Source organism: Flavobacterium sp. CF136 (assembly GCF_000282055.1).
GTDB lineage: Bacteria > Bacteroidota > Bacteroidia > Flavobacteriales > Flavobacteriaceae > Flavobacterium.
Window position 1 is genome coordinate 1 of sequence record NZ_AKJZ01000007.1, and the last position, 115,343, is coordinate 115,343.

At 32.3% G+C, this 115,343-nt stretch carries 122 protein-coding genes (1 of these 122 running past the window's edge); 91 read left to right on the forward strand and 31 right to left on the reverse strand.

The annotated features are described in order from the left end of the window. Positions 1-170: 170 nt before the first annotated feature. The 3 genes from PMI10_RS00990 to PMI10_RS01000 form a co-directional block, all read right to left on the reverse strand. The gene (locus PMI10_RS00990) at positions 171-1,073 is read right to left on the reverse strand and encodes an energy transducer TonB family protein (protein ID WP_007803485.1); all 903 of its coding nucleotides are present in this window, start codon (positions 1,071-1,073) and stop codon (positions 171-173) included. A gap of 268 nt (positions 1,074-1,341) precedes the next feature. Continuing rightward, entirely contained in the window at positions 1,342-2,568 is a 1,227-nt protein-coding gene (locus tag PMI10_RS00995) for a Glu/Leu/Phe/Val dehydrogenase dimerization domain-containing protein (protein WP_007803488.1), read from the reverse strand. Positions 2,569-2,656: 88 nt separating this feature from the next. Then, complete coding sequence (locus PMI10_RS01000; protein WP_007803490.1) at positions 2,657-3,238, reverse strand: chalcone isomerase family protein; 582 nt, start codon at positions 3,236-3,238, stop codon at positions 2,657-2,659. Positions 3,239-3,663: 425 nt separating this feature from the next. On the opposite strand from PMI10_RS01000, the gene PMI10_RS01005 reads away from it, so the two are divergent. From PMI10_RS01005 to PMI10_RS01020, 4 genes are all read left to right on the forward strand, one after another. Further along, on the forward strand, positions 3,664-4,806 hold the full coding sequence (locus PMI10_RS01005; protein WP_007803492.1) for an acyl-CoA dehydrogenase: 1,143 nt from the start codon (positions 3,664-3,666) through the stop codon (positions 4,804-4,806). A gap of 121 nt (positions 4,807-4,927) precedes the next feature. After that, the gene (locus PMI10_RS01010; protein ID WP_007803494.1) at positions 4,928-5,905 is read left to right on the forward strand and encodes a M20/M25/M40 family metallo-hydrolase; all 978 of its coding nucleotides are present in this window, start codon (positions 4,928-4,930) and stop codon (positions 5,903-5,905) included. Positions 5,906-6,025: 120 nt separating this feature from the next. Further along, on the forward strand, positions 6,026-6,703 hold the full coding sequence (locus PMI10_RS01015) for an SDR family NAD(P)-dependent oxidoreductase (RefSeq protein WP_035631208.1): 678 nt from the start codon (positions 6,026-6,028) through the stop codon (positions 6,701-6,703). A gap of 142 nt (positions 6,704-6,845) precedes the next feature. Then, positions 6,846-7,451: a SprT-like domain-containing protein gene (locus tag PMI10_RS01020; RefSeq protein WP_007803497.1), complete on the forward strand. Its 606-nt coding sequence runs from the start codon at positions 6,846-6,848 to the stop codon at positions 7,449-7,451. 81 nt (positions 7,452-7,532) lie between these two features. Here PMI10_RS01020 and PMI10_RS01025 read toward each other — a convergent pair whose 3' ends face one another. The 6 genes from PMI10_RS01025 to gcvP all read right to left on the reverse strand — a co-directional run bounded on the left by PMI10_RS01025 (position 7,533) and on the right by gcvP (position 14,914). Further along, positions 7,533-8,294 (reverse strand): ABC transporter ATP-binding protein, encoded by a 762-nt coding sequence (locus PMI10_RS01025; RefSeq protein WP_007803499.1) that lies wholly within the window; start codon positions 8,292-8,294, stop codon positions 7,533-7,535. Further along, positions 8,291-9,040, reverse strand: coding sequence for an MlaE family ABC transporter permease (locus PMI10_RS01030; RefSeq protein ID WP_035631191.1), 750 nt, complete (start codon positions 9,038-9,040; stop codon positions 8,291-8,293). Before PMI10_RS01030 ends, PMI10_RS01025 begins: the two co-directional genes overlap by 4 nt. A 78-nt stretch (positions 9,041-9,118) precedes the next feature. Beyond that, positions 9,119-9,967 (reverse strand): glycosyltransferase family 2 protein, encoded by an 849-nt coding sequence (locus PMI10_RS01035; RefSeq protein ID WP_007803503.1) that lies wholly within the window; start codon positions 9,965-9,967, stop codon positions 9,119-9,121. Between the two features lie 23 nt (positions 9,968-9,990). Continuing rightward, on the reverse strand, positions 9,991-10,515 hold the full coding sequence (locus PMI10_RS01040; protein WP_007803505.1) for a hypothetical protein: 525 nt from the start codon (positions 10,513-10,515) through the stop codon (positions 9,991-9,993). 166 nt (positions 10,516-10,681) lie between these two features. Further along, a complete protein-coding gene (locus PMI10_RS01045; RefSeq protein WP_035631211.1) occupies positions 10,682-11,740 on the reverse strand; it encodes a 3-oxoacyl-ACP synthase III family protein in 1,059 nt (352 codons plus the stop codon). Between the two features lie 324 nt (positions 11,741-12,064). Then, a complete protein-coding gene (gene gcvP / locus PMI10_RS01050; protein WP_007803509.1) occupies positions 12,065-14,914 on the reverse strand; it encodes an aminomethyl-transferring glycine dehydrogenase in 2,850 nt (949 codons plus the stop codon). Between the two features lie 219 nt (positions 14,915-15,133). On the opposite strand from gcvP, the gene PMI10_RS01055 reads away from it, so the two are divergent. The 4 genes from PMI10_RS01055 to PMI10_RS01070 all read left to right on the forward strand — a co-directional run bounded on the left by PMI10_RS01055 (position 15,134) and on the right by PMI10_RS01070 (position 19,338). After that, positions 15,134-15,946: a hypothetical protein gene (locus PMI10_RS01055; protein ID WP_007803510.1), complete on the forward strand. Its 813-nt coding sequence runs from the start codon at positions 15,134-15,136 to the stop codon at positions 15,944-15,946. A 444-nt stretch (positions 15,947-16,390) separates the two neighbouring features. Further along, on the forward strand, positions 16,391-17,410 hold the full coding sequence (locus PMI10_RS01060) for a hypothetical protein (RefSeq protein WP_007803512.1): 1,020 nt from the start codon (positions 16,391-16,393) through the stop codon (positions 17,408-17,410). 160 nt (positions 17,411-17,570) lie between these two features. Beyond that, positions 17,571-18,488 (forward strand): hypothetical protein, encoded by a 918-nt coding sequence (locus PMI10_RS01065; protein WP_007803514.1) that lies wholly within the window; start codon positions 17,571-17,573, stop codon positions 18,486-18,488. Between the two features lie 658 nt (positions 18,489-19,146). After that, positions 19,147-19,338 (forward strand): hypothetical protein, encoded by a 192-nt coding sequence (locus PMI10_RS01070; protein WP_007803516.1) that lies wholly within the window; start codon positions 19,147-19,149, stop codon positions 19,336-19,338. A 28-nt stretch (positions 19,339-19,366) separates the two neighbouring features. Here PMI10_RS01070 and PMI10_RS01075 read toward each other — a convergent pair whose 3' ends face one another. From PMI10_RS01075 to PMI10_RS01140, 14 genes are all read right to left on the reverse strand, one after another. Continuing rightward, positions 19,367-19,819 (reverse strand): SRPBCC family protein, encoded by a 453-nt coding sequence (locus PMI10_RS01075; RefSeq protein ID WP_007803518.1) that lies wholly within the window; start codon positions 19,817-19,819, stop codon positions 19,367-19,369. Then, entirely contained in the window at positions 19,816-20,727 is a 912-nt protein-coding gene (locus PMI10_RS01080; protein WP_007803520.1) for a TIGR01777 family oxidoreductase, read from the reverse strand. Before PMI10_RS01080 ends, PMI10_RS01075 begins: the two co-directional genes overlap by 4 nt. A gap of 7 nt (positions 20,728-20,734) precedes the next feature. After that, on the reverse strand, positions 20,735-21,217 hold the full coding sequence (locus PMI10_RS22280; protein ID WP_007803522.1) for a fatty acid desaturase: 483 nt from the start codon (positions 21,215-21,217) through the stop codon (positions 20,735-20,737). Beyond that, the gene (locus PMI10_RS22285; protein ID WP_007803527.1) at positions 21,168-21,500 is read right to left on the reverse strand and encodes a hypothetical protein; all 333 of its coding nucleotides are present in this window, start codon (positions 21,498-21,500) and stop codon (positions 21,168-21,170) included. Before PMI10_RS22285 ends, PMI10_RS22280 begins: the two co-directional genes overlap by 50 nt. Before the next feature lie 68 nt (positions 21,501-21,568). After that, positions 21,569-21,952 (reverse strand): hypothetical protein, encoded by a 384-nt coding sequence (locus PMI10_RS01090; protein WP_007803528.1) that lies wholly within the window; start codon positions 21,950-21,952, stop codon positions 21,569-21,571. 17 nt (positions 21,953-21,969) lie between these two features. Next, a complete protein-coding gene (locus PMI10_RS01095; protein ID WP_007803530.1) occupies positions 21,970-22,317 on the reverse strand; it encodes a hypothetical protein in 348 nt (115 codons plus the stop codon). A gap of 393 nt (positions 22,318-22,710) precedes the next feature. Then, on the reverse strand, positions 22,711-23,214 hold the full coding sequence (locus tag PMI10_RS01105) for a GbsR/MarR family transcriptional regulator (RefSeq protein WP_035631212.1): 504 nt from the start codon (positions 23,212-23,214) through the stop codon (positions 22,711-22,713). Positions 23,215-23,308: 94 nt separating this feature from the next. Then, entirely contained in the window at positions 23,309-23,968 is a 660-nt protein-coding gene (locus PMI10_RS01110) for a SanA/YdcF family protein (RefSeq protein WP_007803537.1), read from the reverse strand. A 148-nt stretch (positions 23,969-24,116) separates the two neighbouring features. Further along, positions 24,117-26,144 carry a M3 family metallopeptidase gene (locus tag PMI10_RS01115; protein ID WP_007803539.1) on the reverse strand — a complete coding sequence of 676 codons (2,028 nt, stop codon included), beginning with the start codon at positions 26,142-26,144 and terminating at the stop codon, positions 24,117-24,119. A gap of 91 nt (positions 26,145-26,235) precedes the next feature. Further along, the gene (gene purE, locus PMI10_RS01120; protein ID WP_007803541.1) at positions 26,236-26,721 is read right to left on the reverse strand and encodes a 5-(carboxyamino)imidazole ribonucleotide mutase; all 486 of its coding nucleotides are present in this window, start codon (positions 26,719-26,721) and stop codon (positions 26,236-26,238) included. A gap of 95 nt (positions 26,722-26,816) precedes the next feature. Continuing rightward, a complete protein-coding gene (locus tag PMI10_RS01125) occupies positions 26,817-27,965 on the reverse strand; it encodes a 5-(carboxyamino)imidazole ribonucleotide synthase (protein ID WP_007803543.1) in 1,149 nt (382 codons plus the stop codon). 211 nt (positions 27,966-28,176) lie between these two features. Next, complete coding sequence (locus tag PMI10_RS01130; protein WP_007803545.1) at positions 28,177-28,755, reverse strand: hypothetical protein; 579 nt, start codon at positions 28,753-28,755, stop codon at positions 28,177-28,179. Further along, a complete protein-coding gene (locus tag PMI10_RS01135) occupies positions 28,756-30,840 on the reverse strand; it encodes a TonB-dependent receptor (protein ID WP_007803548.1) in 2,085 nt (694 codons plus the stop codon). 192 nt (positions 30,841-31,032) lie between these two features. Continuing rightward, entirely contained in the window at positions 31,033-32,307 is a 1,275-nt protein-coding gene (locus PMI10_RS01140; RefSeq protein ID WP_007803550.1) for a PQQ-dependent sugar dehydrogenase, read from the reverse strand. Positions 32,308-32,491: 184 nt separating this feature from the next. Between PMI10_RS01140 and hpt the strand changes: the two genes are divergently transcribed. From hpt to PMI10_RS01165, 5 genes are all read left to right on the forward strand, one after another. Beyond that, positions 32,492-33,022, forward strand: coding sequence for a hypoxanthine phosphoribosyltransferase (gene hpt, locus PMI10_RS01145; RefSeq protein ID WP_007803553.1), 531 nt, complete (start codon positions 32,492-32,494; stop codon positions 33,020-33,022). An 80-nt stretch (positions 33,023-33,102) separates the two neighbouring features. Continuing rightward, entirely contained in the window at positions 33,103-33,675 is a 573-nt protein-coding gene (locus tag PMI10_RS01150) for an adenylate kinase (RefSeq protein ID WP_007803555.1), read from the forward strand. Positions 33,676-33,876: 201 nt separating this feature from the next. Next, the gene (locus tag PMI10_RS01155; protein WP_081491439.1) at positions 33,877-35,151 is read left to right on the forward strand and encodes a hemolysin family protein; all 1,275 of its coding nucleotides are present in this window, start codon (positions 33,877-33,879) and stop codon (positions 35,149-35,151) included. A 78-nt stretch (positions 35,152-35,229) separates the two neighbouring features. Continuing rightward, positions 35,230-36,231, forward strand: a complete 1,002-nt coding sequence (obgE, locus tag PMI10_RS01160) for a GTPase ObgE (RefSeq protein ID WP_007803566.1) — start codon at positions 35,230-35,232, stop codon at positions 36,229-36,231. Positions 36,232-36,405: 174 nt separating this feature from the next. Next, entirely contained in the window at positions 36,406-38,550 is a 2,145-nt protein-coding gene (locus PMI10_RS01165; RefSeq protein ID WP_007803567.1) for a S46 family peptidase, read from the forward strand. 174 nt (positions 38,551-38,724) lie between these two features. Here PMI10_RS01165 and PMI10_RS22410 read toward each other — a convergent pair whose 3' ends face one another. Continuing rightward, positions 38,725-38,868, reverse strand: a complete 144-nt coding sequence (locus tag PMI10_RS22410) for an alpha-2-macroglobulin family protein (RefSeq protein WP_162129555.1) — start codon at positions 38,866-38,868, stop codon at positions 38,725-38,727. A gap of 182 nt (positions 38,869-39,050) precedes the next feature. Between PMI10_RS22410 and PMI10_RS01170 the strand changes: the two genes are divergently transcribed. Continuing rightward, positions 39,051-39,737 carry a tetratricopeptide repeat protein gene (locus PMI10_RS01170; RefSeq protein WP_007803568.1) on the forward strand — a complete coding sequence of 229 codons (687 nt, stop codon included), beginning with the start codon at positions 39,051-39,053 and terminating at the stop codon, positions 39,735-39,737. 70 nt (positions 39,738-39,807) lie between these two features. After that, complete coding sequence (gene murC / locus PMI10_RS01175; RefSeq protein ID WP_007803571.1) at positions 39,808-41,163, forward strand: UDP-N-acetylmuramate--L-alanine ligase; 1,356 nt, start codon at positions 39,808-39,810, stop codon at positions 41,161-41,163. 80 nt (positions 41,164-41,243) lie between these two features. Here murC and PMI10_RS01180 read toward each other — a convergent pair whose 3' ends face one another. Continuing rightward, positions 41,244-41,876: a DUF1287 domain-containing protein gene (locus PMI10_RS01180; protein WP_157489676.1), complete on the reverse strand. Its 633-nt coding sequence runs from the start codon at positions 41,874-41,876 to the stop codon at positions 41,244-41,246. Positions 41,877-41,978: 102 nt separating this feature from the next. On the opposite strand from PMI10_RS01180, the gene PMI10_RS01185 reads away from it, so the two are divergent. The 4 genes from PMI10_RS01185 to PMI10_RS01200 are packed head-to-tail and all read left to right on the forward strand — an operon-like array spanning position 41,979 to position 44,575. Then, complete coding sequence (locus tag PMI10_RS01185; protein ID WP_007803578.1) at positions 41,979-42,440, forward strand: GNAT family N-acetyltransferase; 462 nt, start codon at positions 41,979-41,981, stop codon at positions 42,438-42,440. 12 nt (positions 42,441-42,452) lie between these two features. Then, on the forward strand, positions 42,453-43,142 hold the full coding sequence (gene radC, locus PMI10_RS01190) for a RadC family protein (RefSeq protein WP_007803584.1): 690 nt from the start codon (positions 42,453-42,455) through the stop codon (positions 43,140-43,142). Positions 43,143-43,145: 3 nt separating this feature from the next. Continuing rightward, positions 43,146-43,832 carry a YjjG family noncanonical pyrimidine nucleotidase gene (locus PMI10_RS01195; RefSeq protein ID WP_007803585.1) on the forward strand — a complete coding sequence of 229 codons (687 nt, stop codon included), beginning with the start codon at positions 43,146-43,148 and terminating at the stop codon, positions 43,830-43,832. 2 nt (positions 43,833-43,834) lie between these two features. After that, complete coding sequence (locus tag PMI10_RS01200; protein ID WP_007803586.1) at positions 43,835-44,575, forward strand: hypothetical protein; 741 nt, start codon at positions 43,835-43,837, stop codon at positions 44,573-44,575. A gap of 15 nt (positions 44,576-44,590) precedes the next feature. Here the strand turns inward: PMI10_RS01200 and PMI10_RS01205 are convergent, their stop codons facing one another. Then, positions 44,591-45,868 carry a replication-associated recombination protein A gene (locus PMI10_RS01205; RefSeq protein ID WP_007803590.1) on the reverse strand — a complete coding sequence of 426 codons (1,278 nt, stop codon included), beginning with the start codon at positions 45,866-45,868 and terminating at the stop codon, positions 44,591-44,593. A gap of 221 nt (positions 45,869-46,089) precedes the next feature. Here PMI10_RS01205 and PMI10_RS01210 point away from each other — a divergent pair, with 221 nt between their 5' ends. Beyond that, entirely contained in the window at positions 46,090-46,854 is a 765-nt protein-coding gene (locus PMI10_RS01210) for a rhomboid family intramembrane serine protease (protein WP_007803592.1), read from the forward strand. A gap of 180 nt (positions 46,855-47,034) precedes the next feature. On the opposite strand, the gene rlmB is transcribed toward PMI10_RS01210, so the two are convergent. From rlmB to PMI10_RS01230, 4 genes are all read right to left on the reverse strand, one after another. Then, entirely contained in the window at positions 47,035-47,769 is a 735-nt protein-coding gene (gene rlmB, locus PMI10_RS01215) for a 23S rRNA (guanosine(2251)-2'-O)-methyltransferase RlmB (RefSeq protein ID WP_007803593.1), read from the reverse strand. 84 nt (positions 47,770-47,853) lie between these two features. Next, entirely contained in the window at positions 47,854-49,326 is a 1,473-nt protein-coding gene (locus PMI10_RS01220) for a SusD/RagB family nutrient-binding outer membrane lipoprotein (protein ID WP_007803597.1), read from the reverse strand. A gap of 3 nt (positions 49,327-49,329) precedes the next feature. Continuing rightward, entirely contained in the window at positions 49,330-52,575 is a 3,246-nt protein-coding gene (locus PMI10_RS01225) for a SusC/RagA family TonB-linked outer membrane protein (RefSeq protein ID WP_007803598.1), read from the reverse strand. Between the two features lie 84 nt (positions 52,576-52,659). Then, positions 52,660-54,360 carry a hypothetical protein gene (locus PMI10_RS01230; protein WP_238539437.1) on the reverse strand — a complete coding sequence of 567 codons (1,701 nt, stop codon included), beginning with the start codon at positions 54,358-54,360 and terminating at the stop codon, positions 52,660-52,662. Positions 54,361-54,542: 182 nt separating this feature from the next. Here PMI10_RS01230 and rpsL point away from each other — a divergent pair, with 182 nt between their 5' ends. The 37 genes from rpsL (at position 54,543) to ctlX (ending at position 78,066) form a co-directional block, all read left to right on the forward strand. Further along, positions 54,543-54,926 carry a 30S ribosomal protein S12 gene (rpsL, locus tag PMI10_RS01235; RefSeq protein ID WP_007136570.1) on the forward strand — a complete coding sequence of 128 codons (384 nt, stop codon included), beginning with the start codon at positions 54,543-54,545 and terminating at the stop codon, positions 54,924-54,926. Between the two features lie 24 nt (positions 54,927-54,950). Then, complete coding sequence (rpsG, locus tag PMI10_RS01240; RefSeq protein ID WP_007803600.1) at positions 54,951-55,427, forward strand: 30S ribosomal protein S7; 477 nt, start codon at positions 54,951-54,953, stop codon at positions 55,425-55,427. A 10-nt stretch (positions 55,428-55,437) separates the two neighbouring features. Then, complete coding sequence (gene fusA, locus PMI10_RS01245) at positions 55,438-57,594, forward strand: elongation factor G (RefSeq protein ID WP_007803601.1); 2,157 nt, start codon at positions 55,438-55,440, stop codon at positions 57,592-57,594. 11 nt (positions 57,595-57,605) lie between these two features. Beyond that, positions 57,606-57,911: a 30S ribosomal protein S10 gene (rpsJ, locus tag PMI10_RS01250; protein ID WP_007803605.1), complete on the forward strand. Its 306-nt coding sequence runs from the start codon at positions 57,606-57,608 to the stop codon at positions 57,909-57,911. 403 nt (positions 57,912-58,314) lie between these two features. Next, positions 58,315-58,932, forward strand: coding sequence for a 50S ribosomal protein L3 (gene rplC / locus PMI10_RS01255; protein WP_007803612.1), 618 nt, complete (start codon positions 58,315-58,317; stop codon positions 58,930-58,932). Continuing rightward, complete coding sequence (rplD, locus tag PMI10_RS01260; protein WP_007803620.1) at positions 58,932-59,561, forward strand: 50S ribosomal protein L4; 630 nt, start codon at positions 58,932-58,934, stop codon at positions 59,559-59,561. Before rplC ends, rplD begins: the two co-directional genes overlap by 1 nt. A 7-nt stretch (positions 59,562-59,568) precedes the next feature. Then, positions 59,569-59,859 (forward strand): 50S ribosomal protein L23, encoded by a 291-nt coding sequence (gene rplW, locus PMI10_RS01265; protein ID WP_007803621.1) that lies wholly within the window; start codon positions 59,569-59,571, stop codon positions 59,857-59,859. A gap of 9 nt (positions 59,860-59,868) precedes the next feature. Then, positions 59,869-60,693 carry a 50S ribosomal protein L2 gene (rplB, locus tag PMI10_RS01270; protein ID WP_007803623.1) on the forward strand — a complete coding sequence of 275 codons (825 nt, stop codon included), beginning with the start codon at positions 59,869-59,871 and terminating at the stop codon, positions 60,691-60,693. A 6-nt stretch (positions 60,694-60,699) separates the two neighbouring features. Next, positions 60,700-60,978, forward strand: coding sequence for a 30S ribosomal protein S19 (gene rpsS, locus PMI10_RS01275; RefSeq protein ID WP_007803626.1), 279 nt, complete (start codon positions 60,700-60,702; stop codon positions 60,976-60,978). Between the two features lie 6 nt (positions 60,979-60,984). Continuing rightward, a complete protein-coding gene (gene rplV, locus PMI10_RS01280) occupies positions 60,985-61,398 on the forward strand; it encodes a 50S ribosomal protein L22 (RefSeq protein ID WP_007803631.1) in 414 nt (137 codons plus the stop codon). A gap of 5 nt (positions 61,399-61,403) precedes the next feature. Next, complete coding sequence (gene rpsC / locus PMI10_RS01285; RefSeq protein ID WP_007803635.1) at positions 61,404-62,165, forward strand: 30S ribosomal protein S3; 762 nt, start codon at positions 61,404-61,406, stop codon at positions 62,163-62,165. 19 nt (positions 62,166-62,184) lie between these two features. Beyond that, positions 62,185-62,610 (forward strand): 50S ribosomal protein L16, encoded by a 426-nt coding sequence (gene rplP / locus PMI10_RS01290; protein ID WP_007803637.1) that lies wholly within the window; start codon positions 62,185-62,187, stop codon positions 62,608-62,610. Positions 62,611-62,623: 13 nt separating this feature from the next. After that, positions 62,624-62,815: a 50S ribosomal protein L29 gene (gene rpmC / locus PMI10_RS01295; protein ID WP_007803639.1), complete on the forward strand. Its 192-nt coding sequence runs from the start codon at positions 62,624-62,626 to the stop codon at positions 62,813-62,815. Between the two features lie 17 nt (positions 62,816-62,832). Further along, positions 62,833-63,093 (forward strand): 30S ribosomal protein S17, encoded by a 261-nt coding sequence (rpsQ, locus tag PMI10_RS01300; RefSeq protein ID WP_007803646.1) that lies wholly within the window; start codon positions 62,833-62,835, stop codon positions 63,091-63,093. Between the two features lie 2 nt (positions 63,094-63,095). Next, positions 63,096-63,464, forward strand: coding sequence for a 50S ribosomal protein L14 (rplN, locus tag PMI10_RS01305; protein ID WP_007803649.1), 369 nt, complete (start codon positions 63,096-63,098; stop codon positions 63,462-63,464). 11 nt (positions 63,465-63,475) lie between these two features. After that, positions 63,476-63,790, forward strand: a complete 315-nt coding sequence (rplX, locus tag PMI10_RS01310; protein WP_007803650.1) for a 50S ribosomal protein L24 — start codon at positions 63,476-63,478, stop codon at positions 63,788-63,790. A gap of 2 nt (positions 63,791-63,792) precedes the next feature. Continuing rightward, entirely contained in the window at positions 63,793-64,344 is a 552-nt protein-coding gene (gene rplE / locus PMI10_RS01315) for a 50S ribosomal protein L5 (protein WP_007803652.1), read from the forward strand. Positions 64,345-64,347: 3 nt separating this feature from the next. Beyond that, a complete protein-coding gene (gene rpsN, locus PMI10_RS01320) occupies positions 64,348-64,617 on the forward strand; it encodes a 30S ribosomal protein S14 (RefSeq protein ID WP_007803655.1) in 270 nt (89 codons plus the stop codon). Between the two features lie 104 nt (positions 64,618-64,721). Beyond that, the gene (gene rpsH, locus PMI10_RS01325; protein ID WP_007803657.1) at positions 64,722-65,120 is read left to right on the forward strand and encodes a 30S ribosomal protein S8; all 399 of its coding nucleotides are present in this window, start codon (positions 64,722-64,724) and stop codon (positions 65,118-65,120) included. Positions 65,121-65,138: 18 nt separating this feature from the next. Continuing rightward, positions 65,139-65,681 (forward strand): 50S ribosomal protein L6, encoded by a 543-nt coding sequence (rplF, locus tag PMI10_RS01330; protein ID WP_007803659.1) that lies wholly within the window; start codon positions 65,139-65,141, stop codon positions 65,679-65,681. 11 nt (positions 65,682-65,692) lie between these two features. Continuing rightward, entirely contained in the window at positions 65,693-66,043 is a 351-nt protein-coding gene (gene rplR, locus PMI10_RS01335; RefSeq protein WP_007803661.1) for a 50S ribosomal protein L18, read from the forward strand. A gap of 3 nt (positions 66,044-66,046) precedes the next feature. Beyond that, a complete protein-coding gene (gene rpsE, locus PMI10_RS01340) occupies positions 66,047-66,571 on the forward strand; it encodes a 30S ribosomal protein S5 (RefSeq protein ID WP_085950271.1) in 525 nt (174 codons plus the stop codon). A 12-nt stretch (positions 66,572-66,583) separates the two neighbouring features. Next, positions 66,584-66,766 (forward strand): 50S ribosomal protein L30, encoded by a 183-nt coding sequence (gene rpmD, locus PMI10_RS01345; RefSeq protein ID WP_007803665.1) that lies wholly within the window; start codon positions 66,584-66,586, stop codon positions 66,764-66,766. A gap of 11 nt (positions 66,767-66,777) precedes the next feature. Further along, a complete protein-coding gene (gene rplO / locus PMI10_RS01350) occupies positions 66,778-67,230 on the forward strand; it encodes a 50S ribosomal protein L15 (protein ID WP_007803667.1) in 453 nt (150 codons plus the stop codon). Positions 67,231-67,242: 12 nt separating this feature from the next. After that, positions 67,243-68,589 (forward strand): preprotein translocase subunit SecY, encoded by a 1,347-nt coding sequence (secY, locus tag PMI10_RS01355; protein WP_007803669.1) that lies wholly within the window; start codon positions 67,243-67,245, stop codon positions 68,587-68,589. Between the two features lie 7 nt (positions 68,590-68,596). Next, positions 68,597-68,812: a translation initiation factor IF-1 gene (gene infA, locus PMI10_RS01360; protein WP_007136545.1), complete on the forward strand. Its 216-nt coding sequence runs from the start codon at positions 68,597-68,599 to the stop codon at positions 68,810-68,812. Between the two features lie 12 nt (positions 68,813-68,824). Further along, complete coding sequence (gene ykgO, locus PMI10_RS21810; protein ID WP_072945378.1) at positions 68,825-68,941, forward strand: type B 50S ribosomal protein L36; 117 nt, start codon at positions 68,825-68,827, stop codon at positions 68,939-68,941. Between the two features lie 2 nt (positions 68,942-68,943). Continuing rightward, positions 68,944-69,318 carry a 30S ribosomal protein S13 gene (gene rpsM, locus PMI10_RS01365; RefSeq protein WP_007803675.1) on the forward strand — a complete coding sequence of 125 codons (375 nt, stop codon included), beginning with the start codon at positions 68,944-68,946 and terminating at the stop codon, positions 69,316-69,318. 8 nt (positions 69,319-69,326) lie between these two features. Further along, complete coding sequence (gene rpsK, locus PMI10_RS01370; protein ID WP_007803677.1) at positions 69,327-69,710, forward strand: 30S ribosomal protein S11; 384 nt, start codon at positions 69,327-69,329, stop codon at positions 69,708-69,710. A gap of 91 nt (positions 69,711-69,801) precedes the next feature. Next, positions 69,802-70,407 carry a 30S ribosomal protein S4 gene (gene rpsD, locus PMI10_RS01375; protein ID WP_007803679.1) on the forward strand — a complete coding sequence of 202 codons (606 nt, stop codon included), beginning with the start codon at positions 69,802-69,804 and terminating at the stop codon, positions 70,405-70,407. Positions 70,408-70,428: 21 nt separating this feature from the next. Next, positions 70,429-71,421 (forward strand): DNA-directed RNA polymerase subunit alpha, encoded by a 993-nt coding sequence (locus tag PMI10_RS01380; protein WP_026109818.1) that lies wholly within the window; start codon positions 70,429-70,431, stop codon positions 71,419-71,421. 36 nt (positions 71,422-71,457) lie between these two features. Further along, entirely contained in the window at positions 71,458-71,946 is a 489-nt protein-coding gene (gene rplQ, locus PMI10_RS01385) for a 50S ribosomal protein L17 (protein WP_007803683.1), read from the forward strand. Between the two features lie 238 nt (positions 71,947-72,184). Then, complete coding sequence (gene carA / locus PMI10_RS01390; RefSeq protein ID WP_007803685.1) at positions 72,185-73,303, forward strand: glutamine-hydrolyzing carbamoyl-phosphate synthase small subunit; 1,119 nt, start codon at positions 72,185-72,187, stop codon at positions 73,301-73,303. Between the two features lie 101 nt (positions 73,304-73,404). Next, complete coding sequence (gene eno / locus PMI10_RS01395) at positions 73,405-74,697, forward strand: phosphopyruvate hydratase (RefSeq protein WP_007803687.1); 1,293 nt, start codon at positions 73,405-73,407, stop codon at positions 74,695-74,697. 157 nt (positions 74,698-74,854) lie between these two features. After that, complete coding sequence (locus PMI10_RS01400) at positions 74,855-76,132, forward strand: citrate synthase (protein ID WP_007803689.1); 1,278 nt, start codon at positions 74,855-74,857, stop codon at positions 76,130-76,132. A gap of 68 nt (positions 76,133-76,200) precedes the next feature. Then, on the forward strand, positions 76,201-77,115 hold the full coding sequence (locus tag PMI10_RS01405) for a dimethylarginine dimethylaminohydrolase family protein (protein ID WP_007803692.1): 915 nt from the start codon (positions 76,201-76,203) through the stop codon (positions 77,113-77,115). Between the two features lie 15 nt (positions 77,116-77,130). Further along, positions 77,131-78,066: a citrulline utilization hydrolase CtlX gene (gene ctlX, locus PMI10_RS01410; RefSeq protein ID WP_007803694.1), complete on the forward strand. Its 936-nt coding sequence runs from the start codon at positions 77,131-77,133 to the stop codon at positions 78,064-78,066. A gap of 66 nt (positions 78,067-78,132) precedes the next feature. Here ctlX and PMI10_RS01415 read toward each other — a convergent pair whose 3' ends face one another. Next, positions 78,133-78,762, reverse strand: a complete 630-nt coding sequence (locus PMI10_RS01415) for a MarC family NAAT transporter (protein WP_007803696.1) — start codon at positions 78,760-78,762, stop codon at positions 78,133-78,135. 153 nt (positions 78,763-78,915) lie between these two features. Between PMI10_RS01415 and PMI10_RS01420 the strand changes: the two genes are divergently transcribed. The 34 genes from PMI10_RS01420 to PMI10_RS01590 form a co-directional block, all read left to right on the forward strand. Next, on the forward strand, positions 78,916-79,281 hold the full coding sequence (locus tag PMI10_RS01420) for a CoA-binding protein (RefSeq protein ID WP_007803698.1): 366 nt from the start codon (positions 78,916-78,918) through the stop codon (positions 79,279-79,281). A gap of 177 nt (positions 79,282-79,458) precedes the next feature. Next, complete coding sequence (gene recR, locus PMI10_RS01425) at positions 79,459-80,079, forward strand: recombination mediator RecR (protein ID WP_007803700.1); 621 nt, start codon at positions 79,459-79,461, stop codon at positions 80,077-80,079. A 69-nt stretch (positions 80,080-80,148) separates the two neighbouring features. Beyond that, positions 80,149-80,946 carry a polysaccharide biosynthesis/export family protein gene (locus PMI10_RS01430; RefSeq protein WP_007803703.1) on the forward strand — a complete coding sequence of 266 codons (798 nt, stop codon included), beginning with the start codon at positions 80,149-80,151 and terminating at the stop codon, positions 80,944-80,946. Between the two features lie 14 nt (positions 80,947-80,960). After that, positions 80,961-83,408: a polysaccharide biosynthesis tyrosine autokinase gene (locus PMI10_RS01435; RefSeq protein ID WP_007803705.1), complete on the forward strand. Its 2,448-nt coding sequence runs from the start codon at positions 80,961-80,963 to the stop codon at positions 83,406-83,408. Between the two features lie 11 nt (positions 83,409-83,419). Next, positions 83,420-84,403, forward strand: a complete 984-nt coding sequence (locus tag PMI10_RS01440) for an SDR family oxidoreductase (protein ID WP_007803707.1) — start codon at positions 83,420-83,422, stop codon at positions 84,401-84,403. 23 nt (positions 84,404-84,426) lie between these two features. Then, on the forward strand, positions 84,427-85,818 hold the full coding sequence (locus PMI10_RS01445) for a UDP-glucose 6-dehydrogenase (protein ID WP_007803709.1): 1,392 nt from the start codon (positions 84,427-84,429) through the stop codon (positions 85,816-85,818). Positions 85,819-85,834: 16 nt separating this feature from the next. Continuing rightward, on the forward strand, positions 85,835-86,311 hold the full coding sequence (locus tag PMI10_RS01450) for a UpxY family transcription antiterminator (RefSeq protein ID WP_007803711.1): 477 nt from the start codon (positions 85,835-85,837) through the stop codon (positions 86,309-86,311). Between the two features lie 295 nt (positions 86,312-86,606). Continuing rightward, positions 86,607-87,890, forward strand: coding sequence for a nucleotide sugar dehydrogenase (locus tag PMI10_RS01455; protein WP_007803713.1), 1,284 nt, complete (start codon positions 86,607-86,609; stop codon positions 87,888-87,890). 32 nt (positions 87,891-87,922) lie between these two features. After that, positions 87,923-88,930 carry a mannose-1-phosphate guanylyltransferase gene (locus PMI10_RS01460; protein ID WP_007803715.1) on the forward strand — a complete coding sequence of 336 codons (1,008 nt, stop codon included), beginning with the start codon at positions 87,923-87,925 and terminating at the stop codon, positions 88,928-88,930. A gap of 13 nt (positions 88,931-88,943) precedes the next feature. Next, the gene (rfbB, locus tag PMI10_RS01465; RefSeq protein ID WP_007803717.1) at positions 88,944-89,990 is read left to right on the forward strand and encodes a dTDP-glucose 4,6-dehydratase; all 1,047 of its coding nucleotides are present in this window, start codon (positions 88,944-88,946) and stop codon (positions 89,988-89,990) included. Positions 89,991-90,044: 54 nt separating this feature from the next. Then, complete coding sequence (locus tag PMI10_RS01470; RefSeq protein ID WP_007803719.1) at positions 90,045-92,468, forward strand: SLBB domain-containing protein; 2,424 nt, start codon at positions 90,045-90,047, stop codon at positions 92,466-92,468. A gap of 14 nt (positions 92,469-92,482) precedes the next feature. Further along, positions 92,483-93,550, forward strand: a complete 1,068-nt coding sequence (locus PMI10_RS01475) for a Wzz/FepE/Etk N-terminal domain-containing protein (RefSeq protein WP_007803721.1) — start codon at positions 92,483-92,485, stop codon at positions 93,548-93,550. Between the two features lie 37 nt (positions 93,551-93,587). After that, positions 93,588-95,048 (forward strand): flippase, encoded by a 1,461-nt coding sequence (locus tag PMI10_RS01480; RefSeq protein WP_157489678.1) that lies wholly within the window; start codon positions 93,588-93,590, stop codon positions 95,046-95,048. Between the two features lie 87 nt (positions 95,049-95,135). Further along, positions 95,136-96,014: a glycosyltransferase family 2 protein gene (locus tag PMI10_RS01485; RefSeq protein WP_007803726.1), complete on the forward strand. Its 879-nt coding sequence runs from the start codon at positions 95,136-95,138 to the stop codon at positions 96,012-96,014. A gap of 43 nt (positions 96,015-96,057) precedes the next feature. Then, a complete protein-coding gene (locus PMI10_RS01490) occupies positions 96,058-96,903 on the forward strand; it encodes a glycosyltransferase (protein WP_007803728.1) in 846 nt (281 codons plus the stop codon). 25 nt (positions 96,904-96,928) lie between these two features. Then, entirely contained in the window at positions 96,929-98,095 is a 1,167-nt protein-coding gene (locus tag PMI10_RS01495; RefSeq protein WP_007803730.1) for an O-antigen ligase family protein, read from the forward strand. Positions 98,096-98,102: 7 nt separating this feature from the next. Continuing rightward, entirely contained in the window at positions 98,103-98,816 is a 714-nt protein-coding gene (locus tag PMI10_RS01500; protein ID WP_007803732.1) for a glycosyltransferase family 2 protein, read from the forward strand. Then, complete coding sequence (locus PMI10_RS01505) at positions 98,816-99,739, forward strand: glycosyltransferase (protein WP_007803734.1); 924 nt, start codon at positions 98,816-98,818, stop codon at positions 99,737-99,739. Before PMI10_RS01500 ends, PMI10_RS01505 begins: the two co-directional genes overlap by 1 nt. Before the next feature lie 3 nt (positions 99,740-99,742). Further along, positions 99,743-100,345: a sugar transferase gene (locus PMI10_RS01510; RefSeq protein WP_007803736.1), complete on the forward strand. Its 603-nt coding sequence runs from the start codon at positions 99,743-99,745 to the stop codon at positions 100,343-100,345. A gap of 1 nt (position 100,346) precedes the next feature. Continuing rightward, positions 100,347-101,351, forward strand: coding sequence for a ketoacyl-ACP synthase III (locus PMI10_RS01515; protein ID WP_007803738.1), 1,005 nt, complete (start codon positions 100,347-100,349; stop codon positions 101,349-101,351). A gap of 4 nt (positions 101,352-101,355) precedes the next feature. Further along, entirely contained in the window at positions 101,356-101,586 is a 231-nt protein-coding gene (locus tag PMI10_RS01520) for an acyl carrier protein (RefSeq protein ID WP_007803740.1), read from the forward strand. 1 nt (position 101,587) lies between these two features. Further along, the gene (locus PMI10_RS01525; protein ID WP_007803741.1) at positions 101,588-102,640 is read left to right on the forward strand and encodes a 3-oxoacyl-ACP synthase III family protein; all 1,053 of its coding nucleotides are present in this window, start codon (positions 101,588-101,590) and stop codon (positions 102,638-102,640) included. A 6-nt stretch (positions 102,641-102,646) separates the two neighbouring features. Beyond that, a complete protein-coding gene (locus PMI10_RS01530) occupies positions 102,647-103,720 on the forward strand; it encodes an aromatic ring-hydroxylating oxygenase subunit alpha (protein WP_007803743.1) in 1,074 nt (357 codons plus the stop codon). Next, entirely contained in the window at positions 103,717-104,454 is a 738-nt protein-coding gene (locus PMI10_RS01535; RefSeq protein ID WP_007803746.1) for an SDR family NAD(P)-dependent oxidoreductase, read from the forward strand. The genes PMI10_RS01530 and PMI10_RS01535 overlap by 4 nt, the downstream gene beginning before the upstream one ends. Beyond that, positions 104,432-105,082: an acetyltransferase gene (locus tag PMI10_RS01540; protein ID WP_007803748.1), complete on the forward strand. Its 651-nt coding sequence runs from the start codon at positions 104,432-104,434 to the stop codon at positions 105,080-105,082. The genes PMI10_RS01535 and PMI10_RS01540 overlap by 23 nt, the downstream gene beginning before the upstream one ends. A 4-nt stretch (positions 105,083-105,086) precedes the next feature. Continuing rightward, entirely contained in the window at positions 105,087-106,229 is a 1,143-nt protein-coding gene (locus PMI10_RS01545; RefSeq protein WP_007803750.1) for a DegT/DnrJ/EryC1/StrS family aminotransferase, read from the forward strand. A 161-nt stretch (positions 106,230-106,390) separates the two neighbouring features. After that, entirely contained in the window at positions 106,391-107,074 is a 684-nt protein-coding gene (locus PMI10_RS01550) for a DUF2837 family protein (protein WP_007803753.1), read from the forward strand. 1,089 nt (positions 107,075-108,163) lie between these two features. Continuing rightward, positions 108,164-108,712, forward strand: coding sequence for a dTDP-4-dehydrorhamnose 3,5-epimerase (gene rfbC, locus PMI10_RS01560; RefSeq protein ID WP_007803757.1), 549 nt, complete (start codon positions 108,164-108,166; stop codon positions 108,710-108,712). After that, complete coding sequence (gene rfbD, locus PMI10_RS01565) at positions 108,712-109,557, forward strand: dTDP-4-dehydrorhamnose reductase (RefSeq protein ID WP_007803759.1); 846 nt, start codon at positions 108,712-108,714, stop codon at positions 109,555-109,557. Before rfbC ends, rfbD begins: the two co-directional genes overlap by 1 nt. A 69-nt stretch (positions 109,558-109,626) precedes the next feature. Continuing rightward, positions 109,627-110,511, forward strand: coding sequence for a glucose-1-phosphate thymidylyltransferase RfbA (rfbA, locus tag PMI10_RS01570; RefSeq protein ID WP_007803761.1), 885 nt, complete (start codon positions 109,627-109,629; stop codon positions 110,509-110,511). An 82-nt stretch (positions 110,512-110,593) separates the two neighbouring features. After that, positions 110,594-112,561: a polysaccharide biosynthesis protein gene (locus PMI10_RS01575; protein ID WP_007803763.1), complete on the forward strand. Its 1,968-nt coding sequence runs from the start codon at positions 110,594-110,596 to the stop codon at positions 112,559-112,561. Between the two features lie 109 nt (positions 112,562-112,670). Next, the gene (locus tag PMI10_RS01580; protein ID WP_007803765.1) at positions 112,671-113,534 is read left to right on the forward strand and encodes an ABC transporter permease; all 864 of its coding nucleotides are present in this window, start codon (positions 112,671-112,673) and stop codon (positions 113,532-113,534) included. Positions 113,535-113,603: 69 nt separating this feature from the next. Beyond that, entirely contained in the window at positions 113,604-114,863 is a 1,260-nt protein-coding gene (locus PMI10_RS01585; RefSeq protein ID WP_007803768.1) for an ABC transporter ATP-binding protein, read from the forward strand. Positions 114,864-114,877: 14 nt separating this feature from the next. Further along, positions 114,878-115,343 carry the 5' portion of a glycosyltransferase family 4 protein gene (locus PMI10_RS01590; protein ID WP_007803771.1) on the forward strand. The gene runs 752 nt beyond the window's last position, so the window shows 466 of its 1,218 coding nt (coding positions 1-466); it begins with the start codon at positions 114,878-114,880; the stop codon falls past the right edge of the window.

The window sequence follows — 115,343 nt, forward strand, 5'->3', positions numbered from 1 at the left end:
AAATCACACAAGAAACTCCGCAAAGAAATGTCGATAATCTTTGGCGACAGCTAGTGTGATTTCTCCTTGCGTCGAAATGACAAAAAAGCGTAATAAAAAAGGCTTTCTGATATTTCAGAAAGCCTTTTTTATGTAATCATTAATCCGTGTTAATTAGTGAAATTCGTGTTTTAATTCAAACTAAAATTATAAACAATTTTCCCAACTTGTTTTGCCGCAGCATTGCTGTCCGGGGACCATTTAGTATTCATTGCAGCAATTTTAGCCTGATCCAATAAACAGCTTGCCGTATTGGTTGTTCCTTTTATTCCCGGAGTAGCACTAATAGTTCTTCCGTTTTGATCAACTGTAACTTCAACAACCACTTTTCCTTCTTCGTTGCAAGTGTATTTTGGTGCCGGTTTAGATAATGCTTTTCGGTTTCCCAACGAATACCCTGATCCACCACCAGTTCCTCCGCCGCTTCCGGCTCCGTAACCGCTTCCGGTGCCAATACCGCTTCCTGTTCCGTTACCTCCGCCAGTTCCGCCACCTGAGCCTCCGGTACCATAATAGCCATTAGAACTTAAACTTCCACCTGCTTTACCTTTATTTCCAGCAACTTTATCATCACCGTCGCCACCTTTGTTAGAACCTTTTAAAATACTGGATAAGGCATCGTTTGTAGAATTAGAAACTTTTGGCTTTTGAGGAACAGGTTTCTCTTCCGGTTTTACAACAGGAGTATTTTTTTTTGGTTTTTCTTTTGTTGGGATCACTACATCTGTTGCATCAGTTGCTGTATTTTCCTGTGTAATGATTGATTCGTCCGGAGTCGCTTTTGCAGGAGCCTGTTTGGCTTGGTTTTTAACTTCTAAGACTTCACTTTTATAATTGGCTCCTGAACCTAAATCGCTGTCTCCAAAATTTACGGTTACACCTCCACCTCCGCCACCAGAAGCAAGAGCTACATTGTTTTCCGGATTATATGGAGGCCAAAAACGTATAAAAAACAGCAGCAATAATAAGACACCATAAATTGCTGTAGAGATTAATAGTGATTTCTTTTTATCTGAAGAATCGGTTGAAGTCATTTTGATTCTGAATTTTGTAATTGTATTTAATAAAAACGTTTAAAAGTACTAAAAATTGTTTAGAATCTATTTTGTGGTGAGTTGCTTTTTTTTACGCAGATTTGGCAGATTTTTTCTTTTATATTTTAAAACACATCCGCAGAATCTACTTAAATCTTTTAAATCTGCATGAAATTTTATACGTAAAGTTTTAAAATCATTAAAATCTGTGGTAAAAAAAACGAGTCAAATGATTGTTTGACTCGTTTAGAATTGAAGTATAAAAAAATTATACTAATTGTTTCAGTGCAATCTCAAAAGCGGTTGCACTGATGTTTGTTTTTGAGGGATTTAAAGCATGTGCTTTTACAATCGCATTTTTTATAATTTCTGAAGTATCATTAAAAATAGCCTCATCTGTCATTTGAACTTTTTTCTCCATGAAATAGGCAAAAACCCTTGCCATTCCACAGTTCGATATAAAATCTGGAATCAAACTAACTTTACGGTCTACTTCTTCCATGATTGAACCGAAGAAAATTTCCTTATCTGCAAAAGGAACATTCGCTCCGCATGAAATTACTTCCAGTCCGTTTGCGATTAAGCTCTCTATTTGGTTTTGAGTAACCAATCTTGAAGCGGCACAAGGAGTAAAAATCTCAGCACCAATTGTCCATATTTTAGAATTGATTTCTTCAAACGGAATCATATTTTCGGTAACTAATTTATTCCCGTCTTTGTTTAAAAATAAAGTCCTGATTTCTTCAAAAGAAAAACCTTCTTCTTTAATTAGTCCTCCATCACGGTCAATAATTCCAATTACTTTAGCTCCCATTTCAGCCAAATAAAAAGCAGCTGCAGAACCAACATTGCCAAATCCTTGAATAATTGCTTTTTTGCCTTTTATATTGCCACCGTAAGTTGCATAAAAATGACGAACAGCTTCAGCAACACCAAAACCGGTAATCATATCGGCAACAGTATATTTTCGGGTTACATCCGGTGAGAATTTAGGGTTTTCGATTACTTTAATAACTCCTTGACGTAATTGCCCAATTCTATTAATTTTATCAGCTTCTGTTGGTTTAAAATGTCCGTTAAAAACACCTTCCTGCGGATGCCACACTCCACATTCTTCTGTCATCGGAATTACTTCATGAATTTCATCAACATTCAAATCACCACCGGTACCATAATAACTTTTTAACAAAGGGGAAACTGCTTTGTACCAGCGTTGCAAAACACCTTTTTTACGAGGATCGTTAGGATCAAAGTTTATCCCGGATTTCGCTCCTCCAATTGCAGGACCGGAAACAGAGAATTTGACTTCCATGGTTTTGGCCAATGATAAAACCTCGTTCATGTCAAGACCTTTTCTCATTCTGGTACCTCCGCCAGCCGCTCCTCCACGAAGAGAATTAATTACGGTCCAACCTTCGGCTTCTGTTTCAGAATCTTTCCAGTTAAAAACAATTTCAGGTTCCTTATTTTCAAATTGCTGCAATAAATCTTTCATTTTAATGAGATATGTTTATTTTTAGCAAATATATAGAATAGATTAATGCGGATACTTTATTATTGAAGAAATAAATAAGGGATATTATTTAGTTGTTTTTACCTAATAACTCTTCCTTTAAATCTTTATCAACCGGATTCTCTGAAAGCCAGATACCAAAAAATGCTTTTTTAAATTCAAAACTTTCAATTTTTCCTTCGTATCTATCGTTTTTATAAATCCATAGTGATTTGTCAAAAGGATTATATACTAAGTTAAAAAAATCACCGGCTTTTGTAATTTCTTTACCAATTAGAGCCTCAAGTTCCTGTACTTCTTTGGTTAATTTTAGTATTCCGGCTTCACCAACAGATTTTTCCATTCCTTTCGCCAATGCTTTTGATAGCTTTTTTGAGGTAACTAATGATGAGGTTATATGTATTCTGATAGCCATTTCGGTATCGCTGTCTAAAATAAGTTTAGGATCCTGCGTTAATACTGACAGATACAATGCTTGTACATATAAATCGGTAAACATTTTTGAACGTTGCCCAACACCGTTTAAAGTTAGTGTTTCTCCTTTAAAATCAAGTGTTCTTGGAACATTTACGCCATTTACTTCTAAACTTTTCTGAGCATTTGAAAATTGTAAACTTAAAAGAAATGTGAGCAATAGTAAAATCTTTTTCATGGTATCTATATTTTTTGTTTTTTGCAAAAATACTGTTAATTTGTAAAATTCAAGCTGTAAATCATGATGTTTTTTATGATATTTTTAATCTATCACTTTAATAATCAAAATAGTAGGAGATGATTTACGTATATATACGTACGTTTGTGCCTTTTGGTTTCTTCTGAAATATAAATTACTTGAAGCTTTTTGTCTAATTTTTTTACATCAATAATTTTACTCTTAATTTTAAGGGAAATGTATTAAAATTAGTCTTTATTCTTTTAAAATTCAAAAATATCACGAAAACGTTATAGTATTTTTGGATTAAAACTTAAAATACTATGCATGCATTGTTAATTCATATTTAAAATTTATCTTTGAAAAGCTTTTTTTACGCAAAACAGAAAGAAAAAGAGCGCATTAATAAATTAAAGAACACTATTATGGATTTTAATCTTACCGAAGAACATTTAATGATTCAACAAGCTGCGAGAGATTTTGCTCAAAATGAATTGTTGCCCGGTGTAATAGAAAGAGACGAAAAACAAATTTTTCCGACTGAACAGGTAAAAAAAATGGGGCAATTAGGATTCATGGGAATGATGGTTGATCCTAAATATGGAGGAAGTGGTTTAGATACAATTTCATATATAATTGCTATGGAAGAAATTTCGAAAGTAGATGCCTCAGCTTCTGTAGTAATGTCTGTAAATAATTCATTAGTTTGCTGGGGATTACAGGAATTTGGAAATGAAGAACAAAAACAAAAATATTTACCGGGTCTGGCTTCGGGAGAAATCCATGGTGCTTTTTGTTTAAGTGAGCCGGAAGCAGGCAGTGACGCAACTTCACAAAAAACTACAGCGGTAGATATGGGAGACCATTATTTGGTGAACGGAACGAAAAACTGGATTACTAATGGAAACACAGCCTCAGTATATTTGGTAATTGCACAAACACATCCGGAATTGAAACATAAAGGGATAAATGTTTTGATTATGACTAAAGATATGCCGGGATTTTCTATCGGTCCGAAAGAACAAAAGATGGGAATCCGCGGTTCAGATACACATTCATTAATGTTTAACGATGTAAAAGTTCCTAAAGAAAACAGAATTGGAGAAGATGGTTTCGGATTTAAATTTGCGATGAAAACACTTGCCGGTGGTCGTATCGGAATTGCTTCTCAGGCTTTAGGAATTGCTTCAGGAGCTTATGAACTGGCTTTGAAATATTCAAAAGAACGTAAAGCTTTCGGAACAGAAATCTGCAATCATCAGGCAATTGCTTTTAAATTGGCAGATATGGCTGTTAATATCGAAGCGGCCCGTCATTTATGTATGAAAGCGGCATGGGATAAAGACCAGCATAAAAATTATGATGTCAGTGGGGCGATGGCTAAATTATTTGCTTCGCAAGTGGCAATGGATACAGCTGTTGAAGCAGTTCAGATTCATGGCGGAAACGGTTACGTAAAAGAATATCACGTAGAACGTTTTATGCGTGACGCAAAAATTACCCAGATTTATGAAGGAACTTCAGAGATTCAGAAAATTGTAATTTCGAGATCTGTTATCGCAGGATAAATAATTTTATTTTTTATACCATAAACCCTTTCTGCTTTTTTAGCTTTGAAAGGGTTTTTTTACGATTATTTTTTTTACTTTTCAGAAGTTTTGCTTTTTAACTAATCAAAATATTCTTTTTATGAAAAAAATATACTTTCTTCTGCCATTTGTTTTATTGGGCTGTAAATCCAATATTTCAACAGTCAGTGAAAAAACTCCAAAACCAACATCAGAATCTGTTGAAATTACTTATAGGGTGAAACAAAATGATGTTTCAGATTTTTTAAAGTATCTTTCTTCCGATGAATTAGAAGGCCGTGAAACCGGAACCAAAGGAATTGAAAAGGCGGCTGTTTTTCTGGAAGATTTTCTTAAGAAAAACAATGTCAAACCTTATTTTTCTTCTTATCGTGATACCCTTACGAATTTTAAAACACCTGCTTTTAATATTGTTGGCGTTCTGGAAGGGACAGATCCCGTTCTTAAAAAAGAATTTGTAGTTTTAAGTGCACACTATGATCATATTGGTTTGGATAAAACCAAAGGACAAAAAGATATCATTAATAACGGAGCTAATGATGACGCTTCAGGTGTTACAGCAGTTGCAGAAATGGCTAAATATTTTAGCGAAACAAAATCGAATAAACGAAGTATTCTTGTTGTATTTTTTGCAGGGGAAGAAAAAGGATTGTTAGGATCTAAAAGTTTGGTTCAAAAACTTAAAAAACAAGACTTTAATTTATATGCCCAACTGAATATAGAGATGATCGGTGTGCCAATGAAACGAGATTATTTAGCCTATATTACAGGTTTTGATAAATCGAACATGGCTCAGAAAATAAATGAATATACCGGAAAAAACACAATCGGGTTTTTACCTAAAGAAGCTGAATATGAACTTTTTTATCGTTCAGATAATTATTCTTTTTATGATGTTTTCAAAAAGCCCTGCCAATCGATAAGCACTTTTGATTTTGAAAATTTCGAATTTTATCATCATCCGTCAGATGAGTTTAAAGTGATGGATATTCAACATATGACATCTTTTATACAGGAATTTTTACCTGCAGTAACGCAAATCGTAACTTCGCCAACAGAAGAGATTAGAATGAATTAATAACTGCCTTTTTATTGTATTTGCTTATTTTTGCATCATGAAATCGCCATGATTCCAAATCATAAACAGGACTGAAGAATGGCGATTCCATATTCCATAAAAGAAAAATGTTATCCCAATATGAAAAATATTATAGTTACCGGAACGAGCAGAGGAATTGGTTATGAATTAGCTTTGCAGTTTGCAGATGCCGGAAATAAAGTGTTGGCTATTTCAAGAAAAATCCCTCAGGCACTTTTAGAACATCAAAATGTTACTTGTCTTTCAGTTGATTTAGCAGATGAATCTGCATTAGATGCTGTAGAAGATTTTCTTTCATCAGTCTGGAAAAAAGTAGATGCTGTTGTACATAATGCAGGTGCTTTGTTATTTAAACCATTTGCCGAAACAACGCAGGCAGATTTTGAAAGTATTTACAAAGTGAATGTTTTTGCTGTTGCGAATCTTACCAGAATTTGTTTGCCGTATCTTCAAAAAGGAAGTCATGTAGTAACAATCAGCTCGATTGGAGGGGTGAGAGGAAGCCTGAAATTTGCAGGTTTAGCAGCTTACAGTTCAAGTAAAGGAGCGGTAATCACCTTAACGGAATTATTGGCAGAAGAATATAAAGAAAAAGGAATCTCATTTAATGTTTTAGCGTTAGGTTCTGTTCAGACAGAAATGCTGCAGGAAGCTTTCCCAGGATATCAGGCACCAATTTCAGCTGAAGGAATGGCAACTTATATTTATGATTTTACGCTTAACGGAAATAAATATTTTAATGGGAAAGTATTGGAAGTTTCATCTACGAATCCTTAGTTTATTTAAAATATTATTTTATTTAAAATATTATTTGTTAAAATATTATTTGTCAGAAAATATTATTTGTCAGGCTGAGCGGAGTCGAAGCCCTTTGATATTTCATTTGATTCAAAAATATATTTTATAATTCATAATTACATTGAGCGAAACTCTAGCCAGATATATACCGGAACATGCTGTAAAGCCCGTTTTTGAATTGATTGTTGCCAATCAGGTTCATCTGAAAATCGTCAATGAACGTCAGACACGTCATGGAGATTACAGAAAAGGATTGAGTGGAAAACATGAAATTACTGTAAATGCTAGTCTGAATAAATACAAGTTTCTGATTACTTTGATTCATGAAATTTCTCATTTGGTTGCTTTCGAAAAATTCGGGCGACATATAAAACCTCATGGGAATGAATGGAAATATTCTTTTCAAAGATTGATGGTCCCTTTTATTCGACCGGAGATTTTTCCAGCCCATTTGTTACCATTGTTAGCGAGGCATTTTAAGAACCCTACTGCAAGCAGCGATACTGACACAACTTTATCTTTGGCTTTAAAACAATATGATAAAGAAAACGATAAAAACTACATTTTTGAAATTCCCTACGGCAGTGTTTTCAGAATTCAGAATGGTAAGATATTTAAGAAAATTGCGGTTAGGACCAAACGTTTCGAATGTATTGAAATTAGTTCTGGTCGAACCTATCTTTTCAATCCAAATGCTGAGGTAGAATTGTTACCGGGAAACAATTAATAAATCTCAATAATAAAAAATCCCAAATTCCAATTGTCAAAACTGGAATTTGGGATTTTTTATATTGAAATTGAAAGAAAGTTAACCTTTCAAATAAGCTTCTCTTACTTTTTTAAATAGATTTGAAGAATACACAAACTTCACAATCGCTTCGTTATCAGTTCTGAAGATTTCCTCCTTAGTTCCCTGCCACGCTTTAAGTCCTTTCTTTAAGAAAACGATATTTTCTCCAATTTCCATCACCGAGTTCATATCGTGCGTATTAATTACCGTTGTGATATTATATTCTTCGGTAATTTCTTTAATAAGGTTATCAATCAAAGTTGAAGTATTCGGATCCAGACCTGAGTTAGGTTCATCACAAAATAAGTATTTCGGGTTGTTTACAATAGCGCGGGCAATCGCTACACGTTTCTGCATACCGCCTGAAATTTCAGAAGGCAGTTTTCTGTGGGCATCAACTAAGTTTACTCTTTCTAAAACAAAATCAACACGCTCTTTAATTTTGGCTCCATTGTCATTGGTGAACATTTTTAAAGGGAAAGCCACATTTTCTGCAACAGTCATCGAATCGAATAGTGCGCTTCCTTGAAAAACCATTCCAATTTCAGTTCTTAATTCTCTTTTTTCATCCGGATTTAATTCAGAATAAACTCTTCCGTCAAACTCAATTGTTCCTGAATCAGGTGTATGGATTCCTAATAACGTTTTTAATAAAACTGTTTTTCCGGATCCACTTTGCCCAATAATCAGATTGGTTTTTCCAGTTTCAAAAACTGTCGAAACCCCTTTTAAGACTTTACTGTCCCCAAATGATTTTACTACGTTTTTTACTTCTATCATGATCCTAATAATAATTGTGTTAATATGTAATTAAAAAGAATGATGGAAACAGATGTCCAGACAAAAGCTACAGTACTGGCTTTACCAACTTCTAATGCACCACCTTTCATAAAATAACCATGAAAAGAAGGAATTGTTGCCAAAAGCATTGCAAAAATTAAGGTTTTAATGAAAGCATACACAATATGAAACGGTATAAACTCTAACTGGGCACCATCAATAAAAGCAGCGCTGGTTGTAAAACCTCCATAAACTCCTGCAAGCCATCCTCCAAATATTCCTAAAAACATACTGATTCCAATAACGAAAGGATACAATAGTAAAGCGATTATTTTTGGGAAAACTAAATAGTTTAATGAATTGACACCCATAACTTCCAAGGCATCAATTTGTTCGGTAACACGCATAGTACCAATACTCGACGTGATAAAAGATCCCATTTTTCCAGCCATAATTACCGAAATAAAAGTAGGGGCAAACTCCAGAATTACCGATTGACGTGTGGCAAAACCAATTAAATATTTTGGAATTAATGGGTTTGTTAAGTTTAAGGCCGTTTGTATAGCTACAACTCCTCCAACGAAGAAAGATATGAAACAAACAATTCCGAGAGAGTCAATTATTAAATCGTCGATTTCTTTGAAAATTAATTTTTTCATTACAGACCATTTAGTCTGTTTATTGAAAATTTCTTTCAGCATTAAAAAATATCTTCCTATTTGGGATAAATAACGAATGAGCATCATAGTTTTTACAAATATTGGCTAAATTAAGGATTAGTTTACAGTTAATAGTTTCAGTTTGCAGTTTTTTAAGTTTTGTAACTAAAAAAGCTTCTGTTTCATTTTCTGAAAACGATAATTTCTAATAAATTTAGCCTGTTCGGGAGTAACTAACAAAGGAGTTTTAGCATTTTTTGCTTTCCAAAATCCTTTGATGTAATCTAAAAAGAGAAGTGGCTTTTTTTTCATCATGGCCAATTTAGCCGATGCGATTGCTGTAATCCAGAAACCGTATCCTAATGTAAAAAAGGCTTCTCCTTGTTTGTAACGTGCTGTTTTGTTGTAGTTTGCGCCTGTTGGTTTAAGGTGTTTTACATGTAAAGTCGAGTCTGTAACTACTTTCCAATTATAGTATTTACAAAGTAATTCGTCTACAGTATCCCAGCCCATAGCTGGTTTTAAACCTCCAATTTGCCGAAAAGTTTCTTTTCTGTAGGCTTTCAGTGCACCACGAATATGATCTTTATCGGTTAGGTTTTCTAAAACCCAATCACCATCTTTTTCTATGTAACAAAATCCTCCTGCCATTCCAATTGTTGAATCGGATTGAAAGTGGGTAATTATAGTTTCGAAATAATTAGATGGAAATATTAAATCGCCGTCTATTTTTACAATAATATCGTATTCCGAATCCAAAGTCTCAAAACCTTTTTGAAAAGCCTGAATTACTTTGCTTCCTGGCATATGAATCGCATCCGAAGTTTTGTTTACAATAGAAATATACGGATTGTCTTTAGCAAAACCCAAAACAACTTCTTCTGTCTTATCTGTAGAATTGTCATTTACAACAACAACTTTTGAAGGTAAAACTGTTTGTGAAATTAAAGATTGTAAGGTCAGGCCAATTAAATCCTGTTCGTTATGGGCGGGAATGACGATGTAATATTTCATATTTTATAAAATGAAAACTGAGACTATTTTACTTTTTCCGCGTAAACAATATAATATCTATTGGTGAAACTTCTTAAAAGCGGACGAATACCAAATTTTTTTACCGGGTTTGTCCATTTTTGTCTGTCGATTATTTTCCAGCCGGTTTTCTCTAAAAGCCAGTCTAATTGCCAATCTTCAAATTCGTGATAATGTCTGTCCCACATATCTGTTTTGCTGCGATATGCAGGTGAAAACCATAAACGCATCGGAATTGAAATAAGAAGTTTGTCTGATTGGATTTCGTTTAAAATCGTAAACGGATTTAATAAGTGCTCGAAGATTTCGAAAGCAGTTACAACATCTTGTTTGTCGGTTTTTAATACATTCTGGTCTAAATCCAAGTCTTCACCAGTAGTATTTTTTACTGAATATCCGGCTTCTTTCATGATTTTCGAAAACGGATTTTCGACTCCTAAATCCAGGATTGTTTCAGAGGTTTTGATATGTTTTTGTAAAAATTCTAAAGTAAGTTTGAATCTTTTATTGGGAAACGTTTTTTCGTACATTTTATAGTTTTTAACAGCAAAGGCGCAAAGATACAAAGTTATCTTCTTTTTTATGTTTTTTAATTGGATGGAAAATAAAAAGTCCGCATTTAAAATGCAGACTTTTTAGTAATCATTATTCAGTCTCGGTTTTTAGATCAGCTAAACTGAATACTGAGACTGAAAACTAATATCGATAAACAAATGCGTTAACATTCATTCCTGCTCCAACCGAAGCAAAAATTACAACATCGCCTTTATTGATTTCGTGATTTTCTAATTTCCCCTGAATCAAAAGATCATATAGAGTAGGAACTGTAGCAACACTGCTGTTCCCTAAATCATGAATGCTCATTGGCATTATATTTTCAGGCGGGGTTTTTTCATATAATTTATAAAAACGGGTAATAATGGCTTCATCCATTTTTTCATTAGCCTGGTGAATCAGTATTTTTTTGACTTCGTCAATGGCAATTCCGCTTTTGTCCAGGCATTCTTTCATGGCACATGGAACCTGGCTCAATGCAAATTCGTAAATCTTGCGTCCGTACATTTTAATGTATTTGATATCCGGATCTAAATCTGGATTGTAAGATTTTCCAAAATATAAAAAACCAGCCTCTTCATTTGCAAAAGTAGCACTTTCGTAAGACAGCAAACCGGCTTCGTCATCTGAAGCTTCTAAAACTGAAGCACCCGCACCATCAGAATAAATCATCGAATCACGATCATGATCGTCAACAACTCTTGATAAGGTTTCAGCACCAATTACCAATACTCTTTTAGCCATTCCGGATTTGATGAAAGCGTTGGCTTGTAAAACACCTTCGATCCAGCCAGGGCACCCAAAAAGAATGTCATAAGCGACACATTTTGGATTTTTGATGTCCAGTTTATTTTTGACACGGGTAGCTAAACTCGGAATCATATCTGATTGATTTGTTCCCGATTTTACATCACCAAAATTATGGGCAAAAATGATATAATCTAATGACTCTTTGTCAATATTTGCATTAGCAATTGCTTTTTCAGCAGCAAAAAAGGCTAAATCTGAAGAGGTATGATGGTCTTCTGCATAACGGCGGTTTTCTATACCGGTTATTCCCTTAAACTTTTTAATTACAACTTCGTTCGGGTAGCCAAAAGGAGTTCCGTCTTCATTCAAAAAAACATGTTTGTCAAAATCAGTATTCTTAACTTCTTTCTGTGGAATGTAACTTCCGATGCCTATAATTTTTATTTTCATTAGTCCTTTTTCCAAAAATTTTACGGCTAATTTATAAATAAATAAATAATTACAACTATAAAAATTACTATGCATGCATATAATTATGAAATAATAATTTTTAACTGTAAATATTGTTTATTTTTTAATGAAATTTATATTTTGCCGAGATTTCAAACGATTGAAATAACAGAATGAGTTAATTTTTTTTGTTTCAGGTTTCAGGTTTCAAGTTTTTGTGTAACCGTATAATTAACGATGTAGTCATTTCTTTCGTGAAAAAGAAAACCCGACAGGTTTTTAAAACCTGTCGGGTTGAATATGTATTTAAAGAAAATCTAATTCTTAATTTTCCATGTAAGCCTCAATAGGAGCACAGCTGCATATTAAATTTCTGTCTCCAAAAGCATCATCTGCTCTGCGAACTGAAGGCCAGAATTTGTTTTCGGCAATATATTCTAATGGGAAAGCGGCTTGTTCTCTTGTATATGGGAAATTCCAAGTCTCAGATGTCAGCATTGCTAAAGTATGAGGAGAATTTTTTAATACATTATTGCTGTCTTCGATTACAGCTGCTTCAATTTCTTTTCTGATAGAAATCATGGCGTCACAAAAACGATCTAATTCTTCTAAGTTTTCACTTTCAGTTGGTTCGATCATTAAAGTTCCGGCAACCGGGAAAGATACTGTTGGTGCGTGGAAACCGTAATCCATTAAACGTTTTGCAATATCGGTAACTTCGATTCCTTTTTGTTTGAAAGGACGACACTCTAAAATCATTTCGTGAGCTGCACGGCCCATTTCTCCTGAATATAAAGTATCGTAGTGACCGTTTAATTTTTCTTTGATGTAGTTAGCATTTAAAATTGCATGTTCAGTAGCACTTTTTAATCCTTCGGCACCTAACATCGAAATGTATCCGTAAGAAATCAAACAAACTAAAGCTGAACCCCAAGGAGCAGCAGAAATAGCTGTAATGGCAGTTTCTCCTCCTGTTGGAATTACCGGATTTCCTGGTAAGAAAGGAACCAACTGAGGCGCTACGCAAATAGGACCAACTCCGGGACCTCCACCACCGTGAGGAATTGCGAATGTTTTGTGTAAGTTTAGGTGACAAACGTCAGCTCCAATTGTAGCCGGATTTGTTAATCCAACCTGAGCGTTCATGTTGGCACCATCCATATAAACTTGTCCACCGTTATCGTGGATTATTTTTGTAATTTCCTGAATAGCACTTTCAAAAACTCCGTGAGTTGATGGATAAGTTACCATTAAACAAGATAAATTGTCTTTATGAAGAATTGCTTTTTCGCGTAAATCTTCAACGTCAATATTTCCGTTTTCCAACGTTTTTGTAACTACAACTTTCATTCCGGCCATAGCAGCAGAAGCTGGATTTGTACCGTGAGCAGATGAAGGAATCAAAGCTATGTTTCTGTGATCGTCTCCACGAGATTGGTGGTACGCACGTATAACCATAAGTCCTGCGTATTCTCCTTGTGCACCAGAATTTGGCTGTAAAGTTGTTCCGGCAAAACCTGTAATTACATTTAATTGCTGTTCTAATTTTTTTAACATTTCCTGATATCCCTGTGCCTGGTCAAGTGGAGCAAAAGGGTGAATGTTGTTCCAGTTTGGGTTACTTAACGGAAGCATTTCTGCAGCAGCGTTCAATTTCATGGTGCAAGAACCTAACGAAATCATCGAGTGATTCAATGCTAAATCTTTACGCTCCAACATTTTGATGTAACGCATTAAAGCAGTTTCCGAATGATATTTGTTGAAAACGTCATGCTCTAAGAAAGCTGAAGTTCTTTTTACTGAATCAGGGAAATGGTTTGTTTCTGTAAATGTAGAAACTGTAGTTGGTTGTAGCGAAAGTGCTTTTGCAAAAATAGTGATGATATCATTTACATCAGAAACACTTGTCGTTTCGTTTAATGAAATCGAGATTGTGTTTTCATCAACATAATAAAAGTTTACTTCGTTTGCTTCTGCAACTGCTTTTACTTTTTTAGCATCAGCTTTCACCAAAATAGTATCAAAGAAAGCAGAGTTGATTTGCTCTACACCTAGTTTTTTCAATTCATTTGCCAAAGTTGCGGCAGCTGCATGTACTTTGTCAGCAATGTATTGCAAACCTTTTGGTCCGTGGTAAACAGCATACATTCCGGCCATTACAGATAATAGAACCTGTGCAGTACAAATGTTTGAAGTCGCTTTATCACGTTTGATATGTTGCTCACGAGTTTGCAAAGCCATACGTAAAGCGCGGTTTCCGTTAGTGTCGATTGTAACCCCAATAATACGTCCCGGCATGCTTCGTTTGTATTCGTCTTTTGTCGCAAAATAAGCTGCGTGTGGTCCACCGTAACCTAACGGAATTCCGAAGCGTTGTGTAGTTCCAACAACTACAGCAGCGCCCATTTCTCCCGGAGGAGTTAATTTTGCCAAACTTAAAATATCAGCAGCAACAGCCACTTTAATTTCGCTTGTAGCTGCTTTTTCGATAAAAGCAGTATAATCGTAAACTTGTCCGTATTTTCCAGGATATTGTAAAATAGCTCCGAAGAATTCTGTTGAGAAATCAAAAGTTTCGTGGTTTCCAATTACTAATTCAACTCCAATTGGTGTTGCGCGAGTTTGCAAAACAGAAAGTGTTTGAGGAAGAATTTCTTCTGAAACGAAAAATTTATTTACGTTATTTTTCTTTTGATCGCGAGAACGAACGTCTAGCAACAAAGCCATAGCTTCTGCAGCAGCAGTTCCTTCATCTAATAAGGAAGCATTGGCAATCTCCATTCCGGTTAATTCAATAACTGTAGTCTGGAAATTCAAAATTGCTTCAAGACGACCTTGTGCAATTTCAGCCTGATACGGAGTATAAGCAGTATACCATCCCGGGTTTTCAAAAACATTACGCTGAATTACAGCAGGAACAATTGCCGCGTTGTAACCTAAACCAATGTATGTTTTAAAGATTTTATTTTTGTTCCCTAATTGCTGAATGTGGTTTGAAAATTCATATTCTGTCATTTCAGGATCTAAGTTCAAAGGTGCTTTTAAACGAATGTCATCCGGAAGTGTTTCGTAAACAAGTTGTTCAATCGATTCCACTCCAATAGTCTTTAACATGTGTTGAAGATCTGTTTCTCTTGGGCCAATGTGTCTTAAAGCAAAAGCATCTGTTCTCATTTGTAGCTATCTATTTTTTAAAAAGAAATGTAATTTGCAATGTATATCCTTCGATTTTATGAAGTTTACATAGGTTTATTACATTTTACAGTAAATGTGTTGTTTTTTTGTGGCGCAAAATTAAGTATTATTAATAATTTAATGGGTATTTTTAACTTCAATTTTTATGAATTTTTCAACTAACGAGTTGATTTGTTAACAATTGATTAGATTTAAGAAATGAAACTATTGAAACAAATATTCGATTTTTACCTGATTAGTAGTATTCACGTGGCTTTATCGTGTTATGCTTTGGTGCGGATTACGTTTCATATATTTCATATTCAGTACGATGAATCAATGGCCTTGTTTGTTTTTTTTGGAACAATTGTGGGGTATAATTTTGTTAAATATGATGCCTTGGTTCGGGTAAAAAAAAATCCGGTAGGAAATCAGTTGAAAATTATTGCTGTTTTGAGTTTTATTTCGGCGATTTTAGCTGGGTATTATTTTTTTCATCTAAAGCGGATCACACAAATTGTCTCTTTTGGTATATTTGCGATAACGGCATTGTATACACTTCCGTTTTTTCCAAACAGAAGAAATGCCCGAAACTGGGCAGGTGTAAAAATTTATATTGTAGCACTTTGCTGGGTCGGAGCTACTTTGGTTTTGCCTTTAATCAATGCTGAAATTCCTGCTACTGCAGATTTTTTTATAAAATGTGTTCAACGTTTTGTTTTGGTCTTTGTACTGATTCTCGTTTTCGAAATCATCGACTTGACCAATGATGACCCACATTTAAAAACTGTACCGCAAATAATAGGAGTGAAGAAAACTAAAATTTTAGGACTTTTATTATTGATTCCGTTTTGGTTTTTAGAGGTTTTTATATCCACATTTAATTATCGTGATCTTTTTATAAATCTTGTTATGGTCGCCATGTTGATGTTGTTTATATTGTTTGCCAATCCAAATCGCCCAAAATATTATACTTCTTTTTGGGTTGAAAGTGTGCCTATTTTCTGGTGGCTGATGATTGTTTTTTTGTGATTTTCTTTGAACTCTATAAGAAGTTTTCGGATTCAATTTGATTTCCTTGAAACATATGTGTTTTTATAAGGTGTTCATTTTGAATTAATTGTATGTTTTTTGTGGCTTTTTTCTTCAAATTATGTTTTATAAGAATAGTCTCATGACTTATTTTGTTTGTCTCATGACAAAGAATCTTTTTTCTATAGCATTTTTTCAGCTAAATCCAGATGTCTAATATAGCTTTGTTATAGAAAAAAGTAGAAGCTAGCTAAAATTGTTTTTCAACATTTGTTTCAGGATGTTTTTTAAAAGTTTGATTTCAAGTTATTTACGGGACTTGAAAATACTGTTTATTCAAATGTTCTAAATAAATAGTAAATCAAAAAAGTGGAGCAGAACCCACTTAAAAAAACGAGGCGGATCTGAAAAGCCCTATGAGTAAGAAAATTAAAAAATAATATCATGGACAATAATCATACACAAGTATTACCTTCTGTTAAAAAAGAAACTGGAGATGAATCACTACCAAGTTCTACTGCAGGATTGTACAACACCCTTTGTGAAGGTTTACATTTGAGTAACAAACAATTTCAAATGATTCAAGGAGTTTTACCTGTTCAAACAGATGCATCCGGAGTTTATAATTTTGTAGATGGAATTCCGCCAGTGTCAGTTTCTACATTATACACGAGTAACCCAATCAATGGTCTAAATGGTAATATGCAGATCGTTATTAGTGATGCAAAACCAAGTTTTTTGAGTAAACTGGCACAGGATAATTATGTTAATCCAAAATATTGGGTTGATGGAAATGTTGCGGTAGATCCTATTTATTCTCCAAATTTTGCTGATTTGTATAATCAGGTAAATAATGGTTCATCAGCTTATATAGCATTTGATTCTGCAACAGCCGATAGTAACATTGATTCTTCCTGGGCAAAAAGCACAGGGTCTGCAGGAGTAGGTTTTTGGGGAACTTCTTCGAGTTCAGTTTCAACAGAATTAAATAAAAAGGCATCTTCTTCCCGAATTACTGTAAGCATTTCGATCGATAAATATGCGTATTTACAAGTTCGTGCAGGGGGATGGTTTACACAAGGCTTTTTTACAAATCAATATAAAGATCCTGCTAAGTGGAATCAAGGCCAAGCTGATTGGGATAGAGTTTTTGGTCCTCAAGGTTCATGTCAGAATATTGCTAATCAAGTATTGTTGGTAAATGGATATACTATTACTACAACTTCTTATGCTGTTTATTCTGAATCTGAATATAACCAAATTGTAACAAGTAAAGACACTAATGTGTGGCCATTTTATACTTCTCATTCCAGTTCTACGGTTACACAAACTCATACACATGATTCAGAGGGTTATATTACTACAGTAATTACATGTAAACCAGGAAGTTTACAAATATTAGGTATGGGAGTTATACCTACTAAACTTGCTATTGAAGGACCTTCAGTTTCCAGATTAATTTAATTTCATTTAAAAGTAAAATAGGGAGAGCACAGTTTATTCTGTGTTCTCTTTTTTTAATTGGACATCAATTCTCAATTGCTTGGCATTTTATATAGAATTTGTCATTTTATAACTGAAATCGGTATCCAAACAGTTTTACATCAACTTAATAAAAATAGTTATGATAAATATTTATGAAGAATTAATTGTTAAAAGAATTGCATCAAGTCTTTCTTTAGATTTGGCAAGTCTGAGATGGTTTCCTGTAGTTCCGTTGGTTCCTGCAAATGATTGTGATTTGTTTAGTTTATTTGATATTGTTCCTAACGAAGGATTTATTGCTAATGTAGATGATCAAAGTCCACTGTTTAGTACGACTTATGGAAAATTGCTTGAGGCTCAAAAGCAATCTTTTATAAATGATCTGGCGAAAAAAAATTATGCGAACGAAAGTTATTGGTCAGAATGCAATAAAACTAAAACGCCGATATTTAAACCTAATTCTGCTGAAATCCTTAGTGCATTATCGAGTGGAGCTTCATTTGATTTTACTTTTGACTCCTCTGATTATTCAGGTCCGGGAAAAGAATTATTTCCATCCTATCCTAATTTTGTAATCTTTCAGCCTTTTTTAAATTTCAATGAAACGGCACAGAATGCACGATTTGTTTTTAAATTACACTTTGATAAAATAGTTCATATCCCTGTGCAACTGGGTGGCTGGTTTAGTCAGGCAGCTTTTGTTAAAGCTTATAAAGATAAAACCGCCTGGAATACAGGTCCGAATCTGGTAACTTGGGATGAGTTATTTGGTACAAACGGAATTTTGAATTTTGTTACTAATGGTTTATTAGTCGCTTCAGGTATGACTTTGGAAATTCAAAGTTTTGGAATATATGATTTAAAAACATTATTGTTTTTAAAAACTAATTTATTGACATCTGTTTGGCCATTTTATTTGTCTCCGGAAAATTCCAGAAATGAGTTTGATATTTCTGAAGAAGGTAATATTACGATTAAAGTAACTACTTCAAAATCAAAAAATCTATTATTAGCAATGCAGGCAGCAGCGGTTAATGTTTTAGTTTCTCCAGGGTAGTAGATTTATATAATTTATCTGGCGGTATTTATTCTATTAAAGTAACTAATAGAGATAAAATTCTGTAACAAAAAAAGATAATTAACTAAGTTTAATAATCTTTTTTAATAAAGAAACTGTTCGAATGTATTTTCGGAAAGTTTCTTTTTGATATAGTTATTTTCAGGTAAAAACTCTCAAAACCTGATTTCTATTCAAAATAAAACAGGTTAAATGTTTTTTCAAAAAGAAAGCATTGCGTAATTTCCTTATAATATCAAATTGAATTTTATATTCTGTTGATAATCTGATTTTTATGAATAAGCGTGTCGAAAATATTCATGCTTTATGAAATTGTGGATTTTTCTAAAACGTAATAATAATCCTATATCATTTTTTACTTCTCTCATAACTAAAAATGGTCACCTTATAACATTTTTTTACTTAAATCTAAATATCTGATATAGTTTTGATATAGAAAATAAAACCATTTCTTGAAATATTTAGAATATAGAAATAATAAGTCAAATAAGTGGAGCAGATCCCACTAAAAAAAACGAGGCGGATCTGAAAAGGGATATACACAAAATCAATAATAGCAATTTAGCAAACTGTTTTAGCTGTCATCAATCTAAAAACTATGCTCCTAAAAGTGGAAAATCTCTTTTGTATTTAAGTCATGTACTTGAATCTTATTTTATTTACTACTGAAGCAATGCTAACTGCTAAAAATGCAAATAATTCAAAAGTAAAACGTATTAAAGAATCAGAAGCATTAAAGGTTAAACAATTCGAAGAGTTTGTTGGGCTGCACAATAATAAATCATTTATGGATTATACTTTTTTGGGGGAAAGTTTGCCAATTTTGTAATGGTTAAGATTGTGATTTAAAAATATATTTATTTATTTTCAGCGGTTTTTTTGAGAATTTTATTTCTTTCCAAAAGAAAATTGATTAGATGGTTTTTTAAAAACAGAGTATCGAATAATTTTCCAATAATGCTAAACGGAGTTTCATATTGCAGTTTATCTGTCATTATGGTAACTCCGTTTTTTTCTTCAAAAAAATGCTCGTGTTTGAATGTTTTGAATTTTCCTTCTTCCATTTCGTCCACAAAATAATCATACAAATCCATTGCTGTGATTCTGCTTTTATGAGTTAGATAAAAACCGAAATGTTTGCCACGCCAGGTTACAGTTTCGTTTAAGTTTATTAAACCTGATGTTACACCTGCAATTGCGACTTCGTTTGATTTACTTGCAGATTTTTGATGAATGTCGATATCTCTTGAGACATCAAAAACAGTTTTTTGTGATGCGTTTATTTTTGTTGTGAGGTTTATAGTTGTCATTTGCTTAATAAATTTTGAAATACATCATCTACATTTTGAAATCTGAATTTAAAACTGTTTTCTAAAAGCTTTTTCGGAATTACATTTCTACTTTTCAAAACTAATTCGGTTTCTGTTCGAATAAAGAAAGATCCAATTTCAAGAAGGAAAACACTCATCGGAATTCCAAATGGAAAACCAACTGCTTTTCGGAGTTTCTTCATAAAATCATAATTACGGATCGGCTTTGGAGAAACAATATTAATAACTCCAATAATTTCTTTTTGGATAATAAAATCAATTGCATTCACAAAATCTTCTTCGTGAATCCAGCTGATAAACTGATTCCCTTTTCCTTGCTGTCCGCCAAAACCTATTTTTGCTAAAGTTTTTAACGGAATAAAAGCACCGCCATTTTTTCCTAAAACAATTGAAGTTCGTAAAGCTGTTTTTAAAGTATTTGGAGTTTCAGTTTTAAAGAATGCTTTTTCCCAGGAAAGCGCGACATTTATAGAAAAATCATTTCCAATTTCTCCATCGGTTTCATCCATTTGTTTGTCCAAGGAAAAACGATAAATAGTCGCCGTTGATGAATTTAGCCAGTGTTTCGGAGGATTTTTACAATTCAAAACCGCTTTGTTTAAGATCTTGGTACTTTCAATTCTGGATAATAAAATTTCTTTTTTATTCTTTTTGGTATAACGACAATCTACAGATTTTCCTGCAAGATTAATTAAAACTGTTGCGTTTTCCAATTCATTTTCCCAGCCGGAAAAGGTTTTGGCATTCCAATTTACGTATTTAATTTTGTCAATTGTTTGAGATTTTCCTCGGGTCAGAATTACAATTTCTTCAAATTTATCTTTGAAATGATTTATTAAAACCTGTCCTAAAAAACCGGTTCCGGCGGCTATTATGAGTTTTTTCATTGTGTTATTAAAAAGTTTGCTTTTTTTCAATATTAGGAAATATATTGTCAATTCTTCTTGCCAGTTCTGGCAGTTTAATAGTGGGAACTGCAGGGAATAAATGATGCTCTAAATGATAAAACATGCTAAATGTAATTCTGTTTTTCCATTCTTTTCGTTGTGTCCTGGCATATTCCGGAGATTCTTCAGTGTCATGATGTACGGTCCAAACAGCAAAAAAGGCCATTAAAAATTCGGCTAATACCATAACTATGATGTGATAAATTAAGAAATGAATATTAAAATAAAAAATAATGAATGTTACTATTGTAATTGAGATTAGTTCTAAAATTACATTTTTAATATAATTTCTATTCCCTAACTGTAAGGTGATTTTGTGAATTAAAAACATATGAACAGGGCCATATAAAATTGCTCCGTACCAAGTCATTCGTGCTGATTTACCTTCGTAAATATTTATGATGTCTGATGTGGTTAAATTTAACGGCATGAATTGAAACCATTAATAAAATACTATTCGTATATAGTGTAAACCACGTTAAGAATTTATTTGTTCCCAACGAATTATGAAATCCGTTATGAACTTGTCTCAATCCAGTTAAAAAGAAAAAAGCTGAAAATGGTAAGGCTAATAAATAATATCCAAAATAAGAAAGCACGATAGAAATTAAAAACCATGGAATAGTTAAATTGTTTTCGATTAGCATTTCTTTAAAGCTTAGACTTTTTAAATCTTTCCATTCTACTTTTTTGAGTATTTCCTGATGTGTCATTTTATTTAAATTTTGGATTTATTAAACCTAACAGGTTTTTAAAACCTGTTAGGTTTTGGTATGAAGTATTAAGCTTTAAAAACTAATCTTTCTTCCTGAGCTTCTTTAGCTTTTCTTTTTCCTCTAAAGAAGAAGTATAAATTGAAGAACAGCATGAAACCAAGATAGATAGAAAACCCCCCAATTTTATAACTTAATCTTTCAATTAATTTCTGATAGCTGTTTTCGCTAATATTCATTTGAAGTATCATCAGCGCAAATCCAATATTTAAAAGATAAAATCCGGTTTCAAAAAGTTTATTGGTGGCCTGGGCAATATCTTCACGACCTTTGAAAATGTCTAACATAAATATTTTTCCGTTTTTGAAAAGGGTTTTAGAAACGTAGTAAGTCAGGAATAAAGCTATTGGTAAATAGATGCTGTAACCGATTAAGATTTTTGTAGTTTCCATGATATTTGATTTTAATGTTATTTAATTAATTTATGAATGCACTTTGTTATAACTATAATGTTGAGATAATGCAATACTGATATAATAAAAATAATAACAGCCGTTTTTGCGCAGATGATTTCAGTTAATTGTGTGAACGATATTATTTTCTGCCAGGAAATCAAAGTCATGGCACAATAGCCAATATTTAAAAGATAATATCCCAGAAGCAAAACCTGATTTATTTTTTGACAGATATCAGCATGATTGGGGATTAATTCTGCAACATAAATATTTCCGTTTTTGTAGCATATTTTTCCAACTTTCAAGATTATGAAAATCGTAATGCTGAGGTAGATAAAATACCCAATGATGTTGAGGTTCATGATAAATGTGTTTTATGAATTATGTTGGTTAGATATATAGCAAGTATTGGTGGTAGTGAAAATGATACAACAGATAATATGTCATTATAATTAATTTCGGCATTGATGTACCATAGAATAAAAAGAGAACAACTCCAGCTATGTAGATTTGAAGTTTTTTGTCATTCGGATTATCAACTAGCATTTTTACTCCTATACAAAATTGTAGAAAACCTGTAATCATAGTTGATAACAAACTAAAGATAAATGCCCCTTCCTGAATGAACGGATAGGCGAATAAAATTGCAAAAGGAAGTATAAGGGCAAATATGTTGATGTTTTTTATGGTTTTCATAATTACTGTTTGTTTTAAACTTTCAGAAAAAAATGAAAGTTTTTATTAAAATTTTTTTTTTACTTCATAATTTTTAGAACCAAACGCCCCAACCAGTTTTCATTGAATTCGGTCATTTTATCTAACATATTATCTGCTTTTAAAACAAAATCATACAATTTAGAAGTCTGATCAACAAAATGTTTTTCCTCAGCAGAATTTCCTGATTCAATTGTCGAAACTTCTTTTAGGATTTTAAGGGCTGGCTTGATTTCTCTTTTGCTTCTTTCTCTTGAAATCTTAACTGCTAACTCGTCTAAATCTTTTTCGGCTGTAAAAAATTCTCTTCTTTCTCCGGCTTTGTATTCTTTATAAACAATTCCCCAATCCATTAAAGCCCTAAGGTTCATACTTGCATTTCCACGCGAAATCTGTAATTCATCCATAATGTCTTCCATCGAAACAACTTCGTTCGAGACCATCAATAAAGCATGGATTTGTGCCATAGTTTTATTAATTCCCCATTGAGAACCTAATGCTCCCCAGGTTTGTACGAATTTATTTTTTGCTTCTTTGAATTCCATGAAACAAATGTAAGTAAAAGTTTTTAAACTTTCAAAAATAAATGAAAGTTTGTTTTCTAAAAAAGCCAAAAGATTAAATTTTGGCCCTTTGTTATTATCGTTTGTCCTCTTTAGAATAGTTAGAAACTCCATTTGTATCTATTGGATCTCCTAAAAAATGTGGCTTCCGATTTCTCAAAACATCAAAAAAGGATTTGAAAATCGAAAAATATTCTCTAAAACAAACATATTTATATCCCGGATATTCTCCTTTATTTGCAGAATAGCCAACCGATTTAATTCCAAGTTTCTGTCCAATATAAATAGCCCGGTTTAAATGATACTCCTGAGATATTAAAGTTGCTTTCCTGATTTTAAAAATATGTTTGGCACGATACATTGTTGAATACGTATCAAAGCCGGCATAATCAATGAATATTTTAGTGGTGTCAACTCCATGTCTAAAACAGTACTTTTTCATTACGGTTAATTCATCATACTCTTCACGACCATTATCTCCCGAAAGCAAAATTTTATTGATTCGTTTTGATTTGTATAATAAGATGCCTGCATCAAGTCGGTCTTTTAAATATTTACCAGGCTGATTTCCTTTGATTCCGGCGCCAAAAATAATTCCGAAATCATTTTTCGGGAATCTATTTAGTGAATGATGAATGTCTTTTTTGGTAGTAGACTTTACATATGAATTCACAGAAATGATAGAAACTAATCCGATAAGACAAAGATAAACGAGTATTTTTAAATATTTTTTCAAGTTATATTCTGTAAGATTAGAGTTAAGAAAGTTGTGAAGATAGTTAAATTTATTTGTAGTGATTTAATCAAAATCGAATAAAAAAACCGAAGTATTTCTACCTCGGTTTCAAATATCTAATAATCTAAGACGTCTAACAATTTAATATCTATAAGAGTCCCGCTCTCTTCAACAAAGCTTCCGGTTTTGGTTCCTGACCTCTAAAACGTTTGTACAAAATCATCGGATGTTCTGTTCCTCCTTTTGAAAGTACATTGTCTTTGAATTTTGTTGCTACTTCCGTATTGAAAATTCCTTTTTCCTGAAAATATTCAAAAGCATCAGCATCCAGAACTTCAGCCCATTTGTAACTGTAATATCCGGAAGAATATCCTCCTTGAAAAATATGCGAAAAAGCTGTACTCATCGCATTTTCTTTTACATCAGGATACAATTGTGTGTTGGCAAATTGTTCGGTTTCGAAAGTTTTTAAATCGGTAATGTTTGTCGGATCTTGTCCGTGCCAGGCCATATCTAAAAGTCCGAAACTTAACTGACGCAAAGTTGCCAAACCTTCCTGGAAACTGGCACTTTCTTTAATTTTATGAACGTACTCAATCGGAATAATTTCTCCCGTTTCATAATGATTTGCAAACAAAGCCAAAGCTTCCGGTTCGTAACACCAGTTTTCCATAATCTGGCTTGGTAATTCTACAAAATCCCAAAAAACAGAAGTTCCCGATAAACTCGGATAGGTTGTGTTCGCCAACATTCCGTGCAAACCATGACCAAATTCGTGGAATAAAGTCGTAACTTCATTAAAAGTCAATAACGAAGGTTTGGTTTCTGTTGGTTTTGTAAAATTGCAAACGTTCGAAATATGCGGTCTTTCGTTTACGCCATCTTTTATATATTGTGATTTGAATGAAGTCATCCAGGCACCGTTTCGTTTTCCTTTTCTTGGAAAAAAGTCCGCGTAGAAAATCGATACTAAATTGTTTTCAGCATCTTTCACTTCATACGTAGTAACTTCTTCGTGGTATTTATCGATGTCAAAAACTTCAGTAAATGTTAATCCGTATAATTTTTGGGCAACAGTAAATGCTCCGTCTAAAACTTTTTCTAACTGAAAATAAGGTTTCAGTTTTTCATCATCTAAATTAAAAAGCTGTTGTTTTAATTTTTCAGAGTAATAAGCACCATCCCATTTTTCTAATTGTTCGATTCCGTCCAGTTTTTTCGCGAAAGCAGTCAATTCAGCAAATTCTTTTTGAGCTGCAGGTTTTGCTTTTGCCAGTAAATCATTTAGGAAAGAGAAAACTTTTTCCGGGCTTTGCGCCATTCTTTCTTCCAAAACAAAATGGGCGTGTGTTTTATAACCTAATAAATTAGCTCTTTCAAAACGCAATTTGGCAATTTTCAACACATTTTCCTGATTGTCGAATTCGTTATTTTGAAAACTTCGTGCTCCAAAAGCAATGGCCATTTTTTTACGCAATTCACGATTATCAGCATAAGTCAAAAACGGAATATAGCTTGGATGGTCTAAAGTGAAAATCCAGCCTTCTTTTTCCTGGCTTTTTGCCAATAATCTTGCGGCTTCAATAGTTCCTTCCGGTAATCCTGCTAAATCACTTTTGTCTGTCAGATACAATTCAAAAGAATTGGTCTCAGCCAAAACATTTTCGCCAAACTGTAAACTTAATTTTGATAATTCTTTATCGATTTTGCGTAATTTATCTTTTTTGTCTTCTGGTAAATTAGCTCCGTTTCTGGAAAAACTTTTATATTTTTTATCTAAAAGAGTCGTTTGCTCCGGATTCAGATTTAAAGTTTCTTTTTGCTCGTAAACCGATTTTATCTTGGCAAACAAAGCTGCGTTTAATGTGATATCATTTCCAAATTCTGATAATAAAGGCGAAACTTCCTGTGCAATTTTCTGCATTTCGTCATTAGTTTCTGCCGAATTCAAATTGAAGAAAACACTTGAAAGACGGTCTAAAATATCACCTGAAAAATCCATTGCAACAACTGTATTTTCAAAAGTTGGCGCATCGGGATTATTTACAATTGCATCGATTTCGGCTTTAGCCAAAGTAATTCCTTCCTGAAAAGCAGAAATATAATCTTCGATTTTAATTTGAGAAAAAGGTGCGGTATTATGTTTCGTGTTGAAATATTGTGTTAAGATGCTCATATAGAGTTTGTTTTTTTAAAGTATTCAGTCTCAGTCTCAGTTTTCAGTACAAACTATGACTGAATACTGAGACTGAGACTGTAAACTGTTTTTACTTTTTCAAGCCTTCCGCAGCTTTATTAACCGCAGCTTTCAATTCTTCTTTGTATGAAATTATAGTATCAAGAACTTTTTTATCGTGACTTCCGATGATTTGAGCTGCGAGAATCCCTGCATTTTTTGCTCCATTTAAAGCAACAGTTGCAACCGGAACTCCACCAGGCATTTGCAGAATCGATAAAACCGAATCCCAGCCATCAATAGAATTACTTGATTTTACAGGAACGCCAATTACCGGAAGCGGTGACATCGAAGCAACCATTCCAGGTAAATGTGCAGCACCTCCGGCTCCGGCGATAATTACGGAAATACCTCGAGTGTGTGCATTTTTACTGAAATCGAATAATTTTTCCGGCGTTCTGTGTGCCGAAACGATATCTACTTCAACTTCAATATTAAATTGTTTTAATATATCGATAGCATCCTGCATGACTGGCATGTCTGAGATACTTCCCATTATGATGGCTACTTTGCTCATTTGTTTTTTTGTTTTTTTTGTTTGCTTTGCCAATTCGGCTAAAGCCTCGTGTCAGGTTTCAAGTTTCAGGTTTTCACTGTGACTAAAAACTGCGACTATATACTAATTACCTTAATCGTATTCTTAACTTCCTCTGCAATTCGTCTCGCCTCAACCATATCTTCATTTACAATCGTAACATGACCCATTTTTCTAAATGGTCTTGTTTGTTTTTTACCGTAAATATGGGGTGTAACACCATTCCAACCTAAAATGGTTTCGATATTCTGATACACTACATCTCCGGAGAAACCTTCGGCACCTACTAAATTTACCATAACTCCGGCAACTTTACTGTCCGTATTCCCTAACGGAAGATCCAGAATGGCGCGTAAATGATTTTCGAATTGTGAAGTATAACTGGCTTCAATTGAATAATGACCTGAATTGTGCGGGCGGGGAGCGACTTCGTTTACTAAAATTTCATCGTTATTGGTTTGGAACATTTCAACAGCCAAAAGTCCAACATGATTAAATTTCTCCGAAACATTCAAAGCAATTGCTCTGGCTTTTTCGGCTACTTTTTCGTCAATTCTTGCCGGGCAGATTACATATTCAACTTGGTTGGCTTCCGGATGGAATTCCATTTCGACTACCGGATATGTTTTTATTTCTCCTGATGGATTTCTGCAAACAATAACTGCTAATTCATTTTTGAAAGGAATCATTGTTTCTGCAATGCATTCTACATTTGGCAAAGTATCCAAATCAGAAGTTTGACGAATTACTTTTACACCATTTCCGTCATATCCAAACTCCGTACATTTCCATACGAAAGGTAATTTTAAATCGTTGATTTTAGATCTTAGATTTTCTAAATTTTCAAATCTTTCAAAAGGTGCAGTCGGAATATTGCTTTCTGCGTAAAATTGTTTTTGGATTCCTTTATTCTGAATTCCTTTTAAGGTTTTTGGAGATGGATAAACTTTTACGCCTTCATTTTCTAATTGCGTTAAAGCTTCAAGATTAACCAATTCGATTTCGAAAGTTAAAACATCAACTTGTTTTCCAAAATTATAAACCGTTTCATAATCCATCAAATCACCTTTGAAGAATTTATTGCAGGCAATTTTACTCGGAGCTTCGTCACTCGGATCTAAAACATAAGTTTGAATGTCAAATTTTCGGGTGTCGAACAATAGCATTTTACCTAATTGTCCGCCGCCTAATATTCCTAATTTAAAATCAGAAGAAAAATAATTCATTGTTGTGTGTTTGTGATGCGCAAAGATACTTTATAACTTTTTTTTTTTGCCACGAATTGCACAAATTTTCACTAAATACTTTGTGTTTTAGACTTAATAAGTTCTTCAAAGAAAATAAAAATTGGTAAAATTCAATACTAAAGGGAAATGTGATTTGTGATAATTAGTGAAATTCGTGGCCAGTTTTTTTACAAATATTTGTAGCAAAAAGCTATTTTATTTTCTTCAAAACTTCCTTTGCAACCGCTTTATATGCTGCCGAATGATTCGCATAATCTTTATTCAGAATGATTTGCAATTCAGGATGAATCCAGTTATAATAATTTCCCAGAACATATAAAGTTCTTATAGAATAAGCCTTTGTTGCTACTTTTACATCATTTATAAGCCAGTCAAAAGAAGCTTCGATACAATCCTGAAGATTTTCCCGGGAAAGCGAAATACAGTTTTCGTCTTTTTTATAATGTGATTTTACTAAAAGCTGTAATACTTTAGCAATGGGACGAATGGCACTTTCATCTTTTAAAAATTTCAGATTGGAACAGAAAAAAGCAAGATGTGGCTGTAACCAAGTCAATTCTTCATAAGATACAAATTCTAAAATCCAGCAGGCTTTATGATTGTTTTTGTCTGATGGCGAAAAACAAATCGAGACTAATTCTTCAAATAAATCTTTATTTTCTAAAACTTCCTGAGCAATTTTTAATCGGTTTTCTCTGTAAGCATTTACATAATCGAGTTTTGATTGGAGTTCAGAAGATTCCTTTGGATTTGATTTAATGTGTAACATTTAAAATAAGTAATTTAATGAAATTGTTCCATAATAATTTACAGGAAGTCCCGGATAATAATATCTTGGAGTTGTATTTCCGATAGCAACGGCATTTGGTAAAATTAAAGAAGCGTATTTTTCATTGGCTAAATTGTTGATGCCAAAAGCTAAATTGGAACTTAGATTGTGCAGAATTTCAAAACGATAACCTGTTTTCAAATTGACAACGGAATACGAATCAGAGTAAACCGAATTGGCATCATTCATCGGAATTTTATCCACAAATTGATAATCTGCATTCAAATAAATTCCTAAGCGAGTATTTAAAAACAAACCTGCATTCACCTTATTTGATGGAACTCCGGTTAATTTATTTCCGGAATAATTATTCTCGTGATCAATAAATTCTTTAAACTCATATTTTCCAACAGAAGCTCCAATGTAAGAGTTGAGAGTGAAAAATCTATTGATTTGCCAATTGTGTTTTAAAGTGATTTCAATTCCTTCGTGAAATGTTTTTCCGGCATTTACCCCAACATATTGATCATCGCCAACTCGTTTTGCAACTAACAAATCTTTTATTTCCATTCTGTAAACGGCAAATTCCGTATAAAGTTTTTTATTGAAAAAGTAGAGTTTTCCGCCTGCTTCAAAGTTATAACCATTTTCCGGTTTTATGTCAGGATTAATTGTGCCGTTGCTCGTAAGTGTTTCTTCTGTAGCCGGTAAAGAAAATCCGCGGCTGGCTGAAAAATAGAAGGTACGTTGTTCACTCGTTTTAAATAACAAAGATAGTTGTGGTGAAAAAATACCATCATAACTGTATTTTTGAGTTGAATTAAGATTATAGTTTTCTAATTCAAATTGCGTTTTGTTGTAATTTAATCCGGCCTGAACTTCAAAATGCTTAGAAAGTAAAGTTCTTATTTGGGAGAATATATTGTAAAAACGCCTTTTCTGGCCATTTTCAGTAAGCTGATTTCCCTGCAAACTTCCCTGGCCGTTATTCTGCTGATATAGATTTTCGAAAGTATTGCCAGTGTAATTATCTGCAAAATATTCGATTCCCGCAATAAACTGGTTTTCTATTTCTTTAATTTTAAAATTTCCCAAAAACTGAGTTCTTGCACCACTTGCAAAAGTATATTGACGCAAAATGTCAAAAGGTCTCGGTTCATTACTGTCTTTATAATTGATGAAAATCGATGTCGAGTTACTCAGGTTTTCATTAATTTTAAAATCATAAGCCAGTCCGGCCAAAGTCGATTTGTATTCTTTATAACCTTTTGAAGCTACCCATGTCGGTGCTCCGGATTGCGGACTATTTTCGAACATTGTTTTATTAATTGAACTCGGAATAAAAGCTTTGAGATATGTGTAATTTGAAAAATAAGAAAGCTTGCTGTTTTGCTTCTTAAACAATTCACCAGCCAAAGTAACGCCTTCACGATTATATGCGCTGTTTTTTCGCCACCCTTCTGTTTCAAGTTTGTGATAACTTAAATTCAAACTTGAGTGTTTTTCGTTCAAACTAAAATTCAAGCTATTTTTTAGCAAACCAAAAGAACCAAAAACAGAACTAATTCCTGCGCTTGATCCTTCTTTTTTTGAAAGCTGTGGAGAAATTAAAATAGCGCCTCCCAATCCTGCACCATAAACGCTTGATAGTGGCCCTTTGATAATTTCGATCTGGCCGATATTTTCCAGGTCAATATCATCAATAACTGTTTCGCTATTTCCTGAAGTTAACGGAATACTGCCATAAAAAGCCCTGATTTTATTCGTGCCATAAGGAGTTCTTGCACCAATACCACGAATCGAAATTCGGGTAGTCGTAAAATTTGCTGACTGCATAAAAACTCCGGGAATTGTATTAATTACGGTGCTAATATCGGTAGTGTTATTTTGTAACAGGTCTTTTTTGGAGAGAATGCCAATAGAAGCCGGGGCATTTTGTAAATCTTTATTAATATGAAAGGAACTGATAATAACTTCTTCCAGCTTTTCTGTTTTTACAGTATCAATAGATTTACTTTTTTCTTGCGCAAAAGTGTTTTGGAAAATAATTAAAAGAAGAAAAAAGCAATATTTTTTTAAAAGCATAAAAGAATTTGGTTTAGCTGTTGGCTTAAATTTTAACACATAGTGACATAGTTTTGGTTTACGCATAAAGGCGTTTCACTTGCTACAATACAATAGCTATGTGTGAAAACATGTTTTTTTAAATTATCTTTATTAATACAAAAATCTATGTTTCTATGTGTTTGAATAATTGCAAAGTTAGGAATTTAGAATTTACTTGTTTGCTGTTACCTTCCAGATTGTATTTCCGCTGTCGTCATTTACAAGAAGTGATCCGTTATTCATAACTGTAATGGCGACCGGACGGCCGTAAACTTCGGCTTTTGCTTCATCAGCGATAAATCCGGTTAAAAAATCCTCAGGTTTTCCGGAAGGTTTTCCATTGGCAAACGGAACAAAAATAACTTTATAACCTGATATTTTTGCTCGGTTCCAGGAACCATGCTGACCTACAAAAATTCCGTTTTTGTATTTTCCAGGAAATGCATTTTTATCATAAAAAGCCAAACCTAAAGAAGCAGTGTGAGGGCCAACCGGAACATCCGGAACAATTGCTTTTGCAACCAAATCTTTGCGTTCGCCTTTCATTCTCGGGTCCGGAATATTTCCAAAATACGAATAAGGCCAACCATAAAAACCATCTCTTTTAACACTCGTAACATAATCGGGAACCAGGTCATCGCCCAATTCATCACGCTCATTAACCGCAGTCCAAAGTTCATCGTTAACAGGATTCCAATCCATTCCAACAGGATTTCTAAGACCGGATGCGTAAATTTTTTCACCTGTCCCATCCGGGTTAATTTCAAGAATAGCGGCGCGTCGTATTTCTTTGTCTATTCCATTTTCTGCAACATTACTTCCCGAACCTACAGAAACATAGATTTTTGATCCATCCTGATTTGAAATTATATTTCTCGTCCAGTGATTGTTGTAGCCGCCGGCAGGAAGTTCAAGGATTTTTGTGCCTTGTGTTTCCAGTTTCAAAGGATTGTTTTTATAAGGATAACGGTAAAGTCCGTCAGTATTTGCGATGTAGAAAAAGTCTTTCAGTACCAGCATTCCAAAAGGACGGTTGAGGTTTGAAATAAAAACATTACGGGTCTCAAATTTTCCGTCTTTATTGGCATCACGAAAAACGGTAATTTGGTTTTTACTGGTTCTGGTACCGCTTTCAACAACAAAAATATCATTATTTGGAGCAATATAAGTCCAACGCGGATTTTCTAAACCATCTGCAAATTTTATTACCGTAAAACCTTCAGGAGCTTTTGGAGTCTTTCCGTCAGGCCATTTTAGTACACGGCTGTTGTTTGTTTTAGATTCGGTCGCATAAGGCGGAGGTAAGGTAATTTCTCCAATAGCAGTTTTTACGATGTTTCCGGGCTGTTTTGCCAGCGCTTCTTTTTCTTCTTTTCTGACCTGTCCGTTGCAGGCAGTCATTAAAGTTAATAACGATATTGAAAATATTTGAGTCATTGTTTTCATTGCGGTTTTGGGGTTAAGGGTTTAATTAACAACAATTTAATAAAATAAAAAATATTTCAAAGTGAAATTTTGTAAATATTAAGTGATATTTAACATTCTGAAAAAAATCAACTCACGATATATTTTGATGCCTGCATTTGGTTGTAATTCTGTATCTTTGCGCATTATTTTAAACATAAAAATAATGATACAACTTCACGATAAACAATTTGTTCCGTTTATTTCAGCAAAAGAAATCGATTTTGCTTTAACGAAAATAGTTGCACAAGTAGAAGATGATTTTGGAGATGATACTCCAATTTTTATTGGTGTTTTGAATGGTGCTTTTATGGTTGTTGCCGATTTTTTGAAAAAATATAAAAGCCCATGCGAGGTTTCATTTATCAAAATGGCTTCTTATGAAGGAACAGAATCTACCAATACCGTTAAAGAATTAATTGGAATCAATCAGGATTTGTCAGGCAGAAGCGTGATTATTATTGAAGATATTATCGATACCGGAAATACTATCGAAGAATTAAAAGCAATGTTTAAGGCACAAAACGTAAAGCATTTCAAAATTGCAACTTTGTTCTTTAAACCTGAAGCTTATAAAAAAGATATTAAAATCGATTATGTCGGAATCAGAATCCCAAACAAATTCATCGTTGGTTATGGTTTGGACTATGATGGTTTAGGCAGAAATTTATCCGAAGTATATAAACTGGCAGAATAATTTAAAAAATACATACATAACTATATATTCACTTTAAACTTCTTTAAAATCAAGAAGTAACAACACAACACACTCGCATTATGATTAACATTGTTTTATTTGGAAAACCAGGGGCAGGAAAAGGAACCCAGGCAGAATTTTTAAAAGAAAAGTACAAATTAACACATCTTTCAACTGGAGATATATTTCGTTTTAATTTAAAAAATGATACAGATTTAGGTAAAAAAGCAAGGGTTTTTATGGATAATGGAGAGTTGGTACCTTGCGAAGTAACAACTGCAATGTTGATTGACGAAGTAAAAAAACATCCGGATACAGCAGGATTCTTATTCGACGGTTATCCAAGAACTTTAGATCAGGCAGAAGCTTTAGATAAATTTTTACCAACGATTGGTTCAAGCGTTACAGCAACAATTGCTTTAGAAGCTGACGACGAAATCCTGGTAAAACGTTTGTTGGAAAGAGGAAAAACAAGCGGAAGGGTTGATGATCAGGACGAAGAAAAAATTCGTGTAAGATATCAGGAATATAATGAAAAAACAGCGCCGCTAATTGGATATTATAAAAATCAAAATAAGTTTTATGCTGTAGATGGTATAGGTACCGTCGAACAAATTACAGAGCGATTAACGTCAGTTATAGATAATTTGTAGAAGCTTTTTCCAGCTGTACGTTTCAAGTCCTCACTAAAAAAACTATTTTTCCACACCATAAAACGAGCTTCCGCCGGTCGCTGTTTTCTGGCAGGAAAAATTAGTTTTTTTAGCTCCGGGCTTTTCTCTTCCATCCGGGCTATGAACATTCAGGTTACAAATTACATATTAACGACTATTCAATAACGAATTAACTACAAATTGGAAATACTAATAATATTTTTTCTAATACTATTAAACGGAGTTTTCTCTATGTCTGAAATCGCACTGATTTCGGCCAGAAAAACCAGATTGGAAACGGCTGCAAAAAAAGGGAATAAAAGTGCCAGGATTGCGCTCGATTTAGCCAATTCCCCTAATAAGTTTTTATCAACAGTACAAATCGGAATTACCTTAATCGGAATTTTAACGGGTATTTACAGTGGTGATAAAATCACGATGGATGTTGAAGCTTTTGTTAGTGGGTTTGCCATTTTAAAACCTTATGCACATTCGGTTGCAGTTGGGATTGTGGTTGTCGTTTTAACATTTTTCTCTTTGGTTTTAGGAGAATTATTGCCAAAACGTATCGGATTAAATTATCCTGAAGCGATCGCAAAAGCAGTTGCACTGCCAATGAAAATTGTTTCAATAGTTACGGCACCGTTTATTTGGTTACTGACAACTTCAACAGATTTTTTATTGAATGTTTTGCAAATAAAACCCTCGGCAGATGGTAAAGTTACTGAAGAAGAGATTAAGGCAATCATAAAAGAAGGAACCGAAGGCGGAGAAGTTCAGGAAATTGAACAGGATATCGTAGAACGCGTTTTCCATATTGGTGATCGAAAAGTAAATTCATTAATGACACACCGAAAATCGGTAGACATGTTGCCTTTAGATGCAGATAAATCAAAAATTAAAGAATTGGTTTTGATGGATTTGCATACTGTTTATCCGGTTTATAGCGACAACTATGATGATATTGTCGGAATCGTAACACTCAAAAATATATTCGCCAATATCGAAAGTGACCATTTCGATTTGTCGGCAATAATGACAGATCCTCCTTATTTAATGGAGCAGACAACGGCTTACAAAGCATTGGAAAATTTCAAAAGAACAGGCGTTCATTATGCTTTAGTTTCGGATGAATATGGTGTTTTTCAGGGAATTATTACCTTAAACGATATTCTGGAAGCATTGGTTGGAGATGCTTCTGATTTTTATAAAGATGAATTCCAACTTATCGAAAGAGAAGATGGTTCGTGGCTGGTTGACGGACATTATTCATTGCACGATTTCCTAACCTATTTTGAGTTAGACGAATTGACAAATGATTATGAAGTAAATACCGTAAGCGGAATGATTATGACTGAGCTTTCCCATATTCCAAAAGAAGGCGAGAAGTTAATCTGGCAAAAATTTGTGCTTGAAGTACTTGATATGGATGGCGTAAAGATTGATAAGGTGTTGGTAAAAACACTAAAAGAGTAAAAATAAAATAGTTTTCAGTCTCAGTTTTCAGTCGCAGTTTGCACTGAAAACTGAGACTGCGACTGAATACTAAAAACAATGACAGAAGGAAATTTTGTAGATTATGTTAAGATATATGTTTCTTCCGGAAAGGGAGGAAAAGGATCTACACATTTGCACAGAGAGAAATTTATTGAAAAAGGAGGCCCGGACGGAGGTGATGGTGGTCGCGGAGGACACGTATATTTAGTTGGTAACAAAGGACTTTGGACATTGTTCCACTTAAAGTTTGCGCGTCATATTAAAGCGGGTCACGGTGGAGACGGAGGAGGAGATCGTAGTACAGGTGCTGATGGAGATGATAAATTTATCGAAGTACCTTTAGGAACTGTTGTAAAAGATAAAGAAACGGGAGAAACCCTGTTCGAAATTACAGAAGACGGAGAAAAAAGAATCCTTTCAAAAGGAGGAAAAGGAGGTTTAGGAAACTGGCACTTTAGAAGTTCTACGAACCAAACACCAAGATACGCACAACCAGGTTTGCCGGGAGTAGAAATGGATGTAATTCTGGAACTTAAAGTTTTGGCAGATGTTGGTTTAGTAGGTTTTCCGAATGCAGGAAAATCAACTTTATTATCAGTTTTGACTTCGGCAAAACCAAAAATTGCAGATTATCCGTTTACGACATTAAAGCCAAACTTAGGAATTGTTGCTTACAGAGATTTTCAGTCATTTGTAATTGCAGATATTCCCGGAATTATTGAAGGAGCTGCTGAAGGAAAAGGACTTGGACATTATTTTCTGCGTCATATTGAACGTAATTCAACTTTACTGTTTTTAGTTCCTGTTGATACACCGGATATTAAGGGGGAATATGATATTTTGGTAAACGAATTGACAAAATACAATCCTGAAATGCTGGATAAAGAACGTTTGTTGGTAATCTCAAAATGTGATATGCTTGACGACGAACTTAAAGCCGAATTAAAACTAGAATTAGATGTCGCTTTTAAGGATATTCCGTATATGTTTATTTCATCAGTTGCCCAACAAGGTCTGACAGATTTAAAAGATAAACTTTGGAAAATGCTAAACGATTAAAAAATAATAAGTTTCTTTAAAAGGTGTTCTGTTTTCAGAACACCTTTTTTGTTTTATAAATATTGAATTCGTAAAAAATAGCTAAAAAATCAGCTGTATATTTCGTTTTTAAGAGTCAGGTGGTGACATAATTATGAAAATGAATTATCTTCGCAAGACTAATTCAATTATTATATGAAAAAAATAATCTTATTTTTTACGATGTGCCTTATGGCATTTCCCGTAAGAGCCGACGAAGGAATGTGGTTCCTGATGTTTATCGAAAGACTGAACCATAGAGATATGGAAAAAATGGGCTTGCAATTAACCACCGAAGAAATTTACAGCATTAATCATCATAGCTTAAAAGATGCTGTTGTACAATTTAATGGCGGTTGTACCGCTGAAATTGTTTCTAAAGATGGTTTGGTTTTAACAAATCACCATTGTGGATATGATGCAATTGCAGAACTTTCATCTGCTGAGCAAAACTATTTGAAAGATGGTTTTTGGGCAAAAGAAAGAAGTGCGGAGATGAAACCAAAATCATTATACGTTCGTTTCTTTGTTCGTATGGATGATGTTTCTAAAAGAATTTTATCAAAAGTAAATGATAAAATGACGGAGACAGAAAGAAACAAAATTATTCAGCAGGAAATTGCTTTGATTGAAAAGGAAAATAACGAAGGCGGAAAATATACGGTTTCAGTTCGTCCTTTCTTTCAGGGAAATGAATATTACTATTTCGTTTATCAGGATTATACAGATGTTCGTTTAGTAGGAACGCCTCCGGAAAGTGTTGGTAAATTTGGCGGAGATACTGACAACTGGGAATGGCCGCGCCAAACGGGAGATTTCTCTATGTTTAGAGTCTATGCTGATAAAGACGGAAATCCTGCTGCTTACTCAAAAGACAATGTGCCTTTACAGCCAAAACATTATTTGCCTGTAAGTATAAAAGGGGTAAAAGAAAATGATTTTGCCATGATTTTAGGATATCCGGGAAGAACAAACCGTTGGATGCCGGCTGGCGGAATTGAGCAAAACATAAAATTTGCTTACCCTGCCTGGGTTGAAGGTGCTAAAACCGGAATGGACCAAATGAAAAAGTATATGGATAAAGATGCAACTGTTCGTTTGCAATATGCTTCTAAATATGCTTCAACTGCCAATTACTGGAAAAACCGTCAGGGTATGATCGATGCTTTAACCAAAGCAGGAACAGTGGATGTAAAAGCTGCACAAGAAGATAAATTCTACGAATGGGCAAGTAAACCTGCGAATAAAGAAAAGTACGAAAATGTAATTCCAACTATTAATGATTATTACAGAGAAACGAATTTAAAATCGCGTCACGATAATTACTTAATCCAACTTTTGAGAACTTCAGGTTATGCAACAGGTCCGGCAAACTTAGGAAATGCATTAATTGCATATTCTAAGGAAAATGATGCTAAGAAAGCTGAAATGTTGCCTAAAATCAATGCGATGGTTGAGAACATTTACGGCGAATTTTATGCTCCATTAGAAAAAGACGTATTAACGGCACAATTGAATTTATACGCTTCAAAAGCTGCTGAGTATGGTTTGGCGCCACAAATTGCTAAAATGAAATCAGCTAATAATGGTGATTTTACTGCTGATATAGCAAAAGCAACTGAAACAAGTTTCTTTACATCTAAAGAGAAAATTTTAGAATATATAGCAAATCCAAAACCGGCTGCGCTTCCACTTGATCCGTTGTATATTATCTCTAATGATTTGCTGACAAAATACCGTTCTAAAACTGATGATCAGGCAAAAGCTGATGATGGTTTTGCTACTGCTTATCGTCTATTGGTAGAAGGTTTAAGAGAATCAAAATTGAATGCTGTAAAATATCCTGATGCAAACTCGACTTTAAGATTGACTTACGGAAAAGTTCGTGCTTTGCCTGCAGACCTACGTAACGATGCTAAAATAAACAATTATACTACCATGGAAAGTATGGTGAAAAAGTATAAAGCCGGAGATCAGGAATTTGATTTGCCAACGCGTTTATTAGAATTAAACAAAGCAAAAGATTATGGTCAATATGCGGATAAAGCAGGATATATGCCAATAAATTTCCTGACAGATAATGACATTACAGGAGGAAATTCCGGTTCACCAGTTCTTAACGGAAAAGGAGAATTAATCGGAATTGCTTTTGATGGAAATATTGAAGCGATGGCTGGAGATGTTATTTTTGATCCAAAATTGCAAAGAACTATTAACGTGGATATTCGTTATGTACTTTGGATTATTGACAAATATGCCGGAGCAAAAAATATTATTGATGAAATGACGATTGTAAAATAATTTGATTATCATAAAAATAAACCCGACAGTTAAGATTGTCGGGTTTTTTGATTTATATTATATCTGTATATAAAAGATTGTCATCCTGAGCGGAGTCGAAGGCTTTAGGATTCTAAAGGGGCTTCGACTACGCTCAGCCTGACAAAAGAGGATGTTTTATTTAGATTAAAAGTATCAATTAACTTTTACCCTAATTCCTTTTGTATGACTTGAGAATTCCGGAGCGTACATACTTTCAATTGTGGTAATTCCGTTTGAGAATTCACCGCTGTTATTTACTCTGATATCATATTCTAAAACATAAGTTCCTCTATCAATGCTATCAAAAAAGAAATGTGTTGCAGCATCTCACACCTAATCGATCTTTATATTGATACTTTGAAAATATAGATAGCGATTTTGAAGAAAAGGTTGGGAAGGTATTAAAAAAAATTTCGTACAAATTAGTAATTTGTCTCCAAAATCAAATGTTCGCTTTAATATTTCCTTATTTTTGAGATATGAAACAATTATTATTCGTTCTATTGTTTACACCATTATTAATATGGTCACAATCTAATTTCGAAAAAGGGGAAAAATTATTTCATGCAAAAAAGTTTGATGAAGCACAAACTGCTTTTGAAGAGGTTTTAAAATCCAAACCTTCAGATGTGAAGTCAATAGAGTATTTAGGAGATATTGCTTCCCATAATAAAAATTGGAAAGAAGCGGTAGAATATTATAAAAAACTTAAAGAATTAAAACCCACTGAGGCAAATTATTTCTTTAAATATGGAGGTGCTTTAGGAATGCGTGCTTCAGAAGTAAATAAATTTAAAGCTTTGGGTATGGCGGATGAAGTGAAAGAATCATTCGAAAAAGCAATCAAACTTAATCCGAAACATATTCAGGCCCGTTGGGGGTTAGTCGAATATTATTTGAATTTGCCGGGGATTTTCGGTGGCAGCGAATCTAAGGCGATTTTATATTCAAATGAATTATTACAATTATCTCTTGTGGATGGTTATTTGTCAAGAGGTAAAATTGAAGAGTATTTTAAAAGATATTCTGCAGCAGAAAAATATTATATAAAAGCGAATGAAATTGGTAAATCAAAAACTACGTTTCAAAAATTATATAATTTATATTTGAACAAATTAAAAGACGCTAAAAAAGCACAGGAATTAAAAAGAAAATTTGACTCATAATAATCAAATCTCAAATAATCTAAATTCTGGGAAATAATTGGAATTTAGAACTTAAAAATTGGAATTTTAAATGAAAACACATTTCATCGCCATTGGCGGAAGCGCTATGCACAATTTAGCATTAGCATTACATAACAAAGGATATCAGGTTACAGGAAGTGACGATGCGATCTTTGAACCATCAAAATCAAGATTAGAAAAAAAAGGAATTTTACCAGCCGAAATGGGTTGGTTTCCTGAAAAAATTACTGCAGATCTTGAAGCTGTAATTTTAGGAATGCACGCAAAAGCTGATAATCCGGAATTGCTGAAAGCGCAGGAATTAGGTTTGAAAATATATTCGTATCCTGAATTTTTATACGAACAATCTAAAAATAAAACCCGGGTTGTAATTGGTGGCTCTCACGGAAAAACAACAATAACTTCAATGATTTTGCACGTAATGCATTATCATAATATCGAAGTTGATTATATGGTTGGTGCACAATTAGAAGGATTTGATACGATGGTACATCTTACCGAAGAAAATGATTTTGTGGTTCTTGAAGGTGATGAATATTTATCTTCTCCGATAGACAGAAGACCTAAATTTCATCTATATCAACCTAATATTGCTTTGATTTCTGGAATTGCCTGGGATCATATCAATGTTTTTCCGACGTACGATAATTATGTAGAGCAGTTTGAGATTTTTATTGGTAAAATTACGAACGGAGGTATTTTGGTTTATAACGAAAATGATCCGGAAGTAAAACGTGTTGCAGAAGCTGCCACGAACCCAATTCGTAAATTAGCATATTCTACTCCGGAATATACAGTTAGTGATGGTGTTACTTTATTAAAAACACCGGAAGGCGATATGCCAATTGAAGTTTTTGGAGCACATAACCTGAATAATTTAGCCGGAGCCAAATGGATTTGCCAAAATATGGGTGTTGACGAAGCTGATTTTTATGAAGCAATTGCTAGTTTTAAAGGAGCCTCGAAACGATTAGAAAAAATTGCCGAAGGAAAAGGAAAAGTAGCATATAAAGATTTTGCACATTCGCCAAGTAAAGTTGCAGCAACGACCAAAGCAGTAAAAGAACAATATCCGAACAGAACTTTAGTGGCTTGTTTAGAATTGCATACCTACAGCAGTTTAAATGCCGAATTTTTAAAAGAGTATGAAGGTGCTCTCGAATATGCAGATGTTGCCGTTGTATTTTATTCGCCGGACGCAGTAAAAATTAAACAACTCGAAGAAGTTACTTATGAACAAATTGCAAGCTCATTCAATAGAGAAGATTTAATTATTTATACGAATCCAGCTGAATTCAAAGAGTATTTATTCAATTTAAATCTGCATAATTCAGCATTGCTTTTGATGAGTTCAGGTAACTATGGAGGTTTAAATTTTGATGAAGTAAAGGAATTGATTAATTAGTCAATTAGAAAATTAGATAATGCCAATTGCAGTTTTTGTAATTGGCATTTTTTTTAAAAATTATCTGATTGGCACATTATCTAATTTAAATTTGTGTAACTATAATGCCCCACAATTTTATATTCAAACAAACAATCTTCCAAAACCTGTCCGCCGCCAACGTTATGGACAATAAGATTTCGTTTACCGTCTTCTGATTTTTTATTAGTGATAATTCCGATATGAGGTAATTTCTCATTAATCATCCAGGTCACGATTTCGCCTGTTTTATAATCTTTTGCATCCTCAGAAACAGGTAATTTTATTCCTTTTCTTTCAAAGAAAACCTCTAAATTCGGTACTCTTCTATGATCAATATTAGTATCAGTTTTGGTCATCCCCCATTTTTTTAAATTCGGATATTCAGAAAAATTTGCAGCCATATCTTCATGTACTTCTTTTTGTAAATCAATATTTAGTTTTCTATAGCATCGGATGATGACATCTGTACAGACTCCTTTGTTTTCTGGAATATCTCCATTTGGATATTTTATAGAAAAATAGGCAGGATCATAATCTATTGAAGGGTCAATTATAGATATTGCAGCCTCAGATAATTTTTCTTCGAACGTATTGGTTGTTCGTTTTACAGTAAATGATAAAGTTTTATTTTTTTCTTTTTGACTGCATGAACAAAACAATATTACGATTAACAGAATAGAAATATGTTTCATCTTTTTTTGTTTAAAATTAAACATATTTAAGACAGGATTTTAAATTTAATTTGACTGAAATTTCTTCTTTTTTATGTAGTTTAGCAAAATAAGATATTTTATATGAATGAAAAGATTAAAGTTGTAAAAACAACTAGTGAAAACCCTGATTTTATATTTTTAATAGGAACCTTCGATGCTTATTTATGGGATCGTTACCCGGAGTTAAAAAAGGATTACTGGGGTAATAATTTAATTGAGTTTAACGCAAATGTTTTGATTGTTTATTTAGATGAAAAGCCCGTTGCCTGCGGTTGTTTCAAAAAATATAATGAAAAATCCGTTGAACTGAAACGTATGTTTGTTTTACCCGAAGCAAGAGGTTTAGGTTTGGCCCAGTTAGTTATTAAAGAATTAGAAGCAGAAGCAAAAAATCAAGGTTTCGAAGTTTTGATTTTAGAAACTTTATACAAACAAACTGAAGCTATTAATTTGTATCAAAAAACAGGTTTTAAAATAATAGAAAATTATGAGCCTTATGTAGGTTTGTTAAATAGTGTTTGTATGAGTAAATCTATTATTTAAAATTTTACGACAATGGAACAAATGCATTTTCCTATCAGAAACTGGTCTGATGATGATAGGCCTCGTGAGAAATTGATGCTCAAAGGCAAAAGTGCTTTGAGTGATGCTGAGTTAATTGCAATTTTAATTAGTTCCGGAAGCAGAAACGAATCTGCTGTTGATTTAAGTAAACGTATTTTGGCAGGTGCAGATAGTCTGAATTCCTTAGGAAAAATGTCGATTTCGCAATTGATGAATTTTAAAGGAATAGGGGAGGCGAAAGCTATTGCAATTATTGCAGCTCTGGAATTAGGACGTCGCCGAAGAGCCGAAGATGCTGTTGAATTGGTAAAAATTACTTCAAGTAAATTAGTTTTCGAAATCATGCAGCCTATTATTGGCGAACTTGCGCACGAAGAATTTTGGGTGCTTTTTCTGAATAATTCTAATAAAGTGATTTCTAAAGCACAACTGAGTAAGGGCGGAATCACAGGCACCATTGTTGATGTACGTTTGGTTTTTAAATTAGCACTTGAAAGCGGGGCTACAAGCTTGATTTTGTGTCATAACCACCCTTCAGGAAATCTGGCGCCAAGTGAGGCTGATAAACAGATTACAAAGAAATTGAAACTGGCAGGAGAAAGCTTAGATGTTAAAGTTTTAGATCATTTGATTATTACTGAAACAAAATATTATAGTTTTGTAGATAAAGGAATTTTTTAGATTATGAGTACCAATATTACAGATGTTTTTTTCGATTTAGATCATACACTTTGGGATTTTGATAAAAATTCTGAATTGGCATTTAATCGAATTTTTAAGGATAAATTTCCTGAAATTAATTGTAATGATTTTATTGAAAAATACATTCCTATAAACCAGGCCTGCTGGAAATTATATCAAAACGATAAAATTACGCATCTGGAATTACGTTATAATAGACTAAAGTTTTCTTTTGATGCTTTGAATATAGTTATTTCAGATGAGGATATTAATCAGATTGCAAATGATTATATTGAATTTCTAACAGATAATAATCATCTTTTTGACGGGGCAATTGAAGTTTTGGAATATCTAAAACCAAAATATAAATTGCACATCATTACGAATGGCTTTGCGAATGTACAGGACAAAAAAATAAATAATGCAGCACTTTCAGGATATTTTAGTACTATCACAAATTCAGAATTGGCAGGTGTAAAAAAACCAAATAGTATTATCTTTGATTATGCTGTCCGTTTGGCTCAGGCATCAAAAGAGAATTGCCTAATGATTGGCGATTGTTTGGATGCGGATGTTAACGGAGCATTAAATGCTGGCTTGGATGCTATTTTTTTTAATGATAAAAAAATTGAAACTCCTGAAAATATTAAACAAATAAATCATTTATTAGAACTTAAAAAATATTTATAATTATGAAAATTAAACTTTTTTTGATAACACTTTTTATTTCTGCTCTGGGTTTTTCACAGTCGGTTAACGATTATAAAGCCGTTATTGTGCCTATAAAATTTGATTTTGCAAAAGGTATAAATCCGTATAGATTATCAACAATGACGAAATCAAATTTGATAAAAGCAGGTTTTCAGGCTTTTTATGAAAATGAACAACTTCCGGCTGAATATCTTGATAGATGTGAGCTTTTATATGCTGATGTAAAAAAGGATAATGGTTTTTTAATTACAAAGCTTTTTGTTGAATTTAAAGACTGCTTCGGTAAGGTGGTTTATACTTCAGAAGTAGGAAAAAGTAAAGAGAAAGAATATGAAGCTGCATACAGAGAATGTATAGATTTGGCATTTTTATCCGTAAATAAGCTGCATTATAAATACAATGGTAAAACAAATGTTACTTCGTCAAAAATTTCAACAGCAGTTGTAACAACAACTCCTGTAACAACAACTGTAGTTTCTACTCCTGTAGTTGATATTTCTGATCCAAATTTACTGTATGCGCAACCAACAGAAAACGGATATCAATTAATTGATAAAACCCCAAAAGTGGTTATGAAATTGCTTAAAACTTCTCGACCGGATTCTTTCATTGCAATAAAAGATGGTATTCAGGGATCTTTAAATGCAAAAGACAATCAGTGGTTTTTTGAATATTATCAAAATGATAAATTGGTATCTGAAAAAGTATCAGTTAAATTCTAAATATAGAATTTGGTTTCAATAACCATATTTATCTTTCCAACGGTTCTTTAAAAATTCGCGGTTGCTGTTCTCTCGAGAATTGTTCCCCGGATTATAAAGAACCGTTTCTTTTATCGCTTCGGGTAAAAATTCCTGTTCAGCAAAATTATTGGCATAATCATGAGAATACTTATATTCGTCGCCATAACCTAATTCTTTCATAAGTTTGGTTGGTGCATTTCGTAAATGAATAGGAACTGGTAAATCACCCATTTGTTTTACTAATTGTTGGGCATTTCCAATAGCCATATACGAAGCATTGCTTTTAGGAGAAGTGGCCAGATAAATAGCACATTGACTTAGTATGATTCTGCTTTCCGGGTAACCAATAGCAGATACAGCCTGAAACGTATTATTTGCCATAATAAAAGCAGTAGGATTTGCATTTCCAATATCTTCACTTGATAAGATCAGCATTCTGCGTGCAATGAATTTTACATCTTCACCACCTTCAATCATCCTGGCCAGCCAGTATACGGCTCCATTAGGATCACTGCCTCTAATTGATTTGATAAAAGCTGAAACAATATCGTAATGCTGTTCTCCGGTTTTGTCATACAAAACAGTATTTTGCTGAACCAACTCAAAAACACGATCATTGGTAATAATAATTTGATCGCTTGAAGAAGCATTTACAACAAGTTCAAATATGTTCAATAGTTTCCTGCCATCTCCGCCAGAAAGTCTTAATAGTGCCTCGGTTTCTTTTAGGACTATTTTTTTTGAAGCTAATTCACTATCAGTTTTTATGGCACGGCGTAATAAATTTTCCAAATCATTTTTACTGAAAGCATTCAAAATATAAACCTGACAACGTGATAATAATGCAGGGATAACTTCAAAACTTGGATTTTCGGTCGTAGCACCAATAAGGGTAATCCAACCTTTTTCGACTGCTGCCAAAAGAGAATCTTGTTGTGATTTACTAAATCGGTGAATTTCATCAATAAACAAAATCGGATTTTTAGCAGTAAATAAACCACCACTTTGTTTAGCCTTTTCAATTACGTCACGAATATCTTTTACACCTGAATTTATCGCACTCAGAATATAAAAAGGACGTTTTGATTCCTGAGCAATAATTTGTGCCAGGGTTGTTTTTCCTGTTCCAGGAGGTCCCCAAAATATTAATGATGGAATAATTCCTTTCGAAATTTGCTGCGTCAAAGAGCCATTTGGTCCAACCAAATGACTTTGACTAATATAGTCTTCTAATTTTTGAGGGCGAATACGCTCTGCTAAAGGTGCTTCCATTTTGTAAAATTACCATTTTCAATTTTAATTTTATAATTTTCAGAAGCTATTTCCTGCTGTCCGCTGTATCTTTTTCCGGCTAAAAAAGCCGGAAAAAGGATGCCGCTACCATCAGGGCTAAATTCGTATCCAAGAATGTTTTTTGTTAGCTGACAAATTATCAGTAAATTATATTTGGATAGTTTTTTGATGATTATCTGTCGAACCGATTTTTATAACTTATGGACGACGATCATTTTAAATTCTCAAATGCTGTTATTGGACTTCCGGTATTTTTTGTCCTTTTTCTTTGGATAGTGTATTGGTTTCAAATTCGTTTTGATTTTGATTTTTATCAAAACGGAATATATCCACGTGATTTTTCAGGTCTGCAAGGAGTTGTTTTTAGCCCTTTTATCCATGAAAATCTGGGTCATTTGTATAATAACTCTATTCCGCTTTTAGTATTATTAGCTGCTTTGCAATTTTTTTACCCAAAACAATCTATTGCAGTTATAGGTTATGGAATTATATTTTCGGGTTTAATTACCTGGGTTATCGGTCGTGAAAATTATCATATCGGTGCCAGTGGATTGATTTATGTTTTAGTAAGTTTTATCTTTTTTAAAGGAATACAAACGGGTTATTATCGATTAGTAGCACTTTCATTTTCTGTTGTTTTACTTTATGGCGGAATGATTTGGTATGTTTTTCCGGAAGTTGATAGTACAATTTCGTGGGAAGGACACTTAGCTGGTTTTATTACCGGTTTTGTACTAACTCTTTTTTATAAAACTCCTGATTATGCTAAACCAATTGTTTATGATTGGCAAAAGCCCGATTTCAATCCGCAAGATGATGCTTTTATGAAGCACTTCGATGAAGCAGGTAATTTTGTTAATACGGAAGTAGAAGAAGAAATAGAAAATCTTTCAACTTATTTTAATTCTGATGTTCAGGTTAATTATACTATTCGTAAAACAGACAAAAACGATGAAATGCTATAGTTTATTTTTTGTCTGGAAATAACATTTTATGAATTCCAATTTGGAAATGGGAGATTATATACTGTTTATTTCATGACAAAAACTGTTTAGTATTGTCATGAAAACCAGTAAATGTATTTTTATTAAATGCTTTGAAGATAAATTTTAAATGACAAATTATTCATTATCAATTTATACGTATTAAGTTCTCTGACGAACTGCTTCATATAAAAAAGCGCCACAGGCAACTGAAACATTTAAAGATCCAATTGTTCCAAACATTGGAAGTTTTGCTTTTTCGTCTACGATTTTAAGAACCGAAGGGTTTATTCCACGATCTTCAGAACCCATTATAATTGCTACCGGTTCGTTTAATGAGAGATCATAAATATTTTGTTCTGTTTTTTCGGTTGCTGCAACAGTTTTGATTCCTGAACCCTGAAGATAAAATATGGCATCTTTAATATGTTCAACTTTACAAATAGGAACGTTAAAAACAGCGCCGGCAGATGTTTTAACAGTGTCTCCGTTTACAGGAGCAGAACCGGATTTTTGAACAATAATTCCGTTTACGCCTGTACATTCAGCAGTTCTGATAATGGCGCCAAAATTTCTGGCATCAGAAATTTGATCTAATATTAAGAATAATGGCTTTGCTCCGGATTCGATAGTTGATTCAACTAAATGTTCTAAATCAATAAAACCAATTGGAGAAATGGTTGCTACGGCACCCTGATGATTATTTGGAGTCAGACGATTTAACTTTTCTACGGGAACATACGAGAAATTTATGTTAGCGCGTTTCATCACCTTCATTAAATCCTTCATTAATTCTCCGGAAATTTCTTTTTGTATAAATACTTTGTCTACTTCTTTTCCTGCCTGAATTGCCTCTATAATGGCTCTGATTCCAAATATCTGATGTTCTTTTTCCATGGTGCAAATATAGGTATAATGTTTATATAAAAAAAAACCACCCTGAATGAACAGAGTGGTTTAATACGTGTATTAGGGAATAAATTACAAATTAGGATCCCAGAAAACATGAGTTTTCAATTTGTCACCGCCAATAGCTGCAGATGCTGTTGTCCAATTATTACCGTTAACTGTTTGTTCGTTAATTGGATAAGTTAACCTTTTTGGAACCTGACCTTCAGCTTCAGAATAGGCATTCGCTGGAGCAACCAAAACAGGGAAATTTAATCTGCGATATGCTGTCCATGCTTCAAAACCTCTATTGTAGAATGCAATCCATTCTTGGTTGGCAATTTTTTCTTCAGGAGTAGATCCTGGTGCAGTTGCGAAATTTACACTTGGATTTAACAAATAAGCTGCTGCCTGATCTGCAATGCCCCAATTTTCAAAAGAGGCAGTAATTGCTTGATTATAATAATATGCAGTAGTATTTCCAACTGAAAATCCCTTTGAAGCAGCTTCTGCTAAATAAAAATTCACTTCACTTGCTTCCATTAATAGAGAAGGGAAATCAGGAGCAGTCAGGATAGGATTTACATGAGAGAAATTGGTATAGATATTTGTATAACCATATTTTCCTCCTAGATAGCTTCCGTTAGCTAAAGGAGTAAAATATCTAGCTCTTCTTGGATCATTCAGGGTATTCATTGCATTAACTATTGTTGCTGCAGGAACAAAATCATTTCTGTTAGATGCTACTAAATTTTCATAAATAGGATTGTAATTTGGAGCAGATACCGCATAATTAAATGATGCGTTATTATCGTTAGTCGTTATTACTCCAGCGTTATAAGCACTTTCTATTGTGCTTTTTGCTAGTGTAATATTCGTATTAATAAGATTAACCCCTAATTTTATTTTTAATGAATTTGCAAAAAGTTTCCATTTTGCAACATCACCACTATAAACAATATCACCCGAACTAAAAGATCCATTGCTGGTATCCAGATTTGCTATAGCTGCATCCAAACGTGTAATTAATTTTGGATAAATTGAAGCGTCATCATCATATTTAGGTAAAACTATTGTTTTTGGTTGTAATGCATCTGTATATGGTATATCTCCAAATGAGTCAACTAATATTTGATAGGTATAAACTTCAAATATTTCTATAACAGCAAGTTTGTTTTTTTGCTCACTTTGAAATTGTGCAGCAGAAACTCCGGTAGGAGCAACTTCAGTGGCAATGACTTCTTTTGCAGATTCTAAACCACCAAGTACAGTAGCGTACAAAATTCTCCAGTGACGATCAGCAATTGCTCTGGAGCTTATTCTGTATCTTGATTCAGTGGTATACTGTGTTGCAGCTAAGTATTGTGGGAAATATCTAAAGATAGAACCTTCATTTACACTAGGGCTAGTCAGTTGATCAGTTAACGCTTTCTGAGAATTTGCAAATAAAGTAGCCGCGGGAACTTCATAAGCGGCATCTTTATTCTCGTTAAAAGTGACATCATCGCTTACGCAACTTGTCATTAATAATGACAAAATTGCTATTGAATATATTATTTTTTTCATTGTTTAGAATTTTACTTTTACGTTAAAAGAGTACATTTTAACAGAAGGCATAACTCCAGATTGGAATCCCTGTATGTTACCAGCAGAGGTTCCAGCTTCAGGATCAGCGTCCGGTAAATTTTTGTGAATAATCCAAACGTTATTGCCAATTAAACTGAATGACATGTCTTTGATAAAACTTTGCTCAAGATATTTTGAAGGAAGAGTATAGGTAAAGCCTACTTCCCTAAGTTTAACATAAGAAGCGTCATATACATAATTGCTGTTTGGATTTCCGGAAACTCCAAAACCTACTCCGCTTGCTTCACTAGAGTCAGATGCATCTACACGGGTTGTGTTTGTAACATAGTTGCCATTAGTATCTAGCATAACTCCCGGGTTGATGTATCCACCTCCATTAGCTAAAGTATTTCTAACCGGATTGCCTAAGTCGTTGATGTATGCAGTTTGAACACCTAATCCTGTGTCTTGTCCATATGCCTGATCAAGTGAGAAAACACTTCCTCCTTTTTTAACATCAATTAAGAAATTAAAAGAAAGATCTTTATAAGTAATTCTGTTTGATACCCCACCTATCCAATCTGCCTGAATGTTACCAATTATTTGGTTATCTACAGTTTCATAATTTCCGTCTGCATCTACGATTTTATTTCCGTTAGGGTCACGTGCTATTCCTTGTCCTCTGATGGCGCCATATTGTTCACCTACAGTCGCATTAAGAGTAACATTTTGGTTCCAGCTAGCCAATTGAAGATTTGTTCTTCCTTCGTTTAAAGAAACAACTGTGTTTTTATTTTTTGACCAGTTTACACCAATTTGCCATTGGAAATCTTTAGTTTTAATAGGAGATCCAGATAAGACTACTTCGATCCCTTTGTTTTCAAGTTCACCAGCATTTATCTGTGCAAAGCTGTAACCGGTTGATGGTGATTGAGGTACGTTGAAGATTTGGTTTATTGTGTTTGTTTTGTAAACAGATAAATCTAAAGTTAATCTGTTATTCAGAACTGAACCTTCTAAACCAGCTTCCCAGCTTTTTTGTCTTTCAGGTTTTAAGTTTCTGAAATCTACAAATGTAGCACTGTTTTGAAATAATGGATTTCCATTTAGTAAGCCATTATTGATTCTTGCGCCTAACATACCTGCAGCCGGATCATTTCCAACCTCAGCATAATTAAGTCTTAATTTTCCTAAAGACAGCCAATCTGCTTTTAATACTTCTGAAAAAACAAAACTTGATCCTATAGAGTAATAATCATAGGTGTTGTTATCGACATATAAGCTTGTTGATTCATCACGACGATATGATCCTTCCAGGTATACAGTTTTGTTGTAATCAAATGATGCTTGTGCATATAGCCCGGATTTTTCAGAATTTATTTCACTTTCTACGGGTGCAACAAATGTATTTGAATTAGCTAATGTATAAAGTCCCGGTTTAACAAGACCACCTGTAGTGGAACCGTCAAATGAATCAATATGTGATTTAATAAATGTTGCTCCTCCTAATACTTTACCACTAATAGTAGGACTTAATTTAAAATCATAAGTAGCTATGAAATCGTAGGTTTGTTGAAGAAATGCTCTGGTGTATAATGCATATCCTGAAGATTCGCTAATTTGACTTATTCCAAATTCTTCAGCATGACTTCCTATTGCTTTTCTAAGTTCTTGTCTGTCATTAGAGTTGTCAATTGTTACTCTGCCTAATAAATTGAAATTATCTGTAACATCATAACTTAAGTTAACACCTGTTAAGATTCTGCGTCTAACATCACTTTCGTAGTTTTCGTATCTGTCCCAATATGGATTATTCCAATACGCAGGAGTAAGATTTCCTGATAGTGGATCGTTCATATTCCAGGTAATATTTTGATGGTTTCTGAAATATTCTTGTCTTAACTCTTTTATATCAACGTTAGTTTGCCACCATTGTCTAAATCCTCCTATAAAGTTATCTCCATAACCTAAGCTGTTTCTACCGACAGTATTTTGATCGGTAAATGTAAAGAAAGCTCTTGCAGTCAATTTGTCGCTAAAATCTTTAGAGAAATTACCACTAAGTATGTTTCTTTTAAGACTGCTGTTTGGTAAAACACCTTTGTCTGAGTTGTTGGTTATGCTTAAGTTAAAAGTACTTGTTGCATCTCCTCCATTTAAGTTCAAGTTGTTTACAGTGTTGAATGCTTTTTCAAAGAAAGTGGTAGGGTCGTTTTGTGCAGCAACCCATGGAGTTGCCTTTCCAAAATTTGCATTTCCTGGAGCAAAAGCATTCCATTGGTAAGCTGGTAGGCCGTCAAAAGCATTACCATAAGAAATATCATATCCGGTTGGTACAACTCTGTCATCAGTACCATCACCATCAACATCTGTATATGTGAAGTTGTCATGACCATCATAACCACCACCACCATATTGTTTTTGGTAGTGAACGAAAGTAGATTTGTCTATCGTTCCAACTGAGGCAGTTGAACTAAAAGAAACGCCTAATCCAGAATTTTTCTTTCCTTTCTTAGTAGTAATCATAATTGCTCCATTTGCTGCAGAACTACCATATAAAGCTGTTGCGGCAGCACCTTTAAGAACGTTTACTGATTCTACGTTGTTAGGATCAATATCTGACGCAGAGTTACCAAAGTCAAACCCATCTCGTCCAGTTTGAGTATCTGAATTATTTAAATTTGCATTGGTTAAGGGTACACCGTCAACAACAATTAAAGCTTGGTTATTTCCTGTGATACTTTTTGTTCCTCTTAAAACAATGTTTGTAGATCCACCAAAATTTGAATTGCTTCTTACTTCAAGACCAGCAACTTTTCCAGATAAATTATTCAGGAAATTTGTTGTCGGTGTAGTGTTGATTGCAGCAGCTTCTAGTTTTTGTGATGAATAACCTAAAGATTTCTTTTCTCTACTAACGCCTAAAGCTGTTACTACTACCCCTTCAAGTTCTTGTGCATCTCCGGCTAATTTTACATTAACGACAGATGAACTTGCTACCACTTCCTGGGTTTTCATTCCAATGTAGCTGAATGCCAAAACTTGGCTTGATGATGCTTTGATAGTATATTTACCATCAAAATCTGTTTGCGTTCCGGTTTTTGTTCCCTTCAGTAATACGCTCACGCCAGGCAAAGGCATTCCTGCATTGTCGGTAACTATACCTGAAACAGCTCTTTCTTGCGCAAAAGTAAGTTGCGCTACTAGTACTAACAAAAGTACTAGGAATCCATTGAACTTTAGTTTCATTTTTAAATATTTTGAATTAGTATCGCAAAACTCTTAATAATTTGTTAACTATCCTAATAAATAAAAATCTTTTTTCAGTAAACATTAAAATTTAACATTATAACATATGTTTATGATACTGTTATATAATTTTAAATTTTGATCATTAGACAGGTTATTTGTAAGGTTAATCCTTAAAATTCCATTTGATGTTTGTAATGAAACACCAGCTCCAATTCCTGTTAATTTCTCAATTTTATCCTTGTTTGTAGTTTTTGTTAAGTCTTGATATATCCCATAATCAAGAATGGAATTTATATATAAATTTTTTGACACAACGTATCTGTACTCTGTAAGAATTGATGAAAATAGATTTGCTTGCAGACTATTTTCTAAAAAGCCTCTAATGGAATATATTCCTCCAAAACGAAATAATTCATTAACAATGTAATTTTTGCTTTTTAGGAAATAATTTTGTGAATTTATGTTAATGAAATTCTTTTCGTTTAATTCAAAATTGTATGAGAAGTTTAAGTTTGTGTAAAATTGTTTACTTGAGGAAGCTGTTTCGGGCTGATTGTTTGTGTTTCTTTTTCCAAACCCCAATATAAAGTTAATATTGGCTTTTCTTGGTAACAAAAAATTAACAGGATCGGTTTTTGTGTAGTCAAAATTCGATGTTATGAACGAATTTTTAAAATCACTGATACTCGTATTGTTTGTGTTTTGAATGTCACTTGATTCTGTTGATTGATATCCAAGATATAGTTTTGTGTTGTAATTTATGTAGTAGCCTAAATCAATTGCTGTTTTTGTATTTTGAAAAGTACTGTCTTGTTTGAAGATGTTAAGTTGGGCCTTAATTCCAAGAGAAGACTTAAATATATATGGGATTTCTAATTTTGTATTAAAGTTTTTTTGTTGATTTCCATCACTTTTCCAATACAAGGAAAATCGTTCTCCTGCATGAAGTGTATTTTGCAAGGTTATATCAAGATAACCATTTAGGTTTAATTTTTTATTTTCGTCATTAGAAAATCCTATGTATCCGTCAAAGGTATTTGCTTTCCTCTTTTCCAGATAAGTGTAAATTTTTGTTGAATCACTTGTGAATAATATTTCAGGATACTTTGTTTGATTTACAAATTCAAAATTATTTATATCGCTATAAAGTTCCTGAATTGTCTCTTGGTTAAAAGTTTTATTAATGTATTTTTTATTAAGTTGTTTTAGGTGTCCTTTAGGGAAATAATCTGTATGATTGCTGTTTGTATAATTTACGATAATGGAATTTACTTTGCGTTTTTTTTCAGAATTAAAATTTAAATCCGCATAAATTATCATATTCTTTCTCTGAATATTTTCGAGTTTTATTTTTGTTAAGGCAAATCCTTGTTTTTCGGCTTCTGAAATCTTTTGATTTATATAGTTTTCAGTTTCTTCATATGGAATAATTATGGTGTCATTTTTTGTTTCAGATGAATCAAAAAAAGGATTATTTCTACCTATATATATATAGGTATACTTTATTCTGTTTCCAAGTGAAAGTTTATAGCTATAAGAGGAGTCGTTTACTTTGGTGTTTTCCAGTAATTTGGTTTCTAAAAAGCCTCTTTTTTGGAGTTTTCTTATGATGTTGTTGCTTTCTTCAATCAGGGATTTTATGTTGGGGTGTTTTGTTGTGTAGTTTAGGGAATCTATTGTTTGGTTTTCTTTTGTATTAATGCCAATAATTTTTAATTCAAAATTTTGTGCACGACAGACCAGGCTAACAAAAAAAATAAATATGTAAAAAGATAGTTTCAATTTTAAATATTGCATTTATTAATATATTGCAAATATCTGATGTTTGTTTGGAAAATCATAAGTTTAAATAATGTTATTGAAAATTAATGAATTAACGTTTGTATAGTGAAAAATATTTTATACATTTGCAACCCCGTAAAAAGCGGGAATTTAATATACATAATAAATTTTTAGTATTAATTATGCCAACAATTCAACAATTAGTAAGAACAGGAAGAACTCAGATAACTAAGAAGAGTAAATCGGTTGCTTTAGATTCTTGTCCTCAAAGAAGAGGGGTTTGTACGCGTGTTTACACTACTACACCAAAAAAACCAAACTCTGCAATGCGTAAAGTTGCGCGTGTACGTTTGACAAATGGTAATGAAGTGAATGCTTACATCCCTGGAGAAGGACACAATTTACAAGAGCACTCGATAGTATTAGTTAGAGGCGGAAGGGTAAAAGATTTACCAGGTGTTAGATATCATATCGTTCGTGGAGCGCTTGACACGTCAGGAGTTGCAGGAAGAACGCAAAGAAGATCTAAGTACGGTGCTAAACGCCCAAAAGAAGCAAAAAAGTAATTTAAAAACTTTTAAGAAAAAGACATGAGAAAAAGAGCGGCAAAGAAAAGACCACTTTTACCAGATCCAAGGTTTAATGATCAATTGGTAACGCGTTTTGTGAACAACTTAATGTGGGATGGTAAGAAATCTACAGCTTTCAAAGTATTTTATGATGCAATTGACATCATTGAATCTAAAAAGCAAGATTCAGAAAAATCTTCATTAGAAATTTGGAAAGATGCTTTAACAAACGTTATGCCTCACGTAGAAGTGCGTAGTCGTAGAGTAGGTGGAGCTACATTTCAAATTCCAATGCAAATTAGACCAGACAGAAAGATTTCTATGGCAATGAAGTGGTTGATACTTTATTCCAGAAGAAGAAATGAAAAATCTATGGCACAACGTTTAGCATCAGAATGTTTAGCTGCGGCTAAAGAAGAAGGTGCTGCGGTTAAGAAAAGAATGGATACTCACAAGATGGCAGAAGCTAATAAAGCTTTCTCTCACTTTAGATTTTAATTCGTAAGAAATGGCTAGAGATTTAAAATATACAAGAAATATCGGAATTGCTGCTCATATTGATGCTGGTAAAACAACAACAACTGAGCGTATTCTTTTTTATACTGGAAAGTCACATAAAATTGGTGAAGTGCATGATGGTGCTGCAACAATGGACTGGATGGCTCAAGAGCAGGAAAGAGGTATTACAATTACTTCGGCTGCTACAACTTGTGAATGGAATTTTCCAACTGAGCAAGGTAAAATTTTACCTGAATCATTACCATATCACTTTAATATTATTGATACCCCGGGTCACGTTGATTTTACTGTAGAGGTAAATCGTTCTTTACGTGTGCTTGATGGTTTGGTTTTCTTGTTTAGTGCTGTTGATGGTGTTGAGCCTCAGTCAGAAACTAACTGGAGACTAGCTGATCAATATAGAGTTCCACGTATGGGATTCGTAAACAAAATGGACCGTCAAGGTTCTAACTTTTTGGCAGTTTGTCAACAAGTTCGTGATATGTTAAAATCAAACGCCGTTGCAATCACTTTGCCAATTGGTGAGGAGAATGATTTTAAAGGTGTTGTAGATTTAGTAAAAAATCAAGCTATCATCTGGCATGATGCTACTCAAGGGGCGACTTTTGATATTGTGCCTATTCCTGAGGATATGTTAGCTGAAGTTAAAGAATACAGATCTATTCTTATTGAAGCAGTAGCTGATTATGATGAAAACCTTTTGGAGAAATTCATGGAAGATGAAAGCTCTATTACAGAGGAAGAAATCAACAAAGCTTTAAGAGCTGCAACTATGGATATGGCTATCATTCCGATGATTGCTGGTTCTTCTTTCAAAAATAAAGGAGTTCAATTCATGTTAGATGCGGTTTGTAAATATTTGCCTTCTCCAATGGATAAGGAAGGTATCGAAGGAATTCATCCTGATGATGCTGAATTATTAGAAGAAGATCAAACTAAAATCTTACGTAAGCCAGATGTAAAAGAGCCGTTCGCAGCTTTAGCATTTAAAATTGCTACTGATCCATTCGTTGGTCGTTTAGCTTTCTTCCGTGCTTACTCTGGACGTTTAGATGCTGGTTCTTATGTTTTGAACACTCGTTCAGGAAATAAAGAAAGAATTTCTCGTATCTACCAAATGCACGCTAACAAACAAAATCCAATCGAGTATATCGAAGCTGGAGATATTGGAGCTGCGGTTGGATTTAAAGATATCAAAACTGGAGATACATTGTGTGATGAAAAACACCCAATCATTCTTGAGTCTATGAAATTCCCTGCGCCGGTAATTGGTATTGCAATTGAGCCTAAAACTAAAGCTGACGTTGATAAAATGGGTATGGCTTTAGCTAAATTAGCTGAAGAAGATCCAACATTTACTGTTAGAACAGATGAGGCTTCAGGGCAAACTATTATCTCAGGTATGGGTGAGCTTCACTTAGATATCCTTGTGGATCGTATGAAACGTGAATTTAAAGTTGAAGTAAACCAAGGTGAACCTCAAGTTGAATATAAAGAAGCGTTTACAAGAACTGCAACGCATAGAGAGACTTACAAAAAACAATCAGGGGGTCGTGGTAAATTCGGTGATATCGTATTTACGCTTGAGCCAGCTGACGAAGTTGATGGTAAAGTTCCTGTAGGATTGCAATTTGTTAATGCAGTAAAAGGTGGTAACGTTCCTAAAGAATATATTCCATCTGTAGAAAAAGGTTTCCGTGAAGCTATGAAAACTGGTCCTTTGGCTGGTTATCAAGTGGATAGTTTGAAAGTAACTTTGACAGACGGATCTTTCCACCCTGTCGATTCTGATGCGCTTTCTTTTGAGTTAGCTGCTAGAATGGGTTATAGAGAAGTAGCTAAGGCTGCTGGAGCAATTATTCTTGAGCCAATCATGAAAATGGAAGTTATTACGCCAGAAGAAAACATGGGAGATATCGTAGGTGATATTAACCGTCGTAGAGGTCAGGTTAATGACATGGGTGACAGAAATGGTGCTAAAACTATTAAAGCTGATGTGCCTTTATCAGAAATGTTTGGATATGTAACAACATTAAGAACATTATCTTCTGGTAGAGCTACTTCAACAATGGAGTTTTCACATTATGCAGAAACACCTTCTAATATTTCAGAAGCTGTAATTAAAAAAGCAAAAGGTAACGCGTAATTCTTAAGAAAATGAGTCAAAAAATCAGAATAAAACTAAAATCTTACGATCACATGTTGGTAGATAAGTCTGCTGAAAAAATCGTAAAGACAGTAAAAACTACTGGAGCAGTTGTAACAGGTCCAATTCCGTTGCCAACTCACAAAAAACTTTTCACTGTACTACGTTCTCCGCACGTTAACAAAAAAGCGAGAGAGCAATTTGAAGTAATGTCATACAAGAGATTGATTGATATTTATTCATCTTCATCTAAAACTATTGATGCTTTAATGAAACTTGAATTGCCAAGTGGAGTTGAAGTAGAAATAAAAGTATAATTTTTTTAATTATATTTATGCATAAAAGCGAGACACATTCATGTCTTGCTTTTTTTTGTTGCTTTAAGTTTTGCTTAGGAATTTTAAAGTGGTTTGTTTTTTATGTGATTATTGTGTTTTGACTGAAATGTCTTTTGTTTAGAGTGTTCCCGATGTTTTTTCTTTGATTGATTAAGTAATTGTTAAGGGTAATGACACTATAAGTTAAAAAGTAAAATTTAATTTTTCTGATAAATAAAATATTAGTGCCAGCAGGTTTGATCGTTGGATTTTGATTATGAGCGATTTAATTTTTGTAACTGTTTGGTATATTCGATTTTAATGTATACTTTTGCACTCCCTGTTTGGAAATTTCTGTTATTTTCAAATTGAAGGGAATTTTAGTAATTAATAATTAATATTTATGTCTGGGTTAATTGGTAAAAAAATCGGCATGACTAGTATTTTCGACGAAAACGGGAAAAACATTCCTTGTACAGTAATCGAGGCTGGGCCGTGTGTTGTTACCCAAGTCAGAACCAAAGGTGTTGACGGGTACGAAGCGTTGCAACTTGGTTTCGATGACAAAAACGAGAAACATTCCACTAAAGCGGCTTTAGGTCACTTTAAAAAAGCTGGAACTGTTGCTAAGAAAAAAGTCGTTGAATTTCAAGATTTTGCAACTGAACAAAAATTAGGAGATCTTATTGATGTTTCTATTTTTGCTGAAGGAGAATTTGTAGATGTACAGGGTGTATCTAAAGGTAAAGGTTTTCAGGGGGTTGTTAAACGTCACGGATTTGGTGGTGTTGGACAAGCAACTCACGGTCAACACAACCGTTTAAGAGCGCCAGGTTCTGTGGGAGCTTCTTCTTATCCATCCAGAGTATTCAAAGGAATGCGTATGGCTGGAAGAATGGGAGGAGACAATGTAAAAGTTCAAAACCTTAGAGTTTTAAAAGTAGTTGCTGAAAAGAATCTGCTTGTTATTAAAGGATGTGTTCCTGGACATAAAAACTCTTATGTAATCATTCAGAAGTAATGGAAGTAAAAGTATTAGATTTCAACGGAAAAGATACTGGAAGAAAAGTTCAACTTTCTGATTCAGTATTCGCAATTGAACCAAATAATCACGCTGTATACCTTGATGTTAAGCAATATCTTGCTAATCAAAGACAAGGAACTCACAAAGCAAAAGAAAGAGCTGAAGTGACAGGAAGTACACGTAAGATTAAAAAACAAAAAGGAACAGGTACAGCTCGTGCGGGAAGTATCAAAAATCCATTGTTTAAAGGTGGTGGAACAATTTTCGGACCAAGACCAAGAAGTTATTCATTTAAATTGAATAAAGGCTTGAAAAGATTGGCAAGAAAATCAGCTTTCTCAATCAAAGCAAAAGAGTCGAATATCATCGTTCTTGAAGACTTTGGATTTGAAGCTCCAAACACTAAAAATTTCATTAACGTTTTGAAAGCTTTAGGGTTAGAAAATAAAAAATCTCTATTTGTGTTGGGAGAGTCAAATAAAAATGTATATTTGTCGTCACGCAATTTAAAGGCTTCTAATGTCGTAACTAGCTCAGAATTAAGCACTTACGCTATTTTAAACACTAATAATTTAGTGCTTTTAGAAGGTTCTTTGGAGTTAATCGAAGAAAATTTAAGCAAATAATAGGAGTATGAGTATCATAATTAGACCTATAGTAACAGAAAAAGTAACCAAAGAAAGTGAAGTTTTAAACCGCTTCGGATTCGTTGTTGACAAAAAAGCAAACAAAGTTCAAATTAAGAAAGCTATTGAAGCTGCTTATGGAGTAACTATCGTTTCAGTTAATACGATGAACGTAAGACCGGACAGAACTACAAAATACACTAAAAGTGGTTTAATCAGTGGAAAGACAAATGCAATTAAGAAAGCAATTGTTCAAGTACAAGAAGGAGAAACAATTGATTTTTACAACAATATCTAAGATAGAAAAATGTCAGTAAGAAAATTAAAACCTATTACCCCAGGTCAGCGATTTAGAGTTGTGAATGGTTATGACGCCATTACAACTGATAAGCCGGAACGCTCTTTGATAGCGCCGATAAAAAACTCTGGAGGTAGAAATAGTCAAGGAAAGATGACCATGCGTTATACGGGTGGTGGTCACAAGCAGAGATATCGTATTATTGATTTCAAAAGAACTAAAGACGGAATTCCGGCTACAGTGAAATCAATCGAATATGATCCAAATCGTACTGCATTTATCGCTTTATTAGCTTATGCTGATGGTGAGAAAACTTATGTTATCGCTCAAAACGGATTGAAAGTAGGTCAGAAATTAGTTTCTGGTCCGGAATCTCAACCTGAAATTGGTAACACATTACCTTTAAGCAGAATTCCTTTAGGAACTGTAATCTCTTGTATTGAGTTACGTCCAGGTCAGGGAGCGGTAATCGCTCGTTCAGCTGGTACATTTGCTCAGTTAATGGCAAGAGATGGAAAATATGCTACAATTAAAATGCCATCTGGTGAAACAAGATTGATCTTGTTAACTTGTTCGGCTACAATTGGAGCTGTTTCTAATTCAGACCACCAATTAGTTGTATCAGGAAAAGCTGGTAGAACAAGATGGTTAGGAAGAAGACCTAGAACAAGACCTGTTGCAATGAACCCTGTTGATCACCCGATGGGTGGTGGAGAAGGACGTTCTTCTGGTGGACATCCACGTTCAAGAAATGGAATACCAGCAAAAGGTTATAGAACTCGTTCTAAGAAAAACCCGAGTAACAAGTATATCGTAGAACGTAGAAAGAAATAATAAGATATGGCACGTTCATTAAAAAAAGGACCTTTCGTTCATTATAAGTTAGACAAGAAAGTTCAGGAAAACATTGAAAACGGAAACAAAGGAGTAGTAAAGACTTGGTCTAGAGCTTCTATGATTACTCCAGACTTTGTTGGACAAACAATCGCAGTTCATAACGGTCGTCAATTTGTACCAGTTTACGTAACAGAAAACATGGTAGGTCACAAATTAGGAGAATTTTCACCAACTAGATCTTTTAGAGGTCATGCTGGAGCAAAAAATAAAGGTAAAAAATAAGAAGCAATGGGAGTTCGTAAAAGAGAAACAGCAGATGCGAGAAAAGAGGCTAATAAGTCTATTGCTTTCGCAAAATTGAATAACTGCCCTACTTCACCTAGAAAAATGCGCTTAGTAGCGGACTTGGTAAGAGGTCAGAAGGTAGAAAGAGCACTTAACATCTTAAGATTCAGTTCTAAAGAGGCTTCAAGAAAATTAGAGAAACTATTATTATCTGCAATCAACAACTGGGAGCAAAAAAATAGTGAAGGTAATTTAGAAGAAGCTGGATTATTTGTTAAAGAGATCAGAGTAGATGGTGGAATGATGTTGAAAAGACTTCGTCCAGCTCCACAAGGTCGTGCACACAGAATAAGAAAACGTTCTAATCACGTAACAATCGTGCTTGGAGCTATCAATAACACACAAAGCAATTCTTAAGCAGCATGGGACAAAAGACAAATCCAATTGGAAATAGACTTGGTATCATCAGAGGGTGGGACTCAAACTGGTATGGTGGAAATGATTACGGTGACAAACTTGCCGAAGATCACAAAATCAGAAAGTATATCCACGCTCGTTTATCAAAAGCTAGTGTATCAAAAGTAATCATCGAGAGAACTTTGAAACTTGTAACCGTTACTATCACTACTGCCAGACCTGGTATCATTATCGGAAAAGGCGGACAAGAGGTAGACAAGTTGAAAGAAGAACTTAAGAAAGTTACTGACAAAGAGGTTCAAATCAACATTTTTGAAATTAAAAGACCTGAATTAGATGCTTATCTTGTGGCGACAAGCATCGCTCGTCAAATCGAAAGCCGTATCTCTTACAGACGTGCAATCAAAATGGCTATTGCTGCTTCTATGCGTATGAACGCTGAGGGTATCAAAGTTTTGATTTCTGGTCGTTTGAATGGTGCTGAGATGGCACGTTCGGAAGGTTTCAAAGAAGGTAGAATTCCTCTATCAACTTTCAGAGCTGACATTGATTATGCTTTGGCTGAAGCTCATACTACTTATGGTAGAATGGGTATCAAAGTATGGATCATGAAAGGTGAAGTTTATGGAAAGAGAGATCTTTCTCCACTTGCAGGAATGGATAAAAAACAATCTGGAACTGGTGGTGGTAAAGGTGGAGATTCTCCGAGAGGAGACAGAAAACCTTTTAATAAAGGTGGTAAACCAGACGCTCGTAAAAGAAAGTAAATTTTTAAACTAAAGAAAAATGTTACAGCCTAAAAGAACAAAATACCGTAAGGTACAGAAAGGTAAAATGAAAGGTAACTCTCAAAGAGGGCATGAACTTTCTAATGGAATGTTTGGTATTAAATCTGTACATGAAGATGGAATGTTCTTAACGTCTCGTCAAATCGAAGCTGCGCGTATTGCTGCAACTCGTTTCATGAAGAGAGAAGGACAATTATGGATCAAAATATTTCCAGACAAACCAATTACTAAGAAGCCTCTTGAGGTACGTATGGGTAAAGGTAAAGGTGCCGTTGAATATTGGGCTGCCGTTGTTAAACCCGGAAGAATTATGTTTGAAGTTGGAGGAGTTCCTTTATCAGTTGCAAAAGAGGCTTTACGTCTTGCAGCTCAAAAGCTTCCAGTAAAAACTAAGTTCGTCGTTGCTAGAGATTTCGAAGCATAATTTATATTATATTATGAAACAATCAGAAATAAAAGATCTTTCTGCAGCGGAGTTGCAAGAAAAACTTAGTCAAACTAAGAAGATATATGCTGACCTAAAAATGGCCCACGCTATTTCTCCAATTGAGAACCCACTTCAAATTAGAAGTGTAAGAAGAACAGTTGCAAGATTGGCTACAGAGCTAACTAAAAGAGAGTTACAATAATTGTATTCTGCTGAAAGATGGAAGAAAAAAGAAATTTAAGAAAAGAAAGAATAGGTGTTGTTACTTCAAATAAAATGGATAAATCTATTGTTATTGCTGAAGTAAGAAAAGTAAAACACCCATTATACGGTAAGTTCGTGTTGAAAACAAAGAAATACGTTGCACACGACGAAACAAACGACTGTAACATTGGAGATACTGTAAGAATTAGCGAAACGCGTCCTTTAAGTAAAACAAAATGTTGGAGATTAGTTGAAATCTTAGAAAGAGCTAAATAATTATGGTACAACAGGAATCAAGACTAAAAGTAGCAGATAACACGGGAGCAAAAGAAGTTTTAACCATCCGTGTTTTAGGAGGTACCAAAAGAAGGTATGCCTCTGTTGGTGACAAGATTGTAGTATCTATTAAAGATGCAACTCCTAACGGTAACGTTAAAAAAGGAGCTGTTTCAACTGCAGTTGTTGTACGTACCAAAAAAGAAGTGAGAAGAGCTGATGGTTCTTATATCCGTTTCGATGATAATGCATGTGTTCTTTTGAACGCTGCAGGGGAAATGAGAGGAACACGTGTTTTTGGTCCGGTAGCAAGAGAACTTCGTGAAAAACAATTCATGAAAATTGTATCATTAGCACCAGAAGTGCTTTAATTCGTTTTAAGATGATAAAGCTAAAAATAAAATCAGGAGATATCGTAAGAGTTATTGCTGGAGACCATAAAGGTGCTGAAGGTAAAGTTTTACGTGTTTACCGTGAGAAAAATAAAGCGATAGTTGAAGGTGTAAACATGGTTTCGAAACATACAAAACCAAGTGCTAAAAACCCTCAAGGTGGTATCGTTAAGAAAGAAGCTTCTATACAAATATCTAACATTTCACTAATTGATCCTAAAACTAAGGAAACAACTAGAGTTGGTATTAGAGTAGAAGGAGATAAGAAAGTAAGATTTTCAAAAAAATCTAATCAAGTACTATAGTAATGGCATATACACCTAGACTAAAAGAAGAATATAAGAGTAGAGTAATCTCTGCTCTTAAAGAGGAATTCGGATATACAAACGTAATGCAAGTTCCAAAATTGGAAAAAATCGTTTTGAGCCGTGGAGTTGGTGCAGCTGTATCTGATAAAAAACTTATTGACTATGCAGTTGATGAGTTAACAAAGATCACTGGACAAAAAGCAGTATCTACAATTTCAAAGAAAGACGTTGCGTCATTCAAATTGAGAAAAGGGATGCCTATTGGAGCAAAAGTTACTTTGCGTGGTGAAAGAATGTATGAGTTTTTAGATAGACTTGTTACTTCTGCTTTGCCACGTGTTAGAGATTTTAGTGGTATCAAAGCTACTGGTTTCGACGGAAGAGGTAATTACAACCTTGGAGTTTTGGAGCAAATCATTTTCCCTGAAATTGATATTGACAAAGTAAACAAAATTTCAGGAATGGATATTACATTTGTTACTACTGCAAAAACAGACAAGGAAGCAAAGTCATTATTGGCTGAATTAGGATTACCTTTTAAAAAGAATTAAGACATGGCTAAAGAATCAATGAAAGCCCGTGAGGTGAAAAGAGAGAAAACGGTAGCTAAGTATGCTGAGAAAAGAAAAGCTTTGAAAGAAGCTGGAGATTTTGAAGGTCTACAAAAATTACCTAAAAATGCTTCACCAGTTCGTTTACACAATCGTTGTAAATTAACAGGTAGACCAAGAGGTTATATCCGTCAATTTGGTATTTCACGTGTAACTTTCCGTGAGATGGCTAATAATGGATTAATTCCCGGAGTTAAAAAGGCATCTTGGTAATCTCGCAATAAGTTACTACTTTTGCAAACCAAAAAATAATTTTAATTGATTAAAGGTTCGGGAGGCGAGTGCCTCCCGAAAACCATAGTCGCAATCAAATACATATGTATACAGATCCTATTGCAGATTATTTGACTAGAGTTCGTAACGCTGTGGCTGCAAACCACAAAGTTGTTGAAATTCCAGCTTCTAATCTAAAAAAAGAAATAACTAAGATCTTATTTGATCAAGGTTATATCTTGAGTTACAAATTTGAGGACAACACTGTTCAGGGTTCAATCAAAATCGCTTTGAAGTATGATAAAGATACTAAAGAGCCAGTAATTAAAGATATCCAAAGAATTAGTAAACCTGGTTTACGTAAATATGCAGGTGCTGCCAAATTACCAAGAATCCTTAATGGATTAGGAATTGCTATTGTTTCTACATCAAAAGGTTTGATGACCGGAAAACAAGCTAAGCAATTAAATGTAGGTGGTGAAGTAATTTGTTACGTATACTAATTTTAAAGACTAAATAAGATGTCAAGAATAGGTAAAAGCCCAGTTGTAGTCCCTGCCGGTGTAACTGTAGAAGTTAAAGACGGTATCATTACAGTAAAAGGAAAAAAAGGTCAACTAACTCAGGAGTTTTCGGACATTACTGTAAAAGTTGAAGGCGATCAGGTTCTATTAGAGAGATCGTCTGATCATAAAGACCAAAGAGCAAAACACGGATTATACAGATCATTAATCAATAATATGATAATTGGTGTATCTGAAGGTTTTACAAAAGAACTTGAATTAGTTGGAGTAGGTTACAGAGCTTCAAACCAAGGTCAGAAATTAGATTTAGCTCTTGGGTATTCTCACAATATTGTTTTAGAAATTGCTCCGGAAGTAGCTTTAGAAACAATATCTGAAAAAGGAAAAAACCCTATCGTAAAATTAACATCATTTGATAAACAACTTTTAGGTCAGGTTGCTGCGAAAATCAGAGGTTTCCGTAAGCCTGAGCCGTACAAAGGAAAAGGTGTTAAATTTGTGGGTGAAGTATTAAGAAGAAAAGCAGGTAAATCAGCTTAAAAAATAAGATTATGTCATTAACAAAATCTGATAGAAGACAGAGAATTAGATTCAGAATTAGAAAATCGATTAGTGGTACTGCTACTAACCCAAGACTATCTGTATTTAGAAGTAACAAAGAAATTTATGCTCAACTTATTGATGATGTAAATGGAGTTACTATATTGGCTGCATCTTCAAGAGAAAAAGAAATAGGAAAAGGTACTAACGTTGAAATCGCTGCTGCTGTTGGAAAATTAGTTGCAGAGAAAGCGTTAAAAGCCGGGATTGATACCATCACTTTTGATAGAGGTGGATATTTATATCACGGTCGTATTAAATCATTAGCAGAAGGCGCAAGAGCGGCTGGACTTAAATTCTAATATATTATGTCTAAATACAAAAATGTAGAATTGGTAAAACCAAGTGGTCTTGAACTTAAAGATCGTCTGGTAAGTGTTAATCGTGTTACTAAAGTTACAAAAGGTGGTAGAGCTTTCGGTTTTTCTGCTATTGTAGTTGTAGGTGATGAAAACGGAGTAGTTGGTCACGGATTAGGAAAATCTAAAGACGTTTCTGAAGCAATTGCGAAAGCAGTAGAAGATGCTAAGAAAAATTTAGTAAAAATTCCTTTGAACGGACAATCAGTTCCTCACGAACAAAAAGGTAAATTTGGTGGTGCACGTGTATTTTTAATTCCTGCTTCTCATGGTACAGGAGTTATTGCTGGTGGAGCTGTTCGTTCAGTTCTTGAATCAGTAGGTATTCACGATGTATTATCTAAATCTCAAGGATCATCAAATCCTCATAACGTGGTTAAAGCAACTTTTGATGCTTTATTACAAATGAGAAGCGCTTATACTGTTGCAAAACAAAGAGGTGTTTCTTTAGAAAAAGTTTTTAAAGGTTAATTCAAGGAAATTATGGCTAAATTATTAGTAAAACAAGTAAGAAGCAAAATCAACTGCCCTCTTTCTCAAAAGAGAGGTTTGGAAGCTTTGGGTCTACGTAAAATGGGACAAGTTGTAGAGCATGATTCAAACCCTGCTATCCTTGGGATGATAAACAAAGTTAAACACTTAGTTTCTGTCGAAGAAACTAAATAACAAATACTGTTATGAATTTAAGTAACTTACAACCAGCTGAAGGGTCAACACACAATCAAAATAAAAGATTAGGTAGAGGAGAGGGTTCTGGAAAAGGTGGTACTTCTGCAAGAGGTCACAAAGGAGCAAAATCTCGTTCTGGTTATTCTAAAAAGATTGGTTTTGAGGGAGGGCAAATGCCACTTCAAAGACGTGTGCCTAAGTTTGGTTTCACAAACATCAACCGTAAAGAATACGAAGGTGTTAATTTAGATACGCTTCAATTATTAGTAGACAATGGTGTAATTACTGATTCTGTTTCTATGACAGATTACGTAGCAAACCGTCTAGCTACCAAAAACGAAATCGTTAAGATTTTAGGTAGAGGAGAATTGAAAGCAAAATTAAAAGTAACTGCTCACAAATTTACTGCTACTGCAAAAGCTGCTATTGAAGCTGCTGGTGGAGAAGCTGTAACAATATAATTTTTCTATTGTATGAAGAAATTTATTGAATCAATAAGTAATGTTTGGAAAATCGAAGAACTGAAAAACAGAATCCTGATTACATTAGGTTTGCTTTTAGTATATCGTTTTGGAGCACACGTTACGCTTCCTGGAATTGACGCAACTCAATTGACTGGTTTAGCGGGACAAACAAAAAATGGTTTAGGATCTATCTTAGACATGTTCACCGGAGGTGCATTCTCTAAAGCTTCAGTTTTTGCTTTAGGTATCATGCCTTATATTTCTGCGTCTATTGTTGTTCAGTTAATGGGAATTGCGATTCCATATTTACAAAAACTTCAAAACGATGGAGAAAGCGGTAGAAAAAAGATTAATCAAATTACCCGTTGGTTAACTATTGCTATTACATTGGTTCAAGGTCCGACTTATATCTATAATTTATACAGAACACTACCTAGCAATGCATTTTTGCTAGGGTTCAACTCTCCTGAGTTTTTGTTTTCTTCTGTTATTATCTTGGTTACAGGTACTATTTTTGCTATGTGGCTTGGAGAAAAAATTACTGATAAAGGAATTGGAAATGGAATTTCATTATTGATTATGGTTGGTATTTTGGCTCGTTTACCACAAGCTTTTATACAAGAATTTACAACCAGAGTTACGAATAACAACGGTGGTCCGATGTTATTGGTTATTGAAATTATTGTATGGTTGTTAGTTATCATTTCTTGTGTATTGCTTACAATGGCAGTACGTAGAATTCCAGTTCAGTACGCTCGTCGTACAACTACAGGAGATTACGAACAGGATTTAGCAGGTGGTAATAGACAATGGATTCCACTTAAGCTTAATGCTTCAGGGGTTATGCCAATCATTTTTGCTCAGGCAATTATGTTTATTCCTGCTGCTGTAGCCGGATTGTCTAAATCAGATACATCACAATCTATTGTTGGAGCATTTAGTAATATGTTTGGGTTTTGGTATAATTTTGTTTTTGCAACTTTAATTATTGTATTTACATTCTTCTATACTGCGATCACAGTACCTACTAACAAAATGGCTGATGATTTAAAAAGAAGTGGTGGTTTTATTCCGGGTGTTAGGCCTGGAGCAGAAACTTCAGACTTTCTTGATAAAGTGATGTCTTTAATAACTTTCCCAGGATCTTTATTCCTTGCTTTGATTGCTGTGTTCCCAGCTATTGTTGTAAGTATTATGGATGTACAACAATCTTGGGCAATGTTTTTTGGAGGTACCTCTTTAATAATTATGGTTGGAGTTGCAATAGATACTATTCAACAAATCAATTCATACTTGTTAAACAAACATTATGATGGTTTAATGAAGACTGGTAAAAATAGAAAAGCGGTAGCTTAATATATTTATGGCAAAACAATCAGCAATAGAACAAGACGGATCAATCATCGAAGCATTGTCAAATGCGATGTTCCGTGTAGAATTAGAAAATGGACATATTGTAATTGCTCATATTTCTGGTAAAATGCGTATGCATTACATCAAATTATTACCTGGTGATAAAGTGAAACTGGAAATGAGCCCTTATGACTTGTCAAAAGCAAGAATTACTTATCGATATTAAAGGATATTCACTATGAAAGTTAGAGCATCAGTAAAAAAGAGAAGTCCCGAGTGCATCATTGTGCGTAGAAAAGGGAGATTGTACGTAATAAACAAAAAGAATCCTAGATTTAAACAAAGACAAGGATAATTATGGCAAGAATAGCAGGGGTAGATATCCCAAAAAATAAGAGAGGTGTTATAGCACTTACCTATATCTTCGGATTAGGAAGAAGTAGAGCAATTGAGATTTTAGAGAAAGCTCAAGTTAGCCAAGATAAAAAAGTTCAAGATTGGAATGATGATGAGATCGGAGCAATTCGTGATGCTGTTTCATTTTACAAAATTGAAGGAGAATTACGTTCTGAAGTTTCTTTGAACATCAAACGTTTGATGGATATTGGATGTTACAGAGGTATCCGTCATAGATCTGGTCTTCCTTTAAGAGGGCAAAGAACTAAAAATAACTCTAGAACAAGAAAAGGTAAAAGAAAAACTGTTGCTAACAAGAAAAAAGCAACTAAATAATAAGTAATATGGCTAAAGCAACTGCAAAAAAACGTAAAGTTATCGTTGAATCAACGGGTGAAGCTCATATTTCTGCCACTTTCAACAACATCATTATTTCTTTGACTAATAAGAAAGGTGAAGTTATTTCTTGGTCTTCAGCTGGTAAAATGGGTTTCAGAGGTTCTAAAAAGAACACTCCGTACGCAGCTCAAATGGCAGCAGAAGATTGTAGTAAAGTAGCTCTTGAGGCAGGACTTAAAAAAGTTAAAGTTTATGTAAAAGGACCAGGAAACGGACGTGAGTCTGCTATCCGTTCTATTCATAACGGTGGAATTGAAGTTACAGAGATTATTGATGTTACTCCAATGCCTCACAACGGATGTCGTCCTCCAAAGAGACGTAGAGTTTAATAATATATTTAAGTATAACAAGGTAGAATAAACGATTATCGAAGGATATGACCTGAATTCATAATCTCTACCTTAAATTTAATTTTTAGAAATGGCAAGATATACTGGTCCAAAAACTAGAATTGCTCGTAAATTTGGCGAAGCAATCTTCGGAGATGACAAATCTTTCGAAAAAAGAAATTACCCACCTGGACAACACGGGATGGCTAAAAAAAGAGGTAAAAAATCTGAGTACGCTGTTCAGTTAATGGAAAAGCAAAAAGCTAAATATTCTTATGGAATTTTAGAAAAACAATTCAGAGGTTTATTCAAAAAAGCATCAGCTACTAAAGGTGTTACTGGTGAGGTTCTTTTACAATTATGTGAAGCAAGATTAGATAATGTTGTTTTTAGAATGGGAATTGCTCCATCTCGTAGAGGTGCTAGACAATTAGTTTCTCACAGACACATTACTGTAAATGGTGAAGTTGTAAATATTCCTTCTTACCACCTTAAGCCTGGTGATAAAGTTGCAGTTCGTGAAAAATCTAAATCTTTAGAAGCTATCGAACGTTCTTTGTCAAATTCAAGTCATGTTTATGAATGGATTACCTGGAACAATGATCTTAAAGAAGGAACTTTTGTTTCTGTACCTGCAAGATTACAAATTCCAGAAAACATTAAAGAACAATTAATCGTAGAGTTGTACAACAAATAATAATTGACTTAGTCGAAATTTATGGCAATATTTAATTTTCAAAAGCCCGATAAAGTTATCATGATCGATTCAACCGATTTTGAAGGTAAATTCGAATTTAGACCTTTAGAACCTGGTTATGGATTGACAGTTGGTAATGCACTTAGAAGAGTTTTGCTTTCAGCATTAGAAGGTTATGCAATTACATCTGTTCGTATCGAAGGTGTAGATCATGAGTTTTCTACTATTTCAGGTGTTGTTGAAGATGTTACCGAAATTATCCTTAATCTAAAACAAGTACGTTTTAAACGTCAAATTGAAGATATCGATAATGAAGCAGTTACAATTTCTGTTTCTGGTAAAGATCAATTGACAGCAGGTGATTTTCAAAAATTTATTTCAGGTTTTCAAGTTTTGAATCCAGACCTTGTAATCTGTAATTTAGATTCTAAAATCAAATTGAACTTCGATCTAACAATCGAAAAAGGTAGAGGATACGTTCCTGCTGAGGAGAACAAAAAACAGAATGCGGCAATTGGTACTATTTTTACAGACTCAATTTTTACTCCGGTAAAAAATGTAAAATATGCAATTGAAAACTTCCGTGTAGAGCAAAAAACAGATTATGAAAAATTAGTTTTTGAAATTAAAACTGATGGTTCTATTAATCCAAAAGATGCTCTTACTGAAGCTGCTAAAGTTTTAATTCACCACTTCATGTTGTTTTCTGACGAAAGAATTACACTCGAGGCTGACGAAATTGCACAAACAGAATCGTATGATGAAGAGTCATTGCATATGAGACAATTGCTTAAAACTAAGCTTGTTGATATGGATTTATCTGTGAGAGCATTAAATTGCTTGAAAGCGGCTGAAGTTGATACACTTGGTGATTTAGTATCGTTCAATAAAAATGACCTGATGAAATTCCGTAATTTTGGTAAAAAATCTTTAACTGAACTTGATGAACTTGTTGCAGTTAAAAATTTAACTTTCGGAATGGATTTAGCTAAATACAAACTAGATAAAGAATAATTCAATCCCGCTTGCGGGATTAAATTTAAAATAGCAATGAGACACGGAAAAAAATTCAATCACTTAAGCAGACAGACTGGACATAGAAAAGCTATGTTAGCTAATATGGCTTGTTCTCTTATTGAGCACAAACGTATTAACACTACTGTTGCTAAGGCTAAAGCGCTTAAACAATTCGTTGAGCCTTTAATCACAAAATCAAAAGAAGATACGACTCACAATCGTCGTATTGTTTTTGCTTACTTACGTAGCAAATATGCGGTAACTGACTTGTTCAGAGACGTAGCTGCTAAAGTTGGAGACCGTCCAGGTGGATACACTCGTATCATTAAAGTTGGAAATCGTTTGGGAGATAATGCTGATATGGCAATGATCGAACTTGTAGATTTCAATGAACTTTACAATGGAGGTAAAAAAGAAGTTAAAAAAGCAAAAAGCCGTCGTGGTGGTAAAGCAAAAAAAGCTGAGGAAACTACTGAAGCTCCAGCTGCTGAGTCAGAAACGACTACTGAAGCTTCTGAATAATTATGAAAGTAATGATTCTATAAAAATCAAGGATAAGCTAATTTTTAGTTTATCCTTTTTTTTTAAATGAATTCAAAATTTAACTTATTTCTCTTATGGGGTTTTATTTTTATGAATGAAATTTTTAAAAAATCTTGGAGGCACTCTTTTAAAAAAGTAAATTTGCAAAATATCTAATTATAAATAAACGAGCCTACCGCTTGTTTTAGAAGACGATAAAAAACAATACAATTAAAGAATGAAATACACGACACGACAAAGCGCCATTTTATTACTAAGTGATGGAACTATTTTTCACGGAAAATCTATCGGAATTAGCGGTAAAACTTTTGGTGAAGTTTGTTTTAATACTGGAATGACAGGATATCAGGAGATTTTTACGGATCCTTCTTATTTTGGACAAATTATGGTGGCGACCAATGCTCATATTGGGAACTATGGTGTTAATGATTTGGAAATTGAATCTGATAGCATCAAAATTGCTGGTTTAGTTTGTAAAAACTTCAGCTTTAATTATTCGAGAGAAGATGCTTCCGGAAGTTTAGAGGACTATTTTATTAAGCAAAATTTAATTTGTATTTCTGATGTTGATACAAGAGCGCTTGTAAGTTATATTCGTGACAACGGAGCTATGAATACTGTTATTTGTACTGATGGAACTTCGATTGAAGAATTGAAAAAAGAATTGGCTAATGTGCCAAACATGGAAGGTTTAGAGTTGGCATCAAAAGTATCAACTACTAAGCCTTATTTTTTTGGAGATGAAAATGCAACTTATAAAATCTCTGCATTAGATCTTGGAATTAAAAAGAACATACTAAGAAACCTTGCTAAAAGAGATTGTTATATTAAAGTTTTTCCATATAACTCAACCTATAAAGATTTAGCTGAATTTAATCCAGACGGATATTTCTTGTCGAATGGTCCTGGGGATCCAGATCCACTTTTTGGAGCTATCGAAGTTGCAAAAGAAATTTTAGCAAACGATAAACCTTTATTTGGGATTTGTTTAGGACATCAGGTTATTGCTTTGGCAAATGGTGTTCAGACTTATAAAATGTTTAACGGTCACCGAGGGATAAATCATCCTGTAAAAAATATTATGACAGGGAAAGGAGAAATCACCTCTCAAAATCATGGTTTTGCTGTAAATAAAGAGCAATTAGATAATCATCCTGATTTAGAAATAACACATTTACACTTAAATGATGGTACAGTCGCAGGTATGCGTATGAAAAATAAGAACTGTTTTTCAGTACAGTATCATCCGGAAGCAAGTCCCGGACCTCACGATTCATCATATTTATTTGATCAATTTGTTGAGAATTTAAAACAAGTCGAATCTAAAACGATGTAGTTAATAAAAAAAGATATTTAATTATTAAATATGGTATTTAGTATTAGATATTTTTATAATTTCGAAAAATATTTATAATTTATTAATAAAAAACAAAAATAATGAGTATTATAATAAAAGTTCACGCAAGACAAATTTTTGATTCTAGAGGAAATCCTACCATTGAAGTTGATGTAATTACAGAGAATGGTGTTTTAGGAAGAGCTGCTGTTCCATCTGGAGCTTCAACTGGAGAACATGAAGCTGTTGAATTACGTGACGGAGGGAAAGCGTTCCTGGGGAAAGGGGTTTTGAATGCAGTGAATAATGTAAATACTGTTATTGCTGAAGAATTAGTTGGAACTTCTGTTTTCGAACAAAATACTATCGATCAATTAATGATTGATTTAGACGGAACGCCAAATAAATCTAAATTAGGAGCTAATGCTATTTTAGGAGTTTCATTAGCTGCTGCAAAAGCCGCTGCTAATGAACTTGGATTGCCATTATACAGATATGTTGGTGGAGTTTCTGCTAATACATTACCAGTTCCGATGATGAACATCATCAATGGTGGTTCTCATTCTGATGCACCTATCGCGTTTCAGGAATTTATGATTTTCCCGGTGAAAGCGACTTCTTTTTCTCATTCTATGCAAATGGGAACAGAGATTTTTCACAGTTTGAAAAAAGTATTACATGACAGAGGTTTGAGTACTGCTGTTGGCGACGAAGGAGGTTTTGCTCCAAACTTAGCCGGGGGTACTGAAGATGCTTTAGATACAATTAAAAAGGCAGTTGAAAATGCAGGATATTCTTTTGGAGACGAAATTATGATTGCTCTTGACTGTGCAGCTTCTGAATTTTATGTAAACGGTAAGTATGATTATACTAAATTTGAAGGTGAAACTGGAAAAATCAGAACTTCTGAAGAACAAGCTTCTTACTTGGCTGAATTAGCTGCTAAATATCCAATTATTTCTATCGAAGACGGAATGTATGAAGATGACTGGGATGGCTGGAAACTGCTTACAGAAAAAATTGGTGATAAAGTGCAATTAGTAGGTGATGATTTATTTGTTACTAATGTTGAGCGTTTATCTACAGGTATTGAAAAAGGAATTGCAAATTCAATTTTAGTAAAAGTAAACCAAATTGGTACTTTAACTGAGACAATTGCAGCTGTAAATATGGCTAAAAATGCAGGATATACTTCAGTTATGTCTCACCGTTCTGGAGAAACTGAAGATAATACTATTGCTGATTTAGCTGTAGCTTTAAACTGTGGACAAATTAAAACAGGTTCAGCTTCTCGTTCTGATCGTATGGCAAAATACAATCAATTATTAAGAATTGAAGAAGAATTAGGAAGTACCGCTTATTTTCCGGGGTTAAAAGCTTTTAAAATCAAATAATCGTAAGAGTTATATTGTAGAATCAAGGCCATTCGTGAAAACGAATGGTTTTTTTTTGGAGTTTTAACAAATTGATGGCATTATTCCTTTTTTAATTAGTCTTAAATTCCTTAGATTTGATAAATTATTATTTTAAAGAATTATTTCCGATTATATTATGTCAAAAATAGCTACATTAGAAGTAGATGGTAAGAAAATTGAGCTTCCGGTAATCACGGGGAGTGAAAATGAATCAGCTATCGATATTAACAAATTACGTGATTTAACTGGTATTATTACTCTAGACCCGGGATATAAGAATTCTGGTTCTTGTAAAAGTGAAATCACATTCTTAGACGGAGAATTAGGAATTTTGCGTTACAGAGGATATTCAATCGAAGATTTAGCTGAAAAAGCGAACTTCTTAGAAGTGTCTTATCTTTTAATTTTTGGTGAATTACCAACAGCTCAGGAATTGGAGCAGTTTGAAAATGGTATTAAAAAACATACTTTGGTAAACGAAGAGATGAAAAATATCATTGATGGTTTTCCAAAAACAGCTCACCCGATGGGTGTTTTATCTGCTTTGACAAGTGCTTTAACAGCATTTAATCCAAAAGCTGTAAATGTTGATAATGAAAAAGAAATGTACGAGGCCATTTGTAAAACAATGGGTAAATTTCTTGTAATTGCTACGTGGACTTATAGAAAATCTATGGGTTATCCGTTGAATTATTACGACAATACACAAGGGTATGTAGAAAACTTTATGCAATTAATGTTTAAATTGCCTACAGGACCTTATGCAGCAAATCCGGTTATTGTGGATGCATTGGATAAATTGTTTATTCTTCATGCAGATCACGAGCAAAACTGTTCTACATCAACAGTAAGAATGGTTGGTTCATCTCATGCTGGTTTATTTGCTTCTATTTCTGCAGGAGTTTCTGCTCTTTGGGGGCCACTTCACGGAGGAGCTAATCAAGCTGTTCTTGAAATGTTAGAAGAAATTAATAAAGATGGCGGTGATACTGATAAATTTTTAGCGAAAGCAAAAGATAAAAATGATCCGTTCAGATTAATGGGATTTGGTCACAGAGTTTATAAAAACTTTGATCCAAGAGCAAGAATAATCAAAAAAGCAGCTAAAGAAGTGTTAGAAACTTTGGGTGTTGAAGATCCTATTTTAGAAATTGCTAAAAAACTAGAATCTGCTGCTTTAGAGGATGATTACTTCAAATCAAGAAACTTATATCCAAACGTAGATTTCTATTCTGGAATTATATACAGAGCATTAGGGATTCCTACTGATATGTTTACTGTAATGTTCGCTATCGGAAGATTACCGGGATGGATTGCACAATGGAAAGAAATGAGAGAAAATAAAGAACCAATTGGAAGACCAAGGCAAATTTACACTGGCCATCCATTGAGAGATTTTAAATCTAATAAATAAAATCACCTTAAAAGCTTCACGTAACTGTGAAGCTTTTTTTTATCTTTGCTACAAAATCTAATAAGTTTATGTTGCAATTAAATATAAAGAACGAAACGTCAAGATTGCGTACTGTAGTTTTGGGTTCAGCCGTTCATAATGGGCCAACTCCTTTAATTCATGAGGCCTATGATCCTAAATCGTTGGAGCATATAAAAGCAGGAACGTATCCTCTGGAAAAAGATATGGTAGTTGAAATGGATGCTTTTAATGCCGTTTTTCAACAATATGATGTAACTGTTCATCGTCCGGAAATGATAGAGAATTACAATCAGATTTTTACGAGAGATATTGGTTTTGTAATTGATGATGTTTTTATAAAATCGAATATTTTACCAGACAGAGAGCGTGAACTCGACGCTATTCAGTATGTAATAGATCAGATTGATCCCTTGAAAGTGGTTCGTCCGCCCGAAGAAGTTCATATAGAGGGTGGGGATGTTATGCTATGGAATGAACATATTTTTGTTGGAACTTATAAAGGAAGTGATTATAAAGATTACATTACAGCCAGAACTAATATGTATGGAGTGAATTTTATTAAAGAATTATTCCCGAATAAAATAGTAAAAGAGTTTGATTTGGTTAAATCTAAAATTGAAGCCAGAGATAATGCTTTGCATCTTGATTGTTGTTTTCAACCAGTTGGGAAAAACAAAGGAATTATTTATAAAAGAGGTTTTCGTGAAGAAGCTGATTATATGTATTTGGTGAATCTTTTTGGAAAAGAAAATTTATTTCACATAGAAAGAAACGAAATGTATAATATGTTTTCGAATGTCTTTTCAATTGATGAAAATATAGTAGTTTCAGAAAAAAACTTTACCAGATTGAATAACTGGTTACGAGCAAACGGTTTTATAGTAGAAGAAATTCCATATGCTGAAATTGCTAAACAAGAAGGGTTGTTGAGATGCTCGACTTTACCTTTAATCAGAGATTAATTTTACATTAAAAAGATGAAACAAACTACAAATTCAATTGTGATGATTCGTCCGGTTGCATTTCGAATGAATGAGCAAACGGCAATAAATAATTATTATCAGAAAGTATTAGACGGGCTTTTGCCAAGTACGGTAAATGCAAAAGCACAACAAGAATTTGATGCTTTTGTAGAAAAACTAAGAGTTGTCGGAGTAGATGTGACTGTTGTTGAAGATAATATTGATACAGATACGCCTGATAGTATTTTCCCTAATAATTGGATTTCTTTTCATGAAAATGGAGATGTTGCTTTATATCCTATGTTTGCCGAGAACCGCCGTCAGGAACGCCGTGAAGATATTTTAGATATTTTAGAAGACAAAGGCTTTGAAATTAATAATATAATAGATTATACTTCAGCTGAAGAAGATGGTTTTTTTCTGGAAGGAACTGGTAGCCTACTTTTAGATAGAGCCAATGGGAAAGCATATTGTGCTTTGTCGCCTCGTGCCGATGAAGAATTGTTTATCGAGTTTTGTGAGGATTTTGATTATGCCCCGGTTATTTTTGAAGCTTTTCAAACTGTTGATGGAGAGCGTAAATTAATTTATCATACGAATGTGATGATGTGCTTGGGAGAAACTTTTGCAGTTGTCTGTGCAGATAGTATTGATGATAAGAAAGAACGTAAAATGGTTTTGGAGAATTTAAAGGCCGATAAAAAAGACGTTATTTTGATTACGGAAGCACAAGTAAATAATTTTGCAGGTAATATGTTAGAGGTTCGAGGATCAAATGACAAAAAATATATTGTTATGAGTACATCGGCACATCAAAGTTTAACTGCAAAACAAATTACACAGTTAGAAAACCATGCTGAAATTTTAAGTTCAAGTTTAGATACTATTGAAGCTTGCGGAGGAGGAAGTGCCAGATGTATGATGGCTGAAGTCTTCTTGCCAAGAAATTAAAAATCATTTTTTGAAGCAAAAGGGATAAAATTGTATGTTTTATCCCTTTTGTGTTTTTGATGAAATTTACATCAGATTTCCTTTTACAATATTAATTATAGAGCTCACAATGTATTGAATTCCTATTGCAATTACTATGAAACCGATTATTCGCGAAATAGCAACAATACCTGATGCTCCTAATATGCGAGCTAAATAATGCGCACTTTTTAAGACAGCAAAAATGGTAATTGCTATTGCTAAAATCGCTAAGCTCGAAATTATTATTTCTTTCATTTCATGATGCTCCTGATAAAAAGCAATTAACAAAGAGATTGATCCCGGACCAGCAAGCATCGGAATTGCTAATGGGGTTAATGCAATATCATTTCTCTTTTGCGCATCATTTTCTACTTTTTTATTAATTCCTCTTTTCTTGCTTATTTTTCCGGATAACAATGAAAAACCTGAATTTAAAATTACAAGGCCGCCGGCAATCCGAAGTGCATCAATACTAATCCCAAAAAAGGTCAATACATATTGGCCAATAAAATAAGAAACAATCAGAATAATGAAAACATTTATAGCTGTCCATAACGAAATTCTGGAGCGTTCTTTTTGAGAATCATCATGAGTTAGTCCAACAAAAATAGGAACAGTACCAATTGGATTTAAGACAGAAAAAAGGGCAGCAAATAAGTAGATAAATAAATCCATATTTTTTAGGTTAAAGCAGTAAAAATAATCAATTTTTAAGATTTTACTTCAAAATTGGTATTAGGATGTTGTTTTTTCTTTTTAGAATCTCTAAATCAATATTGCACAGGAATTCGTGCTTTTTTGATTACTTTTGTGACATATTTAAAAATAATGAAAAATAAAAAAACCTTAGTTCTGGGTGCAACAACAAAACCTGAACGTTATGCTTTTAGAGCAATAAATATGTTGACTCAAAAAGGGCATACAGTTTTGGCAATAGGTCAAAATACAGGAGAAGTGGCAGGAGTAAAAATTTACACCAAAGCCATTCCTGTCAAAAATATAGATACAGTAACTTTATATTTAAACCCGACTCGTCAACGCGATTACTATAATTACATCATCGAGGCACAGCCAAAACGTGTGATTTTTAATCCAGGAAGCGAAAATCCTGAACTGTATCAATTACTGGAACTTAATAATATCAAATTCGAGATTGCTTGTACGTTAGTTTTGTTAGCAACAAATCAATATTAGTTCTAAGGAGCTATTTCCAGCTGTACACTTTATCTTTTTTATTGCTAAAAAAGCAATAAAAAAGGATGCCGTTTCCATCTGGCTAAAAATAATTCTGAAAATATCGTTTGGAATAGAACACTAACGATTTAATAATTCAAAAGAAGCATAATTTTAAAATACATTACTTTTGTTCCTATGGAATTCTCATCAAAACTAATAGAAAAAGCAGTCAGTGAAATGTCACAATTACCGGGAATAGGTAAACGTACTGCTTTGCGTTTAGTTTTGCATTTATTAAAACAACCCAAAGAACAAACAGGTTTTTTATCTCAGGCGTTATTAAATATGCGTGAAGATATTAAGTTTTGCGAAAGTTGCCATAATATTTCAGATACAAAAGTTTGCGAAATTTGTGCTAATGCATCGAGAAATCATCAGACAATCTGTGTTGTCGAAGATATAAGGGATGTAATGGCTATAGAAAATACTGGACAATATAAAGGTATTTATCATGTTTTAGGAGGTAAGATTTCTCCAATTGAAGGAGTCGGACCGAGTCAGCTAAATATAACAACTTTGGTAGAAAAAGTAAAGTTGGGTAAAGTCGTCGAAATTATTTTTGCTTTAAGCTCTACGATGGAAGGAGACACCACAAATTTTTATATTTACAAGCAAATTGCTGATTCTGAAATCATAATTTCTACAATAGCACGAGGAATTTCAGTAGGGGATGAATTAGAATATGCAGATGAAGTGACGCTTGGCAGAAGTATTTTGTATCGTGTGCCTTTCGAAAAAACATTCAAAAATAATTAATAAATACAAATGAAGTAAGATTTCCTGAAGATTAAAGGAATAGCTATATTTGCTGATAAAATTTAAAAAATGACAAAAAACGGTTTTTATTTATTGTTCTTGATTAGCACACTTTTTACGTCATGCATTCCTGTAAAAGATTTAGTGTATTTACAGGACAAAGGGGCTTCAGGAAACGAAACTACGGTTTCAGCGGTGGAATCAAAACCTTACAGGTTGCAAGTAAACGATGTTTTGAGTGTGGATATTAAAGCTATAGATCCTAAATTGGTTGCTATTTTTAAGCCTTCAGAGAGTGCCACATTAGGTAATAATGATAAATCTGAATCAGGATTGTATTTTAATGGATTTACTGTTGATGATCACGGAAATATAAGAATGCCAATTTTAGGCGAAATAAATGTAATTGGTTATACGCTTGAAGAAGTGCGTCTTAAAATTGAAAAAAAATTACAGGAAGAATATTTTAAAGCTGAAGCAAATATTTTTGTTACTGTAAAATTAGCAGGGTTTAGATATACAATAAATGGAGAAGTAGGAAGTACAGGGACTAAAACTTTGTATATGGAACAGGTAAATATAATGGAAGCTATAGCAAATGCGGGAGATATTACTACTGTTGGTAATCGAAAAGCAGTAACTATAATACGTCAAACCCCTACAGGAGTACAAATTAATGATATTGATCTCACTGATGTAAATGTTATAAAATCTCCTTATTATTACTTACAGCCTAATGATTATGTTTATGTAAAACCACTAAAGCAAAAAACTTGGGGTACTGGTCAGACAGGTATACAATCTATAGGCTCAATTGTAACTTTGTTATCTTTGGCAACAACAATTTATTTATTGTCGAAAAATTAAACTAAATACAAGAAATGTTAGATATAAAAGATTTTTCGATTTTTGAAAATCATCCAAGTTTTGATTTTAAAGGGTTTTTGTTAAAAATCGCAAGTTATTGGAAATTGTTTTTAGTGAGTTTAATTATTTCATTCACTATTGCCTATCAGGTCAATATTCGTAAGGAAAAGATTTATTCAATGCAAACTTTAATTTCAATTAAAGAAGAGAGTAATCCTTTTTTTACCTCTAATACCAGTTTGGTTTTTAATTGGGGAGGAATATCAGATCAAGTGAGTGGTATTTCGACTATTTTGCAATCCAGATCGCATAATGAACTTGTAATAGATAAATTACAATATTATATAGACTACCTTGAACAAGGAGAGTATAACATGATTGATGTTTATGGCGCAGTTCCTTTTTATGTTAATATTGATAAAACGAAGCCTCAATTAGTTGGTTCATTAGTCAAACTTAAATTTTTAAGTCCAAATGAATATGAAATCAGAATTCCATTTGAGAGTAATTCTGCTTCATTATTTACTTATTCTAATAATACTTATAGCAATACTGCAGTTCAACCTGTTGAATTTATTAAAAAATATAAGGTTGGCGAACAAGTTAATTTACCATTTTTAAATTGGAAACTTGAAATAGTTGATAATCCGGGATTTTATAAAGGGAAAGAATATTTTGTTAGATTTAATGATTTTGATGCTACAGTATCTCGCTACCGTGGAATTAATATTGATGCAGATGAAAAAGCAGGTTCAATTCTTACATTATCTATGCAGGGTACGAACAAGGCCAGAATGGTCGAATATTTGAATTCGACAGTAAAAATGTTAATTAAGATTCAATTGGATGGCAAGAATCAATTTGCAACTAATACCATAAGTTTTATTGATAGTACACTCGTTGCTATGGAATCAATGCTGAAAGAAAACGGGAATGAGCTTAAAACTTTCAGAAAGGATAAAAATATATATGAAATTGAACAAGGCGGGGAAAAATTTTCAGATAAAATTTTAGATTTTGATGTTGAAAAAGATGCTGTTACCAGAAAAATAGCTTACTATAATTCTTTAAAAGCATATTTAAAAAACAGTGTTGATTATTCTAAATTACCTGCGCCATCAGTGGCAGGAATTGATGATCCCAATATTGTTACAAATGTTTCTAAACTTATTGCTTTGTCAACTCAGCGTTCTGAAATGTCATATGCTGTAAAAAGTGATAAAATTTTTAAAGATTTTGATAATCAGATGATGGCCGTAAAAAATGTTTTGCTTGAAAATATAGCTACCGCCAAATCATCACTACAATATGATTTAGCATTAGTAAATAATAAAATTGGTCAAGCAGAAAACACTATAAAAAGACTTCCCGAAGAACAACAGGAGCTATTAAAAATCAAAAGGAAATATGATTTAAACGATAATATTTACAGTACTTTTCTTCAAAAGAGGAATGAAGCAGACATTGTAAAAGCATCGAACCTTTCGGATATTCATTTTATCGATCCCGCAAAAGATATTGGAGTAGGGCTAATTGGACCTAAGACTTCTGTTAACTATATATTAGCTTTGTTTCTTGGGATTTTAATTCCTTTAATTGTTGTTTTTATACTTTTTTTTGTCAATAATTCTATTCAAAATACTGAAGATATTAGTAAGCAGACACAAATTCCATTAATAGGGATTATAGGTTTAAGTAAAGGATTTACTAGTTTAGCTGTTTTTGATAAGCCAAAATCGGCATTATCTGAAGCTTTTAGGGCAATTCGCTCATCTTTACAGTTTTTGTACAAAAAAAAGCAATTAGGTGGAGCAAAAACCTTAATGATTACTTCGTCTATTAGTGGTGAAGGCAAAACATTTTGTTCAATAAATATTGCAACGGTATTTGCCTTAAGTGAGAAAAAAACGGTAATAATAGGTTTAGATTTACGAAAGCCGCGATTGGCTGAAGAGTTTAATCTTGCAAATCCAAATGGTGTTGTGAATTATCTGATAAAACAAAAAACATTAGCCGAAATAGTAAATAAAACTCAAATTCCATGTCTTGACGTTATTCTGTCAGGACCAATTCCTCCAAATCCTTCTGAGTTAATTATAAGCGAAGCTATGGGTGAGCTAATTGAAGAGCTTAAAGAAAAGTATGACTATATTATACTTGATACACCACCTGTTGGTCTTGTTTCGGATGCAATAGAATTAGTGCAATTTAGCGATGTTACTTTGTATGTTGTAAGACAAAATTACACAAAAAAGGAAATGATTACATTGTTAAATAACCGTGTGAAAAGAGGTGAATTAAACAATGTAAGCATTGTTTTGAATGGTTTTGAAAACAAGGCAAAATATGGCGCGACTTATGGGTATGGATATGGTTATGGAGCATATTCGAATGGGTATCATGAAGACGAAAAAGAAATAGGTCTATTAAAAAAGATTTTTAATAAATTCAATAAAAAATAATCTAAAAATAGATGAAAACATCTTTTCAAAATACTATTTTAATAACCGGAGGTGCTGGTTTTATAGGTTCTAATTTATGTGAATATTTTTTAAATTCAGGACAAAAAGTAATTTGTTTAGATAATTTTTCAACTGGCCACTATCATAATTTGAAAGATTTTATAAAGAATCCGGATTTTAAATTAATTGAAGGGGATATTCGAAGCATAATTGATTGTAATTTAGCTATTTCAGGTGTGGATTATGTGTTGCATCAAGCAGCATTAGGTTCTGTACCAAGGTCAATAAATGACCCAATAACTACAAATGACGTTAATGTTTCAGGGTTTTTAAATATGCTGGTATCAGCTCGTGATGCAAAAGTAAAACGATTTATCTATGCCGCGAGTTCTTCTACATATGGAGATTCTGAAGGATTGCCCAAAGTTGAGGATATAATCGGGAAGCCCCTATCTCCTTATGCGATTACTAAATATGTAAATGAATTATATGCTGAAATTTTCAGTAAAACATATGGGCTGGAAACTATTGGATTACGTTATTTTAATGTGTTTGGAAGAAAACAAGATCCTAAAGGAGCCTATGCAGCTGTAATTCCAAAGTTTGTAATGCAATTAATGAATTATGAAAGCCCTGTAATTAATGGAGATGGTAATTATTCAAGAGATTTTACTTATATTGATAATGTGATTCAGATGAATGCTTTGGCAATTTCAGCTAATGATCCTAATGCAGTTAATACTGTTTACAATACTGCATTTGGAGATAGAAATACCCTGAATGATCTAGTTGGATATTTGAAAAAATATTTAACCGAATTTGATTCAAAAATAGCAGATGTGCCAATTATATATGGGGAAAACAGATCAGGTGATATTCCGCATTCATTGGCAAGCATAGATAAAGCTAAGAATATGTTGGGATATAATCCAAAATATTCATTGGAAGAAGGATTAAAAGAAGCGATTGCCTGGTATTGGGATAATTTAAAATAAAGATTAAGATAATATAGAACAATATGAAAATTACAAAAATTTGTTGTATAGGTGCAGGTTATGTTGGAGGGCCAACTATGGCAGTAATTGCTCAAAAATGCCCACATATTCAAGTAACCGTAGTAGATTTGAATGAGCAAAGGATAAAAGATTGGAATGATCCAAATACAGATAATATTCCAATTTATGAGCCTGGTCTTTCAGAAATTGTTGCAGAGGCAAGAGGTAGAAATCTTTTTTTTTCAACTAACGTAGAAAAAGCAATTGATGATGCTCAGGTTGTTTTTATTTCAGTAAATACCCCTACCAAAACTTACGGTAAAGGTAAAGGAATGGCTGCTGATTTGAAATATATTGAATTATGTGCAAGACAGATAGCTAAGGTTTCTAGAGATAATAAAATTGTAGTCGAAAAATCAACTTTACCGGTTAGAACAGCAGAAGCGATAAAAAGTATTTTGGATAATACAGGGAATGGGGTTCAGTTTCAAATTCTTTCTAATCCTGAATTTTTAGCAGAGGGAACGGCAGTTACAGATTTATTGAACCCAGATAGAATCTTGATTGGGGGTGATTCAACTCCTGATGGAGAAACAGCAATTAAAGCACTGGTTGATGTTTATGCTAATTGGGTAAGTAAAGATAAAATTTTAACGACAAATGTTTGGTCATCTGAATTGTCTAAACTTACTGCAAATGCATTTTTAGCACAACGTATTTCGTCAATCAATGCAATGTCCGAATTGTGTGAAAAAACAGGTGCTGACGTAAATGAAGTAGCCCGTGCTATTGGAATGGATAGTCGTATTGGGTCAAAATTTTTAAAAGCATCAGTTGGATTCGGAGGTTCTTGTTTTCAAAAAGATATTTTAAATTTAGTTTATATAGCAAAATCTTATGGATTAAATGAAGTTGCTGATTATTGGGAGCAAGTAATCATTATGAATGATTATCAAAAAAGAAGATTTTCAAATAAAATTGTTCAGACATTGTATAACACTGTTGCCGATAAAAAGATAACTTTTTTGGGATGGGCATTTAAAAAAGATACTAATGATACGCGTGAATCTGCAGCAATATATGTGGCAGATGATTTAATTAATGAGCAAGCGAAGATCTCAGTTTATGATCCAAAAGTATCACGAAATAAAATTTTAAGCGATTTAGATTATTTAGAAACAAGAAATTCTTCGGATAATGTGGATGCAGTTCAAACGTTTCAGGATGCTTACGAAGCTTGCAAAGGAGCTCATGCTGTTGCCATACTTACAGAATGGGATGAATTTGTAAAATATGATTGGCAAAAAATATATGATTCTATGCATAAACCAGCTTTTGTTTTTGATGGAAGAAATATACTAAACGCAAAAGAATTAAAGTCAATTGGTTTTATTTACAATGGAATAGGTTCTTAAAAAAAAAACAAATCACATGAATTGGTATGTTGTTTATACAAAACCTAAATGGGAAAGAAAGGTAGCTGAAAAGTTAAATGAAATAGGAATTGAATGCTATTGTCCTTTAATTACTCAGATAAAACAATGGTCTGACAGAAAGAAAAAAGTTGAAGTCCCTCTTTTTAATTCTTATGTTTTTGTTCAATTGCCAGATGCGCAAAGAAATTCTGTATTTCAAATAGCCGGAGTAGTTAGGTATTTGTTTTGGTTGGGCAAACCTGCAGTTGTTCGGGATGATGAAATTGCAATAATAAAAAATAGTCTTTCAAATACAAATATCTCGGATGTTTCAGTAATTCCATACAAGAAAGGGGATAAGATAAAATTAGAAGCAGGCGTATTTAGCAGTCAGGATGCGATTGTCCAGGAAGTTACAAATACACATTACATATTAGTTTTGGAATCTTTAGGATGTGTTTTGAAGATAAAATATAAAAAAGAGAGCACATGATTTTATAACAATGAATTAAAAGTTTGCTTAATTTACAAAACAAAAGGTGACTAGTTTTAGTGATTTTTTGTTTTTGTTTTTATAAAAAAAAATCATTGTTTGCTGAGCTATAAGTGTTTGAATTTTCTTGCATGATTTAGAAGCTGTTTTTTTTGATTTATAAGTTTTGAAGGTTGATTAAATTGACTTATTGTGCTATATTTGCCGAAAAATTGAATTCTCGAATTATTCATGCCAAATATGTGACTTTGAATGGCGAAGCCGTACTTTATAATAGACGAAATTAAGGAAAAATATGAATAATAACGTAAATATAGCCGTTATTGGTTTAGGTTATGTAGGTTTGCCTTTGGCTCGTTTATTTGCTACAAAATATCCTGTGATAGGTTTTGATATTAATGAATCAAGAGTTACCAGTTTAAAATTGGGTACAGATACGACATTAGAAGTTGAAGACGAAATTTTACAAAAAGTATTAGTCGATGGGCCTCTAGAAACAAAAGGTTTGTATTGCACTTCAGACATTAAAGATATTGCAACATGTAATTATTTTGTTATAACTGTACCAACTCCGGTTGATAAAAATAATCGTCCTGATTTAACTCCTTTATATAAAGCGAGTGAAGCAGTAGGTAAGATATTAAAAAAAGGTGATATTGTAATTTATGAATCAACTGTTTATCCTGGAGTTACAGAAGAACAATGTGTCCCTGTTTTAGAAAAAATATCAGGGTTAATATTTAATGTGGATTTTTTTGCAGGATACTCACCTGAAAGAATTAATCCAGGGGATAAAGAACACACAGTAGAGAAAATTCTGAAAATTACCTCAGGATCAACTCCTGATATAGGATTAAAAGTAGATGAACTTTATAAATCTGTTATTACTGCCGGAACTTATTTGGCACCTACAATAAAAGTTGCCGAAGCAGCCAAGGTTATCGAAAATTCACAACGGGATATTAATATTGCTTTTGTGAATGAACTTGCTAAAATATTCAATTTAATGAATATTGATACTCAGGAAGTATTAGCTGCTGCCGCGACAAAATGGAATTTTCTTCCATTTAAACCAGGGTTGGTAGGGGGACATTGTATAGGTGTAGATCCTTATTATTTAGCACAACGTGCACAAGAATTTGGTTATCATCCTGAAATAATTTTGGCTGGCCGTCGTTTAAATGATAGTATGGGCGAATATATAGCGTCACAAGTAGTCAAATTAATGATAAAAAAAGGGATTTCAGTAAATCATGCTGAACTTTTGATGCTTGGAATAACTTTTAAAGAAAACTGTCCAGATGTTCGCAATACTAAAATTGTGGATGCTGTCAGGGCATTAAAAGAATATGGTATTTCTGTTACAATATATGATCCAATAGCAAATATCGAAGAGGTTAAAAAAGAATACGGATTAAAAACAATAAACATTCTTCCAAAAGAAAAATTTGATGCTATAGTTTTAGGGGTAGCACATTCTGAATTTTTAAAGTTAGATTTTCCAAGTATTCAAAAAACAAATAGTTTAATTTATGATGTAAAAGGAGTTTTAGGAGCTATAGCCAATAATAGATTATAGTTTTTTAAGTCCTTTTTTTTATTTTGAAAAAAATGGAAATAAATAATTCAATTACTCATGTTATTTTAACTGGAGGTGTAGGTAGTAGATTATGGCCACTTTCTCGTAAAAGTCAGCCTAAACAATATTTAGAAATATTTGAAGGTAAATCTTTGTTTGAAATGACTGTAAATCGTAACAGTCATTTAGCCAATAATGTAATGGTAGTTGGTAATGTTGACAACCATCATTTAAGTGGTAAGGTGATGGAGAAATCTAAAACCTCATATATCAATATCGTTGAGTCTACTCCTAGAAATACTGCTGCTGCAATTGCATTTGCTGCATTTGCCTCTAATCCTGACGATATATTGATAATAACACCATCGGATCATATTATTGATAAAATGGGAGATTATAATGATGCTATAAATCAGGCAATTGTAAAAGCTCAGGAAGGCTTTATTGTAACTTTCGGAATTATTCCAACCAAGCCGGAAACAGGTTATGGTTATATAGAATCAAAAGGAGATAAAGTGATTTCATTTAGGGAAAAACCAAATGAAACAACTGCTAAAGATTTTATTGCAAAAGGTAATTTTTTATGGAATAGCGGAATGTTTTGTTTTAAAGCGAGTGTGCTTCTGGATGAATTAAAACAGTTTCAGCCTGAGGTTTATGAAAAGTCCAAAATAGTTTGGGAATCAAGTAAAGAAGGTTTTCTGGATTTAGAATCATCTTTAGAAATTCCATCGATTAGTATTGATTATGCAGTTATGGAACGCAGTAAGAAAATTAAAGTTGTTCCTGCATCATTTTCCTGGTCTGATTTAGGATCGTTTGAATCAGTTTATGATTATTTAGTTTCTAAAGGACATCCAATCGATAAGAATGGTAATATGGTTATAGGCTGTGATAAATACACTACTTTCTTGGGGTTAAAAAATACGATCTTTGTTTATACAGATACAGCTAATTTGATTTTGCAAAAAGAAAGTTCACAAGATGTAAAAGATATATATTGTGAATTAGAAAGACAAAATTCAGAATTATTAAATTAATTAAATTTAAAAAATGAAAAAAATTCTTATAACTGGTGGCGCTGGTTTTATAGGGTCACATGTAGTGAGACGTTTTGTAAATAAATATCCAGAATATCAAATTTACAACCTTGACGCTTTGACATATGCTGGAAATTTAGAAAATATTAAAGATATTGAAAATCACTCTAATTATAATTTCATTAAAGGAGATATAGTTGATGAGATTTTTATAAATGAACTTTTTTCGATTCATAATTTTGATGGTATATTACATTTAGCTGCAGAATCTCATGTTGATAGATCAATCGAAGATCCATTGGCTTTTGTGAAAACAAATGTTATTGGTACAATGAATTTACTTAATGCTGCTAAAAAACAATGGAAAGATAATTTTGAAGGTAAAAGATTCTATCATATCAGTACAGATGAGGTTTATGGCTCTTTAGGAGCGAAAGGGCTTTTTACAGAAACCACTCCTTATGACCCAAATTCTCCTTATTCTGCCTCAAAAGCAAGTTCAGATCATTTTGTACGGGCTTATGGCGAAACGTATGGACTACCGTATGTTTTAACAAACTGCTCTAATAACTACGGTTCTTATCATTTTCCTGAAAAATTAATTCCACTTTTCATCAATAATATTATTAATAATAAACCATTGCCTGTTTATGGAGATGGTAATTACACTCGTGATTGGTTATTTGTTGAAGATCATGCCATTGCCATTGACTTGGTTTTTCATAAAGGAAAAAACCATGAAACTTATAATATTGGTGGTTTTAATGAATGGAAAAATATTGATTTGGTTAAATTATTATGCCAGATTATGGATGAAAAACTAGGAAGGGAAAAAGGTAAATCCCAGGAATTAATCACTTACGTGAAAGATAGGCCTGGACATGATTTGCGTTACGCAATTGATGCTTCTAAAATTAATAAAGAACTGGGCTGGAAACCATCTGTAACTTTTGAAGAAGGTTTGGAAAAAACCATTAATTGGTATTTGAAGAATGAAGTATGGTTGAAAAATGTAACTTCTGGTTCTTATAAAGATTATTATAAAAAACAATATTCTTAAAAATAAGTTTTATTCTGATTTGAATTTTTTATCAAAATCAAAACATCATTAAATATGAAAAATATAACGGTTGTTATTCTATTGTTCTTTACTTTTTTATTTTCTTTTCAAGTAAATGCTCAGGATTTAATGAAATCAAGTGATTTGAGTACTGTAAAAGTGGATTATTTATCAGATAGTGATATTGTTAAAATAAAAACACAACTACAAAATAATAACATGACTATTGAGCAGGCAGAACCTATGGTTTTATCAAAAGGAATGAGTGCTACAGAATTTGCAAAATTAAAAACAAGAGTAAATGAAGGATCAGTGAATACTTCAATTAAAAAAAATATTGAAAGTACTAATGTGAATAAAAAAGATTCAGGAAGGACTCAGGAAAAAATCGTAAATAATAAAGTTAAAGACTCTGTAAATGCTTTAATATTTGGTTCTGAATTGTTTGATAATCCGACATTGAATTTTGAACCTGATTCAAATCTTGCCACTCCGATGAATTATATTTTAGGGCCCGGTGATGAACTTCAGGTAAGTGTTTATGGAGTGCAGGAATATAATGCGAGTATTCCTGTAAGTGTTGAAGGAAAAATATCCATTCAGTATGTAGGGCAAATTTCAGTTTCAGGAATATCAATTGAGGCTGCAACTCAAAAAATTAAAGCAGCAATTGCAAAGGTCTATAGTACTGTAAGGTCTGGTCAATCGCAGGTAAGTGTAAGTTTAAGCCGAATTAGAACCATTAAGATTACTATTGTTGGAGGAAAACAACCTGGAAATTATTCTATTTCATCTTTGGCAACTGTTTACAACGCATTACATTTAGCCGGGGGACCTGGTAAAAATGGTAGTTACAGAAATATTGAATTAATTAGAAATAATAAGATTTATAAAAACATAGACATTTATCGTTTTTTAGTTAAAGGTGATCAGTCGGACAATGTTAGTTTAAAAGAAAACGATGTAATTCGAATTCCAGTTTATACCCAGAGAGTTACTGTTGAAGGGGAGGTAAAGAGACCTGGTGTTTTTGAGATGAAAAAAGGAGAAAAATTTACAGATTTACTAAATTTTGCTTCTGGATTTAATGAATTTGCCTATACTGCCTCAGTAAATGTTTTGCAAAAAACAGGAAAAGAGTTTAAAGTTCATGACATTAATGAAAGTGATTTTACTTCCTATGAACCACAATCAGGTGATGTTTTTAAAGTAACTAAAATTTTAAACCGATTTGAAAACCGGATTAAAATAGAAGGAGCGGTTTTTAGACCAGATTATTATTCTTATAATGAAGGAATGAGAGTTTCTGATCTTATTGCCAGAGCTGAGGGGCTTAAAGAAGATGCCTATACTAAAAGAGCAAGAATTATTCGTTTAAAATCTGATTTAACTACAGAAATAGTAAATGTTGATTTATCAAGTGCTTTATCAGGAAATTTAGATGCTGATATCGAGTTAAAAAGAGAAGATGAAGTAACAGTATATTCAATTTTAGATTTTAGAGAAGAATACAAAGTTACTATCGATGGCGAAGTGAAAAATCCTGGTGAATATCCATTTTATGATAACTTAACATTAAATGATTTAGTCGTCCAGGTAGGAGGTTTAACAGGCTCCGCTTCTAAAAGAGTAGAAATTGCACGAATGATAAAATCTGATGAAATTGATGATGCAAATCCAAAGCGTATCGAATTAGTAGAATTGGAAATAACTGCAGATAATAATGAACAAGTTAAAAACTTTGTGTTAAAACCTTTTGATGTTATTAATATTAGGAGGATGGCTGTTTACGAAAAGCCACAAATGGTCAAAATTAGTGGCGCCATTGCTTATCCGGGAAAATATGTATTAGCTAATAAAAAGGAGTCAGTTTATAATGTTGTTATGCGTGCAGGAGGATTAACATCTGTTGCTAATTTAGAGGGAATGAGGATTAAAAGACCAATCAAACAAGAACAAATAGATCAATTAGAAAGCATTGATTTGAATTTGTCTAAAAATGATACATTAAAAGAAGATCTTGCTAAAAAATTAAAAGATGAAATAAAATATGCTACTATTCCATTAGATTGGAAAAAAATAGTAAAAGACAAAGAACATTATTCTAATGTAACTTTATTTCCTGATGATGAAATAGAAGTATCGACATTTAATGAAGGAGTTAAAGTTACAGGAAATGTATTGCTTAATTCTGAAATTCCATACAGAAGTGGTAAGGGTTTTAAATATTATATAAATGCAGTTGGAGGAGTTGATAATAAAGGTTGGAAGAAAAAAGCATATATTATTTACCCTAATGGTAAGGCCTCAGTAACTGGTTCATTTTTATTTTTTAGATCATATCCTAAAGTTACACCTGATTCTCAAATTGTAGTACCTGAAAAACCAGAAACCAAAAAAATGAGTACTGGAGAGTGGGTAAGTATTGGTAGTGTTTTGACTAGTTTAGCATTATTAATTGTAACAGCATTTAAGTAAAAATTTAGATTCTTATGGAAAATAATTTACCAATTAAAAGTGATGAAATTTCATTGAAAGAATTATTGCAAAAAGGAAGAGAGTGGTGGAGTTATTTACTTTCGCAATGGAAAATCATTTTGATTACAGGTATAATTGGGGCAGCTTTGGGATTGACTTATTCGTTTATTAAAAAACCAATTTATACTGCAACGTTATCATTTGCTATGGAAGATGAAAAAAGTGGAGGAGGTTTAGGAAGTGCTTTAGGTTTAGCAAGTTCATTTGGTTTAGATTTAGGAGGAAGTGGTGGTGGAATGTTTTCTGGTTCTAATTTGGCTGAATTGTTTAAATCTAGATCAATGGTTGAAAAAACCTTATTATCTCCCATTAATGTGGATGGAAAGGTTATTTCTTTAGCAGAAATGTATATTCAAAACAATAAATGGAGAAAGTCTTGGAATGATAATTCAAAATTAGCATCATTGAAGTTTTTGCCAAATTCAAATAGAGAAAAGTTTACTCGTATTCAAGATAGTATAATGGGGGTAATGTATCAAAAATTATCTGAAGGATTATCTGTAGCACAGAAAGATAAAAAGATATCTATAATAAATATTGATGTCTCTTCTACAAACGAATTGTTTGCGAAATTTTTTTGTGAATCATTAGCGAAACAAGTTTCTAATTTTTATGTAGATGTAAAAAGTAGAAAGGCGAGAATGAATATGAATATTTTGGAAAAACAAGTTGATTCAATTAGAGGACAATTAAATAGTTCAATAGGTAGAGTAGCTGTGGCTAATGATAATACTTTTAATTTGAACCCTGCATTAAATATACGACGTGCACCAGCAGCGCGAAGTCAAATTGATGTTCAAGCAAATACTGCGATTTTTACTGAATTAGTTAAGCAGTCGGAATTAGCAAAAGTTAATTTAAGGAAAGAAACTCCTCTTATTCAGATTATAGATAAACCTATTTTGCCTTTAGAAAGAGAAAGACTTGGAAAAATTAAAGGTATTTTTATCGGTGGTTTATTTTTTGCATTTGTTTCTATTGTTATTTTAATATTTAAGAAAATATTTAAAAATATTATTTAATTTACATGTTTTATGTATTTTTTTAAAAATTTTAGTGGTGAAGCAGCAGAAAAGTGTGAGATTTAATTTTTTTTTAAATGCGTCTAGAGTTGTCTTTGGGATACTTATAGGCTTTTTTACAATGCCTTACGTAAATAGAACAATTGGAGTTGATGGTCTAGGCAAAGTTGAATACGTTAATTCTATAATTACCTATTTTATTTTATTTTCTGGGTTAGGTATTCCGATGTATGGTATACGAGAAACAGCTAATAAAAGAAACAATGTTGAAGCTAGATCAAAATTAGTTATAGAGTTACTAAGTATTTTAACTGTAACTACAATTGTATCTTATCTTATTATGTTTTTTGTTGTGCTTAAAATACCTTCTTTAGAATCATTAAAAAACCTTATTGTTCTTACGAGCTCAATGATTTTTCTTACAAATTTAGGAGTTGAGTGGTTTTACCAAGGTATTGAAGACCAGTTGTATATTACAGCTAGGTATTTTTTTGTAAGAATTTTAGCTTTAATTTTATTATTTGTTTTTGTTACTTCAAAAGATGATTATTTATATTATAGTGTAATAATGGTTTTGTCTTCTGTTGGAGGAAATTTATTTAATCTTATAAATCTAAAAAAATATATCAGCTTTAAAGATATTACTTTTGAAAGCTTAGATTTTAAACAACATTTGAAACCGATTTTTACAATTTTTATAGCAAGTATTTCGATAAGTATTTATGTGCAGCTTGATAATTTAATGTTAGGTGCTTTGAATGGCAGTAAATCTGTTGGTTATTATGCAATGGCAAATAAATTGATTAGATTTGTCATAGTGCCCATAACTACTTTAGGCACAGTTCTTCTGCCAAGATTGTCTTTTTTAGTTAAGAATGATAAGCAACAATATTTTATATATATCAAAAAAGTATTGAATTATTTTTTAATTCTTTCTTTTCCTTTTGTTGTATTGTTTTTAATGCTTGCGAAGGATTTTACTTTAGTCATAGGTGGTCAAGAATTTTTGCCGTCTGTTTTGACAATGCAAATTTTATCACCAATTATTATTATTGTTAGTTTCGCGTATTTTTTAGGGTATTTAGTTTTGTATCCCCAAGGAAAAGAATATATATATACCACAGCTGTAATCTTAAGCGCGTCATTGAGTATTATCTTTAACTTTTACTTAATTCCAAAATTTGGATATAATGGAGCGGCTGTGGTTGCAGTATTATCTGAGCTAGTGGGTGTTATTGTGATGGTGTTTTTATATTATAAAGAATTAAGTTATTTAAAATTATTAAATAAAAGTTTAGTTTACTTTATTGCTTCAAGCGTAATTATGGGAGCAGTAATATTTGTAATTAGTTTTTTTAATTTTATATCGATTTTAAATTTGATAGTTTCTAGTGTTATTGGTGGTTTTAGTTTTTTTCTTTCATTATATTTTTTCAAAGAAATAACTATTCTTGGAATTGTAGACGAAATGAAAAGTAAGTTAAGAATTTTTAGATAATTTTTTTTAATCATTTATTACAGGTTATATTAATCATTTATTTTTTGATTTCAATTTTTTCTTTATTATGGTTTTAAAAATAAGTTTATGAATATTGATATTTCGGTTGCACTTGCTACCTACAATGGTTCTAAGTATTTAAAAAAACAATTGATTTCAATTTTAAATCAAACTATCGTTCCACGCGAAATTATTATAGTTGATGACTGTTCTAATGATAATACAGTTGAAATTATTAAAGAGTTTCAAAGAAGGTATAGTAATATTGATTTGCATATTAATGAAACTAATCTTGGTCCAATAAACACTTTTAAAAATGCAATTTTAAAATGCAATTATGATTTTATTTCTCTCTGTGATCAAGATGATATTTGGGAACTTAATAAATTGCAGCGATGTCACGAAGAGCTCTCGTGTCTAAATGATGTTAAGCCATGTATTGTGTTTAGTGATTTAAAAATGATTGATGATCGTGGTGACTGTACAGGATTCTCATTTTGGGAAGTTCAAGGTTATAAACCATCAAAAGTTAACTTAAACCAATTGTTAATTGGTAATGTTGTAACTGGTTGCACCATTATGATGAATGGAAGGATGAAAGAAGAAATTTTTAAAATGCCTACTGATATTATTATGCATGACTATTGGATAGCTTTAATAGCTTACAGTAAAGGGGATTTTAAAATCATAAATGATAAACTTATAAATTATAGAATCCATCAAAGTAGCGTAACGTTAAAATCTAAAATGAGTTTTGATGAAAGATTTCAATTTTTTTTTAAAGTTTTTTCAGACGATAAAAGAGAATACTTATTAGAAAATATTTTACAAGCAGAGTCTTTTTTTAATATTTATGGATTAGAAATGTCAAATGAAAATAATAAAATATATAAAAACTTCATTTTACTTAAAAATAAAAGTAGTTTATTTAGAAAATTTTATGTTTTTTGTGTTAAGTACTTGTGAATTTTTAATATAAATAAGTTTATATAATTAAGTATAAAATATAATGTTGTATCATGATTTATTTTTGGTAATTGTACTATACAAAAAAAACTTATCAAATTCTGAAACTTTACGAACTCTTGGTGAGTTTTTGAATTCTCCAATTAATATTCTTGTTTTTGACAATAGTCCTGATAGACAATATTTTAGTGATTATTTTATTTTTAATAAGTTTAGAGTGAAATATTTTCATGATGGATCTAATCCTGGACTTAGCGCAGCATACAACTTTGCAATTAAAGAAGCTGTTTTTGAGAATAAAAGGTGGGTTTTATTACTTGATCAGGATACTGTTTTTACCAAAGATTATTTTTCGGAGATATTAACACTGGATTCATTAAAACTTCATGCTGATACTGTTGCAATAATTCCTAAAGTATTTTCTTTATATGATAATATTATTTCACCTGCAAAAATGTATTTGGGGGGCTTATGCAGACCTATAATAATTGATTCTGGATTATCTAATGATCCTATAACAGCCATTAATTCTGGCACAATAATCAGTGTGGCTTTTATTAAAAAAATTGGTGGATTTAGTGAATTATTTCCCTTAGATATGTTAGATCATTGGTATTTTAGAGAAATTTATAAATTAAAGAAAAAGGTTTTAGTTTTAAATAGTATAATTTTTCAAAATTTATCAGTTGCTGGAAATTATCAAAAAGAAGTTTCGGTTGTAAGGTATAGAAACATGTTAATTGCTGAAAAATTATTTGTGAAGCAAGATGGCGTAATCGCTTATACAATTTTTATTTTACGTCTGATCAGGAGGGCTTTCAAACAGATCAGATTTAAAAATAAAAAGTATTTTTTTGAGAGTATTAAAAGTCTCTTTAGTCTGAACTAACTAAGTATTTTTAAATATAATCTATGTGAATAAAATAAAAAACAGCAAATTATCATTTATTAAAATTATTTTTGTTTTAAGTTTTTTTGAATTGATTGTTGGCGGAGGAGGAAGATTCTTAGAATTTGGGTTTTTGACTGTTAGAATGGTTTTGTTTTTGGTTATTATCGTAATCTCGCTAATTCTGTACGTGTTCAGAAAGAAAATAAAGAGAAATATAATATTGCTGACAATTATTTTTTCTATAATAACTTTGACGGGAGTAGTTATAGGATTATTAAATAATGCCCTAATTAATGGTATTTTCGAAGATATTAAACCCCTATCTTTTTTTTATATTATCTTGTTTTTTTCTCTGATAATAAAAGACGAAAAAGATATTGTATTAGTTAGTAATATAATTAAAATTGGATCGGTTATTTTAGCAATCGTTTATGTTGGTTTTATAATATTTTTATACTTCGGGTTGATTGATTTTGTATCATTTTATAATAAGCAAAGCGAAATTGGTGAAATATTATTTAGAGGAGATTTTTTGTTTTTTTATAAAGGTTTTTTATATCTCTGCATAGGCTTTTTCTTTTTTTTAACATCTGATTATAAATATAAATTATTACTTCTGGTTTTTTTATTTACTAGTATTGTTCTTACTTTGACGCGTGGGTTTATATTGTTTACTTTTTTAATTACTTGTTACTATATATATTTTATCAATAAGAAGATTTTAATTAAAATAATTTCAGGAATATTATTATTAGTTATTTCTACATTAATTGGTACTTTTTATCTTCAAACCGTGGGAGACAGAGCAGACTCTGATAAAGTTAGATATATACAGATTGAACAGGTTTATGATAGAATTAATCCAATTAGTATTTTTATAGGACACGGTTTTGGAAATGGGGTTCCCGATCGCCCAATTCATATGGAAAACTCCTTTCTCGAAATTTTTCATAAGCAAGGATTGCTGGGGCTTTTTTTTTGGATAGCAATGTTATTTTATGTTTGTTTACTATATGTAAATATTAAAAACGTAATTTTTAAAAAATTAGCACTTCCATTTCTTTTGGGTGTATTTTTTGTTTATTTTCAATCATTAACTAATCCTTTTATAAATAATCCAATGGGACTTTGTCTTTTATTAATTACCATAGTAGTCTTTTCTAAATTGTTAGAATTACAAAAAAAATAATATTATTATGATTTCAGTTTGTGTAGCGACATATAATGGAGAAAAATATATTAAAGAACAAATAAATTCTATTCTTGAACAAATAGGTAAAAATGATGAAGTTATTGTGTCTGATGACGGATCAAAAGATAGGACTGTTGAAATTATACAAAATTACAATGATAGTAGGGTGACAATTTATCATAATGTCTTTAAAAGTCCAATAAGAAATTTCGAATTTTTAATATCAATAGCAAAAGGAGATTATATTTTTTTATCGGATCAAGATGATATTTGGCATGAGGATAAGGTAAGTAAATATTTAAAGATATTTAATGAAATTCCTATGGTTTCTTTAGTTATTAGTGATTTAAAAATTATAGATAAAAACGGAATCATTCAAGATAAAGAGTTTTACAAAAAGGGGTTTAAAAACAATATATTACAAAATATAATTTCAAATAATTTTATAGGTTGTACTATGGCTTTTAAAAAAGAACTTAAAACGCATATATTGCCCTTTCCTAAAAATATAGCGATGCATGATTGGTGGATAGGGCTTTGTGGTGTTTTATTTGATGAAATTTATTTTATTGATGAAAAGCTACATTACTATAGAAGGCATGATAATAATGTAACTAATGTAAATAATTTCAATTTTTTAGCAAAAGTAAAATTTAGAATTAATATGGTAAATGAACTTTTAAAAAGATATTTTAAAACTAAATATAATCTATTATAATGAAGGAGGTACTTGTTATTCTTGCAGCCTATAATGGTGGGAAATATATTAGTGAGCAATTGAGTTCAATATTAGAGCAGAAAGATGTAAATGTACATATTAAAGTATATGACGATGTGAGTTCTGATAATACTGTTGAAGTTGTAAAGACATTTGTTGAGGATGACAGAATTGAATTAATTCAAAATATAGTTGGTCATGGTAGTGCTGCTAGTAATTTCTTTAATGCAATTAGTACTTTGTCTGAAAATACAATAAAAGAATATAATTATGTTTCTTTTTCTGACCAAGATGATTTATGGTTGCCAAATAAATTAAATGCAGCAGTAAATGTATTATTGCAAGAAAATTCAAGTCTATATTGTTCAAACTTACTTTTGTGGAATGAAAGAACTGATAAAACATCTATAATAAAAAAAAGTTACTCACAAACAAATTATGACTACTTATTTGAAGGTGGCAGTGCTGGTTGTACTTATGTTTTTACAAGCGAGTTTTGTTTAAAATTAAAAAAGATAATAGGAGCAACAGATTATTTTGATTGGCAATACTTTTCTCATGATTGGTTTGTTTATTTTTATGCAAGAATATCTAAATGTAAAGTTTCAATAGATAAGAATATTTATATAAAATATCGTATTCATAGTAACAACGTACATGGTCAACTGAATCAGAAATCCTTATTTGCTATCAGCGAAAGACTTAAATTGATTAAAAAAGGATGGTATTTTAAACAAATAAGAGAGTTTGTTAAGCTTACAGATGTCGGCTCTCCAGAAAAAAAGATTTATGAACTTTATTACAGAAATTACTTTACAAGGCTATATATTTTGTTGAGATATAATTTTTCTTTAATTCGTAGTAATAAAAAATTTATTCAATTTTTTATTACTAGTTTATTGCCAATTAGAATTAATAAATAATTTATGTATAGTAATATATTTAAAAGTGGAATTGATTTTTTGATTTCTTTGATTGCCCTAATATTGTTAAGTCCATTATTTTTATTTGTAACGATTGGGCTTTTTTTTGCAAATCAAGGAAAACCGTTTTTTTTTCAAACCAGACCAGGCAAAAAAGGAAAGTTATTTAAAATTGTCAAGTTTAAGACAATGAATGACAGAAAGGACTTAAATGGAAATCTATTATCTGATGCGGAAAGATTAACAAAAATTGGTAGTTTTGTTCGAAAAACTTCTTTGGATGAGATGCCACAATTGTTGAATGTCATCAAGGCTGATATGAGTTTAATTGGTCCAAGACCTTTGTTGCCACAATATTTAGCATTATATTCGGATTTTCAAAATAGAAGACATGAAGTAAAACCAGGGATAACCGGTTGGGCACAAGTAAATGGACGAAATGGAATATCTTGGGATAAAAAATTTGAATTAGATGTTTGGTATGTAGATCATATTTCATTGATTTTAGATTTAAAAATAGTACTTTTAACAATAAAAAAAGTGTTGATAAGAGAAGGAATAAACTCAAAAGGACAAGTGACAACAGAGGCATTTAAAGGAAGTTAATATGGGATGTCTAATAAAAGCAATAGAATACGTTTATCCTGAAAACAAAGTAAGTAACGAGGATTTGGGGAAAGTGTTTCCAGATTATGATTTTTTAAAATTTGAAGAAAAAGTAGGGATAAAAAATAGATATTGGGTAGGGGAAAATGAAACAGCATTTGATTTAGCTTTGAAAGCATGTGAGAGGCTTTTTCAAAATCACGATAGACAAGAAATAGATTATATTTTATATTGCACACAGAGTCCGGAATATTTTTTGCCTACTACGGCTTGTATTTTACAAAATAAGTTAGGGATAAAAAAAAATATCGGAGCCTTAGATTTTAATCTTGGTTGCTCAGGTTATAGCTATGGTGTTAGCCTTGCAAAAGGCTTAATTAGCTCAGGACAAGTAAAGAATGTGTTATTAGTGACCGCTGAAACCTATTCTAAATATCTTCACCCAAAAGATAGATCTAATCGATCGATTTTTGGAGATGCAGCTACTGCTACTTTAATAACGTATTCAGAAGAAGAAGGGATTGGGAAATTTTTATTTGGTACTGATGGTTCTGGATATGATAAATTAATTGTTAAAAATGGATGCAGCAGATTTTCATATGATCCAGAATCTCCAGAAATTATTTATGGTACAGATAATATTTATTCTGATAATCATTTATATATGAATGGGCCTGATGTGTTTAATTTCACTAGTGAAGTTGTGCCTAATTTCACAAAAGAAATCGTTGAAATAAACAATATGAGTATTGACAATGTAGATCAGTTTGTTTTTCATCAGGCAAATGCATATATGTTAAATTTTATGCGTAAAAGATTAAAAATTTCAAGCGATAATTTTTTTATAGATTTGGAGGATGGAGGTAATACAGTGTCTTGTACAATACCTATTGCATTAAAAAATTATAGTAAATTAATTAAGACTGAATCTATAATAATTATTGTTGGATTCGGAGTAGGGCTTTCCTGGTCGGGAGGACTAATAAAAATAAAAAGTAAATTATAAGATTATGAAAAAAAATGATTTTATTTCAGGAATAGCAGAAGAATTAGAAATTGAAACTATTCTGGAAAGTACAACAAACCTTAAAGATTTGGATGAATGGGATTCTATGGCAGCTATGGTTTTAATTGGTTATGTGTCAAATGAATTTGGAGTTACTTTAAATGCAGATGATTTAAAAGATATGACTACAATTGAATCATTAATCGAAAGAATAGGATTAGATAAATTCAATTAATATGTTTCAGGAATTTCTTGGTGTAGAAATCGAGGCAATTAGTGCTTGTGTTCCGAAAAGAAAAATTTTAAACAATTCTTTTGGTGAATTATTGTCACCAAAAGAGTATAGAGTTTTTGAAAAAACGGTGGGCATTTTAGAAAGACGTTGGGCAGAGGAAAATGTCACAGCATCTGATCTTGGATATGCGGCAGCTTTAGATTTAATTAATAAGTACGAGGTAAATAGAGAAGATGTTGAGTGTTTGATTTTTTTAAGTCAAACTCCAGACTATAAGATTCCATTTACTTCTAATATTCTGCAGCATCGACTTGAATTAAAAAAAGAAATTTTATGCTTAGATATTAATGCTGGCTGCGCAGGATTTATTCAAGGATTAAGTACTGCTTTTTCAATTGCAACTTCTCTTAAAAAAGGAAAAATTCTTTTTATTGTTGCAGAAACGTTATCAAAGATACTTTCAATTGATGATAGAAGTACTGCAATGTTATTCGGTGATGGTGCTGCTGCTGTTTTAATAAATTCTGACGAAGCGAAACAAAATAAAGCATATTTTAATTTCTTTTCTGACGGACGGAATGCTGATGCAATAAAAATACCAGATGGAGGATATCGAAATGGAATTACAAATAAAAGTCTTGAAATTGTTAGTGATGAACTCGGAAATAAAAAGAATAATCTTCACTTATCGATGAACGGACCTAAGGTTTTTGATTTTACACTAAGAGAAATTTCAAATAGTATCACAGAATTATTAAACAATGCAAAAGTTAAAAAAGAAGATGTTAACTATTTTCTTTTGCATCAATCAAATCAGTTTATAATTAAACAAATTGCTTCTCAATTACAGGTTGATCAAGAGAAAATGTTAATAAATATTAGAGATTTTGGAAATACCAGCGGAGTTTCAATCCCTCTTTTAATATGTTCTAATAAGGAAATTTTAAAAGATTCTAAAAATATTTTACTGAGCGGATATGGTTCTGGATTAAACTGGGGTAATTTGATTATTGATTTATCTAATACTGAAATTTTTAATATAATAGAAATATAATTGCCTATGAAAGCTTTAATAAAGCCAAATGAATATTTTGAAAAAGAGATTTTTGAGGATGAAAAGGTAAAACTTTTTTCTCAGTGTTGGAATTTTATTGGTTTTATAAATGATTTTACTGAGATTAATGATTTTATTGTTTCTGAGATTTCTGGAGTGTCAGTTATAATACAAAATTTAAAAGGTAAAATCAGAGCTTTTAAAAATGTGTGTTCTCATAGACATTCAATTATTCAAACAAGCAAAAAAGGAAATAGACCTTTAATGTGTCCTTATCACGGATGGGCTTACAATGATAAAGGAATTCCATTTGGTATTCCCAAAAAACCTTTTTTTAATTTTACGAAAGAAGAATTGGAATGTCTTAAACTTCAAGAGTATTCTGTTGAGATTTGTGGGTCTTTAGTGTTTTTAAAAATTAAAGAAGACGAAATTACTCTACAAGATTACTTAGGTGATTTCTATGGTGAAATAGAAACAATGTCTAATAATTTTGGAAAACTTATAGATTTAAATGAAATAGAAATTGCTTGCAATTGGAAAATTGTTGTAGAGAATACTTTGGAAAGTTATCATGTTGCGTTGATTCATTCAGAGACATTTAAAAAATTAGGAGCTGATGGATTGGATTTTTCTTTCTCAAGTGATCATTCAATGTGGAACGCAGATGTATTAATAAAAGAAAATGAGGGAAAACAAGCTAAAGTTCATAAACCATTTCAAGAAAGGAATTATAAAATTAATGGGTATAAACATTTAATTGTGTTTCCTAATATTTTAATTTCATCAACTTATGGTATTTCTTTCAATTTATCACAGATTATACCTTTAACAGAAGATAAAACATTATTTAAGAGTTTTGTATTTATGACTAAGAAAGAAAGTAATAATGGTTCTATTTTAGAAAAAGTTTATGAAGAAAGTTTAGTTGACTTTAATCGTAAAGTCTTTGACGAAGATAAAACTATTTGTCAAGAAGTACAAAAAGGAGTAAAATTTTCTTCTTATGACGGAGAATTGAGCCAAGAAGAAGAAAGAGTACTTTTTTTTCAAGAAAAATATAAAAAATATTTGAAATGATACAAAATAAAAAGGTGTTAGTTACAGGAGCTACCTCTGGAATTGGGTTATCTCTTTGTGATTTTTTGATACATCAGAAATGCAACGTAATTGCTGTTGGCAGGGATGAAAGTAAAATTAAAAATCTTCTAGATAAGTCTAGGAATGAATTGAAATTTATATCCTTAGATTTAAACGATTTTAATAACTATTCGAAAATATTTGATGAAATGTTGGCAGGAGAGAAATTTGATGGTTTTGTTCATTGTGCAGGTATAGAGGAAACCTTTCCATTGACGATGTATAATCCAGAAAATGTAAAAAAAATATTTGATATTAATGTATTTTCAGGAATTGAATTATTAAGATATTTTTCTAAAAAAAAATATTCAAATGAAGGAGCTAGTGTAGTTTTTTTATCTTCTGTGATGGGAGAATTAGGGCAACCAGGTAAAATTGGATATTGTGCTACAAAATCAGCCATTTTAGGAGTTGTGAGGTCATCTGCTTTAGAGCTTGCTAAAAGAAAATTTAGAGTAAATGCAATATCTCCGGGTGTTGTGAATACTCCAATGACTCAAAAATTATTTTCACAAATTGAAGATGAAAACATTCAAAAGATTAAAGAAATGCATCCTTTAGGGATAGGTGAAGTAGAAGATGTGGTGCCAATAATAACATTTTTATTGTCAGATTTTAGCAAATGGATAACCGGACAAAATATAAAAATTGATGGAGGATACTCAATACAATAATTTAGAACTTATTATTTTAGGAGCAGGAGGGTTAGCAAGAGAAATAGCTAGTTGGCATAATATTTCGATTGCTAATAAAAAAAGTAATATAGTAGGCTTCATGGATGAAAATTTAGATGCCTTAAAGGGATTTAATAGAGATCAAGAGGTTATAGGAAAGATAGATTTAAAGAAAATAAAGCAAAATCAATCGGTGATTTGTGGAATTTCAGATGTAAAAATTAAAGAGAAGTTGTTTGATGATTTAAGACAACACAATGTTTCAATATTTTCTTACATACATGAATCTTGCTTTGTTGGTGAACGAACAAAATTTGGTATTGGATTAGTATTGTTCCCTTATGCTATTATATCTTGTGATTCAAAAATTGGAAATTTGGTTTTTATTAATAATGGTTCACAAATTGGTCATGATGTTTCAATTGGAGATTTTTCAAGTATTATGGCAAATGTTGATATTGGAGGAGGTGCCCAGATAGGTAAAAATGTTTTTATTGGTTCAAATGCAGTTATTCTTCCTGAGGTCAAAATTCCTGATAATACAAGAATTGGTGCAGGTGCAGTAGTCCTAAAATCAATAAAAAATGAAGGAACTTATTTTGGCAATCCCGCAAAAAAAATATTTTAAGTAAATGAATAATTCAAAGATATGGCTTTCTTCTCCACATATGGGAGGAGCAGAACAAAAATATGTACAAGAAGCTTTTGATACAAATTGGATAGCCCCATTAGGACCTAATGTAAACGGTTTTGAAGCAGCTTTAGAAAATTATCTGGATCATGGATCTTTTGTTGGGGCATTGAGTTCAGGCACTGCAGCCATTCATTTGGGATTAATTCTTTTAGGTGTACAAACAGGTGATGAAGTAATTTGCCAGAGTATGACCTTTTCAGCTTCGGCGAATCCTATTTTGTATCAAGGAGCAATACCCATATTTGTTGATAGTGAAGAGCAAACTTGGAATTTATGTCCTTTAGCTTTAGAAAAAGCTATATTAGATAGAATTATTAAAGGTAAAAAACCAAAAGCAATTATTGCCGTACATCTTTATGGAATGCCTTATAGAGTAGATGAAATTAATGCTGTTGCTGCTAAATATGGAATTCCAGTTTTGGAAGATAGTGCAGAAGCTTTGGGGAGCCATTATGAAAAACAAAAATGTGGTACTTTTGGAGTTATTGGTGTTTTATCTTTTAATGGCAATAAAATTATAACTACATCAGGTGGAGGGGCTATCGTTACTCAAAATAAAGAAATAAAAGATAAAGCTGTTTTTCTATCTACCCAAGCAAGAGATAATATGCCACATTATCAGCACAGTGAAGTAGGATATAACTATAGAATGAGTAATATTTGCGCAGGAATAGGACGTGGACAAATGGAAGTTTTGGACAAACATGTTCAGCGACGAAGAGAAATGCATGCTTTTTATTACAACTACTTTAAAAATATAATTGGAATAAAAGTTTTAACTGAACCAAACGATAGTTATTTTTCTAATCATTGGCTTTCGGCGATTACAATTAATCCTGAAAAAACTGGTGGAAAAACAAGAGAAGGATTGCGAATTGCTTTTGAGGATGCAAATATTGAAAGTCGACCACTATGGAAACCGATGCATTTACAACCTATTTTTAAAAAATATCCTTATTATGGCAATACAATAGCAGAAAAATTATTTGAAAATGGATTATGTTTGCCTTCAGGGTCAAATCTCACCGATTTTGACAAGGAAAGGATAAAAATGGTTTTAGATCTTTTTTTTAATAATTGATTTTTTTGAAATCATATTGTCAATAAATAGCGATCAGCATTTAAAAGAAAAAAGGAAAATATAGTTTGTTAAAAAATGTTAGTTCTCAATTTTAATTAAATCTTCAAAAAAATAGATATCAAAAGAAAAGATATATTCTTGCAGGTTTTAAATCTTAAAATATGTTTACTATTGCGGCCATAGCCTATGCCTTTTCAATATTTATTGATGTATCTGTGTATCATTTTAAATATTACATACAGGATAGTAAAAACATTAGGCATCTTTTAGCATTGATAAATATTTTTCAATATTGTTCGCGTGGGTTTATTTTAATTTTTATCCCAATAATAGCGTATGTTACAGAATCAATTAAAGATAAAAATGAAGTTTGGCTTATTACAATACTTGCTCATTTTTTAGTTATTTTATTTTTATTACCGCTTTATTCTTATCGATTTACTTCTTTTTTTTCTGTAAAAGTTATTGAATTATTGAATAGTTTTTTTGGAAAGTCAAAACCTGTTAAATTAGAAGAAATTAAAAAGCAGTATAGGAGCAAAATTTTTGGTTTTTCAAAGAATTGGACTTTATTCGTTACTAATTATATTGCTGGTTTTTTGTTTTCAATCAGTATTACTTTCTTATACTTTATTAGTTTTTTCTATCCTCAAAAAGCATTAATTTTAAGTTCGATGACACAGGTAATCAATATGTTTGGTTCAATGTTACTTATACTTTTTATTGATCCAAGGATTATGGGGGCAATAGATGATGGAGAAGGACATAAGGAAATTCAAATTTTAACGACTAGTCGAATTTTGGTGCATATTACTTTAGTTATAATACTTATTTGTGTCCGATGATAATTTTACTAATTACTTTGTTATTTACGTTTTTATCTTATTATTTCGCCAGTTTTGATTATGAAGACCTAAAGTGGAAAATACTTTCTATATCCTGCTTTATTGCTAGTTCTTTTGCTTTAAGATTGGTGCTACAAACTAATTTAAATAATGATTATTTACTGTATTATAATTTTCAGATTTTTCACAAGCCTTATGGTTTTCTTTCTTATTTATTAAATGAACCTTATCTGTATTTAGTTTATACACTATTTAGTTATTTTATAGATGCAAAGGAAACTGTTTTTCAATGCATGTATTGGTTTAATTATTTGATTGCTACCAGTTTTTTTGTTTGGTTATTAATTAAAAAAGATGTTGAAATGTGGAAAAAAATGGTCTTATTTGTGTGCCATTATTTCCTATTTGCTTATGTTGTTCTTCGAAATGGTCCCTCATATATATTGTTTGCTATGTATTTTTATTATTCATCTAGGAACAAAAAATTTAATTGGATCTTGATAACACCATTTATGCATATAAGTTCATGTTTGTTGTTGGTAACTTACATCCATAAATGGAAATACTATTTTTTTGTATTGTTTTTTTTATTCCTTTTTATATTTACATTTTTTTTACTAATGACTCCGTTTTTGTTAAATATAGGATATTTTAATTCAATCTTATCTAAAATAGCGACATATTCACAAGAAATAAAGATGATTAAGATTATGCATATTATTTATTTTTTATTTATTATTTTATTGAGTAGTATGGGAGGTGTAATTTATAAAAGAAAAATGCTACATCCTATACTTCTTACACCATTATTATTTTATGTTATAGCTTTTTATATCAATCCTATTCTTGCACATCGCTTTTCACCTTATGTGCTATTTTCTTTTCTTTTATTTCCTTTCAATAGTGTTATTACTGATCAAAAATTAAAGAAAGTAAATCAATTGACAATTTTGTTTTTTCCGATTTTCGTCTATACCCTTTTTAATACTCATACACCAAAACTATTTTTTCAATATTTTATGAAATAATAAGAAAGCTATACAGCCAGAATTTTATATTTATAACGTCAATCTAAAATTTTTAAATTAAATGATCCTACAAACAACACCGATCCAAGACCTAGTAATTATTAATCCATCCGTTCATAACGATGACCGCGGTTATTTTTTTGAATCATATAGCAAAACAAAATTTGAAGATTTGAGAATAGATATTGATTTTGTTCAGGACAATCAATCTTTTTCTAAAAAAGGGACTTTAAGAGGGTTACATTATCAAAATCCACCTTTTGCACAAACTAAACTGGTTCGCGTTTTAGAAGGAGAAATTATTGACGTTGCTGTTGATCTAAGAAAAGATTCGCCAACTTATGGAAAATCATTTAGCATTTTACTTTCAGCAGAAAATAAAAAACAATTGCTGGTGCCACAAGGTTTTGCACATGGATTTTCTGTTATTAGCGAAACGGCCTCCGTAATGTATAAATGTGATCAGTTTTATAATAAAGCTTCCGAGGGTGGAATTAAATTTGATGATCCTTCTTTAAATATTGATTGGGGTATGAATTTGGAAGATGCAATAGTTTCTGAAAAAGATCAGATACTTCCTTTTATAGAAAATTGTAATAGTTTGTTTTAATGGAAAAAATACTAGTAACAGGCGCAAACGGTCAATTAGGATCTGAACTTTTGATTCTATCAACAAAATATTCAAATTATGAATGGGTTTTTGCAGATAGAACACAAATTACTTTGGATGATTTAGAAGTTTTAGAAAAGCAATTAAATGATATCCGACCTGAAATAATTCTTAATTGTGGAGCTTATACTGCGGTTGATAAAGCAGAATCAGAAAAAGAAATTGCCTTTACTGTAAATTATTCTGCAGTAGAATTGATAGCAAAATATGCATTCAAAAATAACGTAAAATTGATACATATTTCAACTGATTATGTATTTGACGGTTCTTCTTCGATTGCCTTAAGTGAAGAAGCTCAAACAAATCCTATAAACATTTATGGAGCTAGTAAACGAGCTGGGGAAGTAGCCTGTTTGAATGAAAATCCGAATTCAATTATAATAAGAACTTCATGGGTTTATAGTAAGTTTGGTAATAATTTTGTTAAAACAATGCAGCGATTGATGAAAGAAAAAGAATCAATTAATGTAGTGAATGATCAAATCGGTTCTCCAACTTATGCAGCTGATTTAGCACAAGCAATGCTGGATATTATAAAGTCTCCAAATTGGATACCCGGAATCTATAATTATTCCAATGAAGGAGAAATAAGCTGGTATGAGTTTGCGTTGAGCATAAAAGAACTTGGAGGATATAGTTGTAATGTTGGAGGTATTCCATCAGCATCTTATCCAACTCCGGCAAAGCGTCCTGAATTTTCATTATTAGATAAGAAAAAAATAAAAATAATTTATAATTTAGATGTGCCGGATTATAAAGAAAGTTTAAGAAAAATGTTTGTGTAAAATGATTTAAGGATAATATTTCATATATCAATAATGAAATCTAAAATCTAAAATCTAAAATCTATATTTATGAAAGGAATTATATTAGCCGGTGGTTCAGGAACACGATTACACCCTTTGACTCTTGCTATGAGTAAGCAAATGATGCCTGTATATGATAAGCCAATGATTTATTACCCGTTGTCGACATTGATGATGTCGGGAATAAATGAAATATTGATTATTTCTACACCTCATGATTTGCCAAATTTTAAAAAATTATTAGGAGATGGTTCTAGTTTAGGATGCAAGTTTAGTTATGCTGAACAGGCTGTTCCAAATGGCTTAGCTCAGGCTTTTGTAATTGGAGAAGAATTCGTTGGAAACGATGATGTTGCATTGATATTAGGGGATAACATATTTTTTGGGTCTAATATGCAGGAACTTTTAAAGTCAAATACAAAACCGAATGGAGGAGTGGTGTTTGCTTATCATGTTTCAGACCCGGAACGTTATGGAGTAGTGGAATTTGATGAGAATTTAAAAGCTATTTCTATCGAAGAAAAACCAGAAAATCCAAAATCAAGTTATGCTGTTCCGGGATTATATTTTTATGATAATTCAGTAGTAGAAATAGCTAAAAATATTAAGCCAAGTGCAAGGGGCGAATATGAAATTACAGATGTTAATAAGGTTTATTTAGAGAAAGAATCTTTAAAAGTTGGTATTTTAAGCAGAGGAACGGCCTGGTTAGATACTGGAACTTTTAATAGTTTAATGCAAGCCGGACAATTTGTTCAGGTTTTAGAGGAAAGACAGGGATTAAAAGTGGGTTGTATTGAAGAAATAGCATGGCGACAAGGTTTTATCTCAGATCAACAACTTGAAGAACTTGCATTACCTCTTGTTAAATCGGGCTATGGATCTTATCTGATCGAATTTTTAAAACAAAAGAATAAAGGAGTCAGATTTTAATTTTATAGAGAAATATTTTTTTAAAATCTTTAATTAGTACTTTTGTAAGTGTACTGAGTTTTCAATACTAAATATAACGAATTTGAATACAGATAGACAAACTAAAATAGCGGCTTTGCTTCATAATTATTTTTCCCCACGGAACTTTAAAGCAAATATTAATAATCTTAGTTATTTGCCCAGATGGATTATTGTAGCTATTGATATAATGGTACTTATTTTTTCATTTACCTTTACCTATATGTTGTTTGAAGGAACTGCATTAGGGTATATTGTAACGTCGTATCAATTTTATTTTATATCGTGTCTAATATGTGTTAATGTATTTTTCTTTTGGTTATTTAGAACATATTCAGGTATTATCAGACATTCTTCTTATATAGATGCAATAAAATTGTTGTTTTCTCAAATGTCAGTTTTGATTTTCTTTTTGGTTTTCAATTTAGTTTTTGAGTTATATTCAGGTCATAAAGCATTTTTAAATACTGCACTTTTTATAAACTTAGTGTTGTCTTTCTGTGGATTATTCATATACAGAGTAATTGTAAAGCAAACTTTTGAAATCTATTTTTCTGAAAAAACTGACTCTAAATTAATAAGAACAGTCATTTATGGTACAGATGCAAATGCAATTTCTGTAGCAAATGCACTAAAATTCGAAACACCTTCAAGATTCAAGATTGTTGGTTTTGTTGATAAAAATAGCCAAAATGCTTCTAAGCGAATGTTGGATTTGCCAATATTGATTCAAAAGAAAAAATTACCAGCATTAATGAGATCTGTAGCTGCAGAAGGTGTTATCATAGCTGATAAAAGTTTATCTAAAGAAGATCAGTTAATTATTGTTGATCAGTGTTTGGAATTTAATTACAGAGTTTATACAGTACCATTAATTTCTAATTGGGAAAATCAAAAAGAAATTTCTCAAAAAGTAAAAAACATTCAGATAGAGGATCTGTTAGAAAGAAAACCGATTGTATTAGACAGTAAATCCATATCTAAACAATTAAAAGATAAGGTGATACTAATAACAGGTGCTGCAGGTTCAATTGGTAGTGAAATTGTAAGACAGGTTTTAGGATTTAATCCAAAAATGATTGTAATTTTAGATCATGCAGAAACTCCTTTGCATAATTTGTGTTTAGAGACCCTGGCATTAGATTCGCAAACTAAAATAAGAGCTGTTATTGCGGATGTTAAAAGTAAAAAAGCTTTAGAAAAGATATTTATTGATTTTAGACCACAAGTAGTTTTTCATGCTGCAGCATATAAGCATGTACCTTTAATGGAAGAAAATCCTTCACAGGCAATCCTTACAAATGTCAAAGGAACCAAAAATTTAGCCGATTTGTCCTGTAAATATAATGTAAAGAAATTTGTAATGGTTTCTACAGATAAAGCTGTAAATCCCAGTAATGTTATGGGAGCGAGTAAACGTATAGCTGAAAAATATGTACAGTCTTTATTTTTAAAAAATAAAAGAGAAAAGGAAGAGGGCGTTACAAAATTTATTACAACACGTTTTGGAAATGTTTTGGGCTCAAATGGTTCTGTTGTTCCTTTGTTCACGAAACAAATTGCCGAAGGAGGCCCTGTTACAATAACCCATCAGGATATCATTCGTTATTTTATGACTATTCCTGAAGCTTGTCAATTGGTATTAGAAGCTGGAGCAATGGGTAATGGTGGTGAAATTTATATATTTGATATGGGGAAACCCGTAAAGATTATTGATTTAGCTAAAAAGATGATTAAATTAGCAGGTTTCATTCCTGATAAAGAGATAAAGATAAAAATTGTAGGACTTAGACCTGGTGAAAAATTGTATGAAGAATTACTGAATGATACTTCTAAAACGTTGCCAACTTATCATAACAAAATTATGATAGCACAGGAAATTCAAGATGAATATGAAAACTTACATGTAGAGATAGATGAGCTTGTAACAATTGCAACTTTTTATAATAATGATGACATAGTAAGTAAAATGAAAAAAATTGTTCCTGAATTTAAAAGTATGAATTCTGCTTTTGAAGTTTTGGATAAATAGAAATCTTAAGGTTGCTTTAATAAATTTTAAAAGGTGTTTCTAAAAACGCCTTTTGCTTTTTAAATAATCTTTTAGCCAATATTATAATATAGTTGTAACTAAATATAAAATGAATAATACCAATGATAATGATTGGTTGTTTGAAATAACACCCAAAAATAAATTTTTCAGACTCAATCTTAAAGAAATTTGGCAATACCGTGATTTATTATTTCTTTTTGTAAAACGAGATGTTATCACAGTTTATAAACAAACAGTTTTAGGACCGCTTTGGTATTTGATTCAACCATTATTTACCTCAGTTACATTTACTATAATTTTTAATAATGTGGCTGGAATTAATACAGGGGCAATACCTCCGTTTTTATTTAATTTAGCAGGAATTACGGTGTGGAATTACTTTACTGCTTGTCTTAACGGAACTTCTGATACTTTTAAAGCTAATGCCAGTATTTTTGGGAAGGTTTATTTTCCAAGAATAATAACACCACTGTCCGTTGTAATTTCAAATTTGATAAAATTCGGAATTCAATTTATTATTTTTATAGCATTTTATCTTTTTTACTATATAAAAGGAGCTGATTTAACTTTGAATGGTTTAGTGATTTTTTTTCCCATTTTAATTACTGTTATGGGAATTTTAGGTCTTGGACTTGGAATGTTAATTTCCTCTATGGTTACCAAATATCGTGATTTTAGTAATTTGGTTACTTTTGGAATACAGTTGTTAATGTATTTATCTGCAGTAATGTATCCAATGGAATTGATTAAAGATAAATTGCCAAAATTTGGCTGGATGGTAGAGTACAATCCATTAGCCTATATTATTGAAACTTCTCGTTATATGCTTTTAAATACTGGAGAAATTTCAGTTTTAGGATTATGTTATACTTTATTAGTTACTATTGCTGTATTTTTTGTTGGCCTTTTAATTTTTAATAAGACTGAAAAGAGTTTTATAGATACTGTATAATCAATAGCAATATCAAAAAACAATTTCAATATTCTCAATTATTATTTTTATTTCTAATCCAATTCTAAATTGAAAGATATTATATTAAAAGCCGAAAATATTTCTAAGCAATACCGTTTAGGACAAGTAGGTACCGGGACTTTGAGTCATGACCTGAATCGTTGGTGGCATGAAATACGAGGTAAAGAAAACCCATATCTAAAAATTGGCGATATTAACGACCGTTCTGTAAAAGGAAATTCTGATTATGTTTGGGCTTTACAAGATATAAATTTTGAAGTAGAGCGAGGTGAAGTTCTTGGAATTATTGGTAAGAATGGAGCTGGTAAATCTACTTTATTAAAAATATTGTCTAAGGTAACTGCTCCTACAACGGGAAGCATTAAATCTCGTGGGCGTATTGCTTCGTTGCTTGAAGTTGGTACAGGATTTAATCCTGAGTTAACCGGTAAAGAAAACATATTCCTGAACGGAGCGATTCTTGGAATGACCAAAAAAGAAATAACCTCCAAGCTTGAGGAGATTGTAGAGTTTTCCGGTTGCGAACGTTATATAGACACTCCCGTAAAGCGCTATAGCAGTGGAATGACCGTACGGCTGGCTTTCGCAGTAGCTGCTTTTTTGGAACCTGAAATTTTGGTGGTCGATGAAGTATTGGCTGTAGGTGATGCTGAATTTCAGAAAAAAGCCATTGGTAAGATGCAGGATATTTCTAAAGGACAAGGAAGGACTGTTTTGTTTGTTAGCCATAATATGGCGGCAGTGAAGAGTTTGTGTACTAAAGGGATAGTTCTGGAAAATGGATTAATAAAATACAATGGTTCAGTAGAACAAGCGTTGGATATATATAACTCTCAAAACAAATTAACAGAATCAAAAATTTGTTGGTCGTCTGCGGAAGCACCGGGTAATGAAAAAGCAATTATAAAGTCAATTAATGTATTTTCTAAAAGTGGATTTAATTACATTGAGGAAGATGTTTTTGTGGAAGTTTTTTATGAAAATTTAATTGAGGAACAAGTTTTAAATGTCTCAATATCGATATTTGATGATAAGGAAAATTATTTAATTGCTTCTCCAAACTTAAATAGACAAAAACTTAAAAAGGGAACTTTTAAAAGTGTCTGTAAATTAAATAAAAACACTTTCAATACGGGCAAATATTTCTTTAGTATTTTATTAGTTGGAAATAATTTTGAATTAATTGTAAAATTAGAAAGTATTGTATCTATAGAATTTAAAGAAGAGGGAACAAAAAGAGGGAATTTTTTTGACACCTGGAGCGGGGCATTAAGGCCTTATTTTGATTGGTCAAATTCAGAAGTCTAAGCTGTAAACAAAAAATGATACTATATAAATTTAGAAGAAATATCATAAAAAAAATAAAAACTATTTTTTTAAAACAAAGGTTTGTGAAGAGTTTTTATAAAAATGATTTATTTATTTATGATGATATTTTTCCACATCCAATTTCTGGTTTTCGGTACGAAGAGTTTAAAACTTTACTAAATATTTTTAAAAAATCTAAAATTATTGTAGAACCCATATCCTATCCGGCATTAAAAACTGAAGTAAAAATTCACAAAATTCATATTTTGGAATTTAAGTCCAAATTTCCAGAGTTAGAAAATAAGTTTATAGAAAAGAAAAGAATTGTAAATATTAACACAAAACTTTTTTATTGTGTTTTTTTGTCTAATATATATCGCAATTTAGTTTGGTTAGAAAAATATAAAATTCCTTTTGTATTTACACTTTATCCAGGAGGTGGATTTCAGGTAGAAGATTTGATAAGTGATCAACAATTAA

Excerpts from the sequence above, each read along its gene's own strand:
- PMI10_RS00990 (WP_007803485.1), bottom strand. The coding sequence starts at position 1,073 with ATGACTTCAACCGATTCTTCAGATAAAAAGAAATCACTATTAATCTCT.
- PMI10_RS00995 (WP_007803488.1), bottom strand. The coding sequence starts at position 2,568 with ATGAAAGATTTATTGCAGCAATTTGAAAATAAGGAACCTGAAATTGTT.
- PMI10_RS01000 (WP_007803490.1), bottom strand. The coding sequence starts at position 3,238 with ATGAAAAAGATTTTACTATTGCTCACATTTCTTTTAAGTTTACAATTT.
- PMI10_RS01005 (WP_007803492.1), top strand. The coding sequence starts at position 3,664 with ATGGATTTTAATCTTACCGAAGAACATTTAATGATTCAACAAGCTGCG.
- PMI10_RS01010 (WP_007803494.1), top strand. The coding sequence starts at position 4,928 with ATGAAAAAAATATACTTTCTTCTGCCATTTGTTTTATTGGGCTGTAAA.
- PMI10_RS01015 (WP_035631208.1), top strand. The coding sequence starts at position 6,026 with ATGAAAAATATTATAGTTACCGGAACGAGCAGAGGAATTGGTTATGAA.
- PMI10_RS01025 (WP_007803499.1), bottom strand. The coding sequence starts at position 8,294 with ATGATAGAAGTAAAAAACGTAGTAAAATCATTTGGGGACAGTAAAGTC.
- PMI10_RS01030 (WP_035631191.1), bottom strand. The coding sequence starts at position 9,040 with ATGATGCTCATTCGTTATTTATCCCAAATAGGAAGATATTTTTTAATG.
- PMI10_RS01035 (WP_007803503.1), bottom strand. The coding sequence starts at position 9,967 with ATGAAATATTACATCGTCATTCCCGCCCATAACGAACAGGATTTAATT.
- PMI10_RS01040 (WP_007803505.1), bottom strand. The coding sequence starts at position 10,515 with ATGTACGAAAAAACGTTTCCCAATAAAAGATTCAAACTTACTTTAGAA.
- PMI10_RS01045 (WP_035631211.1), bottom strand. The coding sequence starts at position 11,740 with ATGAAAATAAAAATTATAGGCATCGGAAGTTACATTCCACAGAAAGAA.
- gcvP (WP_007803509.1), bottom strand. The coding sequence starts at position 14,914 with ATGAGAACAGATGCTTTTGCTTTAAGACACATTGGCCCAAGAGAAACA.
- PMI10_RS01055 (WP_007803510.1), top strand. The coding sequence starts at position 15,134 with ATGAAACTATTGAAACAAATATTCGATTTTTACCTGATTAGTAGTATT.
- PMI10_RS01060 (WP_007803512.1), top strand. The coding sequence starts at position 16,391 with ATGGACAATAATCATACACAAGTATTACCTTCTGTTAAAAAAGAAACT.
- PMI10_RS01065 (WP_007803514.1), top strand. The coding sequence starts at position 17,571 with ATGATAAATATTTATGAAGAATTAATTGTTAAAAGAATTGCATCAAGT.
- PMI10_RS01070 (WP_007803516.1), top strand. The coding sequence starts at position 19,147 with ATGTACTTGAATCTTATTTTATTTACTACTGAAGCAATGCTAACTGCT.
- PMI10_RS01075 (WP_007803518.1), bottom strand. The coding sequence starts at position 19,819 with ATGACAACTATAAACCTCACAACAAAAATAAACGCATCACAAAAAACT.
- PMI10_RS01080 (WP_007803520.1), bottom strand. The coding sequence starts at position 20,727 with ATGAAAAAACTCATAATAGCCGCCGGAACCGGTTTTTTAGGACAGGTT.
- PMI10_RS22280 (WP_007803522.1), bottom strand. The coding sequence starts at position 21,217 with ATGCCGTTAAATTTAACCACATCAGACATCATAAATATTTACGAAGGT.
- PMI10_RS22285 (WP_007803527.1), bottom strand. The coding sequence starts at position 21,500 with ATGACACATCAGGAAATACTCAAAAAAGTAGAATGGAAAGATTTAAAA.
- PMI10_RS01090 (WP_007803528.1), bottom strand. The coding sequence starts at position 21,952 with ATGGAAACTACAAAAATCTTAATCGGTTACAGCATCTATTTACCAATA.
- PMI10_RS01095 (WP_007803530.1), bottom strand. The coding sequence starts at position 22,317 with ATGAACCTCAACATCATTGGGTATTTTATCTACCTCAGCATTACGATT.
- PMI10_RS01105 (WP_035631212.1), bottom strand. The coding sequence starts at position 23,214 with ATGGAATTCAAAGAAGCAAAAAATAAATTCGTACAAACCTGGGGAGCA.
- PMI10_RS01115 (WP_007803539.1), bottom strand. The coding sequence starts at position 26,144 with ATGAGCATCTTAACACAATATTTCAACACGAAACATAATACCGCACCT.
- purE (WP_007803541.1), bottom strand. The coding sequence starts at position 26,721 with ATGAGCAAAGTAGCCATCATAATGGGAAGTATCTCAGACATGCCAGTC.
- PMI10_RS01125 (WP_007803543.1), bottom strand. The coding sequence starts at position 27,965 with ATGAATTATTTTTCTTCTGATTTTAAATTAGGAATATTAGGCGGCGGA.
- PMI10_RS01130 (WP_007803545.1), bottom strand. The coding sequence starts at position 28,755 with ATGTTACACATTAAATCAAATCCAAAGGAATCTTCTGAACTCCAATCA.
- PMI10_RS01135 (WP_007803548.1), bottom strand. The coding sequence starts at position 30,840 with ATGCTTTTAAAAAAATATTGCTTTTTTCTTCTTTTAATTATTTTCCAA.
- PMI10_RS01140 (WP_007803550.1), bottom strand. The coding sequence starts at position 32,307 with ATGAAAACAATGACTCAAATATTTTCAATATCGTTATTAACTTTAATG.
- hpt (WP_007803553.1), top strand. The coding sequence starts at position 32,492 with ATGATACAACTTCACGATAAACAATTTGTTCCGTTTATTTCAGCAAAA.
- PMI10_RS01150 (WP_007803555.1), top strand. The coding sequence starts at position 33,103 with ATGATTAACATTGTTTTATTTGGAAAACCAGGGGCAGGAAAAGGAACC.
- obgE (WP_007803566.1), top strand. The coding sequence starts at position 35,230 with ATGACAGAAGGAAATTTTGTAGATTATGTTAAGATATATGTTTCTTCC.
- PMI10_RS01165 (WP_007803567.1), top strand. The coding sequence starts at position 36,406 with ATGAAAAAAATAATCTTATTTTTTACGATGTGCCTTATGGCATTTCCC.
- PMI10_RS01170 (WP_007803568.1), top strand. The coding sequence starts at position 39,051 with ATGAAACAATTATTATTCGTTCTATTGTTTACACCATTATTAATATGG.
- murC (WP_007803571.1), top strand. The coding sequence starts at position 39,808 with ATGAAAACACATTTCATCGCCATTGGCGGAAGCGCTATGCACAATTTA.
- PMI10_RS01180 (WP_157489676.1), bottom strand. The coding sequence starts at position 41,876 with ATGAAACATATTTCTATTCTGTTAATCGTAATATTGTTTTGTTCATGC.
- PMI10_RS01185 (WP_007803578.1), top strand. The coding sequence starts at position 41,979 with ATGAATGAAAAGATTAAAGTTGTAAAAACAACTAGTGAAAACCCTGAT.
- radC (WP_007803584.1), top strand. The coding sequence starts at position 42,453 with ATGGAACAAATGCATTTTCCTATCAGAAACTGGTCTGATGATGATAGG.
- PMI10_RS01195 (WP_007803585.1), top strand. The coding sequence starts at position 43,146 with ATGAGTACCAATATTACAGATGTTTTTTTCGATTTAGATCATACACTT.
- PMI10_RS01200 (WP_007803586.1), top strand. The coding sequence starts at position 43,835 with ATGAAAATTAAACTTTTTTTGATAACACTTTTTATTTCTGCTCTGGGT.
- PMI10_RS01205 (WP_007803590.1), bottom strand. The coding sequence starts at position 45,868 with ATGGAAGCACCTTTAGCAGAGCGTATTCGCCCTCAAAAATTAGAAGAC.
- PMI10_RS01210 (WP_007803592.1), top strand. The coding sequence starts at position 46,090 with ATGGACGACGATCATTTTAAATTCTCAAATGCTGTTATTGGACTTCCG.
- rlmB (WP_007803593.1), bottom strand. The coding sequence starts at position 47,769 with ATGGAAAAAGAACATCAGATATTTGGAATCAGAGCCATTATAGAGGCA.
- PMI10_RS01220 (WP_007803597.1), bottom strand. The coding sequence starts at position 49,326 with ATGAAAAAAATAATATATTCAATAGCAATTTTGTCATTATTAATGACA.
- PMI10_RS01225 (WP_007803598.1), bottom strand. The coding sequence starts at position 52,575 with ATGAAACTAAAGTTCAATGGATTCCTAGTACTTTTGTTAGTACTAGTA.
- rpsL (WP_007136570.1), top strand. The coding sequence starts at position 54,543 with ATGCCAACAATTCAACAATTAGTAAGAACAGGAAGAACTCAGATAACT.
- rpsG (WP_007803600.1), top strand. The coding sequence starts at position 54,951 with ATGAGAAAAAGAGCGGCAAAGAAAAGACCACTTTTACCAGATCCAAGG.
- fusA (WP_007803601.1), top strand. The coding sequence starts at position 55,438 with ATGGCTAGAGATTTAAAATATACAAGAAATATCGGAATTGCTGCTCAT.
- rpsJ (WP_007803605.1), top strand. The coding sequence starts at position 57,606 with ATGAGTCAAAAAATCAGAATAAAACTAAAATCTTACGATCACATGTTG.
- rplC (WP_007803612.1), top strand. The coding sequence starts at position 58,315 with ATGTCTGGGTTAATTGGTAAAAAAATCGGCATGACTAGTATTTTCGAC.
- rplD (WP_007803620.1), top strand. The coding sequence starts at position 58,932 with ATGGAAGTAAAAGTATTAGATTTCAACGGAAAAGATACTGGAAGAAAA.
- rplW (WP_007803621.1), top strand. The coding sequence starts at position 59,569 with ATGAGTATCATAATTAGACCTATAGTAACAGAAAAAGTAACCAAAGAA.
- rplB (WP_007803623.1), top strand. The coding sequence starts at position 59,869 with ATGTCAGTAAGAAAATTAAAACCTATTACCCCAGGTCAGCGATTTAGA.
- rpsS (WP_007803626.1), top strand. The coding sequence starts at position 60,700 with ATGGCACGTTCATTAAAAAAAGGACCTTTCGTTCATTATAAGTTAGAC.
- rplV (WP_007803631.1), top strand. The coding sequence starts at position 60,985 with ATGGGAGTTCGTAAAAGAGAAACAGCAGATGCGAGAAAAGAGGCTAAT.
- rpsC (WP_007803635.1), top strand. The coding sequence starts at position 61,404 with ATGGGACAAAAGACAAATCCAATTGGAAATAGACTTGGTATCATCAGA.
- rplP (WP_007803637.1), top strand. The coding sequence starts at position 62,185 with ATGTTACAGCCTAAAAGAACAAAATACCGTAAGGTACAGAAAGGTAAA.
- rpmC (WP_007803639.1), top strand. The coding sequence starts at position 62,624 with ATGAAACAATCAGAAATAAAAGATCTTTCTGCAGCGGAGTTGCAAGAA.
- rpsQ (WP_007803646.1), top strand. The coding sequence starts at position 62,833 with ATGGAAGAAAAAAGAAATTTAAGAAAAGAAAGAATAGGTGTTGTTACT.
- rplN (WP_007803649.1), top strand. The coding sequence starts at position 63,096 with ATGGTACAACAGGAATCAAGACTAAAAGTAGCAGATAACACGGGAGCA.
- rplX (WP_007803650.1), top strand. The coding sequence starts at position 63,476 with ATGATAAAGCTAAAAATAAAATCAGGAGATATCGTAAGAGTTATTGCT.
- rplE (WP_007803652.1), top strand. The coding sequence starts at position 63,793 with ATGGCATATACACCTAGACTAAAAGAAGAATATAAGAGTAGAGTAATC.
- rpsN (WP_007803655.1), top strand. The coding sequence starts at position 64,348 with ATGGCTAAAGAATCAATGAAAGCCCGTGAGGTGAAAAGAGAGAAAACG.
- rpsH (WP_007803657.1), top strand. The coding sequence starts at position 64,722 with ATGTATACAGATCCTATTGCAGATTATTTGACTAGAGTTCGTAACGCT.
- rplF (WP_007803659.1), top strand. The coding sequence starts at position 65,139 with ATGTCAAGAATAGGTAAAAGCCCAGTTGTAGTCCCTGCCGGTGTAACT.
- rplR (WP_007803661.1), top strand. The coding sequence starts at position 65,693 with ATGTCATTAACAAAATCTGATAGAAGACAGAGAATTAGATTCAGAATT.
- rpmD (WP_007803665.1), top strand. The coding sequence starts at position 66,584 with ATGGCTAAATTATTAGTAAAACAAGTAAGAAGCAAAATCAACTGCCCT.
- rplO (WP_007803667.1), top strand. The coding sequence starts at position 66,778 with ATGAATTTAAGTAACTTACAACCAGCTGAAGGGTCAACACACAATCAA.
- secY (WP_007803669.1), top strand. The coding sequence starts at position 67,243 with ATGAAGAAATTTATTGAATCAATAAGTAATGTTTGGAAAATCGAAGAA.
- infA (WP_007136545.1), top strand. The coding sequence starts at position 68,597 with ATGGCAAAACAATCAGCAATAGAACAAGACGGATCAATCATCGAAGCA.
- ykgO (WP_072945378.1), top strand. The coding sequence starts at position 68,825 with ATGAAAGTTAGAGCATCAGTAAAAAAGAGAAGTCCCGAGTGCATCATT.
- rpsM (WP_007803675.1), top strand. The coding sequence starts at position 68,944 with ATGGCAAGAATAGCAGGGGTAGATATCCCAAAAAATAAGAGAGGTGTT.
- rpsK (WP_007803677.1), top strand. The coding sequence starts at position 69,327 with ATGGCTAAAGCAACTGCAAAAAAACGTAAAGTTATCGTTGAATCAACG.
- rpsD (WP_007803679.1), top strand. The coding sequence starts at position 69,802 with ATGGCAAGATATACTGGTCCAAAAACTAGAATTGCTCGTAAATTTGGC.
- PMI10_RS01380 (WP_026109818.1), top strand. The coding sequence starts at position 70,429 with ATGGCAATATTTAATTTTCAAAAGCCCGATAAAGTTATCATGATCGAT.
- rplQ (WP_007803683.1), top strand. The coding sequence starts at position 71,458 with ATGAGACACGGAAAAAAATTCAATCACTTAAGCAGACAGACTGGACAT.
- carA (WP_007803685.1), top strand. The coding sequence starts at position 72,185 with ATGAAATACACGACACGACAAAGCGCCATTTTATTACTAAGTGATGGA.
- eno (WP_007803687.1), top strand. The coding sequence starts at position 73,405 with ATGAGTATTATAATAAAAGTTCACGCAAGACAAATTTTTGATTCTAGA.
- PMI10_RS01400 (WP_007803689.1), top strand. The coding sequence starts at position 74,855 with ATGTCAAAAATAGCTACATTAGAAGTAGATGGTAAGAAAATTGAGCTT.
- PMI10_RS01405 (WP_007803692.1), top strand. The coding sequence starts at position 76,201 with ATGTTGCAATTAAATATAAAGAACGAAACGTCAAGATTGCGTACTGTA.
- ctlX (WP_007803694.1), top strand. The coding sequence starts at position 77,131 with ATGAAACAAACTACAAATTCAATTGTGATGATTCGTCCGGTTGCATTT.
- PMI10_RS01415 (WP_007803696.1), bottom strand. The coding sequence starts at position 78,762 with ATGGATTTATTTATCTACTTATTTGCTGCCCTTTTTTCTGTCTTAAAT.
- PMI10_RS01420 (WP_007803698.1), top strand. The coding sequence starts at position 78,916 with ATGAAAAATAAAAAAACCTTAGTTCTGGGTGCAACAACAAAACCTGAA.
- recR (WP_007803700.1), top strand. The coding sequence starts at position 79,459 with ATGGAATTCTCATCAAAACTAATAGAAAAAGCAGTCAGTGAAATGTCA.
- PMI10_RS01430 (WP_007803703.1), top strand. The coding sequence starts at position 80,149 with ATGACAAAAAACGGTTTTTATTTATTGTTCTTGATTAGCACACTTTTT.
- PMI10_RS01435 (WP_007803705.1), top strand. The coding sequence starts at position 80,961 with ATGTTAGATATAAAAGATTTTTCGATTTTTGAAAATCATCCAAGTTTT.
- PMI10_RS01440 (WP_007803707.1), top strand. The coding sequence starts at position 83,420 with ATGAAAACATCTTTTCAAAATACTATTTTAATAACCGGAGGTGCTGGT.
- PMI10_RS01445 (WP_007803709.1), top strand. The coding sequence starts at position 84,427 with ATGAAAATTACAAAAATTTGTTGTATAGGTGCAGGTTATGTTGGAGGG.
- PMI10_RS01450 (WP_007803711.1), top strand. The coding sequence starts at position 85,835 with ATGAATTGGTATGTTGTTTATACAAAACCTAAATGGGAAAGAAAGGTA.
- PMI10_RS01455 (WP_007803713.1), top strand. The coding sequence starts at position 86,607 with ATGAATAATAACGTAAATATAGCCGTTATTGGTTTAGGTTATGTAGGT.
- PMI10_RS01460 (WP_007803715.1), top strand. The coding sequence starts at position 87,923 with ATGGAAATAAATAATTCAATTACTCATGTTATTTTAACTGGAGGTGTA.
- rfbB (WP_007803717.1), top strand. The coding sequence starts at position 88,944 with ATGAAAAAAATTCTTATAACTGGTGGCGCTGGTTTTATAGGGTCACAT.
- PMI10_RS01470 (WP_007803719.1), top strand. The coding sequence starts at position 90,045 with ATGAAAAATATAACGGTTGTTATTCTATTGTTCTTTACTTTTTTATTT.
- PMI10_RS01475 (WP_007803721.1), top strand. The coding sequence starts at position 92,483 with ATGGAAAATAATTTACCAATTAAAAGTGATGAAATTTCATTGAAAGAA.
- PMI10_RS01485 (WP_007803726.1), top strand. The coding sequence starts at position 95,136 with ATGAATATTGATATTTCGGTTGCACTTGCTACCTACAATGGTTCTAAG.
- PMI10_RS01490 (WP_007803728.1), top strand. The coding sequence starts at position 96,058 with ATGTTGTATCATGATTTATTTTTGGTAATTGTACTATACAAAAAAAAC.
- PMI10_RS01500 (WP_007803732.1), top strand. The coding sequence starts at position 98,103 with ATGATTTCAGTTTGTGTAGCGACATATAATGGAGAAAAATATATTAAA.
- PMI10_RS01505 (WP_007803734.1), top strand. The coding sequence starts at position 98,816 with ATGAAGGAGGTACTTGTTATTCTTGCAGCCTATAATGGTGGGAAATAT.
- PMI10_RS01510 (WP_007803736.1), top strand. The coding sequence starts at position 99,743 with ATGTATAGTAATATATTTAAAAGTGGAATTGATTTTTTGATTTCTTTG.
- PMI10_RS01515 (WP_007803738.1), top strand. The coding sequence starts at position 100,347 with ATGGGATGTCTAATAAAAGCAATAGAATACGTTTATCCTGAAAACAAA.
- PMI10_RS01520 (WP_007803740.1), top strand. The coding sequence starts at position 101,356 with ATGAAAAAAAATGATTTTATTTCAGGAATAGCAGAAGAATTAGAAATT.
- PMI10_RS01525 (WP_007803741.1), top strand. The coding sequence starts at position 101,588 with ATGTTTCAGGAATTTCTTGGTGTAGAAATCGAGGCAATTAGTGCTTGT.
- PMI10_RS01530 (WP_007803743.1), top strand. The coding sequence starts at position 102,647 with ATGAAAGCTTTAATAAAGCCAAATGAATATTTTGAAAAAGAGATTTTT.
- PMI10_RS01535 (WP_007803746.1), top strand. The coding sequence starts at position 103,717 with ATGATACAAAATAAAAAGGTGTTAGTTACAGGAGCTACCTCTGGAATT.
- PMI10_RS01540 (WP_007803748.1), top strand. The coding sequence starts at position 104,432 with ATGGAGGATACTCAATACAATAATTTAGAACTTATTATTTTAGGAGCA.
- PMI10_RS01545 (WP_007803750.1), top strand. The coding sequence starts at position 105,087 with ATGAATAATTCAAAGATATGGCTTTCTTCTCCACATATGGGAGGAGCA.
- PMI10_RS01550 (WP_007803753.1), top strand. The coding sequence starts at position 106,391 with ATGTTTACTATTGCGGCCATAGCCTATGCCTTTTCAATATTTATTGAT.
- rfbC (WP_007803757.1), top strand. The coding sequence starts at position 108,164 with ATGATCCTACAAACAACACCGATCCAAGACCTAGTAATTATTAATCCA.
- rfbD (WP_007803759.1), top strand. The coding sequence starts at position 108,712 with ATGGAAAAAATACTAGTAACAGGCGCAAACGGTCAATTAGGATCTGAA.
- rfbA (WP_007803761.1), top strand. The coding sequence starts at position 109,627 with ATGAAAGGAATTATATTAGCCGGTGGTTCAGGAACACGATTACACCCT.
- PMI10_RS01580 (WP_007803765.1), top strand. The coding sequence starts at position 112,671 with ATGAATAATACCAATGATAATGATTGGTTGTTTGAAATAACACCCAAA.